We start from the raw sequence: 115343 nt of genomic DNA, 5'->3' as shown, positions 1-115343 counted from the left end.
ATAACGATCTTTCAGCAGCTTCTGCCGGTAGTCTCTTGTGGATGCCATATAGAGGGCTGGATTACATTCAGGCTTCTATTCCGGAAATACCATCATTCTGGAATACTTATATTCTGGCGCCTGAAAGCGTTGCGTATGGGGATTATTTGCAAGGCAAGAGCACATATTATTACCTTGTTAATGGGTTGGCTCGCCCGGTTGCGGGTCGAGATCTGGCTGTTCAGAGCACCATGGCAAGATTTTATTTTGGCGAAGAGAGTGATTGAGGAAATGAAGATGAAGCCGAACAGGTTTTTTTCTGTGGGCAAGGTCATGGCGTCTACGCTATTTGGCTGCGCTATTTTTAGCTCCTCATACAACCTGCAGGCTGCTGTTTCCCAGCAGCCGCTCTCTCTCACCGAAGGTGTCGCTCCCAACCTTTTGGTAACGTTGGATGACTCGGGCAGTATGGCGTGGGCATATGCTCCGGATAGCATTAGCGGTGATTCGGCGCGCCGAGCATGGCGCTCTAATGCCTATAACTCGATGTATTACGATCCGGAGACTACTTATAGGGTCCCGAAGCGAGTCACCATGGTGAGTGGTGTTGTCACCGTAACTGATTACGCTACCCCTTCTTTTACCGCGGCACCCAGCGATGGCTACTCTGCTACCGGCTCCACTAATCTATCAACTCAGTTTCGTGCCCAGGGTACAGGAACTACATGGCTGTCTAGCTGCCCTTCGGGATATTCATCGGGTAATGGCTGTGACAGCAATGGTCGGGCTCCTGCTCATTACTTTCAGTATGTTGTTAGCGGGAGCTGCCCGGCTCAGAATCCAAATAGTTCAGATAATTGTTATACCTACAAAAAAGTCCAAGGCGTTGAGTATGGAATAGATCAGCAGAAGAATTTTGCTATCTGGTATTCATTCTATCGTACTCGTAATCTTGCGACGCGATCTGCTGCTAGTCTGGCCTTCTATACGCTGCCTGAAGACGTTCGTCTGACTTGGGGGGCGCTCAATACTTGCAGTATTGGTGCTAATAGCGGCGGAAATTGTAATAGCAACACTATGGGGCGCTTTACCGGCCAGCACAGGGTGAATTTCTTTAGCTGGCTAAGTGTGCTTCCTCAGGCTAATGGTACTCCGCTGCATAGTGCAATGCAGCGGGCTGGAAATTTCCTGAGAACCAATAATCTTGCCTATGGTGGTGATGGTAATAATTATGCCTGTCGCGCCAGTTATCATATTTTGATGACGGATGGTATGTGGAACGGTAATTCTACTGGTGCACCTAATCCGAATGACAACTCACTAGGTTACCCATATAGGGATAACGGCCCTGCCAATAATGGAACTAATACCAATACATTGGCAGATTGGGCTTATTATTACTGGAAAACCGACTTGCGAACTGGGTTGGGGAATAATGTATCTCCCTATATGCCTTTCACAACTGGTAACTCAGTGAATGACGAGAATGATCCTCGAAATAATCCGGCTACATGGCAGAATATGGTGAATTTCACTGTCGGGTTAGGCCTGTCTCGTGCTATGTCGAATGCTGCTCAACCGACTTGGGGTGGTACTACATTTGCCAACTATGACGAGTTGATGAATATGGCCACTAATGGGCGGCGCTGGCCAACTGTCGGGGATGATAATGCCAACAACGTCTATGATCTTTGGCATGCGGCGATTAACTCTCGCGGCGAGTTCTTCAGCGCGGACTCACCTGATTCCCTCGTGAGAGCTTTCGACACCGTTCTGGCTCGCATTGGAGATCGCAGTTCTTCCGCTGCTAAACCAGCGATTAGCTCCGGCTTGGTAGATGGTGGTGGTAGTGGCTGGCTTAGTTACGCCTATCAAACCTTCTATGCTAGTAACGAAAGTTGGGCTGGTGACCTGAAAGCTTATACAAGAACCAGGATTTTTAATTCAGCACTTGGTAAGTATGAAACGCTTACCAGCGAGCAGTGGAGTGCCCGCTCAATGCTGGCTTCTCGTTCTTATGCTTCTCGCAATATAAAGATTTCTTCGGCAACCGGTCTCACCAGGCTGAAGGCGCTTACTTGGGCCAACGCGGGAGATGCCTTCACTTCTGGCTCGCTGGCTTATTATTTGCGCCAGAATCCTGAAGATGGCGATACGCTTGAGTCTACCTCCACCAAGGCGGCTCAGCGCCTGAGCTTTTTGTTGGGTGATCGATATGGAGAGGGTTCTCTGTTCCGGGAGAGGAAGACAGTACTTGGTGACATGATCGGCTCCAGTCCGGCGGTCGTCCGTGGCGCCCGTTATCTTGTGGGTGTTGCCAACTCCCTGGAGGGCAACGACAAATATTCGGCATTTTATCTGGCGCAGGAGAAGCGAGTACCCCACGTTTATGTGGGGGCAAATGACGGCATGTTGCATGCGTTCGATGCTCAGACGGGGCAGGAGACATTCGCCTTCGTGCCTACAGCAGTGTTCCCCAAGTTGCACAAGTTGACTGGGCGTAACTATGAGGGCGCCCATCACCAGTTCTATGTTGATGGTTCTCCTGTCGTCGCTGATGTTTATATAAATAACGAGTGGCGTACCGTATTGATCGGTACTTTGAAAGCGGGAGGAAAAGGGATCTTTGCGCTGGATGTGACAGAGCCAGCCAACATCAAACTGCTCTGGGAGTTTGGTGAAAGCAATTTGGCAGGTAAAGAGGTAGGCTTGGGATATAGCTTCTCTCGTCCCACTGTAGCTCGTTTGCATGATGGAAAATGGGCGGTAGTGACCGGTAATGGTTACGAGGCTGTCACCAAGGATAATGGCAAAGCTGCACTGTTGCTGATCAATGTTGCTGACGGTACGCTGATTAAGTCTCTGGATGTTGTGGGAAAGGATGGTGTGGCCAATGGGTTGTCGACCCCCAAAGTGGTGGATATGAACGTCGATGGCGTGGCGGATTATGCGTATGCAGGTGATATCCAGGGAAATATGTGGCGCTTCGACCTTTTGCCCGGCGGGCCTCTGGATAAAGATATGCCATTCAAGCGGCCAGAGCCTATCTCGGACGAAACTACTCGGACGATGGATTTCAAGGTTGCCTATCAAGGTAGGCCGATATTCTCTGCGGTAACAAGTGGTAATGTGCGTCAATCTATTACTGCGCCACCTAGTGTAATACGACACCCCAGTGGTTATGGTCTATTGGTGTCCTTTGGTACTGGCAAGTATTATGAGGAAGGCGATAAGAATGGTGCGACCTCTACTCAGTCGATATATGGTATTTGGGATGCTTACAGTCAGCGGCCCGCTAAAAATTCTCAGCAGCCCACCAGTATGACCCGTAGTAGCCTGCAGGCTCAGAGCATGGATACTTCGTTGACCTCCGTTACTTCGGGGCGAGAGGCTCGAGTGCTTAGTGATAACGATGTGCAATGGGCTGTGCCTACAATAAGCTCTAGTGATCCTGATACCGTTACTTGGTCGAATAACAAATACGGTTGGTATTTTGACCTAAGATTGCCTGGCGAGATGATGGTGGAGGCTATGAGCGATTTTGGTGATTCGCTAGTGTTCCAAACTTTAGTGCCAAATAACGATCCTTGTCTGTCTGGTGTGGAAAACTGGACCTATGCTATCGACCCTGCAAGTGGTGGGCGTACTCGATATCACGTCTTCTCAGATTTTCGTAGTGTTAATAACCCGGGTACCGTTATCTCCTCTGTTCGCCAAGATGGAGAAGGGGGGATTACCCCTACAGGTGGAGATAGCTCTGGTGGGCTGGGCGGTGGTGGCGGTGAGGGGAGTGGGTGCACCTCCAGCGAATGTCTTAAGCTCAATTTAGGTCCAAAAAGCTTTGGTCGCCAAACTTGGCGTAAGGTTCCGGAGGAGTAACTATGACTCTAACGAGTATGCTTCGCGCCGGCATGTTTATCATGACTACGGTGTTCGTGGGCGCGGTCGGTGCCCAAAGTTTCGAGGATGTGGGTGAGATCAGTGAAGTTCGTCTGGGAGAGGGTCTGATTGAGGTGAATGAGCAGTTGTATTCACTCCCTATGTCCACTTTGCTGGATGGGCGTGCGGCCATCGTGCAGTTGCAGCCCGGATACCAGATCGGCTTTAGTGGTACGGTGGGTAGCCCTTACAGCGTAATTAAATCGGTCTACCTGTATCCTGAGTCAGTGTTGCGGGTAAGGCGTGGTGAGGATGCCAATGCTGGGGAGCAGCCATGAGACACTCTAGTAGTGGCTTCACATTGATGGAGATGATGATAGTGGTTGCCATCATCGCTATTCTGGGAATGGTGACCTATCCCAGTTATAGCGAACACGTCGCTAAAGGGTACCGGTCCGAGGGGCAGGCGTTTTTGAATGATCTGGTTGCTCGGCAAGAGCGTTTTTTTGCTCAGAACAATACTTATGTGACAGACGCCGCTAACTTGGCGGATCTAGGTGTGATGGTCACTGCGGGTGTTGCCAAATCATTAAATGGAAAGTACCAGATTGGGGTAGGTAATATTGTGGTTCTGCCCAATGATGGGGGTTATACAATGACTGTTGCGCCGCTCTTTGGTGATACTAAATGCGGTAATCTGACACTGAATGCCAGAGGGGTTCGCAATATCACGGGCACCGGTGCTGTTGGTGATTGTTGGCGCTAATTGCTTTTTTGAAAACGCTCTAGGTTTCTAGAGCGTTTTCTACTTATATCTCCTTTATCCTTAGCTCCTTTGGCATTGAGAACGTGACGTTCTCGGGACGGCCTTCCAATTCCTGCGCTACTGTTGCTCCCCATTCACCTAGTTTCTCCACCACTCCTCTGACTAGTACCTCAGGGGCGGACGCGCCTGCTGTAATGCCTATGTTGCTTGCATTGCTGAACCATGCGCGATCGAGGTCTTCCGCTCCATCTATCAGATAGGCTGGTGTTCCCAGTCGCTCGGATAGTTCGCGCAAGCGATTCGAGTTCGAGCTGTTGGGGCTGCCGACCACCAGTACCACATCACAAGCTATCGCTAGCTGTTTGACCGCGTCTTGGCGGTTCTGGGTCGCATAGCAGATATCGTCCTTGCGAGGGCCTCCAATGCCTGGAAAGCGAGCGCGCAGTTCGTCGATGACTCGGCTGGTATCGTCCATGGAGAGCGTCGTCTGGGTGACGAACGCGAGTGTCTCCGGGTTACGAACTTGAAGTCGTGCGACATCCTTTTCATCTTCCACCAAGTAGATGGCTCCACCGTTTGCGGTGTCGTACTGACCCATGGTGCCCTCGACTTCGGGGTGTCCTGCGTGCCCGATGAGAATGCACTCCCGGCCGTCTCGGCTGTAGCGGAGGACTTCCATATGCACCTTAGTAACCAGGGGGCAAGTGGCGTCAAATACCTTGAGGCCGCGCCGCGCAGCTTCATCGCGCACGGCTTTGGAGACGCCGTGGGCACTGAAGATGACAATGGTGTCATCCGGTACCTGGTCCAGTTCTTCCACGAATACCGCTCCGCGAGCTCGGAGGTCCTCGACCACGAACTTGTTGTGAACCACTTCGTGGCGGACATAGATGGGCGGCTCGAAGACTTCGAGTGCTCGATTGACGATTTCGATGGCGCGATCAACACCGGCACAAAAGCCGCGTGGATTGGCGAGTTTGATTTGCATGCTTGCTCTCGGCGCAGGCTGGTCAGGCTGCGTAGTTTAGCGATTCGACTCGGTATTGCGGTTAGAAAAGCGAGCCTAGCCGATGGGGTGCGGCGCCAGGCGGTCGCCGCGGACAATCGGGGTTAGTCTATCCCAAGTTTTTTCAGGCGATAGCGCATGGATCTGAAGGTCAATCCCAGCCGCTGTGCGGCTGCCGTACGGTTCCAGCGGCTCTCTTCGAGGGCCTGCATGATTAGCTTGCGCTCGATCTCTTCCAGATAGTCCTCCAGATTGTCGATCTGGGCGAGTGATGCCATGTCCGCATCGGAAGCTGGAGCTGCATCTGCCAGGCGCAGGTCGGTAGCTTGGATCTGATCGTTTTCACACAGGGTGTAGGCACGTTCGAGCATGTTCTCCAGCTCTCGTACATTGCCTGGGAAGCGATAGCATTTGAGTTTGTCGAGGGCTTCTGTCGTCAGGCGTGCGGTCGGTAGGCCGCTGCCTTCTGTCAGGCGCTGCAGCATGATTTCCGCCAGCAGCGGAATATCCTCACGGCGCTCTCTCAGTGGGGGCACGCGCAGTTCGATGACGTTTAGACGATAAAAAAGGTCTTGGCGGAATCGTCCTGCTGCTACTTCTGCCGCCAGATCCTTGTGGGTTGCGCACAGGATGCGGACATCGACTACCAGTTCCTGTTGGCCGCCTACGGCTCGGACAGCCTTCTCCTGGATCGCACGTAGCAGCTTTACCTGCATGGTGAGCGGCAGATCGGCAACCTCGTCGAGGAACAGCGTGCCTCCGTTGGATGCCTGAAAGAGCCCCTGCTTGTCCTCTATGGCGCCTGTGAAGCTACCTTTCTTGTGGCCGAAGAACTCGCTTTCCATGAGTTCGGATGGGATGGCGCCACAGTTCACTGGTACAAAGGGTTTCTCCGCTCTCGGGCCCTGTTCGTGGATCAGGCGAGCTACCAGCTCCTTGCCGCTGCCCGACTCACCGCTGATGTAGACGGGGGCCTGGCTGCGGGCCAGCTTCTGGATCTGGCTTCGCAGCGCTTTCATCGGCGGCGAGTCGCCCAACAGGCGGCTACCGACCGTGCTCTCCTCGCTATCACCAGCCCGAAGGCGCAGCGCGGTGCCTACCAGCTCCCGCAGCCTGCCCAGATCCACTGGTTTGGTCAGGAAGTCGAAGGCGCCGGCCTTGAGAGCGTTGATGGCGGTGTCCAGGCTGCCGTAGGCAGTGATCATCGCCACCGGTACCTGTGCATGACGCTGCTGAATGTGCTGGACCAGGTCCAGGCCAGTGCCGTCCGGCAGGCGCATGTCGGTCAGGCACAAATCGAAGGGTTCGCGAGCCAGCCACTCGCGGGCCTCCTTGACGTTTCGGGCGCTGCGGGTATCGAGCTTCATGCGTCCGAGGGTGATTTCCAGGAGTTCGCGGATGTCGGGTTCGTCGTCGACGATCAGGGCTCTCTGCCGGGTGCTCATGGTTCAGCTCAGCTTGCGTGGGTGGGCGAAGATGATTCGGAAGCAGCTGCCTCCCTCCTCGCGAGGTTTATAGTCGAGTCGCGCCTGATTGCTTTCGCATAGCTCGCGAGAAATATACAAGCCCAGGCCGGTGCCTTTGTTGTCGGTGGTATAGAAGGGCTCGAAAATGTGCTGCATCTGTTCAGGCGCGACGCCGGGGCCGTCGTCGAGGATTTCCAGGGTTGGCAGGTCGCTTTCCTTGTCTCGATACAGCTTCAGCCACACCTGGCCCAATTGGTGGTTCTGGGCACTATAACGCAAGCCATTCTGGACCAGGTTGGTCAGCACCTGCGTCAGCTGATGAGGGTCCATTCGCGTCTGCAGGCCGCCGCCGTGGGCCTCCAGATGAAGAGTCTGATCCAGTCGCGCCGAATTGCGGAATTCGCTGGCGAAGCGATGCAGCCAGTATTTCAGATCGAGAAGCTGAGGTTCGGCCTGGCGCCTGCGTGACAGTTGCAGGACGTTCTCGATGACCATGTTCATTCGTCGCGAATGATCCTGAATGATCTGGGCGAGACGCCGATCTGGCTCGTCCAGATACTCCGACTCCTGTAGCAGCTGCGCCGCATGGCTGATAGCACCCAGAGGGTTGCGGATCTCGTGGGCGATGCCGGCAGTGAGTCGTCCCAGCGATGCCAGTTTCAGCTGTTGTGCCTGTTGGGTGATCTGCGAGACATCGTCCAGAAATACCAATGTGTGCTGTTCTTCGCCGCGTTGCAGCGGGATGAAGCTCGGTTGCAACACGGGACCATCAGGATTCGCCTGGATGCTTTGTGGGCGCAGCGTTGGATTGTGCAGCCACTGCTGAAGGCGTTTGACGAGCTCCGGGCAGTGCGGGTCGAGTACTCTGCCTTCCAGTGCGCTACGACCGAGCATGCTCAGGGCTCCCTGGTTGGCCAGCAATACACGATGCTGCTTGTCCAGTACCAGGATGCCGGTGCGCATGCGTTGCAGGATGAGAGAGTTGAGTGCCTCCAGGCTGGCCACATCGACGGCACGCTGCTCTGCCAGGCTTTCACTCACCTGCAGGCGCTGGGTCAGACCTTGGAGAAGAACGGCTGCCGCGAAGCACAGGGCTCCCAGTGCCCCAGCCTGGACGAACTGGGTGCTGGCCGCTGGGCGAGTCAGACTCAGATAGAAGGTGAGGGCCAGCATGCCGATGGCGGCGGCGGCGGCAATGAGCAGGCCGATTCGACCGCGTAGCAGGATGTTGGCGATGGCGACCGCAATGATGAGCAGGTTGCCGAGGCCGCTGGGGGTACCTCCCGCTGAATAGAAGAGCCCGCAGAGCAACAGCACGTCGAGCAGGGCTAGGCCGAACACCTGAAGCAGATGCCGTGGTCGGTGCATGAGCACCGCCACCAGCACGTTGACAATCAGGTAGGTCCAGCTTCCGTAACGGAAAAGTTGCACATGGGCCAGTTCCAGCAGTTCACTGTCCAGCTTGGTGGAAATGAGAAGAATCAGCGTCAGGCCCACGGCGACGCGGTACAAGTGATACAGGCGCAGAATGCGACGCCCGGGAATGCCGCTCAGCGCCAGCTGCTCCCCATTCATCGACCCGATTGTTCCTGCTGCAGATGTGCCTGGCTGCAATACCAGCTATTTCCGCTGGAAACGGCCTTGTCGCGCGGTACGTGCACACCACACTGGGAGCATCGAACCATAGGTGCCGGTTGCTCACCCTGTGGCTTGGTCGCCGGCTTTGCCGGACGCTTGAAGCGTCGCCAGAGCCATATCGCGGCTGTGATCACAGCAATCCAGAACAGCAGACGAAACATGATGTGCTCTTCTCGTTGGCAGGAGCGCAGTGTAGCCAAGGAGGCCATGTCAGCGCAGTAGTTAAGTCTTGACGAATGCCGGGCATGAAAAAGGGAGGCATGGCCTCCCTTTTCGTTATGTTCGCAGGCTCAGTCGAACAGGCCGAAGGTCATGTAGCTGAACCAGGAGCGGTCGTCATTACCGCCCTCAGCTTCGCTGCTCAGGTCTTCCTGGGCTTCTGCCTGGTTTTCCGGCAGCAGCTCGTCGGGAATTTCTTCCTGGGCGTCTTCGTATTGGCGAATCACGTCCTGATTGGCGCGGGTCTCGCCCGGCGGCAGGGGCGCGTCGGACTCGATCAGGCCGAGTGTCGCCTTGGCCAACCAGGAGCGGTTGTCCACTTCCTCTTCCTGCGGCACGAATTGACCATCTACCAGCGAAGGGTGGTCGGGGTAGTTCTGCTTCAGTGTTTCCAGGCTGGTGGCTGCGAGGTCATCCATCTGCAGGCGCTGGTAGGCCTCTACCATCAGTGCCAGGCCATCGCCGACTGCCGGAGTTTCCTGGAAGTTCTCTACCACGTAGCGACCACGGTTGGCGGCCGCGACGTAGGCCTGACGAGTCAGGTAGTAATGGCCCGCGTGTATTTCATAGGCCGCCAGCAGGTTGCGCAGATAGATCATGCGCGCTTTGGCGTCCGGGGCGTAGCGGCTATTGGGGAAGCGGCTGGTTAGCTGGGCGAACTCGTTGAAAGAGTCGCGAGCGGCACCCGGGTCACGCTTGGTCAGGTCCAGCGGAAGGAAACGGGCTACCAGGCCGCGATCCTGGTCGAACGACGCCAGGCCCTTGACGTAGTAGGCGTAGTCGACGCTGGCATGCTGCGGGTGCAGGCGGATGAAACGCTCGGCGGCGGAGCGAGCGGCTTCCGGTTCGACGTTCTTGTAGTAGGCGTAGATCAGCTCGAGCTGAGCCTGTTCGGCATAACGACCGAACGGATAGCGCGACTCCAGCGCCTTCAGCTTGCTGACGGCGTTGTTGTAGCTGTTGTTGTTGAGATCTTCCTGAGCCTGCTGGTAGAGCTCGGTTTCGCTCAGGTTCTCATCCACTTCTGTCTTGTTGGAGGAGCACGCGGTAACGAAGGCGAGGGTGGCGATCAGCAGCAGGTGTTTCACTTGCATGGTGGCTTGCGTCCCTGTGACGGCGGCTGTCGAGGCCTGTACCGTCCTGTTATGATGGGCGCCCCGGAAAATGCCGGGACAAAGACGCCGTATTTAACCACAGCGTGCCGCCGAAACCAAAAGCCGCACAGCCCTCCGCAGCAGCCCATGTCCGAAGATTCCGATCAGCTCATTCAACTCACCGCCGAAGTGCCTTCAGACCTTGGCGGCCAGCGCCTTGACCAGGTCGCCGCCCAGCTCTTCGACGAATACTCGCGCTCGCGCCTGTCCGGCTGGATCAAGGACGGTCGTCTGACCGTTGATGGCGCCGTCATTCGTCCGCGCGACATCGTCCACAGCGGTGCCGTGCTCAGCCTGGAGGCCGAGCAGGAGGCCCAGGGCGAGTGGGTGGCGCAGGACATTCCGCTGAACATCGTCTATGAGGATGAGCACATCCTGGTGATCGACAAGCCGGCCGGCCTGGTGGTCCATCCGGCCGCCGGGCATGCCGATGGCACGCTGTTGAACGCGCTGTTGCACCATGTGCCGGACATCATCAATGTGCCACGCGCCGGTATCGTCCATCGTCTGGACAAGGACACCACCGGCCTGATGGTGGTGGCCAAGACCCTGCAGGCGCAGACCAAGCTGGTCGATCAGCTGCAGAAGCGTACGGTCAGTCGCATCTATGAATGCATTTGCATCGGCGTGATCACCTCCGGCTCCACCATCGACGCCCCGATCGGCCGCAGCTCGGCCAATCGCCAGCGCATGGCGGTGATCGATGGTGGCAAGCCTGCCGTGACTCACTATCGTGTGCTGGAGCGCTTCCGTTCGCACACCCATGTGCGAGTCAAACTGGAGACCGGGCGTACCCACCAGATTCGCGTGCACATGACCCATGTCGGCTACCCGCTGGTAGGCGATCCGCTCTACGCCGGGCGCTTCCGCATCCCGCCGGCGGCCAGCCCGACCCTGGTGCAGACCCTCAAGGAATTCCCGCGCCAGGCCCTGCACGCGCGCTTCCTGGAGCTGGAGCACCCGGCTACCGGGCAGCGCATGAAGTGGGTCTCGCCGCTGCCCGAAGACCTGGTGTGGATGCTGTCGCTGCTGCGCCAGGACAATGAATCCTTCGTCTGACTGGCTGCTGCCGGACTGGCCGGCTCCGGCCAATGTCCGGGCCTGTGTTACCACGCGGGCCGGCGGCGCCAGCCAGCCGCCCTTCGACAGGCTGAACCTCGGCGACCATGTCGAAGACGAGCCACAGGCGGTGGCCGAGAATCGCCGCATGCTGGTCGAGCACCTCGGTTGCCAGCCAGCCTGGCTGAAACAGGTGCACAGCCCCGATGTAGTCGCGGCCGATCCTGCTCAGGTACCAACCGCCGACGCCAGCTGGAGCGCCACGCCGGGCATCGCCTGCACCGTTCTGACCGCCGATTGCCTGCCAACACTGTTCTGTGATCGTGCCGGCACCCGCGTAGCGGCGGCCCATGCCGGTTGGCGCGGGCTGGCGAATGGCGTGCTGGAAAATACCTTGGATGCCCTGGCGGTCGAGCCGTCCGAGATCCTGGTCTGGTTGGGGCCGGCCATCGGTCCCGTGACCTTCGAGGTCGGTCCGGAAGTACGCGAGGCGTTCGTGTCCCGGCATGCCGAGGCGGAGCGGGCCTTCAGTCCTAGCCGCAACGCGGGCAAATTCATGGCCGATATCTATGCCCTGGCGCGCATCCGCCTAGCCGCCCGTGGCGTGACTGCCGTGCATGGCGGCGGTTTCTGTACGGTCAGCGATACACGCTTCTTCTCCTACCGTCGCGCCGCCCGCACCGGACGTTTCGCCTCGCTGGTGTGGCTGGTCGATTGATCCGCAGCAAGTAGTCGGCGCTTGAATCGGCCGAAACTGTCCTTATCTAGATAGCAACACCGGGCTTCAATCAGAGGAGCAGTTCAGCGCTCCGGCCCGCTTTCTGAAGGAAGGACATATTCATGCGTATCGATCGTCTTACCAGCAAGCTGCAGCTTGCCCTGTCCGACGCCCAGTCTGCGGCCGTCGGTCTCGACCATTCCGCCATCGAGCCACTGCACCTGATGCAGGCCCTGCTGGAGCAGCAGGGAGGCTCGATCAAGCCGCTTCTGATGCAGGTCGGTTTTGATATCGCCGCTCTGCGCAAGGCTCTGACCGCCGAGCTGGACAGCCTGGCCAAGATCCAGAACCCCACCGGCGACGTGAACCTGTCGCAGGATCTGGCGCGCCTACTCAACCAGGCCGACCGCCTGGCCCAGCAGAAGGGTGACCAGTTCATCTCCAGCGAGCTGGTGCTGCTCGCCGCTATGGATGAGAACACTAAACTGGGCAAGCTGCTGCTGGCCCAGGGCGTGTCGAAGAAGGCCCTGGAGAACGCCATCGCCAACCTGCGTGGTGGCCAGGCGGTCAATGACCCCAATGTCGAGGAGTCGCGCCAGGCTCTGGACAAGTACTGCGTCGACCTGACCAAGCGTGCCGAAGAGGGCAAACTCGACCCGGTGATCGGCCGCGATGACGAGATCCGGCGCACCATCCAGGTTCTGCAGCGGCGTACCAAGAACAACCCTGTGCTGATCGGCGAGCCCGGCGTCGGCAAGACCGCCATTGCCGAGGGGCTGGCTCAGCGCATCATCAATGGCGAGGTACCGGACGGCCTGAAGGACAAGCGCTTGCTAGCCCTCGACATGGGCTCGCTGATCGCCGGAGCCAAATTCCGTGGCGAGTTCGAGGAGCGCCTGAAGGCTGTGCTCAACGAGCTGGGCAAGCAGGAAGGGCGGATCATCCTGTTCATCGACGAGCTGCATACCATGGTCGGCGCCGGCAAGGCCGAGGGTGCGATGGACGCCGGCAACATGCTCAAGCCGGCACTCGCGCGTGGCGAGCTGCACTGCGTCGGCGCCACCACCCTGGACGAATACCGCCAGTACATCGAGAAGGACGCCGCCCTGGAACGGCGCTTCCAGAAGGTGCTGGTGGACGAGCCGAGCGAGGAAGACACCATTGCCATCCTGCGTGGCCTCAAGGAGCGCTACGAGGTGCACCATGGCGTGACCATCACCGACGGTGCAATCATCGCCGCGGCCAAGCTCAGTCATCGCTACATTACCGACCGTCAGCTGCCGGACAAGGCCATCGACCTGATCGACGAGGCGGCCAGCCGCATCCGCATGGAGATCGACTCCAAGCCCGAAGCCCTGGATCGCCTGGATCGCCGCCTGATCCAGCTGAAGATCGAGCGCGAAGCCTTGAAGAAAGAGGATGACGAGGCGACCAAAAAGCGCCTGGAGAAGCTGCAGGACGACATCGCCAAGCTGGAGCTGGAGTACGCCGACCTGGAGGAAATCTGGAAGTCGGAGAAGGCCGAGGTGCAAGGCTCGGCGCAGATCCAGCAGAAGATCGAACAGGCCAAGGCCGACCTCGAAGCAGCGCGGCGCCGCTCCGATCTGCAGCGCATGGCCGAACTGCAGTACGGCATCATCCCCGACCTGGAGCGCAGCCTGCAGATGGTCGACCAGCACGGCAAGAGCGAGAACCAGCTGCTGCGCAGCAAGGTGACCGATGAGGAAATCGCCGAGGTGGTCTCCAAGTGGACCGGCATCCCAGTGAGCAAGATGCTCGAAGGCGAGCGTGAGAAGCTGCTGAAGATGGAGGGTCTGTTGCATCAGCGAGTGATTGGCCAGGACGAGGCCGTGGTGGCCGTCTCCAACGCCGTGCGCCGCTCCCGCGCCGGTCTTTCCGATCCGAACCGGCCAAGCGGCTCGTTCCTCTTTCTCGGTCCTACCGGGGTGGGCAAGACCGAGCTGTGCAAGGCGCTGGCCGAATTCCTCTTCGATACCGAAGAGGCGCTGGTGCGCATCGACATGTCCGAGTTCATGGAGAAGCACAGCGTGGCCCGTCTGATCGGCGCACCGCCCGGCTACGTGGGGTATGAGGAAGGCGGCTACCTGACCGAGGCCGTGCGCCGCAAGCCGTACTCGGTAGTGCTGATGGACGAGGTGGAGAAGGCCCACCCGGACGTGTTCAACGTACTGCTGCAGGTGCTCGAGGATGGCCGGCTGACCGATAGCCATGGGCGTACCGTGGACTTCAAGAACACCGTGATCGTGATGACTTCCAACCTGGGCTCGGCGCAGATCCAGGAGCTGGTCGACGACCGCGAGGCGCAGCGTGCGGCGGTGCTGGATGCGGTGAGCAGCCACTTCCGCCCGGAGTTCATCAACCGGATCGACGAGGTGGTGGTATTCGAGCCGCTGGGCCGTGAGCAGATCGCCGGCATCGCCGAGATCCAGCTGCAGCGTCTACGTGGTCGCCTGGCCGAGCGTGAGCTGCGCCTTGAGCTGACCCCGGACGCCTTGAACAAGCTCATCGCCGTTGGTTACGACCCGGTCTACGGCGCACGTCCGCTCAAACGCGCCATACAGCGCTGGATCGAGAACCCGCTGGCCCAGCAGATACTGGCTGGGCGCTTCACGCCGGGCGCGTTGGTCCAGGCCGGGGTGGAGGGCGAGGACATCGTCTTCGCCTGATGTGGGCGACTTCGCTGCCGGCGTTGTTCCGGGAGTGATGTTGTTCTTCGGATCGAGCTGCTTCGTTAACCCACGAGCCGCGCCCTCTTTGGGGGCGCGGTTTTTCGTTGCCCGAACCTGCTCCCTGGTTCTACAGCTGGAAAGGCGAGGCGGCCAGGACCACGCCAGTTTCCTCGGCGTAGTCGTCCCAGTGCTCGATCAGCGCGGCCAGTTTGCTCGGCTCGCTCTGGGCCAGGTCGGTGGTCTCGCCGGGGTCCTTGCTCAGGTCATACAGCTGCCAGCTGGCCGGGCCCAGCGGGCGCGGGATGTACACCGCCTTCCACTGGCCCTTGCGCACGCCGCGCATGCCGAACAGTTCCCAGCCGGTCACTGTGTCTTCGTCGTGCACTTCCGTGGTTTCGCCGCTGAGGTAGCCGAGCCAGGATTTGCCGCGCAGCGCCGCCACGTCGCGGCCGTTCCAGCGGGTGCCGGGGTGGCGTACGCCGGCCAGGTCGAGGATGGTCGGGGTGACGTCCATCACCGTGCTGAAGGCGCCGCTGATCTGCCCGCCCTGGCGGGTGAATTCCGGGTAGCGGATCAGCGCCGGCACGCGGATGCCGCCCTGGGTGGTGAAGGCCTTGAACAGCTTGGACGGCGCGGTGGCCGCCTGCGCCCAGCGCGGGCCGTACCAGACGTAGGAGTTGGCGTTGCCGATGTTGTCCAGGCTGTTGTCGTAGTGTGTATCGAGGAAGCTCTGCAGGTTCGGGCCGAACTTGGGGAAGGCTTCCAGCAGCGCGCCCTCGGCGCCGTTGTCGGAGATGAACAGGACGAAGGTGTTGTCCAGTTGGCCCTGCTGACGCAGGTAGTCGACCACCCGGCCGATGTTCCAGTCCATGCGCTCGACCATCGCCGCGTACACTTCCATGGTACGCGCCGAGATCGCGCGTTTCTCCGGGGTGAGCTTGTCCCATTCCTGGGTCAGGGCGATCACCGGGTGGGCCTGCACGTCCTCGGCCACCAGGCCGAGCTGCTTGAGCCGTTGCAGGCGTTCCTGGCGCAGCGCCTCGGGGCCGGCGTCGTAGCGGCCCTTGTACTTGGCCACCACCTCCTGCGGCGCCTGCAGCGGCCAGTGCGGCGCGGAGAAGGGCAGGTAGGCGAAGAACGGCCGGCTCTGATCGCGCTCCTTGAGATACTGGATCAGCTTGTCGCCGAAGGCGTCGGAGGAATAGAAGCCCTCGGGTAGCTGGTCGACGAACTGGTCGTCCTCGATGTACAGCGCCGGCGTCGATTTCAGTACGCCTGGGGTGTTCTCGTCGTAGGGCGGCTCGAAACCATAGTGGTTGGCGGCGCCGGGCAGCAGCGAGAAGGAGCGCTCGAAACCGCGCGCATGGGGCGCCAGCTCGGGCTTGAGGCCCAGGTGCCACTTGCCGGCCATCAGCGTCTGGTAGCCGGCCTCGCGCAGCAGCTCGGGCAGGGCCACCACGCGCTCGTTGAGGTAACCCTCGTAGCCGGGCTGGCCGATCTGCTCGGGGGCGATGGCCTCGGCCATGGCGCCGATGCCGGCGATATGGTGGTCGGTGCCGGTGAGCAACATCGAGCGGGTCGGCGAGCAGGTCGGCGCCACGTGGAAGTCGGTCAGGCGCAGGCCGTTGAGGGCCAGGGCGTCGAGGTTGGGCGTGGCGATCTCGCCACCGAAGGCGCCGAGGTCGGAGAAGCCGAGGTCGTCGGCGACTATCACCAGGAAGTTGGGGCGTTCAGGTGTTCTGGACATGGCTGTGAACTCGCTATGTGCTGAAGGTGGCCCGCGCGGCCGAGCCACGCGGGCGGTTGTCTGGATTCAGGAAGGGGCGCCGCTCTGCCGCCAGCGGCTGGACAGGCGCTCCAGGCGCAGGCCGAGGGCGGCGAGCAGGGCGCCGAGCAGGCCGACCAGGACCATGCCGGCGAACACCCGCGCCATCTCGAACTTCTGCTGGGCGCCGACCATGTAGCTGCCGATGCCGATCCCCGAATTCATGAAGTACTCGGCGCCGAGTGAGCCGAGCCAGGCGTAGATCAGCGCCAGGCGCAGGCCGGCGAAGATCGACGGCACGGCGCCGGGCAGGATGACCAGGCGCAGGCGCTGGACGAAGCTCAGGCGCAGGCTGTCGGCCACCTCGTCGAGCTGCGCCGAGCGGTTGGCCACGCCGCGCCAGGTGGCCAGGTACACCGGCAGGAAGGCGGCCAGGGCGATGAAGACGATCTTGGCGAAGTCGTAGATGCCGGCCCAGGCGGTGATCAGCGGCACCCAGGCAAACAGCGCGACCTGGCGGAAGGCGGCCAGGCTCGGTGCGAACAGCCGCTCCAGCGGGCGGAACAGGCCGAGCAGCAGGCCCACGGCGATGCCCACCGCACTGCCGAGCAGCAGGCCGAGCAGGCTGCGCAACAGGCTCCAGCCCAGCGCGGCGCTGAGGCTGCCGTCGAGCAGATCGGCCCAGCCGGCCTGCACGATGCCCAGCGGCGACGGCAGGATCGCCGGGTTGACCTTGCCGCTGGCGACCAGTGAGCTCCAGCCCCATAGAAGCAACAGCGGAATCGCCCAGCGCCGCGCCTGGGTCGCCAGCCAGGCCCAGCCGCGTTGCGGCGCGCGCCCGGCATGGGCGGCCAGCGGCGGGCGCGGCCAGCGCACCAGAGCGCCGTCGAGGCCCTGGATACCGCGATCGATCAGCCAGCCAGTAAGGCCGATGACCAGGATGCAGACGAACACCAGGTCGAGCTGGAATAGCTGGCGGCCCCAGACCATCAGGTAGCCGATGCCCTCTCTGGAGGCCAGCAGCTCCACGGCGATCAGGGTCATCCAGCCGGCCATCAGCGCCAGGCGCAGGCCGGTGAGGAAGGCCGGCAGCGCCGCCGGCAGAGTCAGCCGCCACAGGCGCAGGTACCAGGGCAGGCGCAGCACCGCGGCGGCCTCGCGCAGGCGCTCGGGCACATCACGCACGCCGACCTGCACATGCACCGCCACCGGTACCACCACGGCCTTGAAGATCAGGAACAGCTTGAGTCCGTCGCCGATGCCCAGGTAGACGATCAGCAGCGGAATCCAGGCCAGCGTGGGGATCTGTGCGAAGGCGTAGAAGCTCGGCGCGATGATGTCCTCGGCGCGGCGGCTGAGACCGGTGACGATGCCGATCAGCAAACCGCCGAGCACGCCGAACAACAGCCCCTTGGCCAGCAGCGCCAGGCTGACGCCGAGTTGGGCCAGGGCACCGCCGTGCCACAGCTCCAGCGCGGTGTGCCACACCAGGCTTGGCGGCGGCAGGATCTGCTTGGGCATCCAGCCATTGGCCGAGGCTAGCGACCAGAGCAGGAGCAAGGCCAGCGGCACCACCAGGCCGAGCAGGGCCGGCGGCAGCTTGAGGTTAGGTAGAGAGTGGAGGGCGCCTAAGCGCTCAGTGCCAAGGGTCGACATAGGCCTCCCGTTGTGGCCAGTAATCGGTGAGTTGCAGCTCGGCCAGGGCCTGGTCGAGGAAGCGCGGTTCGGCCCAGCTGTGCACGTCGACGCGGCTGCGGATCAGACGTTTGGCGTAGGCGGCGTCGGCGCCGTACTGCAGGTGCTTGAGGAAGTAGTCATCGAGCAGCGGCGAGTTGCGCCGGCTCAATGGCTCGCCCTGCAGCTCCTGCGCCATCAGCTCCGGTGGCAGGCCGATCTGCTTGACCAGCAGGTCGACCGCCGCCTCGCCGTTCTCCGGGCGCGAGCTCCAGTGCGCCGCCTGTACCAGCACGCGTACCAGGCGCTCGGTGATGGCCGGGTGGCGTTCGACGAAGTCGCTGGCGCCGAGCATGGTCACGGCGATGGTGCCGGTGCCGTCGCCGCCCTGGGTGCTCAGCGGAATCTCGGCCAGGCCGCGGTTGCGCAGGGCCAGCACGCCGGCGGCGCTCCACACCGCATCGATGCGCTTGGCCGCCAGCGCGGCGAGGCCGGCGCTGTTGTCCAGGCTGATCAGGTGGAAGTCCTTGTCGCTGTAGCCACGGCTGGCCAGCACCGCCTCCAGCGACAGGTGCCCGGCAGTGCCGAGCCACACGCCGATGGTCTTGCCGCGCAGGGCTTCCAGGCTGTCGTTGCCACTGCCCGGCACCACGCCGAGGTAGCCATTCAGGCCACGGCTGGTGGCGGCCAGCAGGCGCGTGCGGTTGCCTACCGCCTCGCCGATGATGGCCGCCAGGTCGCCGAGGAAGGCCACGTCGATCTGCTCGTTGGCGAAGGCCTCGTTGATCGCCGGGCCGGCATTCTTGAAGAAGGCCCACTGGATCTCGATGCCGTCCTTGGCGAACTCCTGCTCGAACAGCTTCTGCGTGTAGGCGTAGTCGATGGTCGGCGTGCCGCTGCTGGGGTGGCACCCGGCACTGGCGTCCGGCACGGCTAGGCGAATGACCTCAAGTGTCGGCTCGGCCGCCAGCGGGCCGGCCAGGCTCAGCAGCAGGGCGGCGATCAGGCCGGGGAGCTTGTTACGCATCTCAGAGCGTCCGTGGCTGGCGGGTGAAGACACGCAGCAGGGCGCCACCGAGCTCGCGCAGCAGGCGCCCGGCGAAGCTGAAGTCGAGCACGCCGGTCTCGTCGACATAGCGCTGCCAGTGGCCGATCAGCTTGTTCAGGCGTTCCGGCTCGGCGTGGGCCAGGTCGTGGATCTCGCCGGGGTCGCGCTTGAGGTGGTACAGCTGCCAGCGCCCCGGGCCGTCCGGTTTGGGGATGTACAGTGCCTTCCAGTCGCCCTGGCGAATGGCGCGGGCGCGGAACAGTTCCCAGCCGGTGGTTTCGTCCTGGCTGTGCGGCTGCGCTTCCTGGCCTTGCAGGTAGGGAAGCAGCGAACGGCCGCGCAGTGGCAGCACCTCGCGGCCCTGGTAAGTGGTGCCGGGGTGCTCGGTACCGGCCAGCTGCAGCAGGGTCGGCACGATGTCCATCACGGTGGAAAATTCGTGGCTGATCTGCCCCTGCAGCTGCAGGCCCGGCCAGGTGATGAAGGCCGGCACGCGGATGCCGCCCTGGCTGGTGAACAGCTTGAACTGGCGCGACGGCGCGGTGGCCGCCTGGGCCCAGCGCGGGCCGTACCAGAGGTAGGAGTTGGCGCGGCCGAGGTTGTCCAGGCTGTTGTCGTAGTGCTTGGCGATGAAACGCTGGGCGCGCTTGCCGACGATGGGGATGGCCTCCAGCGCCGCGCCCTCGGCGCCGTTGTCGGAGAGGAACAGCACCACCGTGTTATCCAGCTCGCCGGTGGCGCGCAGGTGCTCGACCACGCGACCGACGTTCCAGTCCAGGCGCTCGACCATCGCCGCGTACACCTCCATGGCGCGCGCGGACTGGCGGCGACCGGCGTCGTCCAGCTCGTCCCAGTTCGGCGTGTCTGCCACTACCGGATGCGCCTCGACGTCCGCCGGCACCAGGCCCAGCTCCTTGAGCCGCGCTAGGCGTTGCTGGCGCAGGGCATCCGGGCCGGCGTCATAGCGGCCGTGGTACTTGGCGATCAGCTCGGCCGGCGCCTGCAGCGGGAAGTGCGGCGCGGAGAACGGCAGGTAGGCGAAGAACGGGCGCTCATCGTCTTGCGGGCGCTCGCCGAGGTACTGCAGCAGGCGGTCGGTGAAGGCGTCAGAGGAGTAGAAGTCCTCGGGCAGCTCGCTGACTGGTTCGAAGCCGTCGCGGTAGGTGCCTTCCACCGTGTGCAGCAGGCGCGGCATCTTGTGCGGCGGCACATCCGGCGACCAGTCGTAGTGGTTGTGCGCGGCGCCTTCGAGAATGAAAGAGCGCTCGAAACCACGGGCGGCGGCGGAGGTTTCCGCCGTGCGGCCGAGGTGCCACTTGCCGGAGATCAGCGTGTGGTAGCCGGCGTCGCGCAGCAGCTCGGGCAGGGCGGCCACGCGCTGGTTGAGGTGGCCCTCGTAGCCGGGGTTGCGGCGGATTTTCTGGTCGCTGAACTCGGCCATGGCGCCGATACCGGCCAGGTGGTGGTCGGTGCCGGTGAGCAGCATGGCGCGGGTCGGCGAGCAGGCCGAGGCAGCATGGAAGTCGGTCAGGCGCAGGCCGGCATTGGCCAGGGCGTCGAGGTGCGGTGTTGCGATCTCGCCACCGAAGGCGCCGAGGTCGGAGAAACCGAGATCGTCGGCGACGATCAGCAGGAAGTTGGGACGTTTGCTCATGGGATGCTCGGTGCGGTGATCAGTAGGCCAGGGAGGCGAAGGGCAGGTCTTCGACGCGGGGCGGCGGCGCGCGGTAGTCGCCGTCGCCGGTCAGCTCATAGAGCAGCTCGGCGCGCAGCTGGTGGAAGTCGTAGCCGGCGCGGTCGCGCGGGTGCGGCAGGTCGATCTCGACGATGCGCTTGATCCGCCCCGGACGCGGTGCCAGCACCACCACGCGGTCGGCAAGGAAGATCGCCTCCTCGACGTCGTGGGTGACCAGCAGGCTGGTGATGCCGGCGCGCTTGCGGATGGCCAGCAGCTCTTCCTGCATCTGCTGGCGAGTCAGTGCATCGAGGGCGCCGAAGGGTTCGTCGAGCAGCAGGATGCGTGGGCTGGCCACCAGGCCGCGGGCGATGGCCACACGCTGGGCCATGCCGCCGGAGAGTTGGTGTGGGTAGGCGCGCTGGAAGCCATCGAGGCCGACCAACTGGATGAATTCCTCGCTGCGGCGGAAGCGCTCAGCCTGGGTCAGGCCCTCGTTGACCAGGCCGAGGCCGACGTTCTGCTCCACGGTCAGCCATGGGAACAGGCGATGTTCCTGGAACACGATGCCGCGTTCGCTGCCGATGCCCTCGACCGGCTTGCCGGCGACCTCGATGCGGCCGTCGAACTCGCGATCCAGGCCGACCAGCAGGCGCAGCAGGGTGGACTTGCCGCAGCCGCTGGAGCCGAGGATGGCGATGGACTCGCCCTCGCGGATATCCAGGTTGAAGTCGCTGATCGCCTGCAGCTCGCCGAAACGTTTGCCGACACCGGCGAAGCTCACCAGCGGTGGCAGGGGCGGCAGGCCCTGGAAGGTGCGTGCATCGGGTTGGGTCAGGCTGTTCATGCGGTTCTCCAGCGCGTGGCGCGCGCTTCGATCAGTTGTCCGAGGGTGTTGAGCAGGGCGCCGGTGATGCCGATCAGCAGCATTCCGGCCATCACCTGGTCCATGCGAAACATTTGCTGGGCGCCGATCATCAGGCTGGCCAGGCCGCCATCCGAGGGCATGAAGTACTCGGCGCCGATGGTGCCGAGCCAGGCGAAGATCAGCGCCAGGCGCAGGCCGGCGAAGATGGCCGGGGCGGCGCCGGGCAATACCAGGCGCAGCAGGCGCTGGCGGCGATTCAGGCGCAGGGCGCGGGCGGCTTCGTCGAGCTGCGAGGAGAGGGCGGCGATGCCGCGCTGGCTGGCGATCAGCAGCGGGAAGAAGGTGGCCATGCCGACGAACACCAGCTTGGCCAGCTCGCCCAGGCCGAACCAGGCGGTGAGCAGCGGTACCCAGGCGAAGATGGCGACCTGGCGCAGCGCCGACAGGGTCGGGCCGAGCACGCGTTCGGCCGGGCGCCACAGACCGAGCAGCAAGCCCAGGAACAGGCCCAGGCTGCCGCCGAGCAGCAGGCCGCCGAGGGCACGACGCAGGCTGAGCAGCAGACCATTGAGCAGAGTGCCGTCGGCCAGGCCCTGCCAGGTGGCCTGGGCCACCTGCGCCGGGCTGGCGAGGATATTGGCGTCGACCCAGCCGGCGCTGCAGGTCAGCTGCCACAGACCGAGCAGGGCCAGCGGCAGGTACCAGGCCTGCAGGCGCTGCCAGCCTCGGCCGGAAGGTACGCGGCGGAATTCGGCGGCAGGCGGATGCGGCCAGTGCAGCAGGCGGCCGTCGAGCCACTGGATGCCGCGATCCAGCACGATGCCGAACAGGCCGATGATCAGGATGCAGACGAACACGATGTCGAGCATGAACAGCTGGCGGCCCCAGACCATCAGGTAGCCGATGCCCTCGCTGGAGGCCAACAGCTCCACCGCCAGCAGCGAGGCCCAGCCGGTGGCCAGGGCCAGGCGCAGGCCGGCCATGAACGAGGGCAGGGCGGCGGGGATGGTCAGCCGCCATAGGCGCAGGAGTGGCGGCAGGCGTAGGGCGTCGGCGGCTTCGCGCAGTCGCGGCTGGGCATCGCGCACGCCGACCAGGGTATGGATGGTCACCGGCACGACTATGGCCTTGACCAGCACCACCAGCTTGAGCAGCTCGCCGATGCCGAAGAACAGCATGAACAGCGGAATCCAGGCCAGGGTGGGAATCTGCGCCAGGGCGGCGAAGGTGGGGAAGACCAGGCGCTCGGCCCGCGGGCTGCTGCCGAGCCAGGCACCCAGCGCGACGCCCGTGGCGACGCCACCGAGCAGGCCCCAGGCCAGGCGCTTGAGGCTGATCGCCAGGTGCTGCCACAGCTCGCCACGGCCGAGTTCCAGCAGCGACTGCCAGACCAGCTCGGGCGCCGGGAGCACCTGCTCGCTCATCCATTGCCAGTGGCTGGCGGCCTGCCACAACAGCAGCAGGGCCAGCGGCAACAGCCAGGGCAGCAGGCGCTCGCCGCTCAGGCGCGGACGCACGCTTGCAGGGTTCAGCGGGAGAGAAGCGCTCAGACTCATCGCCGGCTACTCCCGCGTGGGTCTATATAAGCACTTTGCATTAAAGGCATATAAAAGCTCATATCAATTCGATTGAGTGATAAGAGCGGTCATTTAAAGAAGCCCGGGGGAGTCGCGGCCAATGCCTTTGCTGAATATTTTTTATGCCTCGCGCGCATCTATCGGGCAGGCCGCATCGGTGCTGATTTAGGCGTTTAAGTAATTAAAAAATAATTTTTTAGTATTTATTTTTGATAAGGCGAGCATGCCTAAGTGCCGCACCAGGGAGCGCCCTTCGCGTGCTCCGGGCAGACACACCAGGAGCCTCGCCATGAAAAGCCTCTTCAATTCCTTTGCCGCGCTGTTCGCCACGCCGGCCCTGATCGGCCTGCTGGCCTACCTGCCGCCGGTGCAGGCGGCGGACGGCGCCAAGGAAATCCGCATCGCCGTGCCCGACCTCAGCGCCGGCAGCCAGCACAGCGGTGGCGGCGTGGTCGACGTGCTGCGCACCCAGCAGATCTTCGAGCAGGAGTTCGCCGCCGACGGCGTGAAGATCACCTGGAGCTTCTTCAAGGGTGCCGGCCCGGTGATCAACGAGGCGCTGGCCAACGACCAGGTGGACTTCGCCTACCTCGGCGACCTGGCCGCCATCATCGGCAAGGCCAATGGCCTGGACACCCGCCTGCTCAGCGCCACCGCGCGCGACATCAAGCATTACCTGGGGGTGGTGCCCGGCTCGGGGATCAAGACCCTGGCCGACCTCAAGGGCAAGCGCGTGGCGATCTTCCGGGGCACCGCCTCGCAGCTGTCGTTCGACGCCGCGCTGGCCAGCCAGGGTCTGTCCGAGCGTGACCTGCAGGTGATCAACCTGGACTTCAACGCGGCCAACGCGGCGCTGGCGGCCAAGCAGATCGACGCTACCTGGGGCCTGTCCAACCTGATCGTGCTCAAGGCTCGCGGCGTGGCCGATCTGCCGCTGTCCACCGATGATCTCGGTGGCGCCGGCAGCATCCAGGGCGTGTTCGTTGGCCACGGCCGTTTCGTCGACGAGAACCCGCAGCTCACCGCCCGCCTGATCAAGGCCCAGCAGAAGGCCGTGGCCTGGCTACGCGACGAGCAGAACAAGCAGGCCTACATCGAGCTGGTTTCCGGCCTGGCCAGCTACCCGACGCTGATCCTCACCAACGACCTGCACGGCACCAGCTTCCACAAGATCTTCAATCCGCAGCTGGACGCTGCCTTCCTCGCCCGCCTGCAGCAGAGCGTCGACCTGGCCGCCGAGCAGCGTCTGGTGCGCCGTGGCTTCGTGGTCGCCGACTGGGCCGAGCCGAAGTTCCTCGATGCGGCGCTAAAGGATTCCACCGCTGTGGTGGCGCAGAGCGCCAACTGACCCCGACCCGACAGGAGAAATGGACATGAGCCAACAACCGATCAAGTTCGCCTACTGGGTGCCCAACGTCAGCGGTGGCCTGGTGGCCATCAGCCACGCGCTGCTGGCCGCCACCGAGACGCTCAAGGTGATCGCTGCGATCCTGCCGGGGCCGTGGAATCCGGTGCTGGCGGCCAAACAGCTGGCGACCATCGACCAGCTCACCAACGGTCGCATCGCCATCAACCTGGTGTCCGGCTGGTTCAAGGGCGAGTTCCACGCCATCGGCGAGCACTGGCTGGAGCACGACGAGCGCTACCGCCGCTCGGAGGAATTCATCCGCGCGCTGAAGGGCATCTGGACCCAGGACAACTTCAGCTTCAACGGCGACTTCTACCGCTTCCGCGACTACACCCTGAAACCCAAGCCGCTGCAGCAGCCGCACCCGGAGATCTTCCAGGGCGGCAGCTCGCGCGCCGCGCGCGACATGGCGGCGCGGGTGTCCGACTGGTACTTCACCAACGGCAACACGGTGGAAGGGATCAAGGCCCAGGTCGACGACATTCGCGCCAAGGCCGCGGCCAACGGCCATGCGGTGAAGATCGGGGTGAACGCCTTCATCATCGCCCGCGACAGCGAGGAAGAGGCGCGCGCGGTGCTGCAGGAGATCATCGACAAGGCCAACCCGGAGGCGGTCAACGCCTTCGGCGCCGAGGTGAAGAACGCCGGTGCGGCCAGCCCGGAGCGCGAGGGCAACTGGGCCAAGTCGAGCTTCGAGGACCTGGTGCAGTACAACGACGGCTTCAAGACCAACCTGGTCGGCACGCCGCGGCAGATCGCCGAGCGCATCGTCGCGCTCAAGGCGGTGGGCGTGGATCTGATCCTCTCCGGCTTCCTGCATTTCCAGGAGGAGGTGGCGTACTTCGGCGAGCAGGTGCTGCCGCTGGTGCGCGAGCTGGAGGCGGAGCGCCGCGCGGAGAAGGCGGTGGCCTGAGCCGCTAGTAGCGTGCCTGCTGCATTTCGCGCAGGCGGCTGAGCGTACGTCGGAACGGGAACTCCAGATAGCCGCGGGTGTAGAGCTGCTCCATCGGCACCGCCGCCTCCAGGTACAACGGGCGGCGCCGGTCGTAGCACTCGTCGACCAGGGCGATGAAGCGGCGCACGGCGTCGTCGTGGGGGGCCAGGCTTGGCAGTTCGCGATCACCGGCAACCACACGCTCGGCAGCATCCTCGGTGCCGCGGGCGATGCGGCCTTCGCGTGGTTCGCCGGAGAGGCACGGCACGCCCCCGACCAGCAGGGCCGGAAAGCGTTCGCACAGCTGCATGAAGTCCAGGGCCGAGTAGGGCCCTTCGCACAGTGTGGTGAAGTCCAGCCATACGGCACCGGGCGCCTGGCGAACCACCGGCAACTGGCGGGGGCCGAGTTGCAGCGGCTCACTCGACATCGGCCCGTTGCCGGCCAGGTGGGCGAAGGCCTCGGCCAGCGCCTCGGGCGCGTCGATCCAGTAGCGTTGCACCGCCTGGCCGGGATGCAGGCGATGGTCCTGGCCGCCGTCCACCTCCACCACTTCCAACTGCGCCTGCAAGGCCGTGATAGCCGGTAGCAGGCGCTCGCGGTTGAAGCCGCCGGCATACAGTTGCTGGGGTGGCTGGTTGGAGGTGGCGACCAGCACCAGGCCCTCTTCGAGCAGGGCGCTGAGCAACCCGCCGATCAGCATGGCGTCACCGATATCGCTGATGAACAGCTCGTCGAAACACAGCACCCGCACTTCGCTCGCCAGTTCACGGGCCAGCGCGCGCAGCGGGTCGGCGGTGCCGCTGAGCTGGAACTGGCGCTGGTGCACCCAGCGCATGAACTGATGGAAGTGCTGGCGCCGCGAGGGCACCGTCAGGCTCTCGTGAAAGCGGTCGAGCAGCCAGGTCTTGCCACGGCCGACCGGGCCCCACAGATAAACACCCCGGCAAGGACGCCCGGCCTGTAGCTCGCTGCGGCAGAGCTCCAGGCATTCGGCGGCGTGTTGCTGGGCGGCATCGGGATATAGCTCGCCACGCGCCAGGGCCTGGCGATAGGCGTCGAGAGGGGAAGGCAGAGCGCTGGACATGGGGCGCCACTCTAGCCGGATGAGCTGCGCTTGCCCATGGTGAGAAGGGATTTGGGAGCCGCGGATCGTTCACCCCTGCAGGTGACCGATCCGCGGTGAAGGGCTAGAAGCTCAGGCGCATGCCGACTGTGAAGTTGCGTCCCGGCAGCAGCATGTCGTCCTTGATGAAGGAACTGTGGTTGCGGGCGTTTTCATCCAGCAGATTGTTGCCCTTGAGGAACAGCTGATAGCGGGTATCGTTCAGCGATCCGCGGTAGCTCAGGCCGGCGCCGAGCATGTTGTAGCCGGAGGTCTCGGTTTCGTAGTCGGCGATGTCGTCCTGGCGCTGTACGCGGTAGAGCTCCAGCTCGCCGCTGACGGCTGGGGTGAAGGCCTGGTTGACGCGCACGCCGAGGCGATCCGCCGGGATGCGTGGCAGGTCGCCGTCGCCCTTGAGCTTGCCGCGCACGTGATCACCGAACAGGGTGATGTCCGTGGCGTCGGTGAGCGCGTAGGTGACCGAGCCCTCGGCACCGGTCAGCACTGCGTCCTGTTGGCGGTACTCGATCTCGCGATAGCCGCCGCCCACGTCGTGACCGGTGTCTGCTGCGTAGATGAAGTCGCTGACCTGGTTGCGGAACAGACCGAAGGTGAACGTGGTTCGGCCGGCGAATTTGCGTAGCGTCAGCTCGGCGTTGTGCGAGGTTTCCTCGTCCAGGTCGACGTTGCCCAGCTCGACCGTGCGGGTCGCCGCATGGGGGCCGTTGGCGTACAGCTCCTCGGCAGTAGGCAGGCGCTGGGAGCGCGACAGGGAGAAGCCCAGCGAATATTCCGGGGCGAAGGTCCAGACCGCGCCGGCGGATACCGAGGTGCCGCTGTGATTGGTGTCGGGCTCGCCTTCGGCATCGATGTCCTGCCATTCGTGGCGCAGTCCCAGCTCGTAGCGCCAGTCGCCAACGCTGTATTCCTCCAGCAGGAACAGCGCGTGATTGAGGGTCAGCGTCGGCGGTACGTATGCCTCTTCGCCCAAGGCCTGGAAGTCGCGGCGCTGGGTCTGCCCGCCGAGCACCCCGCGCCAGCCGAACAGGGGCTCGTGGGTCAGTTCGAGGCGGGCGTCGGTGGCGTCGTTGCTGAAGCGGGTGGCCGCTTCGCCGCCTTCGATCTCGTCGTGGCTGTAGTTGCTGTGGCCGACCCGTAACCGTGCCAGCTCGAAGCCCGGCAGCGGGTCGTTCAGTTCGCCGCGCAGGTCCCAGCGCTTCTGTTTCATCTTGATGTAGGGCACGCCAGCGTGGTCGTGATCATGGCCGTGGTCGTGGTCATGTTCGTCACCATGATCGTCATGGTCATGGTCATGGTCATGGTCATGGTCATCTTCTTCGTCATGGCCGTGCCCGCCGTGGCCGTCCTCCTCGCCGACGCAGTGCCAGTCCCGGACGCCATGGGTGTGGCAGTCGGCGTGCTCGTGGGCGAGCAGTCCGTAGCTCAGGTTCTGCTCGCCGTAGGCCAGCCCCAGGTAACCCCGCTCGCCGATGAAGCTGGCGCCGAGGCTGTAGCTGTCGGTGTCGTTGAAGGAGCCCGCCTGCTTGCCCGGCGAGCCGGGAATCTCGTATTCATCGTCCTGCCGCTTGGTGCCTTCCGCGCGCACCGCGAAATTGCCCGTGCCGGCGGTGATGCCGAACACTCCCGCGCCCTGGTTGGCGACGGTGTTGGCACGCAACTCCAGTTCGCCTTCGTAGCCCTTCTCGGGCACATGAGTGGGAACCCGTTTGTCCAGCACATTGACCACCCCGCCGATGGCGCCGCCACCATAGAGCAGCGTTGCCGGCCCCTTGAGCACCTCGATGCGCTCGGCGAGCAGCGGCTCGCTGGTCACCGCATGATCGGGGCTGATGGTCGAGGCGTCGAGCACGTCCACTCCGTCGCTGAGCACCTTGACCCTGGCACCGTCCAGACCACGGATCACCGGCCGGCTGGCTCCCGCGCCGAAGCTGCTGGAATGCACACCTGGTAGGCCGTTGAGCGTCTCGCCCAGGGTGGATTCGCGGCGCTGGACGAGCTCCTCGCCTTCCAGTACCTCGGCGGGGCTGGTCATTTCCGCCAACGTGTTGTTCAGCGCGCTGGCGCTGATGACCGAAGAGCCAAGCTGGATTGGCTCCCGGGCTTCGGCGGCCAGTAGCGACGCGCTGGGGGCCAGGGCCAGGGAGATGGCCCAGGCCAGGGGGTGACGACGATTCATGTTGACCTCATGTCTAGGGGTTTCAGTGGGCAGGCAGATCAATGAGCTCTCGAAGGACTCATTGGTTTTTTTTAAGATGTTATATTGTTTCTTTTTGTGGTCGTGCTGATTCGAATCAGCTCGCCTGTTGGCTCAGCTCTTGTCGCCGGAGGATACGAAGCCGGCGAAGCGCTTCTGGAAGCCTGCGATCCGGCCTTCGCTCTTGGTCTGGCGCTGCTGGCCCGTGTAGATCGGGTGGGAGGCGCTGGATACATCCAGCGCGACATAGGGATAGGTATTGCCGTCTTCATGCAGGTGAGTGCGATTGGTCTCTACGGTGGAACCGATCAGGAAGAAGACATTCGCAGAGGTGTCATGAAACAGAACGGGGCGATAGACGGGATGGATACCGGGCTTCATAGGGAATTCCTTCATTATGTTATATGATAACAATACACATAAGTAAGAAGTCTGTTCAATAGCCGGTTCCGCTTACCTCGTTCTTCATGGTTGACGATGCGCGCCGGGAAAAGCAGAAGCCTGCGAACGCCTCATGCGACAAATCGCCAGCCTGCCTTCCGGCAACCCTGTGCCGGTGCTAGATTCCTTTCCATGAAGCTCATCTCCCGCCACCGCGCGCTGACCACCTGGGCGCTGTACTGCAGCCTCCTGCTGGGGCTGTTCGCCTGCGGCCTGCATCATGGCCAGGCCTCCGGGCTCTCGCTCAGCGGGCTTGGCGGTGGATTCTGCTCGCTGGTCGGCGACAACGGGCCGAGCATCGATCTGAGTGAGTCGTCCCACGGCGACTCCACGATGCAGGCGATGGATTGCCCACTCTGCTCTTCGTTCGGCGCTTCGGTGGCGGTCAACGCTGCGGGCTGGGGCATTGATCTGCTACCCGCCGTCGGCGGCCCGGCCCCTGTCGCAACCCTGTGGGCGCGGCCACCTCCGCGCTTCCTGCGCCATAGCCTCAATCCTCGAGCCTCACCCGCCTCCTTCCACGCATGACGCCCTGGGTCCGCCACTGCGGATCTGCACAGCCTTTCTGCCTGGAAGCTAGATATGTCGTTGAAGAACACCTCTCTGGTGCTCCTGCTGAGCACCAGCGCCACCGCATGGGCGGACCACGCCCCCCTGAAACTCGACGCCTTGACCATCGAGGGCGAGCGGGAGAAACCGTCCGGCCTGACACTCGACCAGCCGATCAAGACCGGCTCGCGCCTGGGCCTTACCGCGCGCGAGACCCCGGCCTCGGTCAGCGTCTCCGATCGCACCATCATCGAAGAGCGTGGCGCCAAGGACACTCAGGACGTGATCAATGCTATGACCGGTGTGAACGCCTCGGCCAACCCCGGCTACGGCGGCTTCGTGTCCTACCGGGGCTTCACCCAGAACCAGATCACCCAGCTCTACAATGGCATCAACCTGGGCTACAGCAGCGCCACCCGCCCGGTGGATGCCTGGATGATCGACCGCGTGGAGCTGATCGGCGGGCCGTCCACGTTCCTTTATGGTGCCGGTGCAGTGGGTGGCTCGATCAACTACATCTCCAGGCTCGCCAGCCGCGAGAATCTTGCCGAGGGCCGCCTGCGCTACGGCAGTTTCGATGAGTCGGAAGTATCGTTCGGCCTCAACCAGGCGCTGGGCGACGAGGAGGATGCCCATCATTTCGTGCGCCTGGACTTCAGCCGTGGCAACGGCAATGGCTACATCGACCGCAACGAACGCGAGACCAGCAGCTTCGCTTTCTCCCTGCTCAGCGACTTCACCCAGGATCTGAGCCACACCTTGGCGATCGAATACCTGGAGGATCGCGAGGACAGTCCCTACTGGGGCTCGCCGGTACTGCCCGGCCGCGACAGCATGAAGATCGACAAGAGTCGCCGCTTCGAGAACTACAACGCCGGCGACGGTCGTTACGAGCAGCGTGTGCGTTGGGTACGCTCGATCACCGACTACCATATCGGCGATGCCACCAGCCTGCAGAACACGCTCTACCACTACAACGCCCAGCGCGACTATCGCAACATCGAGACCTACAGCTACAACGCCGCCGGCGACGTCGCCCGCTCTGGTGCCTACCTGCAGCGCCACGACCAGAATGTACTCGGCAACCGCCTCGAGTTACGTCATGACAATCAGCTGTTCGGTCTCGCTAGCCAGTGGTCACTGGGCGTGGACTATTCGCGCATGCGCCAGACCCTGCACCCGACAGGTAGCAGCTGGAGCGACAGCGTGGACCCGGATCATTTCGACCCTGGCAGCTTCTACGACATACCCGGGGTCAACGCCGGCCTGCACAAGCAGCGCCGCCACGAGATCACCACCGGGGCAATGTTCCTGGAAAACCGTCTGATGCTCACCGAGCGCCTGTCGTTGCTCAGCGGTTTGCGCTACGACCATCTGCAAATGGAGGTGACCAATTACGGAGCGGTTTCTCCCACCAGTCCGGCCTATTTCGAACGTACCTGGGAGCCGCTCAGTGGTCGTCTCGGCGTGGTCTACGACCTGACTCCATCGGCGAATCTCTATCTGCAATACAGTACCTCGGCCGACCTGCCGGCTGGTTCGCTGGCGTCTGCTACCTATTCCAACGTCGGCCTGTTCGATTTGTCCGAGGGCGAGCAGTGGGAGGCGGGCAGCAAGTTCGACTTCCTCGAGGGCAGGGGCTCGGCCACCGTGGCGCTGTACCAGATCGTGCGGCGCGATTTCGCCGTACGCGATTCGAGCAACCCCAACCTCACCGTGCAGGCCGGCCAGCAGACCTCGCGCGGCATTGAGCTGGCCGGCAAGCTGCAGATCACTCCGCAGTTGCTGGCCGAGGCCAACTACGCTTACGTGGATGCCGAATACGACGAGTTCAACGAGGCAGTGGGAGGCGTATCGGTATCGCGCAAGGGCAATACGCCGATCAACGTGCCGGACAATGTCGCCAACCTCTGGCTTACCTACGACATCACCTCGGATTGGGCGGCTGGTGTGGACGTGCGCTATGTCGACTCGGTGTTCGCCGACAACGCCAACTCTGTGGAGGCACCGGCCTACACCCTGTACGGCGCATTCGCTCGCTACCGGCTTGACGAGCACTCCGCCGTCACCGCGCGCGTGCGCAACCTCACCGATGAGGTGTACGCCAAGCAGGCCTACGGCAGTCAGTACTACATGGGCGCGCCAAGGACCTTCGAAGTCGCCGTCGACAGCCGTTTCTGAGGATCGTGCATGGCCATCAAGCGCTATCTGTACCTCTGGCACCGCTGGCTGGGCATAGTCCTGTGCCTGTTCATGGCTCTGTGGTTTGTGTCCGGAGTGGTCATGCTGTTCGTCGGCTATCCCAAGCTGACCCCAAGCGAGCATCTGGCACACCTGCCGCCGCTGCCCGCCAGCGGGTGCTGCGTGAGCCTGGGGGAGGCGCTGGCCGCTAGCGGACGCAGCGACCCGCCATTGCGCGCACGGCTGAGCAGCGTGGCTGGTACGCCGCGCTACCTGTTCGATTACGCCGATGGCGGTCGGCGTGCGGTGGACGCGCGTAGCGGCCGCCGGGTGGACGGTAGCTCCGTGCAGGCGGCCCTGGCCAGCGCCGGCCAGTATGGCGGTACGGCTGTCATGCAGTACCAGGGGCAGATCATGGAAGACGCCTGGACCCGCTCCCGCGCCCTGGATCCGGACAGGCCGCTGCACCGCGTGCAGCTGAACGACGCCGAGGGAACCCTGCTCTATGTTTCCAGCCAGACCGGCGTGGTGGTGCGCGATGCCACTCGCACCGAGCGTGTGTGGAACTGGCTGGGGGCCTGGCTGCACTGGCTGTACCCGCTGCGTGACAGCCCCTGGTGGGCGCAGATCGTCATCTACCTGGCACTGGCCGGCACCCTGATGGCGCTGCTCGGCCAGGTGATCGGCGTACTGCGCTGGCGTTTCTCGCGGCCTTACCGTAGCGGCTCGCGCTCGCCCTACAGCGGTCTCTTCGCGCGCTGGCACCATATTGGCGGCCTGTTGTTCGGCGCCCTGTTGATCGCCTGGATCTTCAGTGGCCTGATGTCCATGCGTCCCTGGCAGCTGTTCGCGCCCTCCACTCTGAACCCGTCGGCATACCAAGGGACGCTGCTGACCGCGCGAAGTGACCCGCAGTCTCCGGGCGACACGTTGCGGCACCTGCGCGAGGCCGGTATCCAACCACGCGAGCTGCACTGGCAGCCTGTCGGCGGACAGGTCTACAGGGTGGCCTATGATGGCAGTGGCGCCAGCCGCATCCTGCCACCAGGCGTGGACTCGGAGGCCTGGCCACGCCTGCCAGACGCCACCCTGGAGCAGGCCGCTCATGCGCTGCTGCCCGGCACCTCGGCGCAGGTAGAATGGCTGACCGACTACGACTTCTACTACTACGCCCGTGCCGAGCAGAGCATGTACGGCCACCAGCGCAAGCCTCTGCCGGTGCTGCGTGTGCGCTTCGACGATGCGGCAGCCACCTGGGTGCACATCGACCCATACAGCGGCGCATTGCTGGAGCAGCTCGGCAGACGTCAGCGCATCGAGCGCTGGCTGTTCAACCTGTTGCACAGCTGGGACTGGCAACCGCTTCTTGAGCGCCCGATGCTGCGCGAGACGCTGATGGTCGCCTTCAGCATGGGTGGCCTGGCCATCAGTCTAACGGGAGTCGTCCTCGGCTGGCGCCGCCTGCGTACCCGGCACAAACATCGCAAAGCCAAGCACACTAATCACCCACGTCTTCGTACCCTGCAAGGAGAAGCACCATGAAGCTGAGCCAAGCCCTCATGCTCGCCGCGCTGCTGAGCACACCGCTGCTGGCTACCGCCCACCAACACGACACCGGCACGTTGCACATCGATGCACCCTGGTCGCGCGAGATGCCGCCGACCGCGCCGACCGCCGCGGTGTACTTCACCGTGAAGAACACCGGTGACAACGCCGATCGCCTGCTCAGCGTGGAAACGCCCGCTGCCGGCAAGGCCGAGCTGCATGAGCACCTGCACAAGGACGGACTGATGAAGATGCAGCAGGTCCCCAGCGTCGTTATTCCCGCCAAGGGTGAGGTGGCTTTCGCACCGATGGGCTACCACGTGATGCTGTTCAATCTGCCCAGACCGATGACCAGCGGGGAGCATTTCCCGCTGACGCTGAACTTCGAGCAGGCCGGCAAGGTACAGCTGGAGGTACCCGTGCTGCGCGAGGCCCCGGGGAATCAGAATAGGACAATGCATCACCAGGGGCATTGAGGCGCCGGGAGATGAGCGAAGGCAGACCGCTCGGCCGATGTCCAGAGAGCGGTCTGCCACCCCGCCGGTGCCCGCTGTTGGGTATGGCTATCCGTCGAGCTGCTCGCCCAAGCTCCTGCTAGTTCTCAGCGACCATCCGCCACGTCTGCCGCATTGCCCAGATAGGCGCGGCGGATGCGTGCCACCTCGTCGCTCTCCATCATCTTGCGCAGCGTCGTGTTCACCTCCGGCAGACGGTCTGCGTGGCGCAATTGCAGCTTGATCACCAGGGGCGCCTCGCTGAGTTGCGCGCTGCGGGTGAACCGCTCCGCGCCGAGCTGGCGGGCGGCCAACAGATTGACGAACACGTCATCGACCATGGCGATCGCATCCACCCGGCCCAGCAACAGCAGATCGAGCAGCACGGCATCGTCCGATGTTTCCACTTTGCTCAGGCGGCCGCCGTTCACGGCTTCGTCGAGCAGCGGGTAGCTGTAGCCGCGCACGGTGCCGACGCGCAGTTGGTTCAGCTGCTCCAGCGGCTGGCGCCGATCGGGGTGCTGGGTGAGGAAGTAGAGGTACTCGCGAACCGTGAGGTAGGGCTGCGAGTAGACGAAGCGCTGGCTCGCCTGCGGGCCGTTCCACAAGGGCGAATCGGCGTAGTTGAGATCGAGGTTGCCGTTGTCGAGGAGAAGGTTGAGCCGGTTGGTGGGGTAGAACACGAACTCCATCTGCAGGTCGTTCTGCTTGGCCACCTGGCTGACGATATCGACGGCGATGCCCCTGGCATGGCCTTGGTCATCCTCGTAGCTGAAGGGCGGCCAGAGTGTGCCGCCGCCGCGCAGCGGTTGCGCGACACCTACCGTACACCAGCACCCCAGTAACAGAGCGCAGCCATACAACCAGCTGCGATACTTCATGCCCACTCCGAACCCCTTGGTAAACGGTCACCAGTCTGAAGCGCCGGTATGGCAGATCGATGACGACCGGAAGTGAGCGGGCAGGCTAGCAGATGCAGCGGATGCCTTTCGGTGGCGCGGTCTCGTTTCGCATCGATGGCGACAGCAGCGGGGCGGCGTGCAAGCCGTTGGCGGCCTGGAAAAGGGCCACGCTGCCAATCGATGTGCTTACGCCGCCTGGCCTTTGTCCTTGCCGGCGCGGATGTCGAAGGCGCCACCGGTGAAGGCGCTATCTACCGTCACCTTGCCCTTGCCGGGTAGCAGCGGGAATACCAGCTCGGCAAAGCGGTAGGCCTCTTCCAGATGCGGATAGCCGGACAGCACGAAGCTGTCGACGCCCAGATCGGCGTACTCCAGCAGGCGTGCGGCCACGGTCTCGGGATCGCCGACCAGGGCGGTGCCGGCACCACCACGGACCAGGCCGACACCGGCCCACAGGTTGGGTGCGACCTCCAGCTTGCTGCGGTCGCCGCCGTGCAGCTCGGCCATGCGTCGCTGACCGACCGAATCCATCTTGGCGTAGTTGGCCTGGGCGGCGGCGATGGTGTCGTCGTCGAGGTGGCTGATCAACTCATCGGCGGCGGCCCAGGCAGCTTCATTGGTCTCGCGCACGATCACGTGCAGGCGCACGCCGAAACGCACCGTACGACCATGCTTGGCGGCGCGGGCGCGCACGTCGGCGATCTTTTCGGCCACGGCGGCCGGCGGCTCACCCCAGGTCAGGTAGGCATCCACGTGCTTGGCCGCCAGCTCGTGGGCGACCGGTGAGGAGCCGCCGAAGTACAGGGGCGGGTAGGGCTGCTGCACCGGAGTGAAGAAGTTCTGCGCGCCCTCGACCTTGAGGTGCTTGCCCTCGAAGTCGACGGTCTCACCCTGCAGCAGGCGGCGCCAGATGGTGAGGAACTCGTCGGAGGCCTCGTAGCGCTCGTCATGCTTGAGGAACACGCCGTCGGCGGCCAGTTCGGTGGCGTCGCCGCCAGGCACCACGTTGAGCAGCAGGCGGCCACCGCTGGCCTGGTCCAGGCTGGCCGCCTGGCGGGCTGAGGCCGTGGGGTTGCCGAGCGAGGTGCGCAGCGCCACCAGCAGCTTGATCCGTTGGGTCACCGGCACCAGGCTGGCGGCGGTCACCCAGGGGTCCAGGCAGCTGGCGCCGGTGGGGATCAGCAGGCCGTCGTAGCCGAGCTGGTCGGCAGCCACGGCGATCTGCCGCATGTAGGCGTTGGTCGCCGGGCGGCCGCTGGCCGAGTGGCCCAGGTAGCGGGTGTCGCCCGAGGTGGGCAGGAACCAGAAAATATCCAGACTCATTGTGTTGTCCTCTTTGCCATCGTCAATTGATGGGCGTTGTGGCCCGTGGGATGCACGCGTGGCATGGGTTTCTCTTGGTATGGGTGACTGCCGCCCCAGGACACTGGCGCGGCGGGTGTGAGGTTCATGCGGCGACTGTCTCCGTCTGCTGCCCGTCGAGCGTCGTCAGCAGATCGATCATCGCCCTGGCCGCCGAGGAGAGGCGGAAGCCGGTGCGGGTGACGATGCCGCAGCGAGCGCTCAGGCTGTCCAGGTTGCTGGGCAGGTTGCGCAGGTGCAGTTGCACCAGCTCGCCGCGTCGCAGTGGTTCGCTGACAGCTTCATGGGTGGCCACGCCGATGGCGTCGCTGCGCCTTACCAGCTCTTCCAGCATGGGGAAGTGCTCGCACTCCAGCTGCGGTTCGAAGCTGGTCTTGCCGCTCAGGTTGGCCAGTGCCTTGCGCGCGCCCATGGGGATGCGTGTGGCGGCCAGCGGGTAGTCGAACAGGTCGTTGGTCGACAGGCTTTCCTTGATCAGCAGCGGATGGCCGGGACGGCAGAAGAACAGTCCCGGTCGTGGGCGCAGGGCCTGGGTCTGTACGCTGGGGTCAGCCTCGAAGTGGCGGATGTCGGCGATGAAGAATTCGATCTCGTCACGTCCCAGGCTGCGGCTGAGGTTCTCCCAGTTGTTCACCTCGAAGCGGGCGCGAATGCGCGGGTAGCGCTGCATGAATTCCAGCAGGGCATCCGGCACCAGGCGTGCGGCCAGCGCCGGGCCGCAACCGAAGCGCAGCTCGCCGGCGTCCAGCTTGGTCATCTGGGTGATTTCGTGGCTCAGGTTGCTGGCGCCGCGCACCAGGGCCAGGGCGTGCTGCAGCACCACCTGGCCTTCCGGCGTGGGGCGCAGGTCCTTGCTGCCGCGGTCCACCAGCACGCAGCCCAGTTCATGTTCCAGGCCCTGGATGCTGCGGCTGAAGGCCGGCTGGGTGATGCCCATGGCATCGGCCGCGCGCACGAAACTGCGGTGCTCGTGGAGGGCGAGAAAGTAGCGGAGTTGGCGCAGATCCATGATGCGTTCCCGGCATTGAAAATATAGGGCGAAGGCATTTGTGCGCCCCTGGGTGCTGGTTTTAAATGCAGGCTCTTATTCCGTCAATGAAAGTAAATTAATAAAAATAGATCTAAATGGAATATGGATATGGCCAAGCAACCCAGGGGGAACACCATGCGAATGCCTGTCATGCGGTGTCGCTGTCGCTGACCCGCCACTGAGCCGACCTCGGCTCACCGCGATTTTTCCAAACCGTCTTCGTCATCGCCCTGCGTGTGCGATGCGGCCCGTTGCTGCCTGAATCCGGCGGCGGGCGATCAGCCAAGGAACCCATTCATGAGTCATCTCCGAACGCCGCAACCCATCGCCAGACCGCTCTCGCTGCAACGCCTGGCCGCCCCCGAGTACGCCCTGACCCTGCTGCTGGCCCTGGCCGCACCGGGCCATGTGCTGGCCGAAGAGACGGCCCCCACGCCGAGTGCTGAAGAGGACGTGGCGCTGGGCAAGGTCACCGTTACCGCCCGCCGCCGTGAGGAGAACGTGCAGGATGTGCCGACGCCGATCACCACCCTCAGCGGCGCCACCCTGGAGCAGCAGAAGGTCTACAAGGTGCAGGACCTGCAGCAGGTGCTGCCGAGCGTCAACGTCGCCTATATCCATGCGCGCCAGTCCAGCGTGGCGGTGCGCGGCATCGGCAACAACCCGGCCAGTGACGGCCTGGAAGGCAGCGCCGGGATCTATCTGGACAACATCTACCTCGGCCGCCCGGGCATGGCCGTGTTTGACCTGCTCGACGTCGAGCAGCTTGAGCTTTTGAGGGGCCCGCAGGGCACCCTGTTCGGCAAGAACACCACGGCCGGGGTGATCAATATCAGCACCCGCAAGCCGACCTTCACTCCCGAGCGCCACGTCGAGGTCACCGGTGGCGAGCGCGGCCTGTTCCAGGGCAAGGGTACCGTCTCCGGGCCGCTGACCGAGACCCTGGCCGGGCGCCTGTCGGCCTACCGCACCCGTGACGACGGCTACATCGACAACCAGCACGACAGCCGCACCTTCGTCGGCGGCGAGCGTGAGGGCGCCCGTGGCCAGCTGCTGTTCGAGCCGAACGACGACTTCAGCCTGCGCTGGATCACCGACTACAACCAGGAGAAATCCAGCAATGGCGTGTGGGCCCTGTACGGCGTCACCGACCGCTTCCGCGAGCGCGCCGCGCTGATCGGCGCCAACCCGCAGTACGACCCGAAGAAGCGCGAAGTGAACATCGACGGCGTGCAGTCGGTCAGCGTATGGCAGGGCGGCAGCTCGCTGGAGGCCAACTGGAACCTCGACGGCGGCTACACCTTCACCTCCATCAGCGGCTACCGCTACTGGCATTTCATCCCGCGCAACGACGCGGACCTCACCGATGTCGAGGCCTTCACCCACAGTGGTGTGGAAGTGCATGACCGGCAGTTCTCCCAGGAATTCCGCCTGGCTTCGCCCACCGGTGGCAGCTTCGATTACGTGGTAGGCGCCTACCTGTTCAATCAGAACCTGGGCAACAAGACCATCCAGGATTTCGGTCCCTACGCCGATCTGTTCCTCACCGGCGCTAACCTCGGGATCTTCAATGACACCCGTACCCAGACCAACGGCAAGATCGAGACCGACAGCTTCGCCCTGTTCGGTCAGGGCAACTGGCACCTCACCGACAGGCTCGACCTGACCGTCGGCGTACGCGGCACCTACGAGGAGAAGACTGCGCGCATCCATCGCCTGCAACCGGACGGTGGTGCGGCGTTACCGCCAGCGCTGGACGCCATTCGCCAGCGCCAGATGGGTGCCCTGGATACCGGTGACTTCGGCCTGCATAACGCCGCACCCTCCGGCCTGGTCAGCCTGAGCTACAAGTTCAGCGACGACCTGCTCGGCTACGCCAGCCTGGCCCACGGCGAGAAGTCCGGCGGAGTCAATCTGGTGGCACCGGTCGCCGGTTTCGGCGCCGACTCGCTGGTGGTCGGCCCGGAGCGTGCCAACGATGCCGAGCTGGGCTTCAAGAGCACCCTGGCTGACGGCCGCCTGCTGTTCAACACCAACATCTTTTGGACCGGCGTCCACGGCTACCAGGCCACCACGCTGACCACCCCGGCTGGCTCGCTGACACCGGTGTCGGTGCTGGCCAACGCCGGCAGCGTGCGTTCGCGCGGCGTGGAGTTCGAGGCCACCTATCTGCCGATCCGCGGTCTGACCCTGAACTTCAATGGCTCCTACAACGACGTCACCTACCTCAGCTTCGAGAACGCGCCGTGCCCGGGCGAGGTGAACACCGTGACCCCGAATGCCGTCTGCGACCTCACCGGCGAGCGCGTGGTCGGCGCCTCGAAATGGATAGGCAACTTCAACGGCGAGTACGCCTGGCAGCTTGATGGCGGCCTGCGTCCGTACGTCAACGCCGGCTACTCCTACCGCTCCGAGGCCGAAGGCACGCTGGACAACTCCGACCTCTCGAAGATCGACGGCTACGGCCTGCTCAACCTGGCCGCCGGTGTGCGCGCCGACCTTGGCGATGGCGAGCTGGACACTTCGATCTGGGTACGCAACGCCACCGACAAGGACTACTACCTGACCGCCTTCGCCATGACCAATGGCGCCTACACCGCCTCCGTGGGCCAGCCGCGCACCGCCGGCGTGACCCTGCGTTACGACTTCTGACCGGCTGCCGCACAGCCAAACCTCAAGGAGAGACACCATGAGCAATGCCGCAATCGCCGTACAACCTGTAATCCAACTCGACATCCACCCGGTCGCCGGCCGTATCGGCGCCGAGATACGCAACATCAACCTGTCCGCTGAGCTGGACGCCGCCACCATCGAGGCCATCCAGGCCGCGCTGGTGGAGCACAAGGTGTTGTTCTTCCGCGCCCAGCACCATCTCGACGACCAGGCCCAGGAGGCCTTCGCCAAGCTGCTCGGCGAGCCGATCGCGCATCCCACCGTGCCGGTGCGCGAAGGCACCCACTATCTGCTCGAACTGGACGGTGCCCAGGGCCAGCGCGCCAACTCCTGGCACACCGACGTGACCTTCGTCGACGCCTATCCCAAGGCTTCGATCCTGCGCTCGGTGGTGGCCGCCAAGTCCGGTGGCGACACCGTCTGGGCCAACACCGAGGCCGCTTACCAGGACCTCTCGCCGGAGCTGCGCGAACTGGCCGACAAGCTCTGGGCCGTGCACAGCAACGAGTACGACTACGCCGGCGTGCGCCCCAATGTCGAGCTGGCCAAGCTGGAGGAGTACCGCAAGGTGTTCGCTTCCACCGTCTACGAGACCGAGCACCCTCTGGTGCGCGTGCACCCAGTGAGCGGCAAGCGCAGCCTGCTGCTCGGCCACTTCGTCAAACGCATCAAGGGCCTGTCGCGTGATGACTCGCAGCGCCTGTTCGACATCTTCCAGGGCCATGTCACCCGCCTGGAGAACACCGTGCGCTGGCGCTGGACCGAGGGCGACGTAGCCATCTGGGACAACCGCGCGACCCAGCACTACGCCGTCGACGACTACGGCCAGCAGGACCGCATCGTGCGCCGCGTGACCCTGGCCGGCGACGTGCCGGTAAGCATCGATGGCCGCCGCAGCCAGACCACCCGCAAAGGTTGAGGAGAACCCCATGAGCAGCAACGTGACCGCCCTGCGCCAGCCCGTCGACGGCCTGCATATCCAGCCGCTGGCCGCGCCGCTGGGCGCCGAAATCCACAACCTGGATGCCCGCGTCGACCCGACGCCGGAGCAGATCCTCGCCCTCAAGCAGGCTCTGCGTGACCACCACATCCTGATCTTCAAGAAGCAGCAGCTGGATGACGCGCAGTTCCTGCGTTTCACCTCCTGGTTCGGCTCGGTGTTCCAGCCACATCCGGACTTCGCCGTGTTGTCCTCCGGGGCCGACGGCAAGGCGCCGGACATCGTCAAGGTGGCCAACACCGGCGACGGCGAGCTGGGCAACTTCGCCCTGCCGGCGCACACCGACCACCAGTGGACGCCGACGCCGTCGGCCGGCTCGCTGCTCTACGCCCTGGAAGTGCCGGAGCAGGGTGGCGAGACCAGCTGGACCAACCTGGCCCTGGCCTACAGCGCGCTGGACGAGGACACCCGGCGCGAGATCGACGGCCTCAGGCTGATCAACTACAACCCCTTCGTGCGCATCAAGAACGGCGGCTACGGCGGTGGCGGCTTCGTCACCTACCGCACGCCGGACATCGAGCCGATTCAGGGCACCGAGCACCCGCTGGTGCGGGTGCATCCGGAGAGCGGCAAGCGCCTGCTGTTCCTCAGCGTGCACACCGAGGTGGAGATTCCCGGCTACGACCCCGAGAAGGGCGCCGCCCTGATCGGTCGTCTGCGCGAACACCTGCAGGACCCGCGCTTCTCCCACACTCACAAATGGGAAGTGGGCGACATCGTGTACTGGGACAATCAGGCCACGCTGCACGCGCGCAATGCCTTCCCGGCCACCCAGCGCCGCCGTCTGAAACGCATCAGCCTGGCCGGTAGCCGGCCGTTCTGATCTCACTGCGGCGACGTCTTCTCTTGGCGGCGTGTCCTGATGGACGCGCCGTTTTTGTTTAAGCAGGCATCAGGTGCAGCGCTCGTGAGTCTGTGGGGCTCCGACGTGCTGGGTGTTGCCGTTGCTTCTGGCTTTCGATGCCTATCAGGCAATTTTTCAATGCCTTTAAGGCATGAGATTTTTAAAGTTCTTAAAATTCAATTAGTTAGATATTTTATATTCCATATTGATATTTAAAAGTTATTAAAAATTACTTTATGGGATAAGCGGGCTCGCCAATCATTTCTCCACCACCGAACCGCTCTGCCTCAAGGCTCTGTGTGGTTCGCCAGCGAAGAAATGAATCAGGGAGTCTTGCCGATGGGCAATGTCCTCAAGGCCGATCAGCTCGGTGAAGTGTTCCGCCGCGATGCCGAGGTGCTCGACCTGGGCGTCTCGCTCCGCCAGGTCCTCGGTCTGCAACGCCATGTGCCGCGCAGCGACAGGCCGGTGCTGAGCCGGCGCGAGGCGGTGCTGCTGGGGCTGTTCGCCCTGACTCTGCACGGCGCCGTGTTGTACTGGCTGAGCCAGCGCAGCGAGCCGGTACTGCCGGAAGTCCCGGTGGAAGTCCCGCCGATGACCATCGAGTTCGCCGCGCCGCCACCGCCGCCGGAACCGGTGATCGAGCCGCCGCCACCGCCGGTGGTAGAGGAGCTGGCGGTCAAGCCGCCACCCAAGCCCGAGCCGCCAAAACCGAAGCCGCAGCCACCGAAGCCAAAACCCAAGCCGGAACCGAAACCGGTCGAGCCCCCACCGCAGCCGCCCAAGGCCGAGACCCCGCCGGTGCCGCAACCACCAGCGCCGGCTCCGGCCCCGGTGGAAACGCCACCTTCGGCCAACGCTGCGTACCTGAAGAACCCGGCACCGGAGTACCCGAGCCTGGCCCAGCGCCGCGGCTGGGAGGGCACCGTGCTGCTGCGGGTACAGGTGCAGGCCAACGGCAAGCCGAGCGAGATCCAGGTGCAGAAGAGCAGCGGCCGTGAGGCACTCGACGAAGCCGCCATTCGCGCGGTCAAGCGCTGGAGCTTCGTACCGGCCAAGCGTGGCGACCAGACCGTCGCCGGCTGGGTGACCGTGCCACTGGACTTCCGTTTGAACTAGATGACCGATCGATGCGGCGCCTGTCGGCGCCGTCGAACAAGACTGCAATACGCCCTGCGAGGAATGCGACATGAACCTGCTTACCGACTCTCCCTTCCAATCGGTCGAACACAGCGTCATCTGGCTGCTGATCGGCTTCTCCGTCATCACCTGGGGCCTGGCCCTGATCAAGGGCATCCAGTTCGCCCGCCAGCGCTACCAGGACCGCAAGTTCCTCAAGCTGTTCTGGAGCGCCACCAGCCTCGATTCCGCTGGCGACCTGGGCCAGCAACACGCCGGCGCGGTGGCCCACGTGGCCCAGGCAGGCTTCGCTGCGATCCAGGTGCACGATGGCCAGCAGCCGGGCGACCTGAGCCAGGCCATCAACCATCAGGACCGTCTTGAACGCGCCTTGCGCCAGCAGATCCAGCGTGAACGCCGTTCCCTGGAAAGCGGCCTGGCAGTCGTCGCCTCGATCGGTTCCACCTCGCCCTTCATCGGCCTGTTCGGCACCGTATGGGGCATCATGGAGGCGCTCAAGGGCATCAGCGCGGCCGGCAACGCCAGCCTGGAAACCGTGGCCGGCCCCATTGGCGCGGCGCTGGTCGCCACTGGCGTGGGCATTGCCGTCGCCGTGCCGGCGGTGCTGGTCTACAACTACTTCCTCCGTCGCCTCAAGCTGACTGCCGCCGACCTCGACGACTTCGCCCACGACTTCTACAGCCTGGCGCAGAAGAGCGCGTTCAAGGTCATCAGCCACCCCGGCGCGCGCAAGCCGCAGCAGCCGCAGAACGTGAAGGAGGCCGTCTGACATGGCCTTCTCCACGCAGGACAGCGACGAAGTCCTCTCCGAGATCAACGTCACCCCACTGGTGGACGTGATGCTGGTGCTGCTGGTGGTGTTCATCGTCACCGCGCCGCTGCTTACCAACTCCATCCCGATCAACCTGCCGAAGACCGAGGCGGTAGCCCCGGCGGACCAGAAGGACCCGCTGGTGGTGAGTATCGATGGCGACGGCAAGCTGTTCATCAACAAGGATGAGATCCAGCCCGAGCTGCTGGAAAGCAGCCTGGCCGAGGCCAAGGCCAAGGACGCCGAGCTCAAGGTGCAGCTGCAGGCCGATGACCAGGTCGACTACGGCGTGGTGGCCAAGGCCATGGCCAGCATCGAGCGTGCCGGCATCACCAAGCTGGCGGTCATTACCGCTCGCTAGTTTTCCGGGGGCCGTTCTTACCAGGCAGGGGGACGGCCCCCTTTTTATTCGCACAAGGAGTCGTCATGCCCACTCTGTACATTTCTCCAGGCGCCTGCTCGTTGGCTTCGCACATCGCGGTGCATGAGCTGGCGCTGCCGATCCAGATCGAGACGGTCGTCCTGCGCACGCCGGATTCGCCGATCCACGCGATCAACCCGCTGGGGCGTGTACCAGCCCTGCAGCTGGACGATGGCACCCTGCTGACCGAGAACAGCGCCATCCTGCCTTACCTGGCCGACCAGGTACCGGGCACTCCTCTGTTCGCTCCGGCCGGCAGCGCCGAGCGTGCACAGATCCAGGGTTGGCTCGGCTACCTGGCGGCGGAGATTCACACCGCCTCGTTCCGTCCACTCAATCGCCCCGAGCGCTACTCGGCGGACGAGTCGGCGCACCCCGGTATTCGTGCCCAGGCCGTGCAGCAGCTGTACAAAGCCTTCGAACACATCGACAAGCACCTGCAGGGTCGCCAGTGGCTGGTGGGAGAGCGCTTCACCCTGGCCGACGCCTACCTCGGTGTGTTTGCCAGCTGGCTGCTGCGCATAGGTGCGCCGTTCGATCAGCTTACTGCCGTGGCTCGCGTGCGCGAGCAATGGGCCGCGCGCCCGGCCGTGCAGCAGGCGCTGCGGGCCGAAGGGCTGCTCTGAGGCAGGGCCATGGCCGAAGTTCACACCATCGCTACCTGGGCCCAGGCCGTCAGCCGGGCTCTGGATGCCGAGGGCTTCGCCAGTAGTGATTTACTGCTTGAGGCCGGCATCGATCCGAACTGGCTGAATGACAGTGAGCGACGCATTCCGGTAATGCTGATGAGCCGGCTGTGGCGCGCGGCGCGGCGGGTCAGCGGCGATGACTGCTTCGGCCTGCGCGTGGCGCGCCACTGCTTCCCCACCGACTTCCACGGCCTGCTGTTCGCCATCCAGAGCAGCACCACCATCGCCGAGGCGCTGGACCGCGTGGTGCGGTACTCGGCGGTGGTGACCACTTCGGCCAATCTCGAACTGCTCCAGCAGGACAATCGCTATCGCCTGTTCTACAGGCCACTGCCGGGCGTGCACGCCGAGCAGATCGCCACCGAGGCGTTGATCGCCTGCGCCGTGCGCCTGACCCGGCAGAGTTGGGCGGAGCTGGATTTCATCTGCGCCGTCGAACTGGCTCGCCCGCAGCCGTCCGACCCGCAGCGCTGGGAAGCGCTGCTCGACTGCCCTGTCAGTTTCGATGCGCCGTGCAATGCCATCGTCTACGCCGCGCAGCCGCTCGGCCTGGCGCTGCGCACTGGCAATCGAGAGATAGCCAGCGGGCTGGACAAGGTGATGAGCGACTACCTGCAGCGCCTGTCGCCTCCAGACCTGGCGAGGCGCGTGCGCGATGCGATCGTGCATCAGTTACCCCGTGGCGAGGTGCAGCAGGGCGCGGTGGCCGAGGCGTTGGGCATGAGCGTGCGCAACCTTCACCGTCACCTGCAGAAGCACGCTACCAGCTTCAAGGAGCTGCTCGACGAGACACGCCGCCAGTTGGCCTTCGAGTATCTGCGCCAGACGAGCTGCTCGATAAACGAGGTCTGCTATCGCCTGGGCTTCAACGAGCCGAGCAGCTTCAATCGTGCCTTCCGCCGCTGGACCGGCGAGACCCCAGGGCAATGGCGGCGCCGCGCCCTGCAGCCGGCCACGCGTCTGCCGGGCGTACGTCGAGAACGCACTCGGTCGGCCCTGGAACTGGCCGTCTGATCAGACTTGTCCGTGGCGGACTACGGCTTGTCCGGCAAAGCCCATCCTCGTATCCCGCGTCTCCCTAGCATCGGATCACCAGGCGAACAGTCGATTCGTCAGCGAAACAGCCAGCGCGCTAGGAGTATCCATGATCCGTATCAGCCACCGTCCGGCCGTAGCCGGAGCCCTGCTCAAGCCCCTTGGCATTGCCCTGTTGCTGGCGATGCCGCAGTTGCTTCAGGCAGCCGACGAGAGTGCCGTCGAGGTCGTTGCCGCTGAGGCCGAGCCGACCCTTGGCAAGGTGACCGTCACCGCCCGCCGCCGCGCCGAGGATGCGCAGACGGTGCCCACGCCGATCACCGCGCTCAGCGGTGCCGACCTGGAGAGCCAGAAGGTCTACCGCATCCAGGACCTGCAGCAGGCGCTGCCCAGCGTCAACGTCGCCTACGTGCATGCACGGGTATCCAGCCTGGCGGTGCGTGGTATCGGCAACAACCCGGCCAGCGATGGTCTGGAAGGCAGCGCCGGGGTCTACCTGGACAACGTCTACCTGGGGCGCCCCGGCATGGCCGCGTTCGACCTGTTGGACATCGAGCAGCTGGAGCTGCTGCGCGGCCCGCAGGGCACCCTGTTTGGCAAGAACACCACCGCCGGCGTGCTCAACATCAGCACCCGCAAGCCGACCTTCACCCCGGAGCGCACCCTGGAAATCAGCGGAGGCGAGCGTGGTTACTTCCAGGGCAAGGGCAGCGTCTCCGGCGGCCTCACCGATACCCTGGCCGGGCGCCTGTCGTTCTACCGAACCCGCGAGGACGGCTACCTGGACAACGACCATGACGGCCGCACCCTGCTCGGCGGCGAGCGCGAGGGCCTGCGCGGTCAGCTGCTGTTCCAGCCCAACGATGATTTCAGCCTGCGCTGGATCAGCGAGTACAACGAAGAGAACTCCACTTCCGGCAGCTCGGTGATCTACGGCGGCGCACAGAAGTTCTGGGACCGCGCGACCCTGGTCGGCGCCTCACCGAAGATCGGCCGCAGCAACATCGATGCGCGGCAGAACGTCAGCGTCCACCAGAACGGCCACTCGCTGGAGGCCAACTGGAATCTCGATGGCGGCTACACCCTGACCTCCATCAGTGCTTATCGTTACTGGCACTTCAACCCGGCCAACGATGCCGATCAGCTCGACGTGGCGGTAATCGACGACCTCGGCTACGAGGTGCGTGACCGCCAGTTCTCCCAGGAAATCCGTCTGGCCTCGCCCACTGGAGGTGCGTTCGATTACGTGGTCGGCGCCTATGCGTTCAAACAGGACCTGGGCAACCGCATCTTCACCGACCTCGGGCCGCTGGCCGATCTCAACCTGATCGGTTTCAACCTCGATGCGCTGAACAACGTCAGCACCAAGACCAACGGCAAGGTCGACACCAACAGCTTCGCCCTGTTCGCCCAGGGCACCTGGCACCTCACCGACAGGCTCGATTTCACCGCTGGCGTGCGAGGTACCTACGAGGAGAAACAGGCGCGGGTCAAACGCTTCGCCCCCACCGGCGGAGCCCCGGTCGACGGCCTGGCCGCGATAGTGCGCGAAGGTCAGGTAGGCGCCTACGATTCCGGCGATCTCAGCCTGTACAACGCCGCGCCATCGATGCTGCTCAGCCTCAGCTATCAGTTCAACCCGAACCTGCTCGGCTACGCCTCGCTGTCCCATGGCGAGAAGTCCGGCGGGGTCAACCTGGCGGTGGGCTCGGCGGCGCAGGCCGGTGCAGACTCGCTGCTGGTCGGTCCGGAGCGCGCCAACGATGCCGAGCTGGGCGTGAAGAGCACGCTGTGGGACAACCGCCTGCAGCTCAATGCCAACCTGTTCTGGACCGGCATCCATGGCTACCAGGCAACCACCTGGTACCAGCCGCCGAGCTCGCTGACCGGTTACCAGGTTTTGTCCAACGCCGGCAAGCTGCGCTCGCGTGGCCTGGAGTTCGAGGCCACGGCGCTGCCGGTGCGGGGTCTGACCCTGCGCTTCAACGGCTCCTACAACGATGTCACCTACCTGCGCTTCGAGGATGCGCCTTGCCCGGCCGAAGTCGCTACGCTGCCCGGCGCGCCGGCCACCTGCGACCTGTCTGGCGAGCGCGTGGCCGGTGCCTCCAAATGGATCGCCAACCTCAGCGGCGAATACGCCTGGCAATGGGAGAACCGCCTGCAGCCCTACGTTGCGGCCAGCTACTCCTATCGTTCCGAGGCCGAAGGCACGCTGGACAACTCCGCTCTGTCGAAGATCGACGGCTACGGCCTGGTCAACCTCGCTGCCGGTGTGCGCACCGATCTGGGTGACGGCCAGCTCGATGCCTCGCTGTGGGTGAAGAACGCCTCCGACAAGGAGTACTACCTGGCCGTCGGCGCTGCCGGCAACGGCCTCTACACCGGCTCGCTGGGCCAGCCGCGCACTGCCGGCGTGACCCTGCGCTACGACTTCTGAGGTGAACATGAGCAGACAGCTGAAACTCGGTGCGTTCCTGATGGCCAGCGGGCATCACTTGGCGGCCTGGCGCCATCCCCGCGCCTGGGCCGGCGGTGGTGTGGACTTCGAGCATTTCAAACGAGTGGCGCAGACCGCCGAGCGTGGCAAGTTCGACGCTATTTTCTTGGCCGACAACCTGGCTCTGCTCGGCCCGCCCGAACTGGCCAGCCTGACCACCGGCGGCGACGTGCTCGACCCGCTGATCCTGCTCGCCGGCCTGGCCAGCGTGACCAGCCATCTGGGGCTGATCAGCACGGTGTCGACCAGCTACAACGATCCCTACCTGTTGGCGCGCCGCTTCGCCTCTCTGGACCATATCTCCGGTGGCCGGGTCGGCTGGAACCTGGTGACATCGGCGACCGACCAGGAGGCACAGAACTTCGGCCAGGAGCGTATCGACGAGCATGCCGATCGCTACGCGCGGGCCGAGGAGTTCATCGATATTGCCAGCGGCCTGTGGGACAGCTTCGACGATGATGCCTTCGTTCGTGACAAGACCAGCGGCCAGTTCTTCGACCCGGCCAAGGTGCATGTGCTTGACCATCGTGGTGCACACTACCCGCTGGTACGCGGCCCTCTCAACCTGCCACGTGGCCCGCAGGGCCAGCCGGTGCTGATCCAGGCCGGCTCCTCCGAGCCGGGCAAGGAACTGGCGGCGCGCACCGCAGAGGTGGTGTTCACCGCCCAGCAGACTCTGGCCGGCGCCCAGGCCTTCTATGCCGACCTCAAGGGGCGGCTGGGCAAATATGGGCGCACGACAGAGCAGCTGAAGATCATGCCCGGCATCTCGCCGGTGCTCGGCCGCACCCGGGGCGAGGCGGAGGACAAGTTCGCCGAGCTGCAGGATCTGGTGGACCCGCGCCTGGGCATCGGGCTGCTGGCCGGTATGGCGGGCGGCTTTGACCTGTCGCAGTACCCACTGGACGGGCCCCTGCCCGAGTTGCCCGAGAGCAACGCGATGAAGAGCCGCCAGGCGCTGTTCATCGAACTGGCCCGGCGCGAGAACCTGACCATTCGCCAGTTGTACCTGCGCGCGGCCAGCGCCCGCGGGCACAACACGGTGATTGGCACCCCGCTCGAGGTGGCGGATGTGCTGGAGGAGTGGTTTACCCAGGGCGCTGCAGACGGCTTCAACATCATGCCGCCGTTCCTGCCCGAGGGCCTCGACGACTTCGTCGATCTGGTAGTGCCGGAGCTCCAGCGGCGCGGGCTGTTCCGTCGCGAGTACGAGGGCAGAACGTTGCGCGACAACCTGGGTCTGGCGCGGCCGGCCAGCCGCTACGCTGCGGGTGTCAGGACCCAGCAGTCGGCTTAGCAGAGCGACAATCCGCAGCGACCACTGCGGGTTGTCTGTTTGTGGAGGAGGGCGGAGCGGCTTGAGGTACCATGCCGCGCCGAAATCCCTGCCCAACCTGCTGGCCACCTATGTCCACCAACGCGCTGTACACCGACCTGTCCGCCTACTACGACCTGATGTGCGCCGACATCGACTACCAGGCGCAGAGCCACAGCGTACGGCGACTGCACCAGTTGTTCGGCACGTCGGGGCGAAACCACCTGGACCTCGCCTGCGGCACCGGCCCCCACGTGCGCCACTTCCTCGACTTCGGCTACCGCAGCGCCGGTCTGGACATCAACCAGCCGATGCTGGATATCGCCCAGAAGCGCTGCCCAGAGGCGCAGTTCAGCCGGCAGGACATGGCCGACTTCAACGCCGAGCAGCCGCTGGATCTGATCACCTGTTTCCTCTACTCGATCCACTACAACGCCGGGCTGACCAAGCTGCGTGAGTGTCTGGCCTGCGTGCACGCGGCGCTCGCGGAAGGCGGCGTGTTTTGCTTCAACGCCGTGGACAAGGACAAGATCGATAACCGCTCGTTCGTGCGCCACACCGTGGCGCATGAGGGCAGCCACTTCGCTTTCGGTTCCGGCTGGTACTACTCGGGCGACGGTGATCAGCAGGCGTTGCGCCTGAGCATTGAGAAGACCACCGGCGAGCTGACTCAGGCCTGGCACGACGAACATCCCATGGTCGCTCTGAGCTTCGCCGAGCTGCAGATACTGCTGGAGCCGTATTTCGAGGTGCAGGTGTTCGAGCATGACTACGAGAAGATCACTCCGTGGGGAGGGACCTCCGGCAATGCACTGTTCGTCTGTGTGAGGCACCAGGTGTAGTGCTGTCCACTTCTCGCCGGAGGCTGCCGTCCGCTCCTTCCGGTAAGCACTTCTGCAGAACGAAGCCAGGCAGTGCCTGGCTTCTTCATTCTTGTGTTGCCGGGCAATGGTTGACCTCAGGTTAGGTTGAGGTTTTACAGTGCCGGCGGCCCACCCGGTTGCGTCTCCCGGCGCGCCAGCTTCTTGCTCTTGCTTGAGGGGCTGTCGATGACGTCCGCGCGAATCGGTTGGCGTTTTCCCGAGCGAATACACAAGGACGAGGAATGGACATCCAGACTTCACTGACGATCTTCCAGGCAACCTGCTTCCTCGGATTCAGCCTGTGGCTGAGCATCGCCCTGGTCAACAACCTGCATGCCTTCGCCAGTTCGGTTGGGGCCGTTGGTGTGACCATGTCGATGGCTCCTCTGGCTCAGCATCCTGCGATCAGCACTCCCTTGCTGAGTCGTGGGCTGGCGTCTCCCGTTGCGCACCGCCTGGCGCTGCTGATCATCGTGCTGATGCAGGGAGCGGCGGTTCTTGCGGCCTGGACCGGCTGCTACGAACTGCTGCTCGGCGCAGGCCATGAGATGGCCAGGCCCTGGTTGAACCTGGCCCTGAGCATGGCCCTCGGATTCCTGTTCTCCATGTTGCTGGGCGGGCTCTGGTTCGGTTACTGGATTCGTCAGGAAGGGCTGCAGGTAACCCACCTGGTGCTGGTCATCTGGGTGCTGCTGAACTTCGTCGTGCTCAACGCCAGGTGGTTCTAGCGGAATGGAGTGGCCGGTGGGCAACCAACGGGATAGAGGGGTAAACGATGAAGATGATGGTCGTAGGGGCGAGCAAGGGACTGGGGCGAGCTCTGGTCGAGGGGCTAGGGAAGCCTGGGGATACGGTTATAGGTGTGTCGAGGCGCCGACCGGAGCATCTGCATGTCACCCACGATGTCCGTCTCGAATGGATCGAGGCTGATCTTGCCGGGCCTGCGGCCGCCGTGGCACGCATCGACAACCATTCGCCTGCCGAGCTTGATGTGCTGATCTGCAACGTCGGTGTCTGGGAGGAGCAGGCGTTCAGCGAGCACTATTCATTCTTGAGTGACAACGACGATTCCGTCACCAGGCTGGTGGAGGTGAACATCACCTCGACGCTGCTTCTGCTCAAGCGCCTGCTTCCTAAACTGCTCGGTTCAGACAGGCCGCAGCTGATCCTGACGGGGTCCACCTCGGGCCTTCGCCAGAGTGGGCGACCGGAAGTGGCATTCGGTGCCTCCAAATTCGCCATCAATGGTATGGCCGATGCTCTGCGTGAAGGCTTCAGAGACAGGCGCCTGGCGGTGACGGTGCTGCATCTGGGATACCTGAATACCGATGATCCACTATCAACTCCGCTGGCGGAGGCTGCGGCGCGAGGGGAGGGACAGCTGATACCGATGCACGACGTGGTCATCATGGTCGAGGCGCTTTTGCGGTTATCCGGCGCGGCGTTTGTTCGCGAGCTGACTCTCCCGGCAATTGGCGACGAGCGCTTCTGAGTGTCGGGCGCCGGTAGTCGACTGGCCGCTTGCTACCGGTAGATGAAAGTTGCTCGAACGCTTTCCCGTCACCGTACTGGCAGAGGCTCTTTACGCTCGAGCGCGCGCAGCACACCGGCGAGCTTCTTCACGGCAACCTCCAGTTCTTTTGGCGCGTAGGCGGCAAATCCCATGAGAAAGCCCGCCTTGTGCTCGCTTGACACATGCAGCGCCGTCAGCCCCAGCAGATCGATGCCGGCCCGGCGAGCGCCATCTATGACCTCCTGCTCGGAGAGGTTCTGGATGAGGAGACAGGGCATCTGCATCCCGCCGCTGGGCACCACCGGCTCGACGAAATCGGACAGGTACTGGCGCGCGAGCCGTTCGAGTGCGTCCCGCCGTTCGGCATAGACCGTACGCATTGCCCGCACATGCGCTCCGAAGTGCCCGCCCACGATGAAGCGCGCCAGGGTCAGCTGTGCGATGGATGCGCTGTGGCCATCCTGGAGGGTACGGGCCACCGTCATAGGGGCCACGAGCTGCGGTGGCAGTACCATGTAGCCGATCCGCAGGCCGGGAAACATGGATTTGGTGAACGTGCCGATGTAGATCGTGCGGTCGTGCGAATCGAGACCCTGCACGCAGGCCGTCGGCTTCCCTGCATAGTGGAATTCGCTGTCGTAGTCGTCTTCGATGATCCAGGTCTGTTGCTGGTGCGCCCATTCGATTACGGCGAGCCGTCTATCGAGCGCCAGGGTCGCCCCCGTCGGGAACTGGTGAGACGGCGTCAGAAATATCGCCTTGGCGGGCTTTGACTCTTCATGCAGTGACTCAAGCCGTATGCCCTGGGCGTCCAGCGGGATGGGGATGCACTCCAGCCCTGCTGCATCGAATGCTTTGCGTGCTCCGTGATAGACAGGGTCTTCGATGAAGATGCGATCACCGGTGTCGAGCAGTACGGTGGCGCACAGCGCCATAGCCTGCTGCGAGCTGGTCAGCACCAGAACTCGCTCGGGTGTCGCGCAAGCGCCGCGCTCGAGATTGACGTAGTCCGATATGGCGCGCCGCAGTTCCTCTACCCCTTGCGGGTGGCTGTGCATCAAGGCGAGGGTCCCGTGCTCCTTCAGCACCTGGCGCTCCAGGCGCTCCCAGGTCTGCAAGGGAAAGCTGCGCGTCTCCGGCACGCCTGGGGCGAAGGGACGTGGAACCAGGGTTTCGCGCACACCGCCGCTCTGGTAGATCGCCGCACCGCGTTGGCTGAGGCGTAGATGCTGCACTTCCTGGCGCTGCCTTGTGCGGCGTCTTGGCGAGACCTGCGCCTTCTTCGACACGAAGCTGCCGCTGCCTACCCGCCGCTCGATGAAGCCTTCTGCATGCAACTGGCTGTAGGCGGCTTCCACCGTATCGCGGGAAACCGCGAGCGACTGCGCCAGTGTTCGCGAAGCGGGCAATGGCTTACCCACTTCCAGCGCTCCGTCGAGAATCAGCTGTCGGATGGCCCTCTGGATGCGTGCATGCAGTGGAAGGGCCTTGCGAGCAGGATCTCCTATCCAGGCTTTTACCGACTCAAGCTGGGCATGTTTGAACAATTGGTCTGCTCACCTTTGAGAAAAGCTGTGGTTATCCACGCCATTCTATGGGCGCTTCAGGCCTTCCAACAATCGTCGTGAGCGAGGCGAGGAAAGGGCGGCTAGGTCGCCCTGAAAGCAGAAGAAACCCATGAAGTCTGCCTGAAAATGGATGGGTATGGATCAAGGAATTGGCTGGGCACAACACACCATTATGGCGCTAAAAAATACCTCACCGGCAGCGCTCATGGAGCGGCCGTTCAGGAGTTATGAAAAGCCATGCCTACTACACGCTCCAACGCTCAGTTTCGCCTGAGCGACCTCACTCATCCGCTCGTAGCCGGCTTGATTTCAGTCATCGTGAACTATGGCGGTACCTTCATCCTGGTATTCCAGGCAGCTGCGGTCGCGGGTCTCAGCCCCGAGCTGACGGCATCGTGGGTGTGGTCGGTCTCGATTGGCGTAGGCGTGACGGGGCTGATCCTCAGCTGGGCTACCCGCGAGCCAGTCATCACGGCATGGTCAACGCCAGCGGCTGCGTTCCTGGTCACCGCGCTTGCAACTACGCCGTACGCTGAAGCTGTCGGCGCATACATGATTTCGGCCGCAGCGTTCGTGGTGCTGGGGCTGTCTGGCTACTTCGAGCGTGTGATCCGCCTGATTCCGCCTGGGGTGGCGGCCGGGCTGCTGGCCGGCATCCTGCTGCAGTTCGGCATCGGTGCCTTCGGCGGCCTGAGTGTTGACCCGCTGCTGGCGGGGCTGCTGATCGTCACCTACATCCTGCTCAAACGCTTCACCGCGCGTTATGCCGTCGTGGGCATTCTTGTTCTGGGGATGGCGTTCCTGCTGCTTCAGGGGCGTGTCGATCTGTCGGAGCTGTCGCTCGAGTTCGCCGCGCCAGTTCTCACCGTGCCGGCCTTTTCGTTCAACGCGCTGTTGAGTGTGGCGCTTCCGCTGTTTCTCATTACGCTGACCGGGCAATACATGCCGGGCATGCTGGTGCTGCGCAACGATGGTTTCAGGACCAGCGCAAACCCCATCGTGACGGTTACCGGGCTCGGCTCGCTGCTGATGGCTCCCTTCGGTTCGCACGCGTTCAACATTGCGGCGATCACCGCGGCGATCTGCACCGGGCGGGAGGCGCACGAGAATCCGTCCAGGCGCTGGATCGCCGGAATTGCGGCGGGCAGTTTCTACATTCTCGTCGGCATATTCGGAGTCACCTTGGCGGCCGTCTTCATGGCCTTCCCGGCGACGTTCATCTCCACGCTCGCAGGCTTGGCATTGCTGGGAACCATCGGCGGTAGCCTCGCTGGGGCTATGGCGGATATCAAGACGCGAGAGGCATCACTGATCACCTTCCTCGCCGCAGCCGCCAACATCACGATGCTTGGCATCGGTGGAGCATTCTGGGGGCTCCTGATCGGGCTGGGGGCGTATGCAGTGCTCAACGTCCAGCGAAGCTCGCTTATCGGGCGGAGGCCGGGGCCCGGCTCGGAGTCGGCAATCGAGAAGGGCGCCGCCAAATGACGTCCTCCGCCCAAGAAACCGCAACCAGCCATCAACGAAACGGCCGCTATCTGCGCGCCGAAACGACCGAGGATTTCAGAGAGAACCTTGCCAGTGTCCGGGCTCGCATCGATGCGGCGTGCCAGCGATCGGGGCGCGATCCTGCGACGGTTCGCTTGCTGCCCGTCAGCAAGACCTTCGATGAATCGTCCCTTCGTCTCGCTTATGCGGCGGGCTGCCGGCAGTTCGGTGAAAACAAGGTCCAGGAGGCTCATGGCAAGTGTCTGGCGATGGCTGACAAGAAGGATTTGAACTGGTCAGTGATCGGCCATCTCCAGACCAACAAAGCCAGGTTGGTGGCCAGTTTTGCTACTGAGTTCCAGGCCCTGGACAGCTTGCGACTGGCGAAGGAGCTTGACCGTCGCTTGCAGCTCGAAGGCCGATCACTGGACGTCTTCGTGCAAATCAATACTTCGAACGAGGCCAGTAAATACGGACTGCGGCCGGAGGAGGCACAGGTCTTTCTTCAGACGCTGCCTGCCTACACGGCGCTGCGTGTACGCGGCCTGATGACGCTGGCCGTGTTCTCGAGCGAGGCCGAGCGGGTTCGTCAGTGTTTCATCCGGCTGAGAGTTCTGCGGGATCGACTGCGAGAGATCGCTCCAGCAGGGGTGTGCCTGGATGGACTCTCGATGGGTATGTCCGGCGATTTCGAGATTGCCATCGAGGAAGGCGCCACGGTGGTACGTGTCGGGCAGGCCATCTTCGGTGCGCGCTCAGTTTCAGATAGCCACTACTGGCCCTCCACACCGCATGCCGACAGCTCTTCGGCATGAATGCCGGCGCAAGACCCAACAATCACTGAAAGGGCGTTTCGATGACACAGACAGTTTCTCACCTCATGCGGGCATATGCCCGGCAGCCCGTTTCTTTTGTCCATGGAAGCGGAGCACGTCTCTGGGATGAGCGAGGCGTCGAGTATCTAGACGCCATTGCCGGCATTGCCGTGACCAGCCTCGGGCATGCTCATCCGGAGGTCGCCGCCGTTATCGCCGAGCAGGCCGGTATGCTGCTGCACACTTCCAACGTATTCCGTATCGAATGGCAGGAGCGCCTGGGGCGACGGCTATGCGAGTTGGCGGGTATGGAGAAGGCATTCTTCTGCAACTCCGGGGCGGAAGCCAACGAGGCGGCGCTGAAGTTGGCTCGGCTGTACGGCCACAGCAGGCATGTGCAGCAGCCGCAGATTCTGGTGATGGAGAATGCTTTTCATGGCCGTACCATCGCGACGCTGACGGCTTCCGACAACGCTGCGAAGCAGAGGGGGTTCGAACCCCTGCTGCCCGGCTTCCTGCGAGCCCCCTTCGACGACATCGAGGCAGTACGTCGGATCGCCGAGGCGTCACCGAATATCGTCGCGGTGCTGCTTGAGCCTGTGCAGGGAGAGGGGGGCATCCGGGTGGCCAGCCCCGAGTATCTTCGGGCACTGCGAATCCTGTGTGATCGGCAGGGGTGGCTGCTGATGCTCGACGAAATCCAGTGTGGCTTGGGGCGCACCGGCCGCTGGTTCGCTCACCAGCACGCAGGTGTCGTTCCCGATGTCATGACGCTGGCCAAGTCATTGGGTAACGGCTTTCCCATTGGCGCATGCCTGGCGCGCGGCGCGGTAGCCGACCTGCTTTCTCCCGGCCAGCACGGCACGACCTTCGGCGGTAATCCGCTTGCCTGCCGGATAGCGTGCACGGTGCTCAAGATCATGCGCCGCGACGGGTTGCCGGACCGTGCAGCCTTGCTGGGGGAGCGATTGCTGGCGGGATTGCGCGAAGCACTTGGAAATCACCCGGATGTCATCGCCGTCCGAGGCCTGGGGCTGATGGTGGGAGTCGAGCTGAGCCGAAACTGCAAGGAGCTTGTTGGTCGTGCGCTTGCCGAGAAGAACCTGCTCATTACGGTGACCCGCGACAGTACTATCCGGCTGTTACCGCCCCTGATCTGCAGCGAAGAACAGATCGACGACATCGTGAGGCGAGTCGTCGGGTTGATTGGTGCCGAGGCTGAGCGTCTGTAACGTCGGGCCGAGGCATTTCGAGCGGTTGGTTCGTGACCTGCCGGGTGCTCCTGTCCGGCAGGCAGCAGGAGCTGATAGGCGCATTTCGGCTAGAGCGGCAGGGCGCTACTGTTCAACAGGGCCATCTCCCGACCAGGCATGGGCGCCCGGAGTGCCTGAGGCGTTCGTTGTCCCGACATGGAACAGATGCTGGAAGCCCCGCAGGGTGCTGTCGACGAAGCGCGCATCGGTGGTGGATTCGGGGAGTTGCAGCACGCCATGGATGACCAGCGAGGCCAGGCCGTGGGTGTAGGACCAGCCTGCGAGGGCAGCGCGGCGGACTTCGGTGCTGTCCATTTCCTGCCCGAGGATCTCGGCAACGATGCGCTTGAGTTCGCCGAAGGCGTCATCGCGTGCTTCACGGTATTCCACTGACATTTCGTTGCCGCCCAGCTCCGGGCCGAACATCAGTTGGTACAGCGCCGGGTTGGCGCGAGCGAAGCTGAAGTAGGCCAGGCTGGCGTTGCGCAGCTTCTGCAGGCCCGCGTTGCCCTGGTCTTCCCGGCGCAGTGCGGTGCCCAGCTCGCGGAAGCCCTGGGCGGCCAACTGGCCCACCAGTTCGGCGCGGTTGGCGTAGTGGTGGTAGGCGGCTGTCGAGCTGACGCCGACCCGTTCCGATACCGCGCGCAGCGACAGTTTGGTCGGCCCCACTTCCTCGAGCATCTCCCGTGCGGCGTCGAGCAGCTGCGGGGCGAGGTTGCCTACGTGGTAGGTGTCGCGGGCTCGCTGGGGTGTCTTGCTCATGCAGGTGGGGCCTTGATTTCGTTGAGTCTGGGGCGCTGCGATCTTAGCATTGGGAAATATCTTGACGGTGCTAAGATCAAATCTTAGCATCGCTAACATTCAGCCCCGAGGTGCATTCATGGATTCAACCTACGAGTGTTTCGCGCTCAGCGTCGACAACGGCATCGCCCATCTGCAACTCAACCGCCCCGACAAGGCCAACAGCCTGACACGGGCCTTCTGGAGCGAGCTGCCAGAGGCGGTCGAGCAACTGAGCCGCTCCGGCCAGGTGCGGGCCATGGTCATCTCGGCGCAGGGCAAGGTGTTCTGCGGCGGCCTGGACATGCAGATGTTCTCCACGGCCAAGGAATTCCATGCCAGCTGCCCGGAAGAGCGCGAAGTGTTACAGGTCAATCTGGAACGCATGCAGGGGGCATTGAATGCTCTGGAGCGAGCACGCTTTCCGGTGATCGCAGCAGTGCAGGGCGCCTGCATCGGCGGCGGTTTCGACCTGATCGCCGCCTGCGACCTGTGCTTCGCCAGTGAGGCCGCCAGGTTCCGCATCGAGGAAACCAACGTCGGCATGATGGCTGATCTCGGCGTGCTGCAGCGCTTGCCGCGGCTGATTCCGGCCGGCGTGGCGCGTTACCTGGCGTTGACCGGGGACACCCTGGACGCCGCCGAAGCCTATCGCCTGGGCCTGCTGGCCAAGCTCTTCGACACGCCTGAGGCGCTGCTGGAGGGCGCATTCGCCGCCGCGCGCAAGATCGCCGAGCGCCCGCCGGTAGCGATCAACGGGATCAAGCGCGCGATGCTCTACAGCCGTGACCACGGCGTCTACGAATCCCTGCAACACACCGTATTGCTGCAAAGCGCCATCCTCAGCGGCCAGGACATCCTGCGTTCGGTCGGGGCGCGGGCTACGGGTACGCCGGCGCAGTTTTCCGACCTGATCGAACTGCAGAAAACCTTCTGAAGCTCTTTTTTAACCAAATCTTATCGTTGATAAGTTCGAGGTGATTGATGACGCATTACGACGCCGTGGTGATCGGTGCCGGCAACGCCGGACTGACCGCCGCGACTGCGCTGCAGCGCGGCGGTAGCCGCACCCTGCTGGTCGAGCGCCACAATATTCCCGGTGGCTGTGCGACCTCCTTTGTGCGTGGCAACTTCGAGTTCGAGGTCGCGCTGCATCAGCTCAGCGGCCTGGGCACCGAGGACAAGCCGTTCGTGATGCGCAAGTTCTTCGACAAGCTGGGCGTTCTGGACAGGGTCGAGTTCATCCAGGAGCACGCGCTGTATCGCCTGGTGGTGCCGGGCGAGCTGGACGTCACCCTGCCGGCCAGCTGGTCGGACATCCGCCGCTTGCTGCAGGGCATGTACCCGGCCGAAAGCGAGGCCATCGAGCGCTTCATGCTGGTGTGCGAAAAGGTCACCCTGGAAAGCTTCATGACCCTGCCGCAGGCCTCGCGCGCCAACAGCGAGGCCATGCTCAAGTCGATGTGCCCGTACTACGTGGAGTACGGCTTCCGTTCGGCGCGCGAGGTGCTGGATGAGTTCTTCAGCGACGCCAAGCTGAAGAACATCCTCGCCACCTACTGGCTCTACCTCGGCGTGTCGCCGAGCATGCTGCCGTTCGCCGACCTGGCCACCATGCTCTACGCCTATGCGGTGTTCAAACCCTGGCACATCAAGGGCGGCTCCCAGGCCATGTCCAGCGCGCTGGTGGAGTCCTTCCTCGAGGCGGGCGGTGAGGTGCGTTTCAACTGCGGCGTGGAGAAGATCCACACCGAGGACGGGCGCATCTGTGGCGTCAGTCTGGAGGGTGGCGAGCGGGTCAGTTGCGCGGCGGTGGTGTCCAACGCCAGCCCGCTGATCACCTTCAACGAGCTGCTCGATCTCGACCGTCCGCCGTTGAAGATCCAGCAGGATTTCAAGTCGCGGCGCATGGGCACCTCGGCCTTCGTCATCTACCTCGGCCTGGACTGCACACCGCAGGAACTCGGCGTGACGACCGCCTCCAGCTTTATCTACGAAACCCTCGACGAGGAGCAGATCCACGCGCGCATGGGCAGCCTGGAGCCGCCGCTGGGCGGCATGCTCACCTGCTACAACCTGGAAGACCCGAGTGCCGCGCCGCCCGGCAAAAGCCAGGTGGTGCTGGTCTGCCTGCAATACGGCGATGTGTGGAAGTCGGTGACGCCGGAAAACTACGCACAGACCAAATACGCCTTCGCCGAGAAGCTCGTCGAGGTGATCGAGAAGGTCTACCCGAAGGTGCGCCAGCACATCGAGGAGGTCGAGGTGGCGACGCCGCTGACCATGATGCGCTACCTCAACACGCCTGGCGGCGCCATCTACGGCTTCCAGCAAAGCGCGCAGGACTCGGCGCTGTTGCGTGAGCGCCTGGACGCCGTGCCGGGCCTGTACATGGCCGGCTCCTGGACGTCCATGGGCGGCTTCCAGCCGACCTACATGGCCGGTGAATCGACCGCCCGCGCCGTGCTCAAGCAACTGAAGACCCAAGAGGTGGAGCATGTCTGAGCAGAATGCGTTGAACCTGATTGCCGGTTACACCGACGCGTTCGCCGCCAAGCTGGCGCTGGAGCAGAGCGGTAGCGACTTCTACGAGGTGCGCGGCGAGGTGGGTAGCACCGTGGTGCAGTTGCACCCCAAGCGCCTGGCGCTGCAGGTCGCCGAGATCATCGAGGACACGCCCACGACCAAGACCCTGCGCCTGGTCGCAGTCGACGGTCAGGCTCTGCCGCCGTTCCAGGCCGGCCAGTACATCAACCTGTTCGTCGAGATCGACGGCGTGCAGACGGCCCGGCCTTACGCCATGTCGTCATCACCTTTGCAGCGCACGTACTACGACCTGACCGTGAAGCGCGCCAAGGGCGGCTTCGTCTCCAACTACCTGCTCGACCGCGTGATGCTGGGGCAGCGCCTCACCAGCTCGGGACCGATGGGTACCTTCCATCACAACCCGTTGTTCCATGGCGACGATCTGGTGTTTCTCGCTGGTGGATCGGGCGCGGCGCCGGCGCGCAGCATTCTGCTGAACATCCTCGATCGCCAGTTGCCGCAGCGGCTGCACATGGTCTACCTGAACAGCCATGTCGACGACGTGATCTTTGCCGACGAGCTGCGCGAGCTGGCCGATCAACATGGCAACTTCACCCTGAGCGAAGTGATCTCGCGTCCGCCGGCTGGCTACAGCGGTCGCAGCGGCCGCCTGAACCGGGCGATGCTGCAGGAACTGCTGGGCGAGATCGGCAACCAGATGTTCTATATCTGCGGCCCGACACCGTTCAACGACAGCTGCGTGGCGCTGTTGACCGAGCTGGGCGTGGCCCGCCGGCGCATCCGCGTCGAGGCCAACGGCGCGCCCAAGGCGCCGCACGAACAGGCCGGCTGGCCAGAAGGCGTGGCCCTGGACGATGAAGTGCAGATCACCGTGCAGGGCCGTGGCAGCTTCCGCAGCACTGTCGGCGAGCCGCTGCTCAATGCCCTGGAACGCAATGGCTACTTCGTCGAGAACGCCTGCCGTTCGGGCGAGTGCAGCCTGTGCCGGGTCAAGCTGGTGGCCGGCTCGGTGTTCAACCCGCAAGAGGCGCACCTGCGCAAGTCCGACCGTGATTTCGGCTGGATCTATTCCTGCGTGGCGTTCCCTACCGGGGATATCGAAGTCCTGCTGTGAACAGGCGCGAGCGGCTCGGTGCCACCTGCCGCTCGCGGCCAAAGCCAGAACAAAAACAAAAACAAAAAAGGAGAATGGGGATGACTACCCGCCGTTGGGAAAAACACTATCCACCGCAGTTGCATAACTACCGGATCGATGCCGACTCGCTGACCGGCAACCTCGCGGATTGTGCCCGTGACGCCGCACAGCGCTTCGCTGACGCGCCGGCGTTCACCCAGGTGCTGCCCAACGGGTTGCACGCCGATCTCTCCTTCGCCGAGATCGAGCGGCTGTCCAGCGCCTTCGCCGCCTACCTGGTCCAGGAGCAGGGCCTGCAGAGCGGTGAGGTGGTGGCGCTGCAGTTGCCCAACAGCCTGCACTATCCCATCGCGGTGCTGGGCGCCTGGAAGGCCGGGTTGATCGTCACCAACGTCAACCCGCTGTACACCGAGCGTGAGTTGGACGCGCAACTGGCCGACAGCGGTGCCCGGCTGCTGGTGGCCTGCGACCTGTTCGCCAAGCGCGCGCAGCCGGTGGTCGAGCAGCGCGGCGTCGCACTGGTGCTGACCAGCCTGAGCGACTTCTTTCCCGAGCCGATTGCCAGGGCCATCCAGCAGAAGCTCGAAGAACAGGCCGGCGACGACCTGACACCGCAGGTGGCGTTCCAGCGTTTCAGCCAGACCCTGAGCCTCGGCCAGCAGTTGGCCTGGGTGCCACGGCACTACCCCGTCGCCCTGTACCAGTACACCGGCGGCACCACGGGCAGGAGCAAGGGCGCGGTGCTGACCCATGCCAACCTTAAGGCGGTGCTGCGCATGGCCGAGGACTACCTCGCCGGTTTCGGCGCGCAGATCGAGCCGGGCGAGGCCATCGTCACCCTGCCGCCGCTCTACCACATCTTCGCCTTCAACTTTAATTTCCTGCTGTTCTTCCGTCGTGGCGCGCGCAACCTGCTGGTGCCCAACCCGCGTCCGCTGTCTAACGCGCAGCCGGCCTTCGACAAGTTTCCGGTGCGCTGGATGACGGGCGTAGACACCCTGTATGCCGGCCTGCTGGCCGAGCCCTGGTTCCAGGCCAACCCGCCGAAGCTGAAGCTTGCGGTGTCCGGCGGCACCTCGCTGCGCCCGGTCACCGGCGAGCGCTGGCGGGCGGCGGTGGGGCAGATTCTCGAAGGTTATGGTCTGACCGAAAGCTGCTGCTTCGTCGCCTTCAACCCGCCAGGGTCCAAGGAGCGCCCGGGCACCGTCGGCCTGCCGTTGCCCGGCAGCGACGTGCGCATCGCCGACGTCGAAGGCCGCGAGCTGGCGCCCGGCACATCCGGCGAGTTGCTGGTGCGCGGGCCGCACATCATCGAGTGCTACCTCGATCGCCCGGAGGAGACCCGCGAAGCCTTCGTCGACGGCTGGTTCCGCACCGGCGATATCGCGGTGATGGACGAGGACGGCTACATCCGCATCGTCGACCGCAAGAAGGACATGGTTCTGGTCTCCGGCTTCAACGTTTACCCCAACGAGGTGGAGGCGGTGATCGCCGAGCACCCGGATGTCAGCGAAGTGGCGGTGATCGGTGTGCCGGACGAGGCCACCGGCGAGGCCTTGAGCGCCTTCGTCGCGCTGCACCGGCCTGGGCTGGATGGGGACACCCTCATTCGCCATTGCCGTGAGCGGCTCACCGCCTACAAGGTGCCCAAGCGCATCGAGTTCCGCGAGCAACTGCCCAAGTCACCCATCGGCAAGATCCTCAGGGCGCAGTTACGCACGTGAGGCCAATCGTCCCGCCGTGTATGCCGGTACTTCCGGCGGCCGGGCAACCTGCGGCATGCTCGCTTTTTGATTGAGGTTTCCGATGTCGATCTGGATCACCGCCTTGCCCGTGCTGGCCGTCGGGCTTGGCGCCTACTACCTGCGCACGGCTGCGCGTAGGCCGCAGCTGGTCTACCAGGCCAACCCGGAGAACCAGGCGCTGATCGCCCAGGTGCCGCGCCTGACCCGGCGCTTCTGGGCGACGCCCTGGCTGTTCAACGGCCACCTGCAGCTCCTTGGGTTGGGGTTGAAGAAGGCTTTCGCCCCGCGCCTGGCCTACGACCGCGTCGATACCCTGCGCATGGCCGATGGCGGCACCACCGCGCTGCACTGGCTCGGTGCCGAATTGCCGGCGCAGGTGCCGACTCTGGTGGTGCTGCACACCATTACCGGTTCGCCGCACAGCATGCGCGGCTTCGTGCGCGACCTGGCGCGGCTCACGGGCTGGCGCGTGGTGTTCTGCGAGCGCCGTGGTCACGGCCAGTTGCCGCTGACCAGCCCGCGCTTCAACACCATGGGCGACACCGCGGACCTGCGCGAGCAACTGCGGCTGATCGGCGAGCGCTACCCGGAGTCCTCGCTCTACGCGGCGGGCATCTCGGCCGGCACCGGCTTGCTGATTCGCTACTTGGGCGAGCAGGGCGCGGACACCCCATTGCTGGGCGCCTTCGCCTATTGCCCGGGCTACGACATCCGGGTCGCCTTCGCCCGCTCGCGCGCACCCTACACCCGCCTGATGGCTAGGAAGCTGGTGCGCCAGTTCGTCACCCCCAATCGCGAAGCACTGGCGCACCTGTCCAGCCTCACCGCCCTGGAGGGAGCGCAGAGCCTGGATGAGTTCCACCGGCACCTGTACGAGTGTGCGGGCTACCCCAGCCACCAGGCCTTCCTCGAAAACTGCAATCCGATAGCGGTGATGGAGACGGTGAACATCCCGCTGCTGGTGCTCAATGCCGAGGATGATCCGGTGTGCGTAGTGGGCAACGTGCGCGACCACCAGCACGCCATGGCGCGCATGCCCAGGACCTTGTTGGCCGTTACCCGTCGAGGCAGCCACTGCGCCTTCCTCGCAGGCTTCACGGCGCGTTCATGGGCGCATCACCTGGCGGCCGATTTTTTACTGGCGGTGCACGGAAGAGCCTGACGGCAACTTTGTGGTCTCCAGACTGGTGCGTGGCCGCTTTTGATCGAAGAAGGTCTGTTACCAGTACCGCGGATTGCATCGACCTGAGTTGAGGATCCTCAGTTTTTGATCGGTATAGAACGCCGTCCGCATGCGCGTAGTTTGTAAGCCTGGCGCGCTGTCGATGTAACGGTGCTTTCTCTCATGGCGCTCCATCGGATGTCTCATTTGAGTCGTGAGAGGCGCGCTGTAGAGCTGCTCGCCGGACCTTCTATCAGCTGCTCCAGTTTGTGACGCTGTAAAGATTTCTTGCCCGGCTGGAGTGGGTTTTTAGCCTAAATATGCTCTGGTTCCTGATTGCCATCAGATAAATGCGTAGAAAGCGCGCACTTTTTATGTGTCGGGTATCAGGGATGACCGCCAAGTTCTGTTCGTTTGTCCAACGTTTGTTGTCGTTTGCAATCGCTGCATCCAGCGCGCGGACGACATCGGGTTGTAGATGGGGGCGCAAGCTGTCTTCCAGTGCTGCAACGTGCTGCTGGTTGGCTATGACGCTGGGAGTACTCTGGCCTGCTTGGGGAGCCGCGCAAACCCTGCAGGAGTCTGCCAGTCAGGGCCTGTCGTGGTTGCAAGCCCAAGTGCAGCCCGATGGCAGCTTGGCCAGCGAGTCGCAATCCAGGGCGCTGGTGTTCCAGGTCCATGGTGAGACGCTCCATACCCTGAAATACCTTGGCTCTGCGTTGCCTTCAGGGCTTCAAACCCGCCTGGAGAGTACTCCCGGGACGTTCACTGAGCTGCTGGCTCGCAGAGCCTTGGCACGACAGCAGGCACAACTGGACGACGGATCAGCGCTATCGGCCCTAATGACGCTGCAGAACGCAGACGGAGGTTTTGGTGCCGCCAGCGGATATGCCAGCAATGCCTTGGATACCGCCTGGGCACTCAAAGGCTTGGGCGCTTCCCGGCAGAACAATAGCGAGGCGGCAAAAAAAGCCCGAGCCTGGCTGCTTTCGATTCAGCGGCAGGATGGCAGCTGGTCGCTAGCGATCGATAGTGATGACCTGCTGACTACGGCCATCGCCGCCGATGCTCTGTGGCGCCACCGACAGGTCGCTCAAGTACAGGCCCCTCTGGAGCGGGCGCGGCAATGGCTTCTTGCACAGCGCGCTGCTGGCGGTACCTGGTCCAGTACTGAGCACAGCTCCCAGGCGCTGTTGGCAATATTGCCTGGTCTGTCCGACACAAGCAGCATTCAGCCGGCCATCAGCCGCTTGCTGGCTGACCAGTCCGCTGACGGCAGCTGGGCTGGCGATGCCTATCTGACAGCCTTGGCGTTGCGAGTGCTGAGCCAAGCTAGCCAGCCTTCGCCCAACCCTGATCTGGCCAGTCTGACTGGGCGAGTCATCGATGCAGCCTCGGGGCTTCCTGTTGTCGGCGCGCGTATTGCCCTTCAGGGAGCTCAGCGCCAGGTCTTGAGCGATGCACAGGGAGGTTTCGAGTTCACTCACCTCAATACCGGTAGTGAGCAGCTGCAGATCGTTGCTACGGGCTACCGGTCTCTCAGCTCTGGGTTGACCCTGCAGATCGGCCAGCGACTCGCCATGGGGGAGCTGCGGATGATTGCAGGTGGCGGGGACGATGTAGTGCTGACGGGAGTAGCGCGTTACACCAATAGCAGCGGCAATTTTTACGTGGCCAGCAATGCGTTGATCAAAGTTGGCACGCTGGAAACACGTTCCGATGCTCAGGGTAATTACCGTCTGGCAGGCATCCCGGCAGGCACTCTTAACGTGCAGGCCACGTACTCCAACTACCCGCAGCTATCGGCTCAGATGAGTGCCGCCGCTGGGCAGGTAGTGACCTTCGATCCGTTGTTCAAGACGACTCCGCCCGTCAGCGGTAGCCGCGTTACTGTCACCGTGACTGAGGCAGCAGGTGGTATGCCGTTGGCGTCCACAAGCGTCAAGCTCAACAGCAGCTCGGCCACCACAAATGCGCAGGGGCAAGTCGTCTATACCACTGGCATGGTGCTGGGTAAAAACACGATGGAGGTTGGGAAGGCCGGTTATGAGCGGGTGCTGATAACTTTCGACGCCTTTGAAAACCAGTCTATCGACATACCGGTAGTTCTGAGGGCAGTCACCGGTAACCAGACCATTCTGCGCGGCAAGGTCGTCGACCAGGCGACCCAGCTACCGCTGTCTGCCGTGGCGGTCAGTGCTTCCTCTGCTGGCCTGTCGACGCAGACGAATGCTCGGGGCGAATACGAAATGGTCGGTAGCAGCCTCGCCGGCACGCATAGTCTGTCGTTCGAGAAAAGTGGTTATGAGGTGCTGACTACCACCATTACCGTCAGCGCCAATCGGACCAACTTGTTCGAGGTGGGACTCAAGCCCAAGGGAACGCTGCAGCCTAGCGCCAGCCTTTCGGTGAGTGTGCTGGATCGGGCAAACAACCAGCCGATCGTGGGTGCCGAGGTCGTTCTGACCGGCAGCAATCAGCAAGTCGTAAAAACAGATGTTGATGGAACCGCCTTCATCGACAGGCTCCACCTGCACGAAACGCGGGTGCAGATCAATGCGCCGGGCTTCGAGTCAGTGTTCGCGGTGCTTAACGTAAAACCCGGTCAGCTCTATCAGTTGCCTGTGGAACTGCTGGCTGAGCAGAGCGCGCGTCCCGGGATTTATGGCTATGTCATCGACTCCGTCAGCCGTCAGCCTCTGGCAGGTGTGCCGGTGACGCTCAGCGGTGCTCATGCGGAGTCTGCATCGACTGATGCACAAGGCCGGTATGCATTTGTCGATGTCACACCGGGCAATATCACTCTGAATATCCAGCGCAGCGGCTATGAGACCTTCGACTACGCGTTCAATCTGACGGGTACTCTGGAGGTCAACGCTGCTCTTACTCCGGGATGGCAGGATGCGACGGCTCAGTGGGAAGTATTTGGCAATCTGGTGGACGCCGATACGCTGGAGCCCATCGCTGGAGCCGAGTTGCTGCTCGAAGAGGTGATACCCGGCTCTGCGGTGGTAGCGCAGCAGAGTGCCGTTAGTCTGCAGAAGGGGGACTTCGTTTTCGAAGGCCTGACTGAAAAAGACGCACGCGTGCTGATAAGCATGACGGGTTATGACACGACCCTGCTGCCCTTCGTGCGAGAGAAGGGCGTATCACAGAGTCTGGGCACCATAAAGCTGAAGAAAAGCTACAACGCGGCACTACCGGATCTGATGCTCGCCAGCCCCGATCGATCTGGCCTGGTATTGGATCCCAATACCTTCGTAGCCAATGGCCGGCTCTCGGTTCGGGTGCGCAACAACAGTAACTATGATGCTGCCGGCTTCGATGTGAGCGCCTTTGTCGACACCAACAGCAACCAGCTCTGGGATGAGGGCGTTGATCAGCTTCTGGCCGTTATCCGTGTTCCGGGGCTGGTTCAGCAAGAAGAACGGGGGCTGGACTTCAATCTTGACCAAGTGCAACTGCCGTTCCGCGATGCTCCGATTTACCTGATGATCGATAGCGGGCTGGAGGTGATCGAGAATATTGAGGGCAACAACACGCTACGGGCCTCGGTATCGTGCGGTGGTGGCGGTGGAGTGCAGGATGTGGCGGTCTGCATCGACACTTCCGGTAGCGTTTCTCACCTGTACAACCTGGAGATGGACGGCGTCATCAAGGCGGTGGAAAACCCCAATATCATTCCTCATGACGGCTCGGTGCGTTTCACCTTAGGCACTGACTGGGAAATGTACTACGGCGGCTCCGATCAGAAGTTCACCCCCTTGCATCAAGCACAGGTGGTCGAGCCGGCAACGTTGCCAAGCTTGATCAGCGATCTGAAGAGCAAGCGTAACCCTGGCGGCTACAGCTCCGGTCCCAAATGTGCTTTGAAATTGTCCGAATACCTCAATCGACTCAGTCCCCAGGGTAGTAGCAAGACTCTGATCCTCGTTGGAGACGGGTACTGGGAGGGCCTGGCCGCAACACGGACACAGCTGCCGTTGACCGTGGCCAATGGCATCGATCGAATCGATGTGATCGGTCTGGGCAGCGTCAATCTGCAGGAGCTCGAGGAGAATGCCTGGCCCAAGCCGGTGAATGGCCGAGTGGGTGGCAAAGTCACTGTCGCCAATACCGCGGGCGAGGTAGCTGCCGCTATGGCTCGTGCCCTGGGTGACTCGGTGCAATCCATTGACCTGACGCTGGGTAACCTTCGGCTGTTTGATCAAGGTGCCGGTCAGCCAGTGCGATTGAGTGTGCGAGTCGGCAACGCCGGCAGCGCATCGAATGCCACTCAGGTTCGGTTCTACCAGGGGAACCAGTTGCTTGGAGAAGTGGCGGTACCGGCCATGAGAACCGGCGAGTACCACGACCTGAGCCTGGCCTCGGTTCAGCTGGTCAGCGATGAGCCGATTCGAGCTGTGCTTGATGAGTCCCGGGCCAACGCGGAGTGCAACCGCGCCAACAACAGCCAGACCATCTCGCCTGCTGCCGCAAATCGATTGGCCAGCCTGAGCCTTTTGAGCGACCAGGCGGCCTATCTGCCACAAACGGCGATTCGCTTCGACTCTGTCGCACGTAATCTGGGGCAGTATGCGGCGGAGCTGCGTTTGCAGCTGTCGGTCGTCGACGATCAGAGCCGGGAAGTCGCGAGTTTCCCGCTGATCGATCTCGGCTCTCTTGGCTCCAGCCTAAGTAGGAGCCAAGACCAGGCGTGGAACAGCGGACTGGTGGCGGCCGGAAGTTATCGAGTATTGGGTCGCCTGCTTGATCGAACGGATCAAGTGGTAGCCGAAGCCCATGCGGATTTCAGCATCTTGGCAGTTGCGCCGGGGCAGCAGGCAGCAGCACTCAGACTGTCGACTGACCGCGCCGAGTATCTTGCTGACGACCGGGTACAGCTTGAAACCCTGACGCGCAATCTGGCCAGCAATCGTGCGATCAGCAACGCCCGTTTGATTCTCGACGTGCAGGACCCGAACAACAGCCGGGTGTTCAGTCATACCGAGGCGTTGGCGGAAATCGCCTCTGGAGGCTTGAGAGCCTTCGACATTCCTCAGCCTCTCAGCAGTGCCCCCTTGGGTGATTACCGAGTAGAGGCTGTGTTGGTGGATGAGAGCAACCAAGTCCTGGCCCAGGCGAGCGCGCTCTATCAGGTGGTCAGTCAGCGTGGGCCTCTACTGAGTGCCTTGTCTGGCTCTGTAGACCTGGCAAGACCGGCCGTGCAGCCAGGCGAGTCACAGCATCGTAACGATCAAATTCGTAATGACGGCAGCACCCTCCTATCTGGTCTGCGCGTGGCGCGGGTGCTGATGCGTGAGGGGGATAGCCAGGAAATCGGCAGGGTAGAGGAAACGCTGGAGCTGGCGGTGGGAGCGCAAAAACAGTGGCCGGCTCTGGGAATTGCCACTGCATCTCTGACGCCCGACACCTATGTTGCCGCATTGCTGGTCGAGGAGGGCGGTAGCTGGCGGGCGCTAAGCGTACAGACCTTTGCTGTGCAGGGAGTGGCGGCGGGTGCCCCCGAGGCAATTCCAACGATTGGCGAGTGGGGGCAGATCGCTTTGGCACTGCTGATGCTGCTGGTAGGCGTATGGGCGCAACGTCGCAACGCCAAAAACTCTGATGATCTTAAGGGCGCGTGTTAATGAAACGGACATTCTTCAGTGCCCTGGTGGGCGGTATATTTTTTGCCCAGAACAGGCTCAATCTGGAGCCGGAACCCGCTCCGACGAAACCTCTCCCGGAGGAGGCGAATGCTGCATCGGCGTATAGCCCGCTCCTGCGGCGAGTATCTGCTCTATTGATATTGAGCATCGTCAACATGGCATGCCTACCTTTGGCCCACGCGCTGGAGTACCAACGTAATCAGGTAGCCGTCTCAAACCCGGGCGCAGGTGAGCGCTACAGCGCTTTCCTGTCGCGCCTAAAAACGCAGCTGTCGCCAGATGACAGTACTTCTTCTAGCCGGCTGGTATCGCAGAAGCGTCAGGTGTCTACCGACATAGAGAGCCTGGACCGCTTGCGGCAGGAATTGGAGGCTGAATGGGCGCAGCTCAAAACACAATGGCGCGAGGCCGGCGTGGCTTCCAGTGTGTTCGCCGAACAGGAACAACTGGAAGCGAGTTTCTATGAGCAGCACCAGGCACTACGCGACCGTCTGCTAGCCGCAAATACCGAGCACGGAGTGGCGGAGCTGCAGCGTTTTACAGAGGAAAACGTTGCCGAGCCAACTCATTTGCCTATCGATCTGGATAACCTGCCATGGCAGGTGGAACAAGGGCAGGCGAGGGCGCCGCTGACAGACGCTCCAGCCTTGGAACAGTTGTTGAAAAATGCCGATTCGCAGAAGAGTGCGCGTGTGAATTCGGTTGGTACTCCTGCCGCTGATGCGCAAAAGTCGGTTGCGAAGAGTGCTGGACCAGCGGATCTGGCGCAAACGCTGGATGCTCCTCACACCGATGCGATCAAGGCCCTGGCTGCTCAGTTGGGCAACAACCCGCACAAGATCTACCAGTGGGTGCATGACAACATCTATTTCTTCCCCAGCTATGGCAGTGTCCAGGGTGCCCAAGACACCCTGGATAAAAGGAGCGGTAATGCCTTCGACCAAGCCAGTCTGCTGATCTCCTTGTTGCGAAGCGCTGGCATCCCGGCCCGTTATGTATACGGCACTGTCGATATCCCTGCCGAGCAGGTTATGAACTGGGTCGGTGGAGTAAAGAATGCTGAGGCGGCTCAACAGCTGTTGGGGCAGGGAGGGATTCCCAATATCGGGTTAACTACGGGTGGAAAGATCTCGGTCGTCCGGATGGAGCATGTTTGGGTTGAGGCCTTCGTACAGTACCAGCCCCATCGTGGAGCCAAGCATGTCGGAGGACAAAGCCGAGGTGATGCATGGGTGGCAATGGACGGTAGTTTTAAACAGTACAGCTTCAGCACGGGTATGAACTTGGACAATGCAGTCCCGTTTGATCTCAACTCCTTGGATCAAGCTGCGCGAACAGGGGCTGTCGCCAACGAAGCTGAAGGCTGGGTTCAGCATTTGAACACTGAGGCAATAGCTCAACAGTTCATTGACCAACAGATGCGTCAACAGAATTACATTGAAAGGCAAAATCAAGGTCAGAGCTCAGTCGCTGATGTGCTCGGGCACCACCAGGCAACTATTGATCCGCTCCCGTATCTGGCTGGCTCTTTGCCATATCGTGTACAGGCCACTGCCAATCGGTTCGATGCTATTCCCGATCGTCTACGTCATCAGTTCCGCTACGAAATCTACGATAGTGAATCTTCGTTAAGAATGTATGGCTCGCCGGTTCTGAGCTTCCGCGCCCCAACGGCCAGCCTCGCCGGAAAGAAAATAACCCTGGCTTGGGTGGCTGCGACTTTGGCGGATCAACAGGCTATTGAGTCTTTGCTGCCTGCGTCTGGCGCGATTTCATCATTGCCCAAGGGACTCCCATCGAGTATCCGACTGAAGCCTCAATTGATGGTGGATGGTGAGCTTAAAGCTGAAGGTCCGGGATTTAGCGCTGGCGCGGAGCCAGTCGGGGCTGGCGCCTTTAGCCAGTACTCGAATCTGAGTGCTTGGGACGAGACTACTGACCAATTGATTGCGGGGCAGCAGTCGGCCATAGGCTTGTCGATCCAAGGCGTTTCTGCCGCTCAGCTGGACGCTCTGACAAGTCGCATGCTTGCCACCAAGCGGGTAATGGAGCAGGCGCAGAACTCTCCTGAGTCCGTTCGTGCCTCAATCCTGCAAGACATTACAGGTGACCTGCTCACGGGCGATATGCTTACAAGCAGTATCTGGAGTTATCTCCTGCACGTACAGAATCAAGGCCAACTGGTGAGTAATCAGGCCAAGATGATTGATCTGCCGGCAATGAGTTATGGATTAGTACACTCTGTCGCAGAGCCGAGAAAACTATATGGTTTGGTAACCACAGGTGTAACTTTCAAGGGGTTGAATCTTGATGTTGGTCACCTTCGCTATATTCGCTGGAGTAAAGAGAACCAGCGGGAAGCGTGGATATCCTACAACCGCCTGCTAGGCGCGGGGGCTAGCGCGCTTGAGCACCGAACTCTTGAACAGCTTTGGGTGGATAGAGCTTCATGCCGTTATTCGACTTCGTTAGGCGAAGTAGTCAATCCGACGAAGCCGGCCTGCGTAGAAGGAATGAGTGCGATAAAAGCTCTAGCGGTAGCCAGTGCCCAAGGGCAGAAGATATTTACCCTTACCGCGCAGAATGCAAATGTGGCGCTGGCTCAACTTAAATTGAGCTCTAGTGTGGGGAGTGAAGTACGAACTGCATTGGCCGCCGGTAAGGAGGTTACCATTCATGAAAAGGCTATTAGTGCTAATGGCTGGAGCGGCTATGGCTACATGCTGATTGATCCGGAAACGGGTGCAGGCGCCTATTTGATCGAAGGGAAAGGAAATGGAGGATATCTCGACTGGTGGGCCTCGAACGGCACATATGTTGGGCTGGCCTTGGCTTTGGTGTCGTTGATTGCGGCGTTGGCCACGGTATCCGCTGTCATAGTTGTAGTGCTGTTTTTACTGTCGGTGTTCGTTGCACTTATGAATATGATGGTTCTTGAGCTTCAGGCTGTGGAGAATGGTTGCCCTACTATGGGGACTTTGGGTGTTTCTCTAGAAATGGCTGCATTGATTATCAGCTTCTTCGGCGCTGCTGGAGTAGCCTTGGGAACGTGGATTTCCTTCTTGGGTGGAGGGGCCATTGGTGGCTCTGTGAGCGCCTGTAAGAATCTATAGGCGCCATGAAATGGATGCTTCACTGGCTTTGGCTCTACTGGTGTCGCTGTTTTCAGTTACCCTTGGTTGCGTTGCCGTTAGACTGCTGCTGATGGTGTCTTATAACGTGCTGGTAGTTATCTGGTGCATGGCTGTTTTTGCAGGCGTGGTATTGAGTTTTGCACTGCAAAAGATAGGGGTGGGGACAGTTGCAATTATAGCTCTTATCAGTGTTTCGCCATTTGCTACATATTACGGACATGGCACCCAGTCCGAGCAAAGTTCATCAGTATATTGGGCGCGCTTGTACGGGGCTTTATTGCTGGCTGTTGCGGCAATTCTGGCGCTCAATATTCAACGCTTTCGCCAGGCTCTATCCCCTGTGTGGGAGGCTGATCAATTTGCGAGCGCCTTCATATCGGTCACTGGGCTCTTGGTTTTGAATGCTGTTTTGGTGATTCTGCGTGCTAAAAAATAGAAGCTTGTCTGGTGGTGTAGTGTCGAAGTTTCTGGTGTGGAATGCGCCTCGGTTTTCTGGGTGATTCGGTCATGACGTTGCGTATTCTTAATGAAATATACGCAGGGTAGTTGGCTTGGTGTGTTCGATCATTGACGGGGTGCTGTGAGGGTTTTCTGTAGTGGAGTTGGTGATGGTGCGGTTCTTTGTGATCTTTTTGTTGTTGGTCCTGGGGCTGTTTACTGTTGAACTGACTCCGCCAGCCCAGAGTACGATTGTTATACCTTGGACTCTTTTTCTGGCTGAAATCAGCGCTACGTTAATCGGCGCTTTTGATTCCGACGTTGTGGCCTACGGCAAGGTGCTGCAAAGCCTGTCGCGCGGTGGTGGAGTATCGATCGAGGCTGGCTGCAACGGTATCGAAGCCTGCATCCTGTTGACTGCCGCTGTTTTGGCCTACTCGGCGCCTTGGCGCCACAAGCTGGTAGGCCTTTTGCTGGGCTTTTTCGCCATCCAGGCGCTCAATGTGCTGCGTGTAATCAGCCTCTATTACCTCGCTTTATGGCATAGACCTGCCTTCGAATTTGCTCATCTCTATGTGTGGCAGATCCTGATCATGCTTGATGTATTAGTTGTCTGGTTGATCTGGATTCAGCGCCTGCCGCGTCCGAAGGTTGCTGATGCCTCTGCCAACTAGACAGATCGCGACTTTTTTCCTGCGTGTTTTGTTACTGCTAGTGCCTGTGCTCGTGCTGTGGTTCTGGTTGCGTAACTACGTGGTGGTCCCGGTAGCTTGGTTGGCTGAAGAAACGATGAGCTTGTTCTTCTCTGATTGGGTTCAGGGGAGTGAGTTGAACGGCGTGAGCCAGACATTGCTCACGTCCCTGCGAATCCCCCATGTCTCTGGCCGAGTCGCCGAGCTCACTCCTGAAGCCCAACTTCTGAACTACTGCTATGGCCTTCCGCTGCTGATGGCCTTGCTGCTCGCTGCTCACTCTCCGAGTATGTGGCGCAAGCTGGCGTTGGGTGCGCTGCTCTTAACGCCCTTCCAGGCTTGGGGCGTCTGTTTTAGCTGGTTGATGACCATTGCGTTTCATGTTCGAGAGGCGACCCATGCGACTACTCAATTCTCTTCAATACAACTGAATCTGATCGGGTTGGGCTACCAGATAGGCGTCTTGTTGCTGCCAACCATCGCGCCGGTGTTGTTGTGGCTGCATCTGGATCGTGTCTTTGTCACTACCTTGGTGGGGGATCAGACGCTGACAGCAGCCAAGCCTCAGGTGCAGCAATAGTTCGTACTGCTAAAAATTCTGGAGCGCACATGAACGTCAAGCGGATCGTCGCCAATATCGCTGCCCCCGATCCATCCGAGGTGGACACGTTCTACCGAGGTATTTTGGGCCTCGATCTCGCCATGGACCACGGCTGGATTCGCACCTATTCCGGCTCCGCCACGATGCAGATCCAGATCAGCTTCGCAAGCGACGGAGGCTCTTTGACACCAGTTCCCGATCTGTCCATCGAAGTGGACGATCTGGACGAAGCATTGCGCCGTGTTCAGGAAGGCAGGATTCCGGTGGAGTACGGCCCAGTCAGCGAGCCGTGGGGTGTGCGTCGGTTCTATGTCAGAGATCCGCTCGGAAAGCTCATCAACATCCTTCAGCATGAGTAGCCAGCCATGCCAAGTGGCTCGTTCAGATCGAAGCCAGGCCTGGGAGAAGCTCGGGTCATTGGCTCGCAAGACAGATTCGGTGCCGATCAGCTCCAGCTCAGCGGCAGGCTCAGGATGAAGAGGGTACCGGACTGGCCTTCGGTGTTCTGCCACTCGGCCTTGGCGCGTAGGGCCGCGGCGCGCTGATGGATGTTGCCCAGCCCTCGTCCGGCCCCACCGCCTTGTGGCGAGGGCTGGAAGCCCGCGCCGTTGTCCTCGACTACCACGCGAATGCAGCCATCGGCATAGCTGGTGAGCATGCTGATCTTTGATGCGCTGGCGTGCTTGAGGATGTTGCCGATCACTTCTTGAAGAATGCGCAGCACATGCAGCGCGTTGCCTGGGGTTAGCCAGGTCAATTCCGGCAGCTCGCCCATCGCCCAGCGCAGATGCACACCCGCGGCCTCCAGCCGTGGCTGCAGTCGACTGCGGAAGGTCGCGAGAAGCAACACCAGATCGGCTTCGATCGGCTCCAGTGAATCGATGGTGAGTTTCAGCTCATCGATGCAGTCGAGCAGTACCCGTTCCAGGTCGGCGCTTGACGAGGCCCCGCGCCCCACCATGCGCAATGCGCCGGTCAGCGACGAGCCGAGGCCGTCGTGCATATCCTGCATCAACCGCTGCCGCTCGCCGGCCAGCACCTCGCGGCGCTCCACCTCGCGCAACTGGCGATGGCTTGCCTCGAGCTCGGACTCGCGCTCGGCCAGGCGTCTGGCCAAGACTTCATGGCTCAACTCCAGACCGCGGATGCTGGCCAGGTAGCGCTGCCCGAGCACGATGCAGAACAGCAGGCAGAAGCCGATCTGCCAGTAAGGCACCAGATAGAACGCATCCAGATCCAGGCGATAGTTCTGCAGCAGCCAGTCGTGAACGCCGACGGCCAGGGCCAGCAGGTTGCCCCAGGCCAGCCAGCGGGCCAGCCGCGACTCGCTGCGGTGCGCCTCGCGGATCACCAGCGGCAGAGAGATCAGGAACATGATGCCCCCGCCCAGGTAACAGACCGATGCGAGCCCGGCGATATGTTCCGCTGACTGCCACAGCGGCAGCGTCAATAGCGTCGACAGCATCATGAAGCCCAGCAGCCCCGCCTCCAGCCAACGCATCCTGCGCTCGCAGAGGCGCAGAATGAACAGCTGGGTAATCGCCACCAGCCAGCCGATCGAGTTGATCGTGATCCAGCCGAACCATTCGGCCGATATCAACCGCGTGTCCAGCGGGCCAAGGAAATGCAGAATGCGCAGGCAGTACAGCACGGCGGTGATGAAGAACAAGCCGTAGATCGGTTCCTGCCGCCTCTGGCTCCACACGCCGAGTGCGAAGAGGCCCAGCGCCAAAACCGCCACGCCGATGCCCGCGGGTAGCAGTACCTGCGCTGCCAGGCGCAGGCGGTAGCTGCTCAGCAGTTCCTCTTCCGCTCCCAGCCACAGGCTGGATACTCCTGCACCCAACCCCTCCGTGGTGTCCATGCGCAGCAGCAATTGTCGCGGGGGGGCACGGCCGTCGGGGGCGTTCAGCGCGAGCCACAGCGGCGTGTTGAAACCGTTCCACACCTTGTCCCCCCTGGAGTGCCAGAGCAGGCGACCGTCGCCATAGATGGCCAATTGACCGACCGTCTGCCAGCGCGGCAGGTAGAGGAATAGCGGTTGTTCGGATTGCGGTACCGACAAGCGGTAGAAGATGGTCGCAACCCTGGGCGGCTCTTGCGGTGCCAGCCCACGCACCGAGCCTATATGGGGGAGGCTCACCGGCTGCCAGGAACCTTGCAACATTGCCTGTTGGGGCGGTGGGTCGCTGAAGTGGCTAGCGGTCGGTGGCAGCTCCAGCACTTCCACCTGTCCATGGCGGACCGCTTCGGCGCTTGCGGGCGACATTCCAGTCAGCAGCCACAGGCAGAGCGCCCAGCACCGATACCTCACAGAAACTCATCCGGAACGATCAGCTTCAGGCGATGAGCTGCGCTGACGGCCGCGGCCTTGTTGCGCACACCTAGCTTCTCGTACACCCGTCGTACGTAGGTCTGCACCGTCCAGGGCGAAACCTGCAGACTGTCGGCGATCTCCCCCACCGAATAGCCGCGGGTAATGAACTCCAGCACCTGGCGCTCGCGTATGGACAGCTCGATGTCCGGTACGGGCGGCGTCGCGGGCGGCTGGAAGTGACGCAGCAGGCGCCGGGCGATCAGTGGGCTGATCGGGCTGCCGCCGGCATGCAGGTTGCGAATCTCTGCGACGATGCCGCTGGCCAGGGCATCCTTGAGCAGGTAACCGTTGGCACCGGCCTCCAGCGATGCGAAGACCCGCTCTTCGTCACCAAACAGGGTGGCAACCATGATGGCGCAGTCAGGCCAAGCCCGGCGAGTGGCGCGGATCATCTCGATGCCGGAACCATCCGGCAGGCCCAGGTCCACCAGGAGAACGTCGACAGGGCGCTGATCGAGCAGCATCAGACCCTGCTCCAGAGTCACTGCTTCGGCGCGCAGTACGATGTCGTCAACCTGTTCCAGCGCGCTGCGTACCGACTCACGAAAAAGCGGGTCGTCCTCGACCAGCACCACACCAATCATCCTGCCTCCCTGTGTGCGCCAACGCTCACTGCACCGAAATACGTGCGGATAAGCGCCAGCTTGTCGCTTAAGTGAGGGACAGACAAGTGCTGGCTGCCTGCCGATACTGCCGCTGCGTGCCGGTCTGTCGGCCTGGAGTCGGTGCACGCGCAATGGACAGCCAGGGCCATGCCCTCGGCCACACTGGACAAAAGGGAAAACAGACCATGCATGCGAAGAAACTGCTCGCCTTCATCATTGCCACCCTCACTGCAGCCCCGGCTCTCGCGGTGAAGGAGCACGACAACAAGGTCTATTTCGACGGCCCGGCTCTGCAGGCCGTCAGCTTCCAGCAGGCAGCCAGCAATGGCTACTCGATCACCCGTAACCAGCCCTTCTCAGGTGTCAGCGCCTCGATCGAGAAAGGGCAGATCATGCTCAATGTCCGTGCCGGGCGGAAGAAATCCGGCGAGGTCAGCAGCTGGTTCAAGAGCGTTATCGGTGGAGGCCAGACCCTGGCATGCGACAGCTCGGGCACCTACCCGAAGGAGCTGAACTTCGCCGTACGTGGCGACCTGAACTTCACCATGAACAATCGCAAGATCACCTGCAAGGACATGGTCATTGGCCAGGGTAGTTTTGGCGAGAACAACAACTGGTGGGTGAGCAGTCCCAGCATGACAGGCATCCACATCTCCATCAGCGGTGCCACTGCCCTGAGTTGCTCGGCCGAGGGCGCCTACCTGCCAGTAGTGGTCGCCTTCACGCCGAAGACTCCCTGCGTGAGCCACTTCAACATCGCCCCCCTGAACTGACCGGCAAACCAGCCAAGGCGGATGCCCGCGTGGCATCAGGTTGTCTGGCTCCTTCAGCGGCCAAGAGGCCTACGGGAGAACCATCATGAACGGATACCCCAACTTCGCCACCGCGCTGCCTGGCCTGAGCAGTGAGGCGATCAGCGAACTCCAGCGATCCTCCCAGTTCCAGCGCCTGGCCCCGTTGCTGGATGCGCTGGCCAGCGGCCCACTCGATGCACGGCAGTTGCTGCAGATACTGTTGTCGCTGTGCGAAGGTGGCGACAGCCAGAAAAGCCAGCCCTCTGCCGAACTCCGGCCGGCCCTGCAGGCCCTGCTCGTCGGCGACCCGTTGCCGGCATTGGCGGCGCCGCTGCGCAACGCCAAGCTGGAGCCGCTGACCCGACAGCTGCGTGAGGCCCTAAGGCCTTTCCCCGGCATCGCCGAAGCCGATGGCTGCCCGGTCAACTGCATCGAGCGTGAGGTGTTCCGTAATTGGGGATACACCGTCGAGAACACCCCTGGCTATACCTTCGTGCCGCGTACCCTGATCGGCATCTGCAACATCGTTCGTTGGGCCACTTCCTCAGGTAAGCGGGTACGCGCGGCCGGCTATCGCCACACCTGGGGCGACCTGTACAGCGCCGACGATCAGGTGCTGATCTCTCTGCTGCCACTGCAGCAGGTCGAGGAGCTTCCCTCGTTCAGCACCCATTCAGGCGGCGCTCCGGGATTCGACCCCGGCAACCAGCTGCAGGGCATCGAGCTGGTCGGCAGTGTGGTGGAGAACGGCGTCGAGAAGCGCCTATGCCGTATCGCTGCCGGCACCACCAACGAGCAGTTCCGCCGCTGGTGCTTGTATGAGCAGGGTGGCAACCTGCAATGGACCATCCCGCTCAACGTGATCATGGTGGAGATCACCTGGGGTGGCAGCAACGCACCGATCTGTCACGGTGCCGGCTGGCGCAATCAGACCCTCAGCGACCTGGTTGCCGAGATCGAATTCGTCAACGCCCATGGTGAGCTGCAGACCGTCAGCGATCCCGAGCAGCTCAAGGCCGCAGCTGGCTGCTTCGGCCTGCTCGGCATAGTCACCGCTTTGACACTCAAGCTCGACCCGATGAGCTTCGCGGCCATGCGCCCGCGGCATCGTCCCGTGCAGCTGACCATCCCGCCACCCGCCGGCTTTCGCATTCCCATGCCGCTGCAGATCCCTACCACGCCGGCGGAGCGTGATGCAGCCTGGAACGACTTCGTGCACCGCTGCGAGAACGACTACTACGCCGAGTGGTTCTGGTTCGCCTATCAGCCAAACTGCTGGATCAACACCTGGCGCAACGATGGTACCCGCGCTGCCGCGTCCGACTACCCGCCCCCCTCGGAGGTCACGCTGCAGGAGGTGGGCGAATACATCGGCGAGCTGCTAAACGAAAGCGCCTGGTTCAAGAGCCTTCCTGGCCAGGTGCAGGGCTGGATACTGGGCGCCGCGGCCATGGCGCAGCTGCCGGATATCGCCGACGACCAGCCGGCCATCGTCACACCGCTGATCGACGGCCTGCATTTCCGTCGTGGCATCCAGAACATGCGGGTGCGCGACATGGAGCTGGAGATCCCCATCCCGCCGCGTGCCGACGATCCCGGCAAGCCGGACTGGAGCGTATGCCAGCGTGCCTGGTGGAACGCCATCGCCGCGGTGTACCGCCATCCCGAGGGGCCCATGCGTATCGCGTTGGAGATGCGTGTCATGGGGGGCTCCGGCATCGACCTGGCGCCGCAGGGCGGCAACCGCTTTGGCACCTGTTCGATCGAGGTACTGAGCAATCTCAATGTGGACGATGCCGATTGGCAGGCTTTCATGCAGGAGGTCGCCGATGCCTGGATGGCCGAAGTCGGGCCGGATGGCAGGCCGCTGAACGTGCGCACGCACTGGGCCAAGCAGTGGCAGGGCCTGACCTTCCACGGCGTGCCGGCGGTCGATTACCTGCGTGATACGGCCTATCGCGATTCGCTGCCGCTGTTCTCCAGCCACCTGCAGGCTGCCGCGACAGCCGGGGGAGCCACCCTGGCGGACCTGCTGCGGGTTTTCGGCAATCCGCTGCTCGAGCAGTTGTTCGGCCCCGCGTTCAAGGCGGTCGAGCGATAGCGCGTACAGGATGCAGGCAGTCGTCACCCTGTCCCTCGATTGAGGGACAGACAGCCCCGCCCGCCCGCCACACAATTCCCGCATTTGCCAACGCAGCGAAAGCGCGCCGTAGAGCGCCTCGGGGAATTCCGCATGAATTGCACCTATCGCACCGTCTTCAATCGCAGCCTCGGGCAGTGCCAGGTGGCCTCAGAGCTGACCAGCAGTCGAGCTACCCAATCGAGCTCGGGTAGTGCCAATGGAGTGCCCAGAGCATTGAGGTCAATCGGCCTGCTGACGCTCTTCTGCCTGAACAGTCTCGCCTGGGCTGCACCGGGGGACGGTGGAAGCGCCGAATTCGACTTCCGCGGCAATGGCGGGGCCAGTGGCAATGGCGGTAGTGCCTATTTCGAAAGTCCAGGAGATGCCAGCAGCAACGGCAACGGCGGTAACGGTGCTGTCGCCTCAGTTGGAATAGCCGGCGGTACGGGAGGTGCCGTCGGCTCCAGCCCAGGCTATATCGGTGGAACTGGCGGCAATGGGGCAAGTTCCGCCGGCTCCGATGCGGGCGGCGGTGGTGGCGGTGGCGGAGCAGGCTTGTTTGGCCTGAGTGGCGTCAGGACACTCAGCAGTGCCACGGGCGGTAATGGTGGCAATGGCGGTAACTCTGCAGGAGCACATGGCGGCGGCGGCGGCGGCGGTGGCAACGGAGCCTCCCTGAGCAACGGCACCCTGACCAATCTGGGTAGCATCAGCGGCGGGAATGGTGGCAATGGTGGTACTGGGACCATTGGCGCATATGCAGGCGCTGGCGGCGGCGGTGGCCACGGTGTGTCAGGCACCAACCTGAACATCATCAATGCCGGCACAATCAGTGCCGGGCTCGGGGGCTTGGCGGCTACTTCCTACGCGGAGGACGGCGAAGACGGCGCCGCCGTGCAGTTTGCCGGCAGCACCAACTCGCTGACCCTGCAGAGCGGCTCCATCATCGATGGAGTGGTCTGGTTGATGAACAACACTAACGTCACGATTAGCGCCGAGGACACCGGGCTGGCGCTGGACGACGGTGTATTGCTCAATAGCGGCAGCGCAGTGACTCTGCAGACCTTGGAAAACCTCGGTGTCGGCGCCGTCACCGGTGCCGGCAGCATGAGCAAGACCGGCAGCGCGACCCTGACGTTGACCGGCAACAGTACCTATACCGGCAGCACCGAGCTCGCCTGGGGACGCATGCTGGCTGGCAACAGCGGAGCATTCTCCGGCGGCAGTGCTTTCACGGTCGGTAGTGGCGGCACGCTGGATCTGAACAGTTTTGACCAGAGCATCGGCTCTCTGGCTGGTGCTGGGTCGGTCAGTCTCGGTAGCGCAAACCTCACTGCCGGCGGCGATAACACCAGCACCAGTTTCTCCGGTGTCATCAGTGGCACCGGGAGCCTCTCCAAAGCCGGTAGCGGCACACTGACTCTCACGGGAGCCAATACCTACGGCAATACCACTATCAGTGCCGGTACCTTGACGGCCTCTGTCAGCAGCCTCGGTTCTGGAGGTGTCCTCAACAATGCCAGCTTGGTATTCCATCAGACCACGGACGCCAGCTTCGGCAACACCATCTCTGGCAGTGGCAGGCTAACCAAGACCGGCACTGGTAACCTCGCCCTCAGCGGCGCCAACACCTACCAGGGCGGCACCACGCTGAACGGCGGCACCCTGACCGTCGAGCACGAAACCGCGTTGGGCACAGGTGAACTGACGGTCGCTGGCAACGCCACACTGGACACCAGCAGTTCGCTGGAACTGGACAACGACATCACCATCAACGGCGCTACCGAACTGACCCTGACCGGTGACCAGAACCTGACTCTTCATGGCATGCTAGCTGGTAACGGTAGCCTGACCAAGAACGGCACCTATGGCCTGTCGCTATCAGGCACCAATACCTTCAGCGGTGACCTGAACCTGCTGGGCGGCAGCGTGACCTTGGCAGGCGACAACGTGCTGACCCAGTCCAATCTCAACATTGCTAGCGGAGCCACCGCCTACATCGCAGGCAGTAACGGGTTCAACGGCTTGAGCGGAGAAGGCACTCTGACTGTCGGTGTTGGCTACACCGTCTCGGTAGGCGGCGACGATACCGGCAGCACCTTCGACGGCAACGTCATAAGCGGTGGCATCCTGGACAAACTGGGCACCGGTACCCTGGAACTCAACGGTGATTCTCTTGTGCAGATGGGGACCCGCGTCAGCGCTGGCGCCCTGGTCGTCGGCAGCACACCTGGCAGCATCGCCAGCCTGGAAAGCGATGTCGAGGTGGCCAGCGATGCGGCCCTGGCCGGCTCGGGCAATATCGACGGCACTGTGACCGTTGCCGACGGCGGCCACTTGGCGCTCATCTCGGGCAGCACGCTATCGGTCGGCTCGCTGGTACTGAATGCCGACTCGAACTTCGATGCCGGCCTCGGCGCGCCCTCTACCACGGCACTGCTCGATGTGAACGGTGATCTCACCCTCGATGGCAAGCTCAATGTCAGCGATGTCGGTGGCTTCGGCCTCGGCGTGTACCGGCTGATCGACTACTCCGGCAACCTGACCAACCACGGCCTGTCGTTCGGCAGCCTGCCGAGTGGTGTGGCGTCCGGGCTGCTGCAGCTGCAGACCACCGTCAGCAACCAGGTCAACCTGTTGTACAGCCTGCCTACCCCACCGGGGCCTGGCCCGACACCCAGCCCGACGGTGCTGTTCTGGAACGGCAACCAGACGTCCGGCAACGGCAGCATCGCCGGCGGTAGCGGCACCTGGGGCGGCAGAGCCTCCAACTGGACTGATGTCAACGGCAACGGCAGCCATGCCTGGAACGACAGCTTCGCGGTCTTCCAGGGCTCGGCCGGTACCGTGACGGTCGAGGGCGTTCAACGCACCACCGGTCTGCAGTTCGTCAGCGATGGCTACCGGTTGCAGAGCGGCGCCGCAGGCGCACTCATCCTGGTCAACGGCGCCCAGGGCAATGCCTCCGTGCGGGTCGACCCGCAAACCACCGCGACCTTGGACGTTTCGCTCACCGGCAGCGGTGCGCTGGGCAAGTACGACAGCGGCACCCTGGTTCTCAACGCTGCCAACGGCTACAGCGGCGGCACGCAGCTCAACGGCGGCACGCTGGTGCTGGGCAACGACGCTGCCCTGGGCACGGGTCGGCTGACCGCCGCCAACGGCACAACCCTGGGCAGTAACCGAGCCCTGCGCCTGACCAATGCCATCACCCTCAATGGTGCGACCACCCTGGCCGGCAGCCACGACCTGATACTCGACGGAGCGATCAGCGGGGGCGGCTCGCTGATCAAACAGGGCGACAGCACGCTGACGCTCGATGGCCAGAGCAGCCTGGGGGCGACCCAGGTCCTGGGCGGTCGCCTGATCGTCGGCGGTAGTGCCGGCTCCAGTGCCCGTCTGGACAGCGACGTGGCCGTGAGCGACGGCGCCCTGCTGGCTGGCCACGGCCGCATCCTCGGCGACGTCGATCTTGCCAGTGGCGCCACCCTGGCGCCGGGCAGCTCCATCGGCACCCTGACGGTGGAGGGCGATGTCGCATTCGCTTCCGGTTCGACCCTGGAGATCGAGGCGAACCCGGATGGCAGCGCCGATCGCCTGATCGCCACCGGAGCGGTCAGCCTCGGCGGCTCGTCCCTGCGCGTATTGGCCGGTAGCGGCAGCTGGGCGCCGTCCACCGCCTATAGCATCGTCCAGGCCGGCAGCCTCAGCGGCACCTTCGGCAGCGTCAGCAGCAACCTGGCCTTCCTCACCCCGGAGCTGAGCTACTCAGCCATTGGCGTCGACCTGGACCTGGTGCGCAACGACATCAGCTACGCCTCCGTGGCTCAGACCTTCAACCAGCGAGCGGTAGCTGGTGCGCTCGACGCCAGTGCGGTGGGCGGTGTCCACGATGCCATCGCAGTACTCAGCGCCGAGCAGGCGCGCGTAGCCTATGACAGCCTGTCCGGCGAGCTCCATGCCAGCACCCGTGGCGCTCTGTTCGACGACAGTCGCCAGGTCCGCGAGGCGGTGAGCGACCGGCTGCGCGCGGCCCAGTACGGCGCCGCCAATGGGGTGCTGCACAGCGATGCTGACAGCGGCCTGACGGTCTGGCTCAGTGGCTACGGCGGCTGGAGCGAGAGCGATGGCAACAGCAATGTCGCCGACCTGGATCGAGACAGCCGCGGCACGCTCATCGGCCTAGACCTGCCCCTGAACGACACCTGGCGCCTGGGCCTAGCCGCCGGCTACGGCACCAGTGACCTGGATGTGAGCCGCCGCGAGTCGTCCGCCGATATCGACAGCACCAGCCTGACCGCCTACCTGGGCGGTCAGTGGGATGCACTGAGCCTGCGCCTCGGCGTGGCGCGCACCTGGAACGAGGTGGACAGCAAGCGCGAGGTCCGTGCCGGCACTCTGCGTGAGACGGTGAAGGCCAGCTACGATGCCGACACCACCCAGGTCTTCGGCGAGCTGGGCTATGCCCTGCAGCTCGGCGAGCTGACCCTGGAACCCTTCGCCGGCCTGGCCCACGTCGAGGTCGACAGCGACGGTTTCGCCGAGCATGGCGGCAGCAGTGCCCTGAGCGGCAAGAGCGAAGCTGACAGCGTCGACTACGCCAGCCTCGGCCTGCGCGCGGCGGCGCCGCTGGGCGATGTCGCCGGCCTGCCACTCAAGCTGCACGCCGGCCTGGCCTGGCAGCATGCCTGCGACGACCCGAGCGACGAGAGCCGCCTGAGCCTGACCGGCTACGACAGCTTCACCGTCAAAGGCGTGCCGGTAGCCGAAGACAGCGCCCTGGCGCAGCTTGGCCTAGGGCTGCAGCTGGCGCCCCAGGCCAGCCTGCAGTTGGGGTACTCCGGCCAGTTCGGCGACGGCAGCGACCATGGCGTGCGGCTAGGGCTGAACGTCGCGTTCTGAGGTTGGCGGTGATGTCTCCCCACGGTTTGTATGCACGCGGGCGGCCGCACCAACCGGCTTGGGTATCTCCGCGCAGCCTCATCGACGCTCGAATCGCTCCCGCGCAGCTTGTAGTCGCGGCAATGGCAGGCTGACCAGAATGACCATCGCCAGCAGGCCCACACCCAGCAGCGGCAGGTTGGCCAGGCCGAGGTTGACGCTCAGCCACAGGCCGCCGAAGTAGGCACCGCTGGCGTTGCCGAGGTTGAAGGCGGCGTGGCTGAGGGTGGCGGCCAGGCTGGCGGATTCGCCGGCCTGTTCCACCAGCAGCAGCTGCAGTGGCGAGGAAATGGCGAAGCTGGCCACGCCCCAGACGAACAGGAATGCCAGCGCCGCCGGCGCCACATCCATGAACAGATACAGGCCGAGTAGACACAGCGTGCTGGCGGCGAAGGCCATCGGCAGGGCGAAGCGGAAGCCCTTGTCGGCCAGGCGGCCGCCGAGCAGGTTGCCGAGGGTCAGGCCTATGCCGAACAGCAGCAGTGCGCCGTTGCTGTGTGAGGCGCTGAAGCCGCCGACATCGCGCAGCAGCGGGCTGATGTAGGTGAACACGCCGAACAGCGCCACCGACGACAGACAGCAGACCAGCAGGGCATGCAGCACCGGACGCCGCAGGATGCCGCTCCAGGCACCGGCTTCGCCGCGTGGCGGCACCGGTGTGCGCGGTAGCCACAGAGCCTGGGCGAGCAGGGCGAACACACCGAAGCCGGCGACGGCGAAGAAGGTCATGCGCCAACTGGTGGCCTGGCCCAGCCAGGCGCCCAGTGGCACGCCGAGCACGTTGGCGATGGTCAGGCCGCTGAGCACCAGGGCCATGGCCGAGGCGCGCCGGTGCAGCGGTGCCAGTTCTGCCGCGAGCAGGGTGGCGCAGCCGAAGAAGCCGGCGTGGCTGATGGCGGTGAGCATGCGCATCGCCAGTAGCCAGGCGTAGTCGGGCGCGAGTGCGCAGCCGAGGTTGCCGAGCGAGTAAGCCCCCATCAGCCACAGCAGCGCCTGCTTACGTGGCAGACGGCCGAGCAGCGGGCCGAGCAGCGGCGCACCGATCACCACGCCCATGGCATAGGCGCTGACCAGCAGGCCGGCGTCGGCCAGGCTCACGCCCAGGTCGGCGGCGACTTCGGGCAGCAGGCCCATGATGATGAATTCGCTGCTGCCGACGACGAAGCCGCCGAGAGCGAGGGCCAGCAGGGGTAGGGAGAGCAGGGTACTGGGGTGCATGAACGATCCGGAAAACGACGCCGCCGCACGAAGGAATGACGTCCTCGCGCGGGAGCTGGTGTAGGGCAGGAAGGCGGCGATTATGCCTTAACTGCCTCTGGATTGGTCGCGTTCAGGCGCTTTCCCTGACCACCAGCGTGAATTGCAGCAGATTCAGGCGCTGCGGTTCGCCGTCCGCTTCCACTGCGCCAAGGCTCTGCAGCACGCGCAGGGCGGCGATCTCGCCGATCTCGCGGGCCGGTGGGCGCACGGTGGTCAGGCTGGGCAGCAGCATCTCGGCGAAGGGGTAGTCGCCGAAGCCGATCACTGCGCAGTCCTCGGGAATCTTCAGGCCGGCGCGCTGGCCGGCGAGCAGGGCGCCGGCGGCCAGGTTGTCGTTGGCGAAGACGATGGCGTCCGGGCGCGGGCTGCGCTTCATCAATGCGTCCATCGCCTGCTTGCCGGCCTCGAACGGCTTGGCGTCGGCCGTGGGCACGAACACCCAGGGTTCCAGCCCGGCTTCGCGCAGGGTGGCGGCATAGCCGTCGCGGCGCTCCAGGGCGCTGAGGTCGCCGGCGGCGCTGTTCTGCACGAAGGCGATGCGCTGGTAACCCTGCTGCAGCAGATGGCGGGTGGCGGTCACGCCCACCTCGTAATGCAGGAAGCCGACCTGCAGCGGCGCGCGTTCGGGGCAGTAGTCCCAGATCTCCACCACCGGGATGTCGGCGTCGGCCAGCATCTTTTCGGTGCCGGCGCTGTGGAAGTGGCTGGTGACCACCAGCGCCGCCGGCGACCAGCCGAGGAAGGCGCGCACGGCGCTTTCTTCCTGCTCCTCGGAAAAGTAACTGGAGGCCAGCAGCAGCTGGTAGCCGTGCTTGGCCAGGGTGTCGCTGAAGCCCTGGATGGTGGCGGCGAAGATCGGCCCGGAGATGTTCGGGATGACCATGCCGACGATGCGCCCGCGCGCCGACGCCAGGCCGCCGGCCACCAGGTTGGGCACGTAGCCGAGTTCGGTCACCGCCGCCTGGATGCGCTCGCGCAACTCGCCGGACACCTGTTCCGGCTGGTTGAAGAAACGCGACACGCTGATCGCCGAAACGCCGGCATGGCTGGCCACCTGGTTGAGGGTGACGCGTCCTGCACCACGGCGTTTGCGCGGGGATTCCTTGTTGCTGCTCACGGCGACCACGAGTCCATTTCAGCTACGAAAGCGGATCACCATACTGCATTTGTTAGCGCTAACAAATACTTGCGTGGCGGACTCAGGAAATTTCATTTATGGAATATAAAAGTAATTTTTAATTATTTGACGATCTATTAGGTTCGCTTTGATACTGGCGATGTTAGCGCTAACAAGCGCTCATGCGCCGACCTTCACTGCCACTCGCACGAGCGAGACCAGACCGGTTACGGCGACCGAGAAAGGCCCCATAGCGGGCTCCGTCTGGTTCAACAGGGCAGAGAAGTAGATGCATATCGAGAATTCCCAGGTTTCCCCATTCCGCCTGCGCCGCACGCCGCTGGCCAGTGCCGTGTTGCTGGCCGTGCTCGGCCAGCCTGCGTTCGCCGCCGAGGCGCCCACCACCGAGCAGGCCACTACCCTCGGTACCGTGACAGTGACCGCCACCCGCCGCGAGGCTTCGCTGCAGGAAGTGCCGGTGGCGGTGTCGGTGATCGACGGCGAGCAGCTCGAGCGCGGCAACCGCAACAACGTCGCCGCCATCGTCCAGGAGGTACCGACGCTGAACTACCGCGCCGGCGCCTCGAACAAGGACACCTCGCTGTTCATCCGCGGCGTGGGCACCATCTCCACCTCGCCGGGCGTAGAGCCGACCGTGGCCACCGTGGTCGACGGCGTTGTGTTCGGCCGTCCGGGCCAGTCCACCCTGGACCTGCTCGACCTGCAGCGCATCGAAGTGCTGCGCGGCCCGCAAGGCACCCTGTTCGGCAAGAACGCCTCGGCCGGTGTGCTCAACGTGGTCAGCAAGGATGCGCCGGAAGAGACCAGCGGCTACGTCGACTACTCGCACTTCGGCGGCGGCAACGAGAACCGCCTGCGCTTCGGTATCGGCGGGCGCCTGACCGACACCCTCAAGGGCTCGCTGAGCACCCTGTGGGGCGACTACGACGGCAACGTCGAGAACGTCTACAACGGCCACGACGTCAACGGCTACGAGCGCAAGGGCGTGCGCGGCAAGCTGGAGTTCGAGCCGAACGAGGACTTCAAATTCACCCTGATCGGCGACTACATGGATGGCGAGGACACCCTGCCCAGCGGGGTGATCAGCTCCAGCGGCGCGGCCTTCGCCAATGTACTGCGCCCGGTGGCGGTGAGCGCTCACAACCGCAAGATCAACAGCGACTACAAGACCCACGTCGAGGACACCAACACCGGCCTGTCCGGCCAGGCCGACTGGCAGCTGGGCGACTTCACCCTGACCTCGATCACCGCCTGGCGCGGCTGGGACAACACCCAGTACCAGGACGGCGACCGCAGCGCCCAGCTGCCACTGACCGCTTCCCACGACAAGGGCGAGGTGGACTACGACCAGTACTCGCAGGAGTTTCGCCTGACCTCGCCCAAGGGCGAGTTCAACGAGTACGTGCTCGGCGCCTACTACTTCCACGGCAAGTCCGACGAGATCTACCAGCGCTGGTCGACCAACGCCGGCGTGCTCAACCACGGCCGCGCCGACTACAGCGTGACCAACGACAGCGTGGCGCTGTTCGGCGAGAACACCTTCAACTTCACCGACGACTTCCGCGCGCTGCTCGGCCTGCGCTGGACCCACGACGACCTGGAATACGACCATCGCCGGGTGTCCACCTCGGCCACCGCGGTCACCGGCATCCAGCCGTCGACCAGCAGCTCCGGCTCGGTGGATGAAGACGGCTTCAGCGGTCGCACCGGCCTGCAGTACGACTTCACCGACAACCTCACCGGCTACGTGACCTACTCGCGCGGCTACAAGGGCCCGGCCTACAACACCTTCTTCAACATGCAGCCGCGCGACACCGAGGCGCTCAAGCCGGAGACCTCCGACTCCTACGAGGTGGGCCTCAAGAGCACGGCCTGGAACAACCGCCTGACCGCCAACCTGGCCGTGTTCCACACCGACTACGACGACTACCAGGCCAACTTCTTCGACACCGTGGCCAACCAGGTGGTGACCCGCCTGATCAACGCCGGCAGCGTGAAGACCCAGGGCGTCGAGCTGGATGCCAGCCTGCAGGCCACCAGCCAGCTCAAGTTCTCGGCCTCGCTGGCCTACACCAAGGCGCGCGTCGACCACTTCAACTGCCCGGTGGGCGCCGCAGCCACCTGCGATATCGACGGCGGCCGCCTGCCGTTCACCCCGGACTGGAAGAGCTACGTGCGCGCCGACTACAGCATCCCGCTGGACAACGGCCTGGATGTGGAGCTGAGCACCGATTACAGCTGGCAGGACGAGGTGCAGTTCAGCCTCGACCAGAACCCGGACACGGTGCAGGGCGCCTACGGCATCTGGAACGCCAGCATCGCCCTGGCCGACTACAACGACGGCTGGCGCGTGGCCCTGCTCGGCAAGAACCTGGCCGACAAGTCCTACTCCCAGGCCCTGGCCAGCGGTGGCAGCTACATCTACCGCGCGGTGCCGCGTGACGACCAGCGCTACTTCGGCGTGCAGCTGCGCAAGGACTTCTGATCGAGGCCTTGCGTGCCCATCCACCCGCGCCGCCGCAGAGCGGCCGGGTGGCCTGCAAAGCCTACGTAAGGAACCCATTCGATGAGCGATTCTCCCCGTCAACTCAGCCTCGGCGCCTTCCTCATGGCCGGCGGCCACCACATCGCCGCCTGGCGCCACCCGGACGTGGTGGCCAACCCGCTGGACTTCGGCCAGTACCGCCGCGCTGCGCAGATCGCCGAGGCGGCCAAGTTCGATGCGCTGTTCGTCGCCGATAGCGTCGCCGCGTCCACCGATGCCATCGCCAGTCACACCTCGCGCTCGGTGTACTTCGAGCCGCTGACCCTGCTCTCGGCGCTGTCCGCCATCACCGAGCGCATCGGCCTGGTGAGCACGGTGACCACCAGCTACAACGAGCCGTACCACGTGGCGCGCAAGTTCGCCTCGCTGGACCACCTCTCCGGTGGCCGCGCCGGCTGGAATCTGGTGACCTCGGACGCCGCCGCCGAGGCCTTCAACTTCGGCCGCGACGCGCACATCCCGCATGCCGAACGCTACTCGCGGGCCCGTGAATTCCACCAGGTGGTGCGCGGCCTGTGGGACAGCTGGGCGGACGACGCCTTCGTCCACGACCAGGCCAGCGGCCAGTTCTACGACCCGGCCAAGCTGAAGGTGTTGAATCACCACGGCGAGCACTTCCGCGTGCAGGGTCCGCTCAACGTCGCCCGCTCGCCCCAGGGCCGGCCGGTGGTGGTGCAGGCCGGTTCCTCGGAGACCGGCCGCGAGCTGGCCGCCGAAACCGCCGAGGTGGTGTTCACCGCGCAAACCTCGCTGGCCAAGGCCCAGGCCTTCTACGCCGACCTCAAGGGCCGCCTGGCCAAGTACGGGCGCGGCGAGGACGAACTGAAGATCATGCCCGGCGTGTTCATCGTGGTCGGCGCCAGCGAGGCCGAGGCCCGCGAGAAGTTCGAGCAGTTCCAGGAGCTGGTCGAGCCGGAAGTGGGCGTGGCCCTGCTCGGACGCATGCTCGGCAACTTCGACCTGTCCGGCTACCCGCTGGACGGCCCGTTGCCGGAACTGCCGCTGACCGAGAACGGCCAGCAGAGCCGGCAGAAGCTGCTCACCGAACTGGCCGGCAGCGAGCAGCTGACCCTGGCCCAGCTCGGCCGGCGCATCGCCGGTGGGCGTGGCCACCACAGCCTGATCGGTACGCCGACGCAGATCGCCGACGAGCTGCAGGCCTGGTTCGAGGGCCGTGGCGCCGACGGTTTCAACGTGCTGGTGCCACACCTGCCGCTGGGCCTGGAAGACGTCGCCACCCAGGTGGTGCCCGAGCTGCAACGGCGTGGCCTGTTCCGTACGGAATACCGTGGCCGCACCCTACGCGAGCACCTTGGTTTGCCATATCCGCGCAATCCCTTCTTCACCTGATCCGGTCGGGCGGGGCGGCTGCACGTCGCCTCGCCGACTGCCGCAAGGAGTTCCATGAGCTACATCCCCGCCGCCAACCGCTACCAACGCATTCCCTATCGCCGTGTCGGTCGCAGCGGCCTGCTGCTGCCGGCCCTGTCCCTGGGCCTGTGGCACAACTTCGGCGACGCCACGCCGATCGACACCCAGCGCGCGCTGCTGCGCACCGCCTTCGACCTGGGCATCACCCACTTCGACCTGGCCAACAACTACGGCCCGCCCTATGGCAGTGCCGAAAGCAACTTCGGTCGCCTGCTGCAGGAAGACTTCAAGGCCCACCGCGACGAGCTGATCATCTCGACCAAGGCTGGCTGGGACATGTGGCCGGGGCCGTACGGGCAGGGCGGCAGCTCGCGCAAATACCTGATCTCCAGCCTCGACCAGAGCCTGCAGCGCCTGGGCCTGGACTACGTGGACATCTTCTACTCGCACCGCTTCGACGCCGACACGCCGCTGGAGGAGACCGCCATCGCCCTGGCCGACATCGTCCGCCAGGGCAAGGCGCTGTATGTCGGCATCTCCTCCTACTCGGCGGGCAAGACCCGCGAGATCGCCGCGCTGCTGCGCGAGCTGAAGGTGCCGCTGCTGATTCACCAGCCGGCCTACAACCTGTTCAACCGCTGGATCGAGAAGGACCTGCTCGACACCACCGACGAGCTGGGCGCCGGCGTCATCGTGTTCACCGCGCTGGCCCAGGGCCTGCTCAGCGACAAGTACCTCAATGGCATCCCGCAGGACGCGAGGGTCAACCGCCCGGGCGGTGCCTCGCTGCGCCCTGAGCATCTGTCCGAAGCCAACATCGCCCGCGCCCGCGCGCTCAACGAGATCGCCGCGCGCCGTGGGCAGAGCCTGGCGCAACTGGCGCTGGCCTGGACCCTGCGCAATACGCGAGTCAGCTCGGCGCTGATCGGCGCCAGCAATCCTGCGCAGATCATCGAGAACGTCGCCGCGCTGGACAACCTGGCCTTCAGCGCCGAGGAACTGGCCGAGATCGACCGCCATGCGGTGGAGGGCGGCATCAACCTCTGGGAAAAACCGTCCACCGACTGGGAGTGAGCATGAACAGCATTCGATTCGGCGCCGCCTTGCTGGCGCTGCTGGCCTTCTCCGGCCTGGCCCGTGCGGCCGACCCCGAGGTATTGCGCATCGGCTTCCAGAAGGGCTCCACCAGCCTGGTGCTGGCCAAGGAGCACGGCATGCTGGAGCAGCGCTTCCCCGATGTGCGCGTGCAGTGGATTGAGTTTCCCGCCGGGCCGCAGATGCTCGAGGCGCTGAATATCGGCAGCCTGGATGTCGGCTCCACCGGCGATATCCCGCCGCTGTTCGCCCAGGCCGCCGGCGCCGACCTGCTGTACATCGGCGCCGAGCCGCCCAAGCCGCAGGCCGAGGTGATCCTGGTGGCCAAGGACAGCCCGCTGCAGTCGGTGGCCGAGCTCAAGGGCAAGCGCGTGGCGCTGCAGAAGGGCTCCAGCGCGCACAACCTGGTGCTGCGTGCGCTGGCCCGTGAAGGTTTGACGTTCGCCGACATCCAGCCGATCTACCTGCCACCAGCCGACGCCCGCGCCGCCTTCGAGCGTGGCGCCGTGGACGCCTGGGCGATCTGGGATCCGTTCTACTCGGCCATCGAGCTGGAAGGCCGCGCACGCCTGCTGGCCAATGGTGAGGGTCTCGGCCTGAGCGGGCCCTTCGTGCTGGCCGCCCGGCCATTTGCCGAGGCCAACCCACAGTTCCTCCCCGAACTGCTCGCCGAGCTGAACCGTGCCGAAGCGCTCACCCGCAGCGACGAGGCCGCCAGCATCGCAGTGCTGGCCAAGGTCACCGGCCTCAGCCAGGTGGTGATCGCGCGGGCTTTCAGCCACCGTCCGCCGTCGCTGATCGGCCCGGTTACCGTCGAGATCGTGGAGGCTCAGCAGAAGACTGCCGATCTGTTCTTCGAGAATCGGCTGCTGCCACGCAGACTCGATATCACCGAATCCGTGCCTATAGCGCGTTGAAGGTCATGTGGTTCGAAAGGGGGTAGTGCGGGGAGAGAACGGGTGCGGTTGTTGCGGGCGAGTGAAGAAGTGGGTGCAACCGGCACCGTCAGGTCTTTTGGGCCTGGCGGTGCCGGTTGCTCGGACGATCAGAACTCGTGGTCTGCAGTGTCCGGGTTGAGGTCGCTGATGCCCAGTACGGCAGAAGCCTTCTCGATGGCCCCGGTCTGCTTGACGAGCGCGGCGATGGCATCACGTACCTTCTGCTGGCCGTCGGCGTTGTCGGCAGCGATCAACTGGTCGAAGTGCACGTTGTCCTTCTCGGCGCTGTCGACCAGCACCTGCAGCTTGGCTTCGGTGGCTTCCAGGTCGGCCTTGAGGGTGGTGTCGGCTTGGGCGTCCAGTTTGGCGACCAGCGAGGACAGGCTCGGGCCGGTCAGGGTGGTGCCGTCTACCTTCTTGTATTCGCCCAGGTAGATGTTGCGAATGCCTTTGCCATTGTAGAAGTGCGAGTTGTGGGTGTTGTCGCTGAAGCAGTCATGCTCGTCTTCGGTGGAGTTGGCCTCCAGGGCGACTTTCATGCGCTCGCCGGCCAGCTCGCCGAGGGACAGGCTGCCCATGCCGAACAGCATTTTGCGCAGGCCGCTCTCGGCCGGCTCGGCCTCCAGTTTGGCGCGGTAGTTATCGGCGACGCCGGCTTTCCATTGACCGACCATCTCGTCCAGGTCGGCGACCAGCAGATCGGTAGCGGCTTTCAGATAGGTGCGGCGACGCTCGTTGTGGTCGCCGGTGGCGCCTTCACCTACCAGGTAGTCGGTGTACGGACGCGCGCCGGCACCCGGGTTGGTACCGTTCAGGTCCTGACCCCAGAGCAGGAATTCGATGGCGTGGTAGCCGGTGGCGACGTTGGCTTCGGAACCGCCCAGCTCGTTCAGCTCGGCTAGTTTCTCGCCAGTGATCTCGGTGACGTCGATCTTGTCCTCGCCAACCTGGATTTCAGTGTTGGCGATGATGTTGGCACTGGCGCCCGGGTTGCCCAGCGCGTGCTGGTAGTCCTTGGCGACATAGTCGATCAGGCCTTCGTCCAGCGGCCAGGCATTCAGCTGGCCTTCCCAGTCATCGACCACGGCGTTGCCGAAGCGGAACACCTCGGTCTGCATGTAGGGAACGCGTGCAGCCAACCAGGCTTCCTTGGCGGCTTTCAGGGTCTCTTCGCTCGGGCTGGCCAGGAAGGCATCGACGGCGCTCTGCAGGCTCTTGCCAGTGCTGGCGGCATCGTTGAACACAGCGGAAGCGAGTTCGGCGTAGTGGGCAACCACGGCCTTGGCGGCGGCTTCCTCTACCTTGGCCGGGGCGGCGGCGCTGGTGGTGGCCGCGGCCGGAGCAGCCGCTTGCGGTGCAGCGGCCTCTTTCTTGTCTTCGCCGCAGCCGGCGAGGGAAATGGCAAGAGCCAGCAGGCTGGCGGTAGCCAGGGGCATGCGAGTCATGGCGGAGTCCTTTGCTTCTAGTGTTGGAAGGCGGGAAAACCGCTCAATGATGCGAAAGATTTTCATTAAATGCAAAGGCGTTTTCCGTTCGTCGCCCTTGTAGACGTGAGGCATGGTGTCGCTAGAATGCCGGCAATTCACAAGGAGTGTTGTCCATGAGCCTTACTGCCGTCGCCATTCTCGTCGCCCTGTTTCTACTCGCCGCCTGGGGCGTGGTTCTCTACAACGGACTGGTGCGCCTCAAGCACGGCGTGAGCAAGGCCTGGTCGAACATCGATGTGTTGCTCAAGCAGCGTCATGACGAGTTGCCCAAGCTGGTGGAGACCTGCAAGCAGTACATGCAGCACGAGCGCACGACGCTGGAGCGGGTTGTCGCGGCACGCAGCGCCGTGGCCAGTGCTCGCGAGCAGCATGATGTGGGCGCCCTGGGCAAGGCCGAGAGCAGCTTGCGTGCCGGCCTAGGCCAGCTGTTTGCCCTGGCCGAGAACTACCCCGACCTCAAGGCCAATGACAGCTTCCAGCATCTGCAGCAGCGCATCTCCGGGCTGGAAAACGCCATTGCAGATCGCCGCGAGCTGTACAACGAGGCGGTCAATCTGAACAACGTGCGCATCGAGCAGTTCCCCGATGTGATCCTGGCGCGGATGTTCGCCTTCAAGGAGGCCGAACTGCTGCAGTTCAGTGAGGAAGAGAAAGCCGACGTCGATCTCAAGTCGCTGTTCAACTGAGATGGATGTCGGTGGTCTGGCCATCAGCATGGCCTTCAGCCTCGGAGCATGCGCCGGTGGTGGCTGGTGGTGCATCAAGCGTCTGTCCGAAGCTCGCTTCCTGCTCAATACGCCGACCTCGAAGATCCGCTCCGCAGCCCAGGGCTATGTCGAACTCTACGGTGTATTGCACGCGCTGGACGAGGGCGAGGTGCGGGCGCCGCTGAGTGGTAACTCGTGCCTGTGGTGGCGTTTCAAGGTCGAGGAGTACAGCGAGGAGGGCAAGCGCCGCTCCTGGCGCGTACTCGAGAGTGGCACCAGTGAGGCCTGGCTGCGCCTGCGCGATGCCACCGGCGAGTGCCTGGTCAATCCGCGAGGCGCGGAGGTGCGGACGGTCGTCCGCGAGGTCTGGTACGGCAGCGAGCGGCGGCCAATGGGCAACCCCAACGGGCCGAGCCTAGGGTTGGTCGGTATGTTGATCGGCGGCAATGGCCACTACCGCTATACAGAGGAGCGTTTGCAGGTTGGACAGCCGCTCTATGCCATCGGCGACTTCCGCACCATGGGTGGCGCCGAGGTGTTCGATCTGGCACTGGCGCAAGGCGCCGTGGTGCGGGAGTGGAAAAGTGACTTTGCCGGCATGCTGCAGCGCTTCGATGCCAATGGCGATGGTCAGTTGGACCCGGCCGAATGGGAGCGTATGCGGGAGTCGGCGAGGGCCGAGGCTCAGCGCCGGCACGCCAGTCGCGGCGAGGTGCCGGTGCACCACCAGCTGCGCAGACCGGGGGAGTCCTATCCGTTCATCCTCTCCAATCATGGCGAGGATGAAATGGCCCGGGGCTTCTACTGGCAGGCGGCTGGTGGTGCGCTGTTCTGTCTGATCGGCGCCCTGGCCACTGCCTGGCTGGTTGGCAATGTATTGCTGCCGGGGCTGGCGGGCGCCTGACGTTCACTTGCCCTGTTTGTGGACGCCCTTGGGTAGTTGCACGACCTTGCTTTCCGAATAGATGTCGTGCCAGCTGCGCTTCTCCTTGTCCCAGAGGGCCCAGAAGAAGCCTAGGCCGACGAAGAGCCACGAGCCGATGGCGATCACGAAGCGCAGCAGAGCCTGCCACAGGCTGATGGCCGAGCCGTCGGTATTCTGGATGCGCAGACCCCAGGCCTGCATACCGAGGGTCTGGCCATTGTGCGTCCAGAACTTGGCGAAGAAACCGAACAGACTGAGCAGCACCAGGCTGGCCAGCATGGGGTCGTTGTCCAAGGCACCAGCTTCTGACATTTCCAGCAGGCGTTCGCTGCCATATATCAGCCGCAACAGGCCTTGTTGGTAGATCAGTCCGACCACCATGATCATTGCGACGCACAACAGGAAGTCATAGAACATCGCCGCAAAGCGACGGATCAGGCCGGCGACGGGAAAGTCACCCTCGGGGCGCAGTATGTGCTTGGGCATGGATGGCTCGGAGCAGGGGAAGACCGCGCGGATTGTACGGTCAGAAAACGTTAGGCTCAAAAAGAGGGAGCTTGCTGGCGCATCCAGGCAGCGAGAATCGCCAGATATAAAAAAGCCCCTGATGTTGCCATCAGGGGCTCTTCGTAGCTGCAGCGATTAGGCCAGAACCTGGACCTTGTCAGCTTGCATGCCTTTCTGGCCTTGCACGGCTTCGAAAGTAACTTTCTGGCCTTCTTTCAGGCTGCGGAAGCCGCTACCTTCGATAGCGCGGAAGTGCACGAACAGATCCGGACCGCTCTCGGGGGTGATGAAGCCGAAGCCCTTCTCGTCGTTGAACCATTTGACGGTGCCGGTTTGACGATTCGACATTGTCTTATTTCCTTGAAACTAGAGTTGATGACAGCCTCCCGGCATATGGCGCGAGAGGGCTGGAACTGGTTGCAGAGAGTAAGAGAAGTCGAGCGGGATGTAGCGGATCTAGGATCTACTGCACCAGGTCACGATTCAAGGCGACCCAAGCAAACACAGTTGACCCACTCTAGCTAACTCAAATGAATTTGCCAACCCCCCTGAAACAGCTGATTCCAGAGGCTTTGCAGGCAATTTGAGGGGGGAGGAAAATATCGTGGTGCCCCGGGAGAGACTCGAACTCTCACTCCTTTCGAAAACGGATTTTGAATCCGCCGCGTCTACCGATTCCGCCACCGAGGCACGATGGGCGCGCAGTATAGGGAGACGCCGGGAGGCGGTCAATTGGGTCGCCGTTCTGCCATCTGAGCTTACAAATTCCTCGACCGCTACCGATAAGTCCGGTAAATCAAGATGTTAGGCTTTTATATCGATTTTCAGGGCGGCTATAGAGCGCCGTTGGGGGCGGTTTACGCAGGGGAGGGACGCCGCGATGCATGCCATCAGTTTCATCCAGGATCTGGCCGTGATCATGCTGGTCGCCGGCGTGGTGACCATTCTCTTCCATCGCATGCGCCAGCCTGTAGTGCTCGGATACATTCTCGCGGGCTTCATCATTGGTCCGCATACACCGCCCTTCGGCCTGATCCATGAGGAAGAGACGATCAAGATTCTCGCCGAGCTCGGTGTGATCTTCCTGATGTTCTTCCTGGGTCTCGAATTCAGCCTGCGCAAGCTGTTCAACGTCGGCTCAACGGCCTTTATCGCGGCGTCGCTGGAAATCGGCCTGATGCTCTGGATCGGCTACGAGATTGGCAGCTTCTTCGGTTGGAGCAAAATGGATTCGCTGTTCCTTGGCGGCATCCTGGCGATTTCCTCGACCACCATCATCATCAAGGCACTCAGCGATCTGAAGCTGAAGAACGAGCGCTTCGCCCAGCTCATCTTCGGCGTGTTGATCGTCGAAGATATCCTCGGTATCGGCATCATCGCCCTGTTGTCCGGTATCGCGGTGACTGGCTCGGTGGAGACCGGCGAAGTGTTTGCCACCGTCGGCAAGCTGTCGCTGTTCATGATCGTGGCGTTGGTCATCGGTATCCTGCTGGTGCCGCGCCTGCTCGCCTATGTGGCTCGCTTCGAAAGCAACGAGATGCTGCTGGTGACCGTGCTGGGCCTGTGCTTCGGCTTCTGCCTGCTAGTGGTCAAGCTCGAGTACAGCATGGTTCTGGGCGCCTTCCTGATCGGTGCGATCATGGCAGAGTCGCGCCAGTTGCCGCAGATCGAGCGACTGGTCGAGCCGGTGCGTGACATGTTCAGCGCCATTTTCTTCGTTGCCATCGGCCTGTTGATCGATCCGAACGTTCTCGTCGAGTACGCGTTGCCGATTCTGGTGATCACCATCGCAGTGATCGTAGGCAAGGTCATTTCCTGCAGTTTAGGAGCTTTCATCGCGGGCAACGACGGTCGCACTTCCTTGCGCGTGGGCATGGGCTTGTCCCAGATCGGCGAGTTCTCCTTCATCATCGCTGCGCTGGGCATGACTCTGCAGGTCACCAGCGACTTCCTCTATCCGGTGGCGGTTGCCGTGTCGGCCATCACCACCTTGACCACGCCCTACCTGATTCGCGCCGCGGACCCTTTCTCCAACACGCTGGCGCGGCTGATGCCGGAGCGCATCGCGCGTATTTTCAATCTCTATGGTGACTGGCTGCGCAGCATCCAGCCCCAGGGGCAAAACGTCATGCTGATAGGCATGATCCGGCGCATCCTGTTGCAAGTGGGCGTCAACATCGCTCTGGTGGTGGCCTTCTTCCTTGGTGCCCGCTACTTTGCCGCGACGTTGGAGGGATACCTGGCGCCATGGGTCGAGGGAGAGAACGTCCAGCGCTCCCTGGTGTGGGGTGGTGCGCTGCTGGTGTCGCTGCCGTTCCTAGTCGCCGCCTATCGCAAGCTGAAGGCGCTGGCCATGTTGCTTGCCGAGTTGGCAGTGCGCCCGGAGAAGGCCGGTCGACACACGGTGCGGGTGCGCAAGGTTATCGCTGAGCTGATCCCGCTGTTCTCCCTGATAGTGATCATGCTGTTGCTGATGGCGCTGTCAGCCAGCATCCTGCCGACCGTCGAGGCGCTGGTGGTCATCGGCTTGGTGGCGGTCGGTGCGATTGCTTTGCTGTGGCGCTGGCTGATCCGGTTGCATTCACGGATGCAGATTGCTCTGCTGGAGACTCTGGAGCAGGACAAGCACCCGCATTAGGGGTTGGGGTATGTGCTGGGCTGGAAGGTGGATATGCCGGTCCGGCGCCCTGCCGTCGGCCGGTGCGTGGCTCGCACGCGCGCTTTCCGGTAAGCTCTGCGCCCCCTGCGAGACTGACCCCATGCGTGTTGCCGACTTCCATTTCGACCTACCCGACGACTTGATCGCGCGCCATCCACTGGCCGAGCGCAGCTCCAGCCGCCTGCTGGTGCTGGACGGCGAGAGTGGTACGCTGGCCCATCGGCAGTTCGCCGACCTGCTTGGATACCTGCGTCCTGGCGACCTGATGGTGTTCAACGACACCCGGGTAATCCCGGCGCGCCTATTCGGCCAGAAGGCCTCCGGCGGCAAGCTGGAGATCCTGGTCGAACGTGTGCTGGACAGCCATCGCGTGCTGGCCCACGTGCGTTCGAGCAAGTCGCCCAAGCCGGGCTCGCTGATCCATATAGAAGGTGGCGGCGAGGCCGAGATGGTCGCCCGTCATGACGCGCTGTTCGAGCTGCGTTTCGCCGAAGAAGTGCTGCCGCTGCTGGATCGGGTCGGCCATATGCCGCTGCCGCCCTACATCGACCGCGCCGACGAGGCTGCCGACCGCGAGCGCTACCAGACCGTTTACTCTGATCGCGACAAGGCCGGTGCCGTTGCCGCGCCGACCGCCGGGCTGCACTTCGACGACGCGTTGCTGGCGGCGATCCGTGAGAAAGGCATCGAGACCGTCTTCGTCACCCTGCATGTGGGTGCTGGCACCTTCCAGCCGGTGCGGGTCGAGCGCATCGAAGATCACCACATGCACCGCGAGTGGCTGCAGGTCGGCCAGGACGTGGTTGACGCCGTTGCCGCCTGCCGTACCCGTGGCGGGCGAGTGATCGCCGTCGGCACCACCAGCGTGCGTTCGCTGGAGAGCGCCGCCCGCGATGGCGAGCTGAAGGCTTTCAGTGGCGACACCGATATCTTTCTCTACCCGGGCAAGCGTTTCCATGTGGTCGATGCCCTGGTCACCAACTTCCACCTGCCGGAGTCGACCCTGCTGATGCTGGTCTCGGCCTTTGCCGGTTACCCGCAGACCATGGCCGCCTATGCCGCGGCCGTGGAGCAGCAGTACCGCTTCTTCAGCTACGGTGATGCCATGTTCATCACCCGCAATCCCGACCCGCGCGGTCCCGAGGAGACCCCATGAGCCATATGTCCTTCGAGCTGCTGACCACCGACGGCCGTGCCCGTCGCGGCCGCCTGACCTTCCCTCGTGGCGTGGTGGAGACCCCGGCCTTCATGCCGGTGGGTACCTACGGCACGGTCAAGGGCATGCTGCCGCGCGATGTCGGCGACATCGGTGCACAGATCATCCTCGGCAACACCTTCCACCTGTGGCTGCGCCCGGGCACCGAGGTGATCAAAAAGCACGGCGACCTGCACGACTTCATGCAGTGGCAGGGGCCGATCCTTACCGACTCCGGCGGCTTCCAGGTGTTCAGCCTGGGCGCCATGCGCAAAATCAAGGAGGAGGGCGTGTACTTCTCCTCGCCGGTGGACGGCGCCAAGGTGTTCATGGGCCCCGAAGAGTCGATGCAGGTCCAGCGCGACCTGGGTTCGGACATCGTGATGATCTTCGACGAATGCACGCCGTACCCGGCCGACTTCGATGTGGCCAAGCGCTCCATGGAGCTGTCGCTGCGCTGGGCCAGGCGCTCGAAGAACGCCCACGAGGGCAACCCCTCGGCACTGTTCGGCATCGTCCAGGGCGGCATGCACGAAGAGCTGCGCATGCGCTCGCTGGAAGGTCTGTGCGAGATCGGCTTCGACGGCCTGGCTATCGGCGGTCTGTCGGTCGGCGAGCCGAAGGAAGAGATGATCCGCGTGCTGGACTTCCTGCCACCACAGCTGCCGGCCGACAAGCCGCGCTACCTGATGGGCGTGGGCAAGCCGGAGGACCTGGTCGAAGGCGTGCGCCGCGGTGTGGACATGTTCGACTGCGTAATGCCGACGCGCAACGCGCGCAACGGCCATCTGTTCACCGACAGCGGCGTGATCAAGATCCGCAACGCCATGCACAAGCTCGACGACTCACCGCTGGATCCGGCTTGTGACTGCTACACCTGCAAGCACTTCTCCCGTGCTTACCTCCACCATCTGGACAAGTGCGGCGAAATGCTGGGAAGCATGCTGAATACCATCCACAACTTGCGTCATTACCAGCGTCTGATGGCTGGTTTGCGCGAGGCAATTCAACAGGGTACATTGGCCGCCTTTGTCGATGCCTTCTACGCCCGGCGCGGCCTGCCAACGCCGCCACTGGAGCCCTGACAGTGGCCGGGCGGTTGAAATCCACCGCTTCGCCTCCATCTATGCGCGATGGCCGACAACAGCCGGCCAACCAGATAACAACAGTTTCAAGACCTCGAAATAGGAGTTTTCCATGAGCTTTCTGATTCCCGCCGCCTATGCCGATGCCGCCGCGCCGGCCGCTGCCGCCGGCCCCGCCGGTACCGGCTTCGAGTGGGTGTTCCTGATCGGCTTCCTGGTCATCTTCTATCTGATGATCTGGCGTCCCCAGGCCAAGCGCGCCAAGGAGCACAAGAATCTGCTCGGCGGCCTGCAGAAGGGCGACGAGGTCGTGACCAGCGGCGGCATTGTCGGCAAGGTCACCAAGGTTACCGATGACTTTGTGGTGGTCGAGATTGCCGACAACGTCGAGCTGAAGTTCCAGAAGCAGGCCATCGCGGCAACTCTGCCAAAGGGCACTCTGAAGTCCATCTAACGATTCATTTTCAGTCATAACGGGGCGCTTCAGGCGCCCCGTGTCATAACGGGCGGCGTCATGCTCAATAAATACCCTTTGTGGAAGTACCTGCTGATCATGGCCGTTCTGGTCATCGGCTTAATCTATTCCGCGCCCAATCTGTACCCGGATGATCCGGCCATTCAGATCAGTGGTGCCAGCTCCGCCCTCGAGATCGGCCAGGCTGATCTCGAGCGTGTTAGCAAGGCGCTTGACGAGGCTGGCATCCAGGTCAAGGCGACAAGCCTGACCGGGCAGGGCAAGGGCGGCCTGATCCGCCTGTTCAAGCTCGGGGATCAACTGCCGGCCAAGGAGCTGGTGCGCCGCGCGCTCGGTGACGACTATGTGGTTGCTCTGAACCTGGCTCCGACTACTCCGCAGTGGCTGCGTAGTCTGGGCGCAGGCCCGATGAAGCTGGGTCTCGACCTGTCCGGTGGTGTGCACTTCCTGCTGGAAGTGGACATGGACAAGGCCATGGATGCCCGCCTCAAGGTCTACGAGAGCGAGATCAAGAGCCTGCTACGCAAGGAGCGGATACGTTACCGCAGCCTGCCGCAGCAAGACGGCGCCATCCAGCTTGGTTTCTCGGAGAGCGACTCGCTGGACAAGGCGCGTGCGCTGATCACCAAGAACTTCAACGATTTCGACATGACGGCCGTGGATCGCAACGGCCTGTCCGTCTTGCGCCTGCCGCTCTCGGAAGCCAAGCGCAGCGAGATTCGCGAATACTCCATCAAGCAGAACCTCACAACCGTCCGCAATCGGGTTAACGAACTGGGCGTGGCCGAGCCTCTGGTGCAGCGCCAGGGCGCCAACCGCATCGTGGTCGAGCTGCCAGGCGTGCAGGATACTGCCGAGGCCAAGCGTATCCTCGGCAAGACCGCCAACCTGGAATTCCGCCTGCAGGCCGAGCCGGATGCTGCTCGTGCCTCCACCGAGCCCTTCGAGTTCCGTGAGTCCGGTCGCCCGGCCGTAGCCCTGGAGCGCAGCCTGATCATCACTGGTGATCAGGTCACCGATGCCCAGGCCAGCTATGACGAGAATGGTCGACCGCAGGTGAACATCCGTCTCGATGGCCACGGCGGCGAGCTGATGAACCGCGCAACCCGCAATAACGTGGGTCGCAGCATGGCGGTGATCTTCATCGAGCAGAAGCCGGTGACCCACTACGTCAAGCAGATGATTGACGGCGTCGAGAAGGAAGTGGCGGTCTCCACCTTCAAGGAAGAGAAGAAGATCATCAGTCTGGCGACCATCCAGTCGGCGCTGGGTAGTCAGTTCCGCATCACCGGTCTGGACGGCAAGGGCGAATCCTCCGAGCTGGCCCTGCTGCTCCGTGCGGGCGGCCTGGCTGCGCCGATGTACTTCGCCGAGGAACGCACCATCGGCCCGAGCTTGGGTGCCGAGAACATCGCCAAGGGCATCGACTCCACTTGGTGGGCGCTGGTCTTCGTGTCGATCTTCGTGATCCTGATCTACAAGTTCTTCGGTGTGCTGGCAACCGTTGCGCTGGCCTTCAACCTGGTGTTGCTGGTCGGTCTGATGTCGGTGATCGGCGCGACGCTTACGTTGCCGGGCATCGCCGGTATCGTGCTGACGCTGGGCATGGCGGTTGACGCCAACGTGCTGATCTACTCGCGCATACGCGAGGAGCTCAACAACGGCATGGCGGTGCAGCGGGCCATTCATGAGGGCTTCGATCGTGCGTACTCCGCCATTATCGACAGTAACCTCACCACGCTCCTGGTGGGTGGCATCCTGTTTGCCCTAGGCACTGGTCCGGTCAAGGGGTTTGCGGTCACCATGTCGCTGGGCATCCTGACCTCGATGTTCACCGCGATCATGTTCACCCGCGGCATGGTCAACCTGATTTTCGGTGGCCGTAACTTCAAGAAGCTGTGGATCTGAGGACAGGCCATGATCAAGAAAACCATTCGTTTCATGGCGATCCGCAATATTGCGTTCGCCATTACTGTCCTGTTGACCCTCATCGGCTTTGGCGCCCTGTTTTCCAAAGGTCTGAACTTTGGTCTGGACTTCACCGGCGGTACGCTGATCGAGCTGCAGTACGAGAAGCCTGCCGACCTCGAGGCCATCAAGCGCGAGCTTGGTCAGGCGGGATATGCCGACGCTGTCGTGCAGAGTTTCGGCGCGACCACGGATGTGCTGGTGCGTTTGGCTGGTGATGACCCGCAACTCGGTCGGCAGGTAGCGGATGCGCTGCAAAAGATCGATCCGGATAGTCAGTTCGAGTTGAAGCGTGTCGAGTTCGTTGGGCCTCAGGTGGGTGAGGAGCTGCGTGATCAGGGTGGCCTGGCCATGCTGCTGGCGCTTGCTGGCATCCTGCTCTACCTCGCCTTCCGCTTTCAGTGGAAGTTCGGGGTCGGTGCGGTTGCGTCTCTGTTCCACGATACGGTGCTGACACTGGGTATCCTGGCATTCTTCCAGATACCGTTCGATCTCACTGTCCTGGCTGCCGTGCTGGCAATGGTCGGTTACTCGCTGAACGATACGATCATCATCTATGACCGTATCCGGGAGAACTTCCGTGTTTTGCGCAAGGCTGACCTGATCGAGAACATCGATGTTTCGGTCACCCAGACTCTGCTGCGTACCATTGCCACTTCGTTCTCGACTGCGCTGGCGCTGATCGCGCTGCTGGTATTCGGCGGTGATACTCTGGCCAACTTCGCGCTTACTCTGCTGGTAGGTGTGGTGGTGGGGACGTACTCTTCCGTATACATCGGTGCGACCGTGCTGGTATGGCTCAAGCTGACCAGCGAGGATCTGATCCCGCCGGTTGCCAGCGAAGAGGTTGATGAGCGTCCCTGAGCTCCATGTGTGTTGGTGAAAGAAGCCCGGCTATGCCGGGCTTTGTTTTTGGGGTGTGCGCTTCATCGCAGTCCTCGGCAGATCGCAGGCGGAGCGGGAACTCGTTCATCTCGCTTCGATCCAAGGCAGGGAGTAGGGCGAGAACGCCTGGCAACCGAAGTGTGTGGAGGACCCCATGAACAAGTCGATGATCGTAGGTGCGGTGCTGGGTGCGGTGGGTGTCACTGCCGGTGGCGCGGTGGCTACCTATAGCCTGGTGGGCGGCCCCCAGTACGCCGAGGTGCTGGCAGTGCAGCCGGTAAATGAAACCATCAAGACTCCCCGTGAGGTATGCAAGGACGTGGCAGTGACTCGGCAGCGTCCGGTGAAGGATCAGCATCAGATTGCAGGGACTGCGATTGGTGCGGTGGTTGGTGGCCTGCTGGGCAACCAGGTGGGCGGCGGTAATGGCAAGAAGATCGCCACTGTTGCTGGTGCTGTCGGCGGTGGCTATGCGGGCAATAAGGTGCAGGAGGGCATGCAGTCGCGTGATACCTATACCACTACCGAAACCCGCTGCAGCACGGTGACGGATACCAGCGAGAAACTGGTTGGTTATGACGTGAAATATCAGCTTGACGGCAAGATTGGCCAGGTGCGTATGGATCGTGATCCAGGCAGCCAGATCCCGGTCAATAAGCAGGGGCAGCTGGTGTTGGTGCAGCAGGCCCAGACTGCTCAGTAGGGCTAGATGAAATAAAAAAGCCGCCCTGGGGCGGCTTTTTTATTGGCAGGAATCAGCGTTTCATCGATGGGGCAAGGTGCGGCTGGATGGCAGTCAGCACGGCCTTGAAGCACTTGGTGTTGCCGGCCACGACTTGGCCCTTCTCAAGGAATTCGTGACCGCCGTTGAAGTCACTGATCAGTCCGCCCGCTTCCTGGATCAGCAGGGCGCCGGCAGCCATGTCCCATTCAGATAGGCCAAATTCCCAGAATGCGTCGTAGCGACCGGAAGCGACGTAGGCCAGGTCCAGGCTGGCTGCGCCAGCGCGGCGGATGCCGGCGGTCTGGCCAACCAGGCTGCGGAACATGCCCAGATAGTTGTCCAGATTGTCGATTTGCTCGTTACGGAACGGGAAGCCGGTGCCCAGCAGTGCACCGTCCAGGCTCTTGCGGTTGCTGACGCGAATGCGGCGGCCATTGACGGCTGCACCACGGCCGCGGCTGGCGGTGAACTCTTCCTGGCGAACTGGATCCAGCACAACGGCATGCTCCAGGCGGCCGCGATATTTGCAGGCGATGCTTACTGCGAAGTGAGGGACGCCGCGCAGGAAGTTGGTGGTGCCATCCAGCGGATCGATGATCCATTGGTAGTCGGTACCTTCGCCGGTGCCGACGATGCTGCCGCTTTCTTCACCAAGGAAGCCGTGGTTCGGGTAGGCCTTCTGCAGTGCCTGAATGATGGTCTGCTCGGCGGCACGATCGACTTCGCTGACGTAGTCGTTGGCATCCTTCTCGTTGACCGAGATGACGTCCAGGCGTTCGACGGAGCGGATGATCAGTTCGCCGGCACTGCGCGCAGCGCGCAGCGCGATATTCAGCATGGGCTGCATGGAAGGTTCACCTGGGTCGTTAAAGAAGAAAGCCGAACATTCTAGCAGACTAGCTTTTTCTATGCAGCCGGCTCGTCGCTGTGCATGGCGTTAGGCTGGGGCCTTCTGTAACATTCATGACCCTTTCGCGTCCTTGGCGGAGTCGGCATTGCTGCAGAACATTCGCGTGGTCCTGGTCAATACCAGTCATCCTGGCAATATCGGTGGCGCCGCAAGGGCCATGAAGAACATGGGCCTGTCGCGTCTGGTGCTGGTCGACCCAGAAGACTTTCCCAGTAGCGAGGCTGTGGCGCGAGCCTCCGGTGCTACCGATATTCTTGACGGCGCCATAGTGGTCGGGACGCTTGAGGAGGCGTTGGTAGGCTGCAATGTGGCGCTTGGCACTAGCGCACGTGATCGGCGCATTCCTTGGCCGCTGCTTGATCCCCGAGAGTGTGCGACTACTGCTCTGCAGCAGGTTGAGCTGGGCGGTGAGGTGGCGCTGGTGTTCGGTCGCGAGTATGCCGGTCTGACTAATGACGAACTGCAGCGCTGTCAGTTCCATGTGCATATTCCATCCAATCCTGAGTTCAGTTCGCTGAACCTGGCGGCTGCCGTGCAGGTGTTGGCTTACGAAGTGCGCATGGCCTGGTTGGCGGCCGAAGGGCAGCCGACGAAGATGAGCAAGCTGGAAACCACGGCGATGCTCAATACCCAGCCGGTGACCACGGACGAGCTGGAGCTGTTCTACGGCCACCTGGAGGGTGTGCTGGTGGAGATCGGCTTCCTTGATCCGGCCAGTCCGCGTCACCTGATGTCTCGTCTTCGTCGCCTGTATGGCCGTTCGGGCATCAGTAAGCTGGAAATGAATATCCTGCGTGGCGTCCTCACCGAAACCCAGAAGGCGGTGCGCGGAGAGTCTCACAAGCGGAGAAAAGACGATGTTTGAGCGTGTGCGCGAAGATATCCAGAGCGTTTTCCATCGCGATCCAGCGGCGCGCAACGCCTTTGAAGTGGTGACCTGCTACCCGGGTTTGCATGCTGTGTGGTTGCACCGCATTGCCCATGCCTTGTGGGCGAATGGTTGGAAGTGGCTGGCGCGGGTTGTTTCCAATTTCGGGCGCTGGATGACGGGTATAGAAATTCATCCTGGGGCAAAGATCGGGCGTCGTTTCTTCATTGATCATGGCATGGGTATCGTTATCGGCGAGACCGCCGAGATTGGCAGCGATGTCACGCTCTACCAAGGCGTAACCCTAGGGGGGACCAGTTGGAACAAGGGCAAGCGCCACCCGACGCTGGAGGATGGTGTGGTGGTTGGTGCGGGCGCCAAAGTGCTCGGGCCGTTCACGGTCGGCGCTGGTGCCAAGGTTGGCTCCAATGCCGTGGTCACCAAGGCGGTGCCAGCAGGCGCGACTGTGGTCGGCATTCCGGGGCGGATCATTGTCAAGAACGATGACGAGCAGGAAGCCAAGCGTCAGGCTATTGCGGAGAAGCTCGGTTTCGATGCCTACGGTGTCGGTCAGGACATGCCTGATCCGGTGGCGCGCGCCATTGGCCAGCTACTCGATCATTTGCATGCGGTGGATGGGCGGCTGGAGGGTATGTGCTCTGCGCTCAAGGAGTTGGGGAGCGATTACTGCGCCAAAGACCTACCGACGCTGCGTGATGAGGACTTTGCCGATGTCTGCAAGGAGCAGGGCGACAAGCCTGCTGCCTGACGACGCGTAGTCTGCTATCATTCGCGCCCCGCAGAGCCTCTATACCTGACTATTTTAATCGGTCTTATAGTTGACCTAAATAGTAGGAAAAGAGGATACTTGCGGCAACTCAGTTAATCCGTGGTGCGAAAACCATGCGTCTGACCACCAAAGGCCGCTATGCCGTCACAGCCATGCTTGATCTGGCGTTGCATGCCCAGAGCGGGCCCGTGTCACTGGCGGATATCTCTGAGCGTCAGGGTATCTCCCTGTCTTATCTGGAACAGCTGTTCGCCAAGTTGCGCCGTGGCAACTTGGTGAGTAGCGTGCGTGGCCCGGGTGGCGGTTATCAGTTGTCGCGTGATATGCGCGTGATCCAGGTCGCCCAGGTGATCGATGCGGTGAACGAATCGGTCGACGCCACACGTTGCCAAGGGATGGGCGATTGCCATTCCGGTGACACCTGTCTGACCCATCATCTGTGGTGCGACCTCAGTCAGCAGATTCATGAATTCCTCAGCGGCATCAGCTTGGCTGATCTGGTGACTCGGCGCGAAGTGCAGGAAGTCGCGCAGCGCCAGGATCAGCGCCGCAACGGCAGGACGCCGCAGCTGGACAAGATCGAAGCGTCCGCCATTGAGTGAGCAGGGCGCCTGCCTGATATAGGAGATACCTGATGAGATTGCCGATTTACCTCGATTACTCCGCCACCACTCCGGTCGATCCGCGCGTGGCGCAGAAGATGAGCGAGTGCCTGCTGGTGGATGGCAACTTTGGCAATCCGGCGTCGCGCTCCCACGTCTTTGGCTGGAAGGCCGAAGAGGCGGTTGAGAACGCTCGTCGCCAGGTGGCCGAGCTGGTCAATGCCGATCCGCGCGAAATCGTCTGGACCTCCGGTGCCACTGAGTCCGACAACCTGGCCATCAAGGGTGTCGCGCACTTCTACAGCACCAAGGGCAAGCACATTATCACCTCGAAGATCGAGCACAAGGCGGTGCTGGATACGGCGCGCCAGCTTGAGCGCGAAGGCTTCGAAGTGACCTACATCGAGCCGGGCGAAGATGGCCTGGTAACGCCGGCCATGATCGAGGCGGCGCTGCGCGAGGACACCATTCTGGTGTCGATCATGCACGTCAACAACGAGATCGGTACCGTCAACGACATCGCTGCCATCGGCGAGCTGACTCGCTCCCGCGGCGTGCTGTTCCATGTCGATGCAGCGCAGTCCACCGGCAAGGTGGAAATCGACCTGGAGAAGCTGAAGGTCGACCTGATGTCCTTCTCCGCTCACAAGACTTATGGCCCGAAAGGCGTCGGCGCGCTGTACGTGCGCCGCAAGCCGCGCGTGCGCCTGGAGGCCCAGACCCACGGTGGCGGCCACGAGCGTGGCATGCGCTCCGGCACCCTGGCCACGCACCAGTGCGTCGGCATGGGTGAGGCCTTCCGTATCGCCAAGGAAGAGATGGCGCAGGAAAACCAGCGCGTGCTGGCGCTGCGTGATCGCTTCTACAAACAGCTCGAAGGCATGGAAGAGCTGTATGTCAACGGCAGCCTGACCCAGCGCGTGCCGCACAACCTGAACCTCAGCTTCAACTACGTCGAAGGCGAGTCGCTGATCATGGCGCTCAAGGACCTGGCGGTCTCCTCCGGTTCCGCCTGTACCTCGGCCTCGCTGGAGCCTTCCTACGTGCTGCGTGCTCTGGGGCGCAACGACGAGTTGGCGCACAGTTCGATCCGCTTCACCTTCGGTCGCTTCACCACCGAGGAAGAAGTCGATTACGCGGCCAGCAAGGTGGCCGATGCGGTGAACAAGCTGCGTGATCTTTCACCGCTGTGGGACATGTTCAAAGAAGGTGTCGACATCTCCAAGGTCGAATGGCAGGCACATTGATTTTCGAGTCGCCTGTAGAGCGGCACCTGATGAGAGAGGATTTGCAACATGGCATACAGTGAAAAGGTCATTGACCATTACGAAAACCCGCGCAACGTCGGCAAGATGGACGCCGAGGATCCGAATGTCGGTACCGGCATGGTCGGCGCTCCAGCGTGCGGCGACGTGATGCGTCTGCAGATCAAGGTCAACGAGCAGGGCGTGATCGAGGACGCCAAGTTCAAGACCTACGGCTGCGGTTCGGCCATCGCCTCCAGCTCCCTCGCTACCGAGTGGATGAAGGGCAAGACCCTGGACGAGGCCGAGTCGATCAAGAACACCCAGCTGGCCGAAGAACTAGCCCTGCCGCCGGTGAAGATTCACTGCTCCGTGCTCGCCGAAGACGCCATCAAGGCTGCCGTGCACGACTACAAGCAGAAGAAAGGTCTGCTCTGATCCCTGAGGAGTCGCTATGGCCATCACCATGACTGAATCCGCCGCTCGCCACGTGCAACGCTCCATCGACGGGCGCGGCAAGGGCGAGGGCATTCGCCTGGGCGTGCGCACCACCGGCTGCTCGGGCCTGGCCTATGTGCTGGAGTTCGTCGATGAAGTCGCTGCCGAAGATCAGGTGTTCGAAAGCTTCGGTGTGAAAGTGATCATCGATCCGAAGAGCCTGGCCTATATCGACGGCACCGAGCTGGACTTCGTCCGCGAAGGCCTCAACGAAGGCTTCAAGTTCAACAACCCCAACGTACGTGGCGAATGCGGCTGCGGCGAGAGCTTCAACGTCTGAGGCTGGTTGTGGGTAGTCCCTGTCATTTTGCCCTGTTCGCCCTGCAGCCTGATTTTCGCGTGGATCAGGCGCAGCTGTCTGCGCGCTACCGCGAGCTGGCCAAGGCTGTACATCCGGATCGCTTTGCCGATTCTGGCGAGCGCGAGCAGCGCCTGGCGCTGGAGCAGTCGGCACGTCTCAACGAGGCTTACCAGACCCTAAAGAGCGCGCCGCGACGTGCGCTCTACCTGCTGGCGCTGGGCGGTCGCGAGTTGCCGCTGGAAGTGACGGTGCAGGATCCCGAATTCCTGCTCCAGCAGATGCGCTGGCGCGAAGAGCTGGAAGATCTGCAGGACAGTGCTGATCTGGCTGGCGTAGCGGTCTTCAAGAAGCGTCTGAAAACGGCTCAGGATGAGCTGGATCAAGGTTTTTCTGCCTGCTGGAGCGATGCTGCAAGACGCGAAGAGGCCGAGCGCCTGGTCCGTCGCATGCAGTTCCTCGACAAGCTGGCCCACGAAGTGCGCGATCTGGAAGAGCGCCTCGACGACTAACCCGGCGCAGCCCGCGCTGCGCGCCTGATACCTAGAGCACCATGGCCCTACTGCAGATCGCCGAGCCCGGGCAGAGCCCGCAACCCCACCAGCGCCGCCTGGCGGTGGGTATCGACCTGGGTACTACCAATTCGCTGGTCGCTGCCGTGCGCAGCGGCTTGTCCGAGCCGCTGGCCGATGCCGAGGGACGGGTGATCCTGCCGTCCGCGGTGCGTTATCACGGCGATCGCGTCGAGGTGGGGGTTGCCGCTAAGGCTGCCGCTGCCTTGGATCCGCTGAATACCGTTTTGTCGGTCAAGCGCCTGATGGGGCGGGGCGTTGCGGACATCAAGCAGCTTGGTGATCAGCTCCCCTATCGTTTCGCCGAGGGCGAGTCGCACATGCCGTTCATCGAGACGGTGCAGGGTGCTAAGAGCCCGGTGGAAGTGTCGGCGGAGATTCTCCGTGCCCTGCGCGAGCGTGCAGAGGCGGCGCTAGGTGGTGAGCTGGTCGGTGCGGTAATCACGGTGCCGGCCTATTTCGACGATGCCCAGCGCCAGGCCACCAAGGATGCGGCGCGCCTGGCCAATCTCAGCGTGTTGCGCCTGCTCAATGAGCCGACCGCCGCCGCCGTAGCCTACGGCCTGGACAAAGGTACCGAAGGTGTCGTGGCCATCTATGACCTGGGTGGCGGTACCTTCGATATTTCCGTACTGCGCCTGACTCGTGGCGTGTTCGAGGTGCTGGCCACTGGTGGCGACAGCGCTTTGGGTGGTGATGACTTCGATCATGCCATCGCCGGCTGGATCATCGAACAAGCGGATCTGTCCCATGATCTCGATCCAGCTACCCAGCGCCGTCTGCTGCAGGCGGCCTGCGCGGCTAAGGAAGCACTGACCGATACTGATAGTGTGTCAGTGGTTCACGATGACTGGTCCGGCGAGCTGAGTCGGGTGCAGTTCCAGGCGCTGATCGAGCCGATGGTTGCCCGAAGCCTCAAGGCCTGTCGCCGCGCCGTGCGCGATGCTGGCATCGAGATCGAGGAAGTCGAGGCGGTGGTCATGGTCGGTGGCTCGACCCGTGTGCCGCGCGTGCGCGAGGCAGTGGGCGAGTTGTTCGGTCGCGCGCCGCTGACCGATATCGATCCGGATCAGGTGGTGGCCATCGGTGCCGCGATCCAGGCCGATACTCTGGCCGGCAACCAGCGTGGCAATGGCGAGGAGCTGTTGCTGCTCGACGTGATTCCGCTGTCCCTGGGACTAGAGACCATGGGCGGCCTGATGGAGAAAGTCATTCCGCGCAACACCACTATCCCGGTGGCGCGGGCTCAGGATTTCACCACCTACAAGGATGGTCAGACGGCTATGGCTATTCAAGTGCTGCAGGGCGAGCGCGAGCTGGTCAAGGACTGCCGCTCCCTGGCGCGCTTCGAGCTGCGTGGCATTCCGCCGATGGTTGCCGGGGCGGCGAAGATCCGCGTGACCTTTCAGGTCGACGCTGACGGCCTGCTCAGTGTCGCCGCGCGTGAGCTGGGTTCGGGTGTCGAGGCGAGTATTCAGGTCAAGCCGTCCTACGGTCTGACCGATGGCGAGATCGCTCGCATGCTACAGGACTCCTTCCACAATGCCGGTGGCGACAAGGATGCGCGCGCCTTGCGCGAGCAACAGGTTGATGCCGAGCGTCTGCTTGAGGCTGTGCAGTCGGCACTGGATGTCGATGGCGAGCGTCTGCTTAACGAAGAAGAGCGAATGGTCATCCTGGCGAGCATGGATGAGTTGCGTGAGCTGCTGTCGACTGCCGATGTGGCGGTTCTCGAGCGGCAGATCAAGCGCCTGTCGCAGATTACCGATGCCTTTGCCGCGCGCCGGATGGATTCGACGGTGAAAGCCGCTCTGGCGGGGCGCAATCTGAATGAAATCGAGGATAACTGATGCCACAGGTCATTTTTCTGCCGCACGAGAAGTTCTGCCCTGATGGCATGGTCGTAGAAGCCGAGCCCGGCACCTCCATTCTCGATCTGGCCCATGAACACCACATCGAGATGGAAAGCGCCTGTGGCGGTGTCTGCGCCTGCACCACCTGCCATTGCATTGTTCGCGAGGGTTTCGATTCGCTGGAGGAGGCTGATGAGCTGGAGGAAGACTTCCTCGACCGGGCCTGGGGCTTGGAGCCGCAGTCGCGCCTGGCCTGTCAGGCGATCGTCGGGACTGAAGACCTGACCGTCGAGATTCCGAAGTACTCGCTCAACCATGCTGCTGAAGCGCCGCACTGATTCAAGGAGCTGTCATGAGTCTGAAATGGGCTGACGTACTGGATATCGCCATCGAACTGGCCGACAGCAAGCCGGATATTGATCCGCGCTACGTCAATTTCGTCGACCTGCACAATTGGGTGGTGGCCCTGCCGGATTTCGCCGACGATCCGCAGCGTGGCGGTGAGAAGGTGCTGGAGGCCATTCAGGCGGCCTGGATTGAAGAGCTCGACTGAGCCGCACCGCTTCAGGGCGCGGCCCTACGCATTTCCCCCTAACCCGCGTATAATTCGCGGGTTTAATTTTTCGCTTTAACTCTTTGGAGCTTCACATGGCCGTTCAACGTACTTTCTCCATCATCAAGCCTGACGCCGTTGCCAAGAACGTCGTTGGCGAAATCACCACCCGTTTCGAGAAGGCCGGCCTGC

94 protein-coding genes and 1 tRNA gene (2 of these 95 running past the window's edge) are annotated in these 115343 nt (G+C 63.1%); 67 read left to right on the top strand and 28 right to left on the bottom strand.

The window, feature by feature from the left end; all coding sequences use genetic code 11:
* The 4 genes in view from IB234_RS13770 to IB234_RS13755 are tightly spaced (at most 10 nt apart) and all read left to right on the top strand, a layout consistent with a single transcriptional unit that may run on beyond the window.
* Window positions 1-266, top strand: partial view of a pilus assembly protein PilX gene (locus IB234_RS13770; protein WP_192318551.1) — the 3' end only. 364 nt of this gene lie to the left of the window's left edge; only the last 266 of its 630 coding nucleotides appear in the window; its start codon lies off the left edge, out of view; it ends in the stop codon at window positions 264-266.
* Window positions 267-276: 10 nt separating this feature from the next.
* Window positions 277-3858: a pilus assembly protein gene (locus IB234_RS13765; RefSeq protein WP_192318549.1), complete on the top strand. Its 3582-nt coding sequence runs from the start codon at window positions 277-279 to the stop codon at window positions 3856-3858.
* Between the two features lie 2 nt (window positions 3859-3860).
* Entirely contained in the window at window positions 3861-4196 is a 336-nt protein-coding gene (locus IB234_RS13760; protein WP_192318547.1) for a PilY2 family type 4a fimbrial biogenesis protein, read from the top strand.
* A complete protein-coding gene (locus IB234_RS13755; protein WP_192318545.1) occupies window positions 4193-4624 on the top strand; it encodes a type IV pilin protein in 432 nt (143 codons plus the stop codon). The genes IB234_RS13760 and IB234_RS13755 overlap by 4 nt, the downstream gene beginning before the upstream one ends.
* Window positions 4625-4667: 43 nt before the next feature.
* Here the strand turns inward: IB234_RS13755 and ispH are convergent, their stop codons facing one another.
* From ispH to IB234_RS13730, 5 genes are all read right to left on the bottom strand, one after another.
* On the bottom strand, window positions 4668-5612 hold the full coding sequence (gene ispH / locus IB234_RS13750; protein WP_192318543.1) for a 4-hydroxy-3-methylbut-2-enyl diphosphate reductase: 945 nt from the start codon (window positions 5610-5612) through the stop codon (window positions 4668-4670).
* Between the two features lie 122 nt (window positions 5613-5734).
* Window positions 5735-7075 carry a sigma-54-dependent transcriptional regulator gene (locus tag IB234_RS13745; RefSeq protein WP_192318541.1) on the bottom strand — a complete coding sequence of 447 codons (1341 nt, stop codon included), beginning with the start codon at window positions 7073-7075 and terminating at the stop codon, window positions 5735-5737.
* A gap of 3 nt (window positions 7076-7078) precedes the next feature.
* Window positions 7079-8671, bottom strand: a complete 1593-nt coding sequence (locus tag IB234_RS13740) for a sensor histidine kinase (RefSeq protein ID WP_192318539.1) — start codon at window positions 8669-8671, stop codon at window positions 7079-7081.
* Window positions 8668-8895 (bottom strand): PP0621 family protein, encoded by a 228-nt coding sequence (locus tag IB234_RS13735; protein ID WP_192318536.1) that lies wholly within the window; start codon window positions 8893-8895, stop codon window positions 8668-8670. The genes IB234_RS13740 and IB234_RS13735 overlap by 4 nt, the downstream gene beginning before the upstream one ends.
* A 129-nt stretch (window positions 8896-9024) precedes the next feature.
* On the bottom strand, window positions 9025-10047 hold the full coding sequence (locus tag IB234_RS13730) for an outer membrane protein assembly factor BamD (protein ID WP_192318534.1): 1023 nt from the start codon (window positions 10045-10047) through the stop codon (window positions 9025-9027).
* Between the two features lie 147 nt (window positions 10048-10194).
* Between IB234_RS13730 and rluD the strand changes: the two genes are divergently transcribed.
* From rluD to clpB, 3 genes are all read left to right on the top strand, one after another.
* Window positions 10195-11166, top strand: coding sequence for a 23S rRNA pseudouridine(1911/1915/1917) synthase RluD (gene rluD, locus IB234_RS13725; protein ID WP_192318532.1), 972 nt, complete (start codon window positions 10195-10197; stop codon window positions 11164-11166).
* Window positions 11150-11884 (top strand): peptidoglycan editing factor PgeF, encoded by a 735-nt coding sequence (gene pgeF, locus IB234_RS13720; RefSeq protein WP_192318530.1) that lies wholly within the window; start codon window positions 11150-11152, stop codon window positions 11882-11884. The genes rluD and pgeF overlap by 17 nt, the downstream gene beginning before the upstream one ends.
* Window positions 11885-12006: 122 nt before the next feature.
* Entirely contained in the window at window positions 12007-14571 is a 2565-nt protein-coding gene (gene clpB, locus IB234_RS13715) for an ATP-dependent chaperone ClpB (RefSeq protein ID WP_192318528.1), read from the top strand.
* Window positions 14572-14701: 130 nt separating this feature from the next.
* On the opposite strand, the gene IB234_RS13710 is transcribed toward clpB, so the two are convergent.
* The 6 genes from IB234_RS13710 to IB234_RS13685 all read right to left on the bottom strand — a co-directional run bounded on the left by IB234_RS13710 (window position 14702) and on the right by IB234_RS13685 (window position 23160).
* Window positions 14702-16321, bottom strand: coding sequence for an arylsulfatase (locus tag IB234_RS13710; RefSeq protein ID WP_192318526.1), 1620 nt, complete (start codon window positions 16319-16321; stop codon window positions 14702-14704).
* A 66-nt stretch (window positions 16322-16387) separates the two neighbouring features.
* Window positions 16388-17995, bottom strand: a complete 1608-nt coding sequence (locus tag IB234_RS13705; RefSeq protein WP_192318524.1) for an ABC transporter permease — start codon at window positions 17993-17995, stop codon at window positions 16388-16390.
* Complete coding sequence (locus IB234_RS13700) at window positions 17976-19040, bottom strand: ABC transporter substrate-binding protein (RefSeq protein WP_192318522.1); 1065 nt, start codon at window positions 19038-19040, stop codon at window positions 17976-17978. The genes IB234_RS13705 and IB234_RS13700 overlap by 20 nt, the downstream gene beginning before the upstream one ends.
* 1 nt (window position 19041) lies before the next feature.
* The gene (locus IB234_RS13695) at window positions 19042-20715 is read right to left on the bottom strand and encodes an arylsulfatase (protein WP_192318520.1); all 1674 of its coding nucleotides are present in this window, start codon (window positions 20713-20715) and stop codon (window positions 19042-19044) included.
* Between the two features lie 19 nt (window positions 20716-20734).
* Complete coding sequence (locus tag IB234_RS13690) at window positions 20735-21583, bottom strand: ABC transporter ATP-binding protein (protein WP_192318518.1); 849 nt, start codon at window positions 21581-21583, stop codon at window positions 20735-20737.
* On the bottom strand, window positions 21580-23160 hold the full coding sequence (locus IB234_RS13685) for an ABC transporter permease (RefSeq protein WP_192318516.1): 1581 nt from the start codon (window positions 23158-23160) through the stop codon (window positions 21580-21582). Before IB234_RS13685 ends, IB234_RS13690 begins: the two co-directional genes overlap by 4 nt.
* Before the next feature lie 310 nt (window positions 23161-23470).
* Here IB234_RS13685 and IB234_RS13680 point away from each other — a divergent pair, with 310 nt between their 5' ends.
* Entirely contained in the window at window positions 23471-24529 is a 1059-nt protein-coding gene (locus IB234_RS13680; RefSeq protein WP_192318514.1) for an ABC transporter substrate-binding protein, read from the top strand.
* 19 nt (window positions 24530-24548) lie between these two features.
* A complete protein-coding gene (gene sfnG / locus IB234_RS13675) occupies window positions 24549-25502 on the top strand; it encodes a dimethylsulfone monooxygenase SfnG (protein WP_192318511.1) in 954 nt (317 codons plus the stop codon).
* Window positions 25503-25506: 4 nt separating this feature from the next.
* Here the strand turns inward: sfnG and zapE are convergent, their stop codons facing one another.
* From zapE to IB234_RS13660, 3 genes are all read right to left on the bottom strand, one after another.
* Window positions 25507-26610, bottom strand: a complete 1104-nt coding sequence (gene zapE, locus IB234_RS13670) for a cell division protein ZapE (RefSeq protein ID WP_192318509.1) — start codon at window positions 26608-26610, stop codon at window positions 25507-25509.
* A gap of 103 nt (window positions 26611-26713) precedes the next feature.
* A complete protein-coding gene (locus IB234_RS13665; protein ID WP_192318507.1) occupies window positions 26714-28825 on the bottom strand; it encodes a TonB-dependent receptor in 2112 nt (703 codons plus the stop codon).
* A 132-nt stretch (window positions 28826-28957) separates the two neighbouring features.
* Entirely contained in the window at window positions 28958-29224 is a 267-nt protein-coding gene (locus IB234_RS13660; protein ID WP_192318504.1) for a type B 50S ribosomal protein L31, read from the bottom strand.
* Window positions 29225-29416: 192 nt separating this feature from the next.
* Here IB234_RS13660 and IB234_RS13655 point away from each other — a divergent pair, with 192 nt between their 5' ends.
* The 4 genes from IB234_RS13655 to IB234_RS13640 are packed head-to-tail and all read left to right on the top strand — an operon-like array spanning window position 29417 to window position 34035.
* Entirely contained in the window at window positions 29417-29812 is a 396-nt protein-coding gene (locus IB234_RS13655; RefSeq protein ID WP_192318502.1) for a DUF2946 domain-containing protein, read from the top strand.
* A 54-nt stretch (window positions 29813-29866) separates the two neighbouring features.
* Entirely contained in the window at window positions 29867-32014 is a 2148-nt protein-coding gene (locus IB234_RS13650; RefSeq protein ID WP_192318500.1) for a TonB-dependent receptor, read from the top strand.
* Window positions 32015-32029: 15 nt separating this feature from the next.
* Window positions 32030-33556, top strand: coding sequence for a PepSY domain-containing protein (locus IB234_RS13645; protein ID WP_192319093.1), 1527 nt, complete (start codon window positions 32030-32032; stop codon window positions 33554-33556).
* A complete protein-coding gene (locus tag IB234_RS13640) occupies window positions 33553-34035 on the top strand; it encodes a copper chaperone PCu(A)C (RefSeq protein WP_192318498.1) in 483 nt (160 codons plus the stop codon). Before IB234_RS13645 ends, IB234_RS13640 begins: the two co-directional genes overlap by 4 nt.
* A gap of 125 nt (window positions 34036-34160) precedes the next feature.
* Here IB234_RS13640 and IB234_RS13635 read toward each other — a convergent pair whose 3' ends face one another.
* The 3 genes from IB234_RS13635 to IB234_RS13625 form a co-directional block, all read right to left on the bottom strand.
* Entirely contained in the window at window positions 34161-34934 is a 774-nt protein-coding gene (locus tag IB234_RS13635; protein ID WP_192318496.1) for a substrate-binding periplasmic protein, read from the bottom strand.
* A 207-nt stretch (window positions 34935-35141) separates the two neighbouring features.
* Window positions 35142-36278 (bottom strand): FMNH2-dependent alkanesulfonate monooxygenase, encoded by a 1137-nt coding sequence (gene ssuD, locus IB234_RS13630; protein WP_192318493.1) that lies wholly within the window; start codon window positions 36276-36278, stop codon window positions 35142-35144.
* Window positions 36279-36402: 124 nt separating this feature from the next.
* Window positions 36403-37326, bottom strand: a complete 924-nt coding sequence (locus IB234_RS13625) for a LysR family transcriptional regulator (RefSeq protein ID WP_192318491.1) — start codon at window positions 37324-37326, stop codon at window positions 36403-36405.
* Window positions 37327-37644: 318 nt separating this feature from the next.
* Here IB234_RS13625 and IB234_RS13620 point away from each other — a divergent pair, with 318 nt between their 5' ends.
* The 13 genes from IB234_RS13620 (at window position 37645) to IB234_RS13560 (ending at window position 52130) form a co-directional block, all read left to right on the top strand.
* The gene (locus tag IB234_RS13620; protein ID WP_192318489.1) at window positions 37645-39999 is read left to right on the top strand and encodes a TonB-dependent receptor; all 2355 of its coding nucleotides are present in this window, start codon (window positions 37645-37647) and stop codon (window positions 39997-39999) included.
* A gap of 37 nt (window positions 40000-40036) precedes the next feature.
* Window positions 40037-40939 carry a TauD/TfdA dioxygenase family protein gene (locus IB234_RS13615; protein WP_192318486.1) on the top strand — a complete coding sequence of 301 codons (903 nt, stop codon included), beginning with the start codon at window positions 40037-40039 and terminating at the stop codon, window positions 40937-40939.
* Window positions 40940-40949: 10 nt separating this feature from the next.
* The gene (locus IB234_RS13610; RefSeq protein ID WP_192318484.1) at window positions 40950-41843 is read left to right on the top strand and encodes a TauD/TfdA dioxygenase family protein; all 894 of its coding nucleotides are present in this window, start codon (window positions 40950-40952) and stop codon (window positions 41841-41843) included.
* Window positions 41844-42203: 360 nt separating this feature from the next.
* Window positions 42204-42983: an energy transducer TonB gene (locus tag IB234_RS13605; RefSeq protein ID WP_192318482.1), complete on the top strand. Its 780-nt coding sequence runs from the start codon at window positions 42204-42206 to the stop codon at window positions 42981-42983.
* Between the two features lie 70 nt (window positions 42984-43053).
* Window positions 43054-43773: a MotA/TolQ/ExbB proton channel family protein gene (locus IB234_RS13600; RefSeq protein WP_192318480.1), complete on the top strand. Its 720-nt coding sequence runs from the start codon at window positions 43054-43056 to the stop codon at window positions 43771-43773.
* Between the two features lies 1 nt (window position 43774).
* A complete protein-coding gene (locus tag IB234_RS13595; RefSeq protein WP_192318478.1) occupies window positions 43775-44176 on the top strand; it encodes an ExbD/TolR family protein in 402 nt (133 codons plus the stop codon).
* Window positions 44177-44241: 65 nt separating this feature from the next.
* Entirely contained in the window at window positions 44242-44862 is a 621-nt protein-coding gene (locus tag IB234_RS13590) for a glutathione S-transferase C-terminal domain-containing protein (RefSeq protein WP_192318476.1), read from the top strand.
* 9 nt (window positions 44863-44871) lie between these two features.
* Window positions 44872-45939 (top strand): AraC family transcriptional regulator, encoded by a 1068-nt coding sequence (locus IB234_RS13585; RefSeq protein ID WP_192318474.1) that lies wholly within the window; start codon window positions 44872-44874, stop codon window positions 45937-45939.
* 130 nt (window positions 45940-46069) lie between these two features.
* Window positions 46070-48400, top strand: coding sequence for a TonB-dependent receptor (locus IB234_RS13580; protein ID WP_192318472.1), 2331 nt, complete (start codon window positions 46070-46072; stop codon window positions 48398-48400).
* 7 nt (window positions 48401-48407) lie between these two features.
* The gene (locus tag IB234_RS13575; protein WP_192318470.1) at window positions 48408-49757 is read left to right on the top strand and encodes an LLM class flavin-dependent oxidoreductase; all 1350 of its coding nucleotides are present in this window, start codon (window positions 48408-48410) and stop codon (window positions 49755-49757) included.
* 110 nt (window positions 49758-49867) lie between these two features.
* Window positions 49868-50617: a class I SAM-dependent DNA methyltransferase gene (locus IB234_RS13570; RefSeq protein WP_192318468.1), complete on the top strand. Its 750-nt coding sequence runs from the start codon at window positions 49868-49870 to the stop codon at window positions 50615-50617.
* Between the two features lie 263 nt (window positions 50618-50880).
* Complete coding sequence (locus IB234_RS13565) at window positions 50881-51366, top strand: DUF2165 family protein (protein WP_192318466.1); 486 nt, start codon at window positions 50881-50883, stop codon at window positions 51364-51366.
* Between the two features lie 47 nt (window positions 51367-51413).
* Window positions 51414-52130, top strand: a complete 717-nt coding sequence (locus IB234_RS13560; protein WP_192318464.1) for an SDR family NAD(P)-dependent oxidoreductase — start codon at window positions 51414-51416, stop codon at window positions 52128-52130.
* Between the two features lie 68 nt (window positions 52131-52198).
* Here the strand turns inward: IB234_RS13560 and IB234_RS13555 are convergent, their stop codons facing one another.
* A complete protein-coding gene (locus IB234_RS13555; RefSeq protein WP_192318462.1) occupies window positions 52199-53698 on the bottom strand; it encodes a PLP-dependent aminotransferase family protein in 1500 nt (499 codons plus the stop codon).
* A gap of 258 nt (window positions 53699-53956) precedes the next feature.
* Between IB234_RS13555 and IB234_RS13550 the strand changes: the two genes are divergently transcribed.
* Genes IB234_RS13550 through IB234_RS13540 form a run of 3 tightly spaced genes read left to right on the top strand, consistent with a single transcriptional unit; the run spans window position 53957 to window position 57254 of the window.
* Window positions 53957-55207 carry a benzoate/H(+) symporter BenE family transporter gene (locus IB234_RS13550; protein WP_192318460.1) on the top strand — a complete coding sequence of 417 codons (1251 nt, stop codon included), beginning with the start codon at window positions 53957-53959 and terminating at the stop codon, window positions 55205-55207.
* Window positions 55204-56022: a YggS family pyridoxal phosphate-dependent enzyme gene (locus IB234_RS13545; protein ID WP_192318457.1), complete on the top strand. Its 819-nt coding sequence runs from the start codon at window positions 55204-55206 to the stop codon at window positions 56020-56022. The genes IB234_RS13550 and IB234_RS13545 overlap by 4 nt, the downstream gene beginning before the upstream one ends.
* 41 nt (window positions 56023-56063) lie before the next feature.
* Window positions 56064-57254 carry an aspartate aminotransferase family protein gene (locus IB234_RS13540; protein ID WP_192318455.1) on the top strand — a complete coding sequence of 397 codons (1191 nt, stop codon included), beginning with the start codon at window positions 56064-56066 and terminating at the stop codon, window positions 57252-57254.
* 105 nt (window positions 57255-57359) lie between these two features.
* On the opposite strand, the gene IB234_RS13535 is transcribed toward IB234_RS13540, so the two are convergent.
* On the bottom strand, window positions 57360-58037 hold the full coding sequence (locus tag IB234_RS13535; RefSeq protein WP_192318453.1) for a TetR/AcrR family transcriptional regulator: 678 nt from the start codon (window positions 58035-58037) through the stop codon (window positions 57360-57362).
* Between the two features lie 118 nt (window positions 58038-58155).
* Between IB234_RS13535 and IB234_RS13530 the strand changes: the two genes are divergently transcribed.
* The 11 genes from IB234_RS13530 (at window position 58156) to IB234_RS13480 (ending at window position 75519) form a co-directional block, all read left to right on the top strand.
* The gene (locus IB234_RS13530; protein WP_192318451.1) at window positions 58156-58992 is read left to right on the top strand and encodes an enoyl-CoA hydratase-related protein; all 837 of its coding nucleotides are present in this window, start codon (window positions 58156-58158) and stop codon (window positions 58990-58992) included.
* A 47-nt stretch (window positions 58993-59039) separates the two neighbouring features.
* Window positions 59040-60560, top strand: coding sequence for a phytoene desaturase family protein (locus IB234_RS13525; protein ID WP_192318449.1), 1521 nt, complete (start codon window positions 59040-59042; stop codon window positions 60558-60560).
* Window positions 60553-61716, top strand: a complete 1164-nt coding sequence (locus IB234_RS13520) for an FAD-binding oxidoreductase (RefSeq protein WP_192318446.1) — start codon at window positions 60553-60555, stop codon at window positions 61714-61716. Before IB234_RS13525 ends, IB234_RS13520 begins: the two co-directional genes overlap by 8 nt.
* Window positions 61717-61796: 80 nt before the next feature.
* A complete protein-coding gene (locus IB234_RS13515; protein WP_225580570.1) occupies window positions 61797-63461 on the top strand; it encodes an AMP-binding protein in 1665 nt (554 codons plus the stop codon).
* 82 nt (window positions 63462-63543) lie between these two features.
* Window positions 63544-64644 carry a YheT family hydrolase gene (locus IB234_RS13510; protein ID WP_192318442.1) on the top strand — a complete coding sequence of 367 codons (1101 nt, stop codon included), beginning with the start codon at window positions 63544-63546 and terminating at the stop codon, window positions 64642-64644.
* A 392-nt stretch (window positions 64645-65036) separates the two neighbouring features.
* A complete protein-coding gene (locus IB234_RS13505) occupies window positions 65037-70274 on the top strand; it encodes an IPTL-CTERM sorting domain-containing protein (RefSeq protein ID WP_192318440.1) in 5238 nt (1745 codons plus the stop codon).
* Window positions 70274-73408, top strand: a complete 3135-nt coding sequence (locus IB234_RS13500; protein WP_192318438.1) for a transglutaminase-like domain-containing protein — start codon at window positions 70274-70276, stop codon at window positions 73406-73408. The genes IB234_RS13505 and IB234_RS13500 overlap by 1 nt, the downstream gene beginning before the upstream one ends.
* Before the next feature lie 10 nt (window positions 73409-73418).
* The gene (locus tag IB234_RS13495) at window positions 73419-73865 is read left to right on the top strand and encodes a hypothetical protein (RefSeq protein WP_192318436.1); all 447 of its coding nucleotides are present in this window, start codon (window positions 73419-73421) and stop codon (window positions 73863-73865) included.
* Between the two features lie 172 nt (window positions 73866-74037).
* Window positions 74038-74541: an exosortase H gene (xrtH, locus tag IB234_RS13490; RefSeq protein WP_192318433.1), complete on the top strand. Its 504-nt coding sequence runs from the start codon at window positions 74038-74040 to the stop codon at window positions 74539-74541.
* Window positions 74525-75139 (top strand): exosortase H-associated membrane protein, encoded by a 615-nt coding sequence (locus tag IB234_RS13485; RefSeq protein ID WP_192318430.1) that lies wholly within the window; start codon window positions 74525-74527, stop codon window positions 75137-75139. Before xrtH ends, IB234_RS13485 begins: the two co-directional genes overlap by 17 nt.
* Before the next feature lie 29 nt (window positions 75140-75168).
* A complete protein-coding gene (locus IB234_RS13480; RefSeq protein ID WP_192318428.1) occupies window positions 75169-75519 on the top strand; it encodes a VOC family protein in 351 nt (116 codons plus the stop codon).
* An 86-nt stretch (window positions 75520-75605) separates the two neighbouring features.
* Here IB234_RS13480 and IB234_RS13475 read toward each other — a convergent pair whose 3' ends face one another.
* Window positions 75606-77429: an ATP-binding protein gene (locus IB234_RS13475; protein ID WP_192318426.1), complete on the bottom strand. Its 1824-nt coding sequence runs from the start codon at window positions 77427-77429 to the stop codon at window positions 75606-75608.
* A gap of 41 nt (window positions 77430-77470) precedes the next feature.
* A complete protein-coding gene (locus tag IB234_RS13470; RefSeq protein WP_192318424.1) occupies window positions 77471-78121 on the bottom strand; it encodes a response regulator transcription factor in 651 nt (216 codons plus the stop codon).
* Between the two features lie 206 nt (window positions 78122-78327).
* Between IB234_RS13470 and IB234_RS13465 the strand changes: the two genes are divergently transcribed.
* The 3 genes from IB234_RS13465 to IB234_RS13455 all read left to right on the top strand — a co-directional run bounded on the left by IB234_RS13465 (window position 78328) and on the right by IB234_RS13455 (window position 85960).
* Window positions 78328-78915, top strand: coding sequence for a hypothetical protein (locus IB234_RS13465; RefSeq protein WP_192318422.1), 588 nt, complete (start codon window positions 78328-78330; stop codon window positions 78913-78915).
* An 85-nt stretch (window positions 78916-79000) separates the two neighbouring features.
* A complete protein-coding gene (locus IB234_RS13460) occupies window positions 79001-81037 on the top strand; it encodes a hypothetical protein (RefSeq protein WP_192318420.1) in 2037 nt (678 codons plus the stop codon).
* Window positions 81038-81169: 132 nt separating this feature from the next.
* Complete coding sequence (locus IB234_RS13455) at window positions 81170-85960, top strand: autotransporter domain-containing protein (protein WP_192318418.1); 4791 nt, start codon at window positions 81170-81172, stop codon at window positions 85958-85960.
* Between the two features lie 78 nt (window positions 85961-86038).
* On the opposite strand, the gene IB234_RS13450 is transcribed toward IB234_RS13455, so the two are convergent.
* Complete coding sequence (locus tag IB234_RS13450) at window positions 86039-87217, bottom strand: MFS transporter (protein WP_192318416.1); 1179 nt, start codon at window positions 87215-87217, stop codon at window positions 86039-86041.
* A gap of 112 nt (window positions 87218-87329) precedes the next feature.
* Window positions 87330-88376: a LacI family DNA-binding transcriptional regulator gene (locus IB234_RS13445; RefSeq protein WP_192318414.1), complete on the bottom strand. Its 1047-nt coding sequence runs from the start codon at window positions 88374-88376 to the stop codon at window positions 87330-87332.
* Between the two features lie 289 nt (window positions 88377-88665).
* On the opposite strand from IB234_RS13445, the gene IB234_RS13440 reads away from it, so the two are divergent.
* The 4 genes from IB234_RS13440 (at window position 88666) to IB234_RS13425 (ending at window position 94325) form a co-directional block, all read left to right on the top strand.
* Complete coding sequence (locus IB234_RS13440) at window positions 88666-90882, top strand: TonB-dependent receptor (protein WP_192318412.1); 2217 nt, start codon at window positions 88666-88668, stop codon at window positions 90880-90882.
* Window positions 90883-90963: 81 nt separating this feature from the next.
* Window positions 90964-92292, top strand: a complete 1329-nt coding sequence (locus tag IB234_RS13435; RefSeq protein ID WP_192318410.1) for an LLM class flavin-dependent oxidoreductase — start codon at window positions 90964-90966, stop codon at window positions 92290-92292.
* Window positions 92293-92346: 54 nt separating this feature from the next.
* Window positions 92347-93387: an L-glyceraldehyde 3-phosphate reductase gene (mgrA, locus tag IB234_RS13430; protein WP_192318409.1), complete on the top strand. Its 1041-nt coding sequence runs from the start codon at window positions 92347-92349 to the stop codon at window positions 93385-93387.
* A gap of 2 nt (window positions 93388-93389) precedes the next feature.
* Window positions 93390-94325 carry an aliphatic sulfonate ABC transporter substrate-binding protein gene (locus IB234_RS13425; protein ID WP_192318408.1) on the top strand — a complete coding sequence of 312 codons (936 nt, stop codon included), beginning with the start codon at window positions 93390-93392 and terminating at the stop codon, window positions 94323-94325.
* A gap of 128 nt (window positions 94326-94453) precedes the next feature.
* Here IB234_RS13425 and IB234_RS13420 read toward each other — a convergent pair whose 3' ends face one another.
* On the bottom strand, window positions 94454-95791 hold the full coding sequence (locus IB234_RS13420) for an imelysin family protein (RefSeq protein WP_192318407.1): 1338 nt from the start codon (window positions 95789-95791) through the stop codon (window positions 94454-94456).
* 155 nt (window positions 95792-95946) lie between these two features.
* Here IB234_RS13420 and IB234_RS13415 point away from each other — a divergent pair, with 155 nt between their 5' ends.
* The gene (locus IB234_RS13415; protein ID WP_192318406.1) at window positions 95947-96519 is read left to right on the top strand and encodes a LemA family protein; all 573 of its coding nucleotides are present in this window, start codon (window positions 95947-95949) and stop codon (window positions 96517-96519) included.
* A 28-nt stretch (window positions 96520-96547) separates the two neighbouring features.
* Window positions 96548-97444: a GIDE domain-containing protein gene (locus tag IB234_RS13410; protein ID WP_225580569.1), complete on the top strand. Its 897-nt coding sequence runs from the start codon at window positions 96548-96550 to the stop codon at window positions 97442-97444.
* A gap of 3 nt (window positions 97445-97447) precedes the next feature.
* Here the strand turns inward: IB234_RS13410 and IB234_RS13405 are convergent, their stop codons facing one another.
* The 3 genes from IB234_RS13405 to IB234_RS13395 all read right to left on the bottom strand — a co-directional run bounded on the left by IB234_RS13405 (window position 97448) and on the right by IB234_RS13395 (window position 98662).
* Window positions 97448-97951, bottom strand: a complete 504-nt coding sequence (locus tag IB234_RS13405) for an RDD family protein (protein WP_192318404.1) — start codon at window positions 97949-97951, stop codon at window positions 97448-97450.
* A gap of 156 nt (window positions 97952-98107) precedes the next feature.
* Window positions 98108-98320, bottom strand: a complete 213-nt coding sequence (locus IB234_RS13400) for a cold-shock protein (protein WP_044406025.1) — start codon at window positions 98318-98320, stop codon at window positions 98108-98110.
* 257 nt (window positions 98321-98577) lie between these two features.
* A tRNA-Leu gene (locus IB234_RS13395) sits at window positions 98578-98662 on the bottom strand.
* 190 nt (window positions 98663-98852) lie between these two features.
* Between IB234_RS13395 and IB234_RS13390 the strand changes: the two genes are divergently transcribed.
* The 7 genes from IB234_RS13390 to IB234_RS13360 all read left to right on the top strand — a co-directional run bounded on the left by IB234_RS13390 (window position 98853) and on the right by IB234_RS13360 (window position 106942).
* Window positions 98853-100610: a cation:proton antiporter gene (locus IB234_RS13390; protein WP_192318402.1), complete on the top strand. Its 1758-nt coding sequence runs from the start codon at window positions 98853-98855 to the stop codon at window positions 100608-100610.
* 121 nt (window positions 100611-100731) lie between these two features.
* On the top strand, window positions 100732-101787 hold the full coding sequence (queA, locus tag IB234_RS13385) for a tRNA preQ1(34) S-adenosylmethionine ribosyltransferase-isomerase QueA (protein ID WP_192318400.1): 1056 nt from the start codon (window positions 100732-100734) through the stop codon (window positions 101785-101787).
* 5 nt (window positions 101788-101792) lie between these two features.
* Window positions 101793-102911, top strand: coding sequence for a tRNA guanosine(34) transglycosylase Tgt (gene tgt, locus IB234_RS13380; RefSeq protein WP_192319091.1), 1119 nt, complete (start codon window positions 101793-101795; stop codon window positions 102909-102911).
* 112 nt (window positions 102912-103023) lie between these two features.
* Window positions 103024-103365 carry a preprotein translocase subunit YajC gene (gene yajC, locus IB234_RS13375; protein WP_043308714.1) on the top strand — a complete coding sequence of 114 codons (342 nt, stop codon included), beginning with the start codon at window positions 103024-103026 and terminating at the stop codon, window positions 103363-103365.
* A 60-nt stretch (window positions 103366-103425) separates the two neighbouring features.
* Window positions 103426-105294: a protein translocase subunit SecD gene (gene secD / locus IB234_RS13370; protein ID WP_192318398.1), complete on the top strand. Its 1869-nt coding sequence runs from the start codon at window positions 103426-103428 to the stop codon at window positions 105292-105294.
* Window positions 105295-105303: 9 nt separating this feature from the next.
* Entirely contained in the window at window positions 105304-106218 is a 915-nt protein-coding gene (gene secF / locus IB234_RS13365; protein WP_192318396.1) for a protein translocase subunit SecF, read from the top strand.
* A gap of 175 nt (window positions 106219-106393) precedes the next feature.
* A complete protein-coding gene (locus IB234_RS13360; RefSeq protein ID WP_192318394.1) occupies window positions 106394-106942 on the top strand; it encodes a glycine zipper 2TM domain-containing protein in 549 nt (182 codons plus the stop codon).
* 52 nt (window positions 106943-106994) lie between these two features.
* Here the strand turns inward: IB234_RS13360 and suhB are convergent, their stop codons facing one another.
* Window positions 106995-107810, bottom strand: a complete 816-nt coding sequence (gene suhB, locus IB234_RS13355; protein WP_192318390.1) for an inositol-phosphate phosphatase — start codon at window positions 107808-107810, stop codon at window positions 106995-106997.
* Between the two features lie 148 nt (window positions 107811-107958).
* Here suhB and trmJ point away from each other — a divergent pair, with 148 nt between their 5' ends.
* The 11 genes from trmJ to ndk form a co-directional block, all read left to right on the top strand.
* On the top strand, window positions 107959-108738 hold the full coding sequence (gene trmJ, locus IB234_RS13350) for a tRNA (cytosine(32)/uridine(32)-2'-O)-methyltransferase TrmJ (protein ID WP_192318388.1): 780 nt from the start codon (window positions 107959-107961) through the stop codon (window positions 108736-108738).
* Window positions 108731-109510, top strand: a complete 780-nt coding sequence (gene cysE / locus IB234_RS13345) for a serine O-acetyltransferase (RefSeq protein WP_192318386.1) — start codon at window positions 108731-108733, stop codon at window positions 109508-109510. The genes trmJ and cysE overlap by 8 nt, the downstream gene beginning before the upstream one ends.
* A 134-nt stretch (window positions 109511-109644) precedes the next feature.
* Window positions 109645-110133, top strand: a complete 489-nt coding sequence (gene iscR / locus IB234_RS13340; protein WP_192318383.1) for a Fe-S cluster assembly transcriptional regulator IscR — start codon at window positions 109645-109647, stop codon at window positions 110131-110133.
* A gap of 32 nt (window positions 110134-110165) precedes the next feature.
* Window positions 110166-111380 (top strand): IscS subfamily cysteine desulfurase, encoded by a 1215-nt coding sequence (locus IB234_RS13335; protein WP_192318381.1) that lies wholly within the window; start codon window positions 110166-110168, stop codon window positions 111378-111380.
* Between the two features lie 48 nt (window positions 111381-111428).
* On the top strand, window positions 111429-111815 hold the full coding sequence (gene iscU, locus IB234_RS13330; RefSeq protein WP_137971085.1) for a Fe-S cluster assembly scaffold IscU: 387 nt from the start codon (window positions 111429-111431) through the stop codon (window positions 111813-111815).
* Window positions 111816-111831: 16 nt separating this feature from the next.
* On the top strand, window positions 111832-112155 hold the full coding sequence (gene iscA, locus IB234_RS13325) for an iron-sulfur cluster assembly protein IscA (RefSeq protein ID WP_192318379.1): 324 nt from the start codon (window positions 111832-111834) through the stop codon (window positions 112153-112155).
* An 8-nt stretch (window positions 112156-112163) separates the two neighbouring features.
* Complete coding sequence (gene hscB, locus IB234_RS13320) at window positions 112164-112685, top strand: co-chaperone HscB (protein ID WP_192318377.1); 522 nt, start codon at window positions 112164-112166, stop codon at window positions 112683-112685.
* 41 nt (window positions 112686-112726) lie between these two features.
* Window positions 112727-114595: a Fe-S protein assembly chaperone HscA gene (hscA, locus tag IB234_RS13315; RefSeq protein WP_192318375.1), complete on the top strand. Its 1869-nt coding sequence runs from the start codon at window positions 112727-112729 to the stop codon at window positions 114593-114595.
* Window positions 114595-114936, top strand: a complete 342-nt coding sequence (fdx, locus tag IB234_RS13310) for an ISC system 2Fe-2S type ferredoxin (RefSeq protein ID WP_192318373.1) — start codon at window positions 114595-114597, stop codon at window positions 114934-114936. The genes hscA and fdx overlap by 1 nt, the downstream gene beginning before the upstream one ends.
* A gap of 14 nt (window positions 114937-114950) precedes the next feature.
* Complete coding sequence (gene iscX / locus IB234_RS13305) at window positions 114951-115151, top strand: Fe-S cluster assembly protein IscX (RefSeq protein WP_192318371.1); 201 nt, start codon at window positions 114951-114953, stop codon at window positions 115149-115151.
* 95 nt (window positions 115152-115246) lie between these two features.
* Window positions 115247-115343, top strand: the start of a protein-coding gene (ndk, locus tag IB234_RS13300; RefSeq protein WP_182831880.1) for a nucleoside-diphosphate kinase. Its footprint extends 335 nt past the window's final position; 97 of the gene's 432 nt are visible here — the first part of the coding sequence; it begins with the start codon at window positions 115247-115249; the stop codon falls past the right edge of the window.

The sequence above is a fragment of the Pseudomonas sp. PDM16 genome (genome assembly GCF_014851865.1).
Lineage (GTDB): Bacteria > Pseudomonadota > Gammaproteobacteria > Pseudomonadales > Pseudomonadaceae > Aquipseudomonas.
Note: the sequence above shows the minus strand (reverse complement) of the source record. Positions and strands in the feature narration are given on the sequence as shown.

What these genes read in the sequence shown, in the direction of transcription:
- IB234_RS13650 (WP_192318500.1), top strand. Translation starts at nt 29,867, where the DNA reads ATGTCGTTGAAGAACACCTCTCTGGTGCTCCTGCTGAGCACCAGCGCC.
- IB234_RS13755 (WP_192318545.1), top strand. Translation starts at nt 4,193, where the DNA reads ATGAGACACTCTAGTAGTGGCTTCACATTGATGGAGATGATGATAGTG.
- iscX (WP_192318371.1), top strand. Translation starts at nt 114,951, where the DNA reads ATGAGTCTGAAATGGGCTGACGTACTGGATATCGCCATCGAACTGGCC.
- iscA (WP_192318379.1), top strand. Translation starts at nt 111,832, where the DNA reads ATGGCCATCACCATGACTGAATCCGCCGCTCGCCACGTGCAACGCTCC.
- cysE (WP_192318386.1), top strand. Translation starts at nt 108,731, where the DNA reads ATGTTTGAGCGTGTGCGCGAAGATATCCAGAGCGTTTTCCATCGCGAT.
- IB234_RS13585 (WP_192318474.1), top strand. Translation starts at nt 44,872, where the DNA reads ATGGCCGAAGTTCACACCATCGCTACCTGGGCCCAGGCCGTCAGCCGG.
- IB234_RS13570 (WP_192318468.1), top strand. Translation starts at nt 49,868, where the DNA reads ATGTCCACCAACGCGCTGTACACCGACCTGTCCGCCTACTACGACCTG.
- IB234_RS13660 (WP_192318504.1), bottom strand. Translation starts at nt 29,224, where the DNA reads ATGAAGCCCGGTATCCATCCCGTCTATCGCCCCGTTCTGTTTCATGAC.
- IB234_RS13435 (WP_192318410.1), top strand. Translation starts at nt 90,964, where the DNA reads ATGAGCGATTCTCCCCGTCAACTCAGCCTCGGCGCCTTCCTCATGGCC.
- IB234_RS13625 (WP_192318491.1), bottom strand. Translation starts at nt 37,326, where the DNA reads ATGGATCTGCGCCAACTCCGCTACTTTCTCGCCCTCCACGAGCACCGC.
- IB234_RS13710 (WP_192318526.1), bottom strand. Translation starts at nt 16,321, where the DNA reads ATGTCCAGAACACCTGAACGCCCCAACTTCCTGGTGATAGTCGCCGAC.
- IB234_RS13515 (WP_225580570.1), top strand. Translation starts at nt 61,797, where the DNA reads ATGACTACCCGCCGTTGGGAAAAACACTATCCACCGCAGTTGCATAAC.
- IB234_RS13470 (WP_192318424.1), bottom strand. Translation starts at nt 78,121, where the DNA reads ATGATTGGTGTGGTGCTGGTCGAGGACGACCCGCTTTTTCGTGAGTCG.
- iscR (WP_192318383.1), top strand. Translation starts at nt 109,645, where the DNA reads ATGCGTCTGACCACCAAAGGCCGCTATGCCGTCACAGCCATGCTTGAT.
- IB234_RS13580 (WP_192318472.1), top strand. Translation starts at nt 46,070, where the DNA reads ATGATCCGTATCAGCCACCGTCCGGCCGTAGCCGGAGCCCTGCTCAAG.
- mgrA (WP_192318409.1), top strand. Translation starts at nt 92,347, where the DNA reads ATGAGCTACATCCCCGCCGCCAACCGCTACCAACGCATTCCCTATCGC.
- IB234_RS13695 (WP_192318520.1), bottom strand. Translation starts at nt 20,715, where the DNA reads ATGAGCAAACGTCCCAACTTCCTGCTGATCGTCGCCGACGATCTCGGT.
- iscU (WP_137971085.1), top strand. Translation starts at nt 111,429, where the DNA reads ATGGCATACAGTGAAAAGGTCATTGACCATTACGAAAACCCGCGCAAC.
- IB234_RS13475 (WP_192318426.1), bottom strand. Translation starts at nt 77,429, where the DNA reads ATGTCGCCCGCAAGCGCCGAAGCGGTCCGCCATGGACAGGTGGAAGTG.
- IB234_RS13680 (WP_192318514.1), top strand. Translation starts at nt 23,471, where the DNA reads ATGAAAAGCCTCTTCAATTCCTTTGCCGCGCTGTTCGCCACGCCGGCC.
- IB234_RS13400 (WP_044406025.1), bottom strand. Translation starts at nt 98,320, where the DNA reads ATGTCGAATCGTCAAACCGGCACCGTCAAATGGTTCAACGACGAGAAG.
- IB234_RS13620 (WP_192318489.1), top strand. Translation starts at nt 37,645, where the DNA reads ATGAGTCATCTCCGAACGCCGCAACCCATCGCCAGACCGCTCTCGCTG.
- yajC (WP_043308714.1), top strand. Translation starts at nt 103,024, where the DNA reads ATGAGCTTTCTGATTCCCGCCGCCTATGCCGATGCCGCCGCGCCGGCC.
- IB234_RS13615 (WP_192318486.1), top strand. Translation starts at nt 40,037, where the DNA reads ATGAGCAATGCCGCAATCGCCGTACAACCTGTAATCCAACTCGACATC.
- IB234_RS13405 (WP_192318404.1), bottom strand. Translation starts at nt 97,951, where the DNA reads ATGCCCAAGCACATACTGCGCCCCGAGGGTGACTTTCCCGTCGCCGGC.
- IB234_RS13465 (WP_192318422.1), top strand. Translation starts at nt 78,328, where the DNA reads ATGCATGCGAAGAAACTGCTCGCCTTCATCATTGCCACCCTCACTGCA.
- IB234_RS13765 (WP_192318549.1), top strand. Translation starts at nt 277, where the DNA reads ATGAAGCCGAACAGGTTTTTTTCTGTGGGCAAGGTCATGGCGTCTACG.
- ispH (WP_192318543.1), bottom strand. Translation starts at nt 5,612, where the DNA reads ATGCAAATCAAACTCGCCAATCCACGCGGCTTTTGTGCCGGTGTTGAT.
- IB234_RS13655 (WP_192318502.1), top strand. Translation starts at nt 29,417, where the DNA reads ATGAAGCTCATCTCCCGCCACCGCGCGCTGACCACCTGGGCGCTGTAC.
- secD (WP_192318398.1), top strand. Translation starts at nt 103,426, where the DNA reads ATGCTCAATAAATACCCTTTGTGGAAGTACCTGCTGATCATGGCCGTT.
- IB234_RS13610 (WP_192318484.1), top strand. Translation starts at nt 40,950, where the DNA reads ATGAGCAGCAACGTGACCGCCCTGCGCCAGCCCGTCGACGGCCTGCAT.
- IB234_RS13535 (WP_192318453.1), bottom strand. Translation starts at nt 58,037, where the DNA reads ATGAGCAAGACACCCCAGCGAGCCCGCGACACCTACCACGTAGGCAAC.
- IB234_RS13740 (WP_192318539.1), bottom strand. Translation starts at nt 8,671, where the DNA reads ATGAATGGGGAGCAGCTGGCGCTGAGCGGCATTCCCGGGCGTCGCATT.
- zapE (WP_192318509.1), bottom strand. Translation starts at nt 26,610, where the DNA reads ATGTCCAGCGCTCTGCCTTCCCCTCTCGACGCCTATCGCCAGGCCCTG.
- IB234_RS13495 (WP_192318436.1), top strand. Translation starts at nt 73,419, where the DNA reads ATGGATGCTTCACTGGCTTTGGCTCTACTGGTGTCGCTGTTTTCAGTT.
- IB234_RS13480 (WP_192318428.1), top strand. Translation starts at nt 75,169, where the DNA reads ATGAACGTCAAGCGGATCGTCGCCAATATCGCTGCCCCCGATCCATCC.
- IB234_RS13640 (WP_192318498.1), top strand. Translation starts at nt 33,553, where the DNA reads ATGAAGCTGAGCCAAGCCCTCATGCTCGCCGCGCTGCTGAGCACACCG.
- IB234_RS13460 (WP_192318420.1), top strand. Translation starts at nt 79,001, where the DNA reads ATGAACGGATACCCCAACTTCGCCACCGCGCTGCCTGGCCTGAGCAGT.
- IB234_RS13455 (WP_192318418.1), top strand. Translation starts at nt 81,170, where the DNA reads ATGAATTGCACCTATCGCACCGTCTTCAATCGCAGCCTCGGGCAGTGC.
- ssuD (WP_192318493.1), bottom strand. Translation starts at nt 36,278, where the DNA reads ATGAGTCTGGATATTTTCTGGTTCCTGCCCACCTCGGGCGACACCCGC.
- IB234_RS13760 (WP_192318547.1), top strand. Translation starts at nt 3,861, where the DNA reads ATGACTCTAACGAGTATGCTTCGCGCCGGCATGTTTATCATGACTACG.
- IB234_RS13500 (WP_192318438.1), top strand. Translation starts at nt 70,274, where the DNA reads ATGAAACGGACATTCTTCAGTGCCCTGGTGGGCGGTATATTTTTTGCC.
- IB234_RS13390 (WP_192318402.1), top strand. Translation starts at nt 98,853, where the DNA reads ATGCATGCCATCAGTTTCATCCAGGATCTGGCCGTGATCATGCTGGTC.
- IB234_RS13735 (WP_192318536.1), bottom strand. Translation starts at nt 8,895, where the DNA reads ATGTTTCGTCTGCTGTTCTGGATTGCTGTGATCACAGCCGCGATATGG.
- rluD (WP_192318532.1), top strand. Translation starts at nt 10,195, where the DNA reads ATGTCCGAAGATTCCGATCAGCTCATTCAACTCACCGCCGAAGTGCCT.
- IB234_RS13360 (WP_192318394.1), top strand. Translation starts at nt 106,394, where the DNA reads ATGAACAAGTCGATGATCGTAGGTGCGGTGCTGGGTGCGGTGGGTGTC.
- IB234_RS13520 (WP_192318446.1), top strand. Translation starts at nt 60,553, where the DNA reads ATGTCTGAGCAGAATGCGTTGAACCTGATTGCCGGTTACACCGACGCG.
- IB234_RS13425 (WP_192318408.1), top strand. Translation starts at nt 93,390, where the DNA reads ATGAACAGCATTCGATTCGGCGCCGCCTTGCTGGCGCTGCTGGCCTTC.
- IB234_RS13665 (WP_192318507.1), bottom strand. Translation starts at nt 28,825, where the DNA reads ATGAATCGTCGTCACCCCCTGGCCTGGGCCATCTCCCTGGCCCTGGCC.
- IB234_RS13600 (WP_192318480.1), top strand. Translation starts at nt 43,054, where the DNA reads ATGAACCTGCTTACCGACTCTCCCTTCCAATCGGTCGAACACAGCGTC.
- secF (WP_192318396.1), top strand. Translation starts at nt 105,304, where the DNA reads ATGATCAAGAAAACCATTCGTTTCATGGCGATCCGCAATATTGCGTTC.
- sfnG (WP_192318511.1), top strand. Translation starts at nt 24,549, where the DNA reads ATGGACATGAGCCAACAACCGATCAAGTTCGCCTACTGGGTGCCCAAC.
- xrtH (WP_192318433.1), top strand. Translation starts at nt 74,038, where the DNA reads ATGGTGCGGTTCTTTGTGATCTTTTTGTTGTTGGTCCTGGGGCTGTTT.
- IB234_RS13335 (WP_192318381.1), top strand. Translation starts at nt 110,166, where the DNA reads ATGAGATTGCCGATTTACCTCGATTACTCCGCCACCACTCCGGTCGAT.
- IB234_RS13510 (WP_192318442.1), top strand. Translation starts at nt 63,544, where the DNA reads ATGTCGATCTGGATCACCGCCTTGCCCGTGCTGGCCGTCGGGCTTGGC.
- IB234_RS13410 (WP_225580569.1), top strand. Translation starts at nt 96,548, where the DNA reads ATGGCCTTCAGCCTCGGAGCATGCGCCGGTGGTGGCTGGTGGTGCATC.
- IB234_RS13685 (WP_192318516.1), bottom strand. Translation starts at nt 23,160, where the DNA reads ATGAGTCTGAGCGCTTCTCTCCCGCTGAACCCTGCAAGCGTGCGTCCG.
- IB234_RS13700 (WP_192318522.1), bottom strand. Translation starts at nt 19,040, where the DNA reads ATGCGTAACAAGCTCCCCGGCCTGATCGCCGCCCTGCTGCTGAGCCTG.
- IB234_RS13635 (WP_192318496.1), bottom strand. Translation starts at nt 34,934, where the DNA reads ATGAAGTATCGCAGCTGGTTGTATGGCTGCGCTCTGTTACTGGGGTGC.
- IB234_RS13540 (WP_192318455.1), top strand. Translation starts at nt 56,064, where the DNA reads ATGACACAGACAGTTTCTCACCTCATGCGGGCATATGCCCGGCAGCCC.
- queA (WP_192318400.1), top strand. Translation starts at nt 100,732, where the DNA reads ATGCGTGTTGCCGACTTCCATTTCGACCTACCCGACGACTTGATCGCG.
- IB234_RS13575 (WP_192318470.1), top strand. Translation starts at nt 48,408, where the DNA reads ATGAGCAGACAGCTGAAACTCGGTGCGTTCCTGATGGCCAGCGGGCAT.
- hscA (WP_192318375.1), top strand. Translation starts at nt 112,727, where the DNA reads ATGGCCCTACTGCAGATCGCCGAGCCCGGGCAGAGCCCGCAACCCCAC.
- IB234_RS13505 (WP_192318440.1), top strand. Translation starts at nt 65,037, where the DNA reads ATGACCGCCAAGTTCTGTTCGTTTGTCCAACGTTTGTTGTCGTTTGCA.
- IB234_RS13745 (WP_192318541.1), bottom strand. Translation starts at nt 7,075, where the DNA reads ATGAGCACCCGGCAGAGAGCCCTGATCGTCGACGACGAACCCGACATC.
- IB234_RS13545 (WP_192318457.1), top strand. Translation starts at nt 55,204, where the DNA reads ATGACGTCCTCCGCCCAAGAAACCGCAACCAGCCATCAACGAAACGGC.
- IB234_RS13590 (WP_192318476.1), top strand. Translation starts at nt 44,242, where the DNA reads ATGCCCACTCTGTACATTTCTCCAGGCGCCTGCTCGTTGGCTTCGCAC.
- IB234_RS13415 (WP_192318406.1), top strand. Translation starts at nt 95,947, where the DNA reads ATGAGCCTTACTGCCGTCGCCATTCTCGTCGCCCTGTTTCTACTCGCC.
- IB234_RS13440 (WP_192318412.1), top strand. Translation starts at nt 88,666, where the DNA reads ATGCATATCGAGAATTCCCAGGTTTCCCCATTCCGCCTGCGCCGCACG.
- IB234_RS13485 (WP_192318430.1), top strand. Translation starts at nt 74,525, where the DNA reads ATGCCTCTGCCAACTAGACAGATCGCGACTTTTTTCCTGCGTGTTTTG.
- suhB (WP_192318390.1), bottom strand. Translation starts at nt 107,810, where the DNA reads ATGCAGCCCATGCTGAATATCGCGCTGCGCGCTGCGCGCAGTGCCGGC.
- IB234_RS13595 (WP_192318478.1), top strand. Translation starts at nt 43,775, where the DNA reads ATGGCCTTCTCCACGCAGGACAGCGACGAAGTCCTCTCCGAGATCAAC.
- clpB (WP_192318528.1), top strand. Translation starts at nt 12,007, where the DNA reads ATGCGTATCGATCGTCTTACCAGCAAGCTGCAGCTTGCCCTGTCCGAC.
- tgt (WP_192319091.1), top strand. Translation starts at nt 101,793, where the DNA reads ATGTCCTTCGAGCTGCTGACCACCGACGGCCGTGCCCGTCGCGGCCGC.
- IB234_RS13560 (WP_192318464.1), top strand. Translation starts at nt 51,414, where the DNA reads ATGAAGATGATGGTCGTAGGGGCGAGCAAGGGACTGGGGCGAGCTCTG.
- fdx (WP_192318373.1), top strand. Translation starts at nt 114,595, where the DNA reads ATGCCACAGGTCATTTTTCTGCCGCACGAGAAGTTCTGCCCTGATGGC.
- IB234_RS13525 (WP_192318449.1), top strand. Translation starts at nt 59,040, where the DNA reads ATGACGCATTACGACGCCGTGGTGATCGGTGCCGGCAACGCCGGACTG.
- IB234_RS13420 (WP_192318407.1), bottom strand. Translation starts at nt 95,791, where the DNA reads ATGACTCGCATGCCCCTGGCTACCGCCAGCCTGCTGGCTCTTGCCATT.
- IB234_RS13550 (WP_192318460.1), top strand. Translation starts at nt 53,957, where the DNA reads ATGCCTACTACACGCTCCAACGCTCAGTTTCGCCTGAGCGACCTCACT.
- pgeF (WP_192318530.1), top strand. Translation starts at nt 11,150, where the DNA reads ATGAATCCTTCGTCTGACTGGCTGCTGCCGGACTGGCCGGCTCCGGCC.
- IB234_RS13690 (WP_192318518.1), bottom strand. Translation starts at nt 21,583, where the DNA reads ATGAACAGCCTGACCCAACCCGATGCACGCACCTTCCAGGGCCTGCCG.
- IB234_RS13450 (WP_192318416.1), bottom strand. Translation starts at nt 87,217, where the DNA reads ATGCACCCCAGTACCCTGCTCTCCCTACCCCTGCTGGCCCTCGCTCTC.
- IB234_RS13730 (WP_192318534.1), bottom strand. Translation starts at nt 10,047, where the DNA reads ATGCAAGTGAAACACCTGCTGCTGATCGCCACCCTCGCCTTCGTTACC.
- IB234_RS13705 (WP_192318524.1), bottom strand. Translation starts at nt 17,995, where the DNA reads ATGTCGACCCTTGGCACTGAGCGCTTAGGCGCCCTCCACTCTCTACCT.
- IB234_RS13530 (WP_192318451.1), top strand. Translation starts at nt 58,156, where the DNA reads ATGGATTCAACCTACGAGTGTTTCGCGCTCAGCGTCGACAACGGCATC.
- IB234_RS13605 (WP_192318482.1), top strand. Translation starts at nt 42,204, where the DNA reads ATGGGCAATGTCCTCAAGGCCGATCAGCTCGGTGAAGTGTTCCGCCGC.
- IB234_RS13565 (WP_192318466.1), top strand. Translation starts at nt 50,881, where the DNA reads ATGGACATCCAGACTTCACTGACGATCTTCCAGGCAACCTGCTTCCTC.